We start from the raw sequence: 112,587 nt of genomic DNA, 5'->3' as shown, positions 1-112,587 counted from the left end.
TGAGGGGAGAAGCCCGATGAACAAGATCGACCGCATGGTGTCCGCCATCGATCCGGCCGCCGAGTACGCCGAGCCTGCCATCGGTCAGGGAGTCCAGGACCTCCTCGCGGAGATTGTGGCGACCCCGCCCGCACAGCGTCGGCCCTCCTGGCCACCGTTGCGTCGTCGCGTGCTGGCGGGGGTGGCCGTCACGGGCATCGCCGCGGCCGCGCTGGTGGCCGTGCCGTTGGTCTCAGGGGCGCCGAGCGCGGCGTACGCGGTGGTGAAGAACTCCGACGGCACCGTTCAGGTGACGGTCAAGGAGTTCCGGGACCCCGACGGGCTGGCGGCCAAGCTGAAGAGCGCGGGGATCGTGGCCGACGTGACGTTCACCGAAGCGGACAAGCAGTGCGCCCGCGGCCGTTTCGTCGGCGCGGACCTGGCCTACGACCCGCCGAGCACCAAGGGCATGACCGAGCAGCAGCGCAAGGAGTTCGACAAGCCGGACAACTGGCGCTCCCGAGACGTCGCCGCGCCGATCAACAAGGACACCTTCGTGATCTCCCCACGCTTCATGCGCCCGGAGGAGACGCTCGTCCTGGAGTTCCGACCGGGTAACTACGCCGGAATGGACTGGGCGCTCGGCACCTATCTCGCCAAGGCGGGCAGCCCGGTCGCGCCCTGCCGGCTTGTGAAGGCCAACTCCGATGAGGAGCTCGCCAAGAAGATGGCCGGGAACTGATCACGGCGGCATAGCGTGGCCGCATGGCTGACGCTATCTTCGAGTACCCGCGGCTGGCCTCGGTCTATGACGCGCTCGACCCCGACCGTGGCGACTTGGACGTATACGTGGCCATCGCCGATGAGCTCGGTGCCCGTACCCTGCTGGACGTGGGGTGCGGGACGGGGACGTTCGCGCTGCTCCTGGCTGGTCGCGGAGTCGACGTCATAGGCGTCGACCCGGCCCGCGCGTCGCTCGATGTCGCGCGGGCCAAGCCGGACGGCGAACGGGTGCGCTGGCTCCAGGGTGACGCGACGGCCCTTCCCCCGATGCGGGTCGATCTGGCCACCATGACGGGAAATGTCGCCCAAGCGATCGTGGACCAGCGAGATTGGGAGGGCACGTTACGCGGGGTCCACGACGCGTTGCGGCCTGGTGGACATCTCGTGTTCGAGACCCGGGATCCGGCGAAACGCGCCTGGGAGGAGTGGAATCGCGCGGCGACGTACAAGGTCACCGAGATTCAGGGCGTCGGCGCGGTCGAGCAGTGGTCCGACGTGCTCGACGTCAGCGGGCCGCTGGTGACCTTCCGCGTGACGTGGGTCTTCGGCTCGGACGGGCAGGTGCTGACCTCGGACTCGACGCTGCGCTTCCGCGAGCGTGACGAGGTCGAGGCCGCGCTGGTCGCCCATGGGTACACCGTGGCGGAAGTCCGTGGTGCGCCCGACCGGCCCGGCCTGGAGTTCGTGTTCTTCGCCCGGCGGCCCCCCGTGGGGGTCAGTGTTCTTTGAAGAGGGTTCTGCACAGCCGCGCCCTGAGGCCCTGCAGCCGGACGCACACCGAGTGGTGTGCCTCGTGATGCTTGGCTCTCACGTGACGGGCGAGGTGATGGCGGGTCTTCGCGATCTTGACGTGGTGCTTCCGCTCGACAGCCGGGTGGGCAGCCCGCCGGGCAGCCCTCCGAACAGCCCGATGAGCAGCCGGACGGGCGACTGGGCGGGCAGCCGGCGGGGCAGCGGGCTTCGGCGCCGCGTGGACCTGTTCGGCGGCTGACGGCGCGGCCTCACCGGTCGTGACCGACATGGCCGCCACCCGCGGGTGGAGCGACGACTGACGCTCCTGGACGGTCCGGCCCACCGAGTAGCCGAGCCCGCTGCCGAAGCCCATGGCTCCGGCGAGCGCGAGCGCCATGCACGCCGTTCCCCACCGCCGTCGGGGCGGGGTCGGTGTCCTACGAATGAACGCTGACGGCGGAAGCATGTCCATCATCATCACCCCCGGAGATCATGAGCTGACAATTAGCGGGCGATCACGAAGCGTTATGCTCTCAAGATTTCCACGCAGATCCCGGGTCAACCCTCCAACCGGGTACGAAAGCCGGTTACGAAAGGCGAAAGGGCCGGCTCCGCGACGCGAAGCCGGCCCAGACGCGGCCCTCAGGAGGTGAGGATGGTCACCCCAGGCCGCTCTTCATGGCGGTGATCAGCTCACCCCCGGTGGTGTCGCCGCTGAGCTCCCAGAAGAACGCGCCGCCGAGGCCCTGGTTCTTCGAGTAGCTCATCTTGCCGCCGATCGTGCTCGGCGTGTCGTAGCTCCACCATTGGCCCCCGCAGTAGGCGTACGCGGTGCCGGCGACGGTGCCGGTGGCCGGGCAGCGGGTCTTGAGCACCTTGTAGTCCTCGATGCCCTGTTCGTACGTGCCGGGCGCCGGCCCTGTCGCCGTGCCGCCGGGAGCGGACTGCGTGACCCCGCTCCAGCCGCGGCCGTAGAACCCGATGCCGAGCAGCAGCTTGCTCGACGGCACGCCCTTGCTCTTGAGCTTCTGGATGGCGTTGTCGGAGTAGAAGCCCGGTGTCGGGATGCCCGCGTACGAGGTGAGCGGCGAGTGCGGGGCGGTGGGGCCCTGCGCCGCGAAGGCGCCGAAGAAGTCGTACGTCATGACGTTGTACCAGTCGACGTACTGAGCGGCGCCGCCGTAGTCGGCCGCGTCGATCTTGCCGCCGCTGGTGCCGTCGGCGGTGATGGCCGCGGTGACGAGGTTGCCGGACCCGAAGCGGGAGCGCAGGGCCGACATGACGTTCTTGAACGCCGCCGCGCCACTGCTGTCGCAGCTGAGACCGCAGGCGTTCGGGTACTCCCAGTCGATGTCGATGCCGTCGAACACGTCCGCCCAGCGCGGGTCCTCGACCAGGTTGTAGCAGGAGTTGGCGAAGGCGGTCGGGTTCTGGGCGGCCTGGCCGAAGCCGCCGGACCAGGTCCAGCCGCCGAAGGAGAACAGCACCTTCAGGTTCGGGTACTTCTTCTTGAGCTTGCGCAGCTGGTTGAAGCTGCCGCGCAGCGCGCCCGCGTCCCAGGTGTCGGCGACGCCGTCCACGCTCTCGCCCGCCTGGTAGAAGCGGTCATAGTCGGCGTAGCTGTCGCCGATGGCGCACTGCCCGTTCGTCACGTTGCCGAAGGCGTAGTTGATGTGGGTCAGCTTGGCGGCCGAGCCGCTGGTGTCGATGTTCTTGACGTGGTAGCCGCGCTGGTAGACGCCCCACTGGACGAAGTAGCCGAGCACCTTGTTGCCGCCGCCGGTGCACCCGGTGGTCGCGCCGGTGACCTGGGCGCTGGCCGCGGACTCGCCCACCGAGTTGTACGCCTTGACCGTGTACGTGTGCGACGTACAGGCGCCCAGCGACCCGATGGTGGCCGACGTACCGGTCACGGTCGCCTTGACCGTGCTCCCCTCGTAGACGCGGTAACCGGTGACCGTGCCGGAAGAGGCGCCCCACGACAGGGCGATCGAGCTGGAGGTCGAGCCGGTGACGCTGGGCGTGCCGGGCTGGCCGGGAGCGCCGGTGCCGCCCGAGGTGGTGGCGGTGACGGAGTTGCCGACGGCCGAGACGTTACCGGCGGCGTCACGGGCGCGGACCGTGTAGGTGTAGCTGGTGGCGGCCGCCAGCCCGCTGTCGGTGTAGGAGGTGCCGGTGACCGTGGTCACCTGCGTCGAGCCGCGATAGACGTCGTAGCCGGTGACGCCGACGTTGTCGGTGGCGGCGTCCCAGGCCAGCGAGACGCTGCTGGAGGTGGTGCCCGTCGAGCGCAGGTTGCCGGGCACGGACGGCGCGGTGGTGTCGGTGCCGCCGCCGGTGACCGGTTTCCACAGGGCGGGTACGTTGGGCGGCTCCCAGCCGGGCTGGGAGGTGTGGCTCTGGACGCACTCGTAGTCGACCCCGTTGTAGGTGACGCGGGTCCCAGCCGTGTACGCGGTCCACGGGGCCCAGGCGGCGGCGAAGGCGACCGAGCTGGCGCCGTACGCGCCGGTAGGTGCGGCGACCGTGGCGGTCAGCGGCAGCAGCAGCGCCGCCAGGACCGCGAGGCCCTTCCTCAGGATGGTGTGTCTCATAGTGCTCCGACCTCCGGCGGGTTTGTGCGGGGTGGGTGGGAGGCCAGACAGGTAACTTATAGGAAAGTTTCCTGTCAATTATGAGACGACGCTAGCCGCCGCCTGCGAGATCGTCAATACGGGCGGTCAATTTTTGTCATACACGGAATTAACACCCGGCCCGGCAGTCTTCATCGTGACCGGCCGGTCGTCACAGCTCGAAACCCTTCAGAGACCCCTCAGAGAAGAGAGTCACATGAGACGCGCACTCGGTGCCGCCATCATCGCCGTGGCGGCCTTCGGCACCACCGCTGCCGTGTCCGCTCCGGCGTTCGCCTCGGACGACCCGTCGCAGCCCCAGCTGATCACCAGCGACCAGCTCACGCCCATCCTGGAGTGCTCCGAGCCCGACGTCGTGTTCGAGGGCGAGCAGGGCAAGCGGATCAGCCTCAAGGACGGCCGGTTCGCGGACGAGGACGGCAAGCTCATCAAGGGTGAGAAGGTGCGCGTCTTCTCGGAGCGGCTGGGCCCCGAGGACGATGCCTGCGGGCCGGACGAGAAGATGAAGTGCGTGGTCAGGCACCACGAAGGCGGCCGGGTTCATGTCCGGTTCCGCGATGAGAAGGGCGTTCTGCACAAGCGCGCCTTCAAGAGCAAGAAGAACGCGGAGTTCTTCACGAAGAAGGACAAGCACGTCATCAAGTGGGTCGGCTGCACCGTCGTGCGCTGACGCCTGACGAGGACTCGCCCTGGCGGGCGAGTCCTCGTGGCCCTACTTGCCGTCCGGGACGGCGGGCGCCTCGTTCGTCCAGCCGACCTTGTACGTCTCCACCTTGGTGTTGGCCAGGAACGGCTTCCCATTGAGCGTGGTGTCGGTGTACTCGGCCAGCAGCGTCATGGTCTTGGTGTCCACGAGGAGCTGCTGCTTGAGCACCGTGCCCTTGGTGGCGAGAGTCGGCAGAGCGAACTTCTGCCCGGAGCGGTTGAGCGAATCCTGGGCCCGCCCGAGGTCGGTGACCCCCTTGGTGGTCTTGAACGCCTGGAAGGCGGCGCTCCTCACCTTCTGCGGGACCGGGTTCTCCCAGAGCATCCGGCTCAGCTCGATGGCCACGTACGAGTCGAGTCGGGATTCCCAGTCCTCGATCTTGGAGTTCGGGGAGGTGGTCTTCGCCTCGTCCGCGGCCTCCTTGATCCAGGTCTTCAGGTTCGCCACGACATATCTCTTGAGGGCGGCCGGATCCGACGGCAGCTCCTGGAGCTGCTGGTAGGTCACCCATTTCTCGCCCAAGCGGAAGCCCTTGGGGACGCCTTTCGTCGGCCCCACGTGCCCCGCGCCGGGCTCCGTGGACAGGGAGATCTTCATGCCCTCCGTGCGGTAGGTCCACGACTTCGGGGAGCCGTCGGCGCGCCAGGCCGCCTCGTCCTTCTCGGTCTTGGGCCGGGCGCCGAGCGTCCGGAAACCGGTCCAGCTCTTGCCCTCGGGCGACCGCCAGTCGGTGGACACCTGCCGCTCGGCCAGCCAGTAGCCGCTGCCGACCGGACGCGGATGGGTCCTGCTCAGGATCATGTCGACCCGCCAGTACTTGCCCTCGGGCGGGGTCGCCTGCGCGGGTACGGCGAGCGCTCCGGTGAAGACCAAACCGGCTACGGCGGCGATCAGCGATCTCACTTCTGCTCCTTCAATGGGTTGTCATCTGTCCAGACGCTCTCCTGGATCGCGGTGAACTCCAGGAGATGGCCATCGTCCGTGGCGCGCGTCTCGATCGAGAGGGGCTTCCCGGTGGCCGGATCGATCACCAGCCGGGTACGAGTGCCCCCCGCGTACTCGGTCACGGGACGCTGCGCGGACTGGTATTCGAGGGCCTGCCCGGTACGCCCAAGCGTGTCCGTCACCTGCCCGACGGCCGAGACCCCGGGCAGCGACGCGAGCAGCCGGTAGGCGGCGGCCCGGGTCTCGCTCGTCACCGGCGCGTACACGAGCAGGCTCACGGCGTTGTCGACGAGCGCCCGGCCGTCCACGTCGGAGAAGAGCGCGCGCAGCCCCTCGGGAGTCGTCGGCACCTCGTTCATCCTGGTCAGCGGCTTACCGGCCAGGACGATGCGGAAGTCCCAGTCCTCGCTGGAAAAGGTCCACGGCTTGCCCGGCGCCGCCCGGACGATGCCCTCGGCCCGGTCGTCGGTGATCAGGCCGGGGGTCTTGCCCTGTTCGTAGGTCCAGGTCGACGGCGCGCCGGCGGCCCGCCAGGCGGCCTCGCCCTCGGAGCTCACGGGGACGGCGCCGAGGTAGGTCTCGCGGTACCAGGTAAGAGCCTCCGGATCCGCTGGGATCCAGGATTCCATCGACTTGCTCTGCCGCAGCAGGTAGTGGTGGCCCGGGTCGTAGAATTCGCGGCCGTCGATCTGCTTGCTACCCCACCAGGCGCCCGCGTCTGGCGTCGCGGCCACCGAGGTCGCGGCGGCCAGCAGGATCTGGTTGGCGCTCATCGGGGCGACCACGTTGTGCTTGGCGGGCGACCCGCCCGGCGACACGGAGCTGGTGGCCAGCAGGGCCACGGCCGCCGCCCCGGCCAGGCCGAGCCCCAGCGCACTCCATCTGGCGGCCCTGCGGCGTCGCCGTACCCCCTCGTGAGCGAACGCGCCGGCCAGCCGTTCACGCCCGGCCCGCCGAACCTCCGGCGACAGCGGCGGCGCGGGGAGCAGTTCGCGCACCGCCCGGTAATCATCCATCAGAGCCTCCAAGCAAGGGATTGACGCCGCCCAGAGCGGCCCGGAGCTTCCTGCGCACCCGTGACAGACGGGACCCGACGGTGCCGTACGGGATGCCCAGCGCCTCGGCCACCTCCCCATGGCTCAGCTCGCCCAGGGCGCTCAGCAGCAGCACGTCCCGATCGCCGTCGGACAGCGCCTGCAGCTCAGCCGCGAGCCGCGCCTGCTCGTTCGCGGCGTCGACGCGGCTGACCACGCGTTCCTCGTGGCCGTGGTCCGTGCCCGCGGGAGCGGCCGCGCTGCGGCGCAGCGCCGCCAGCTTCCTGGTCTCGGTACGGCGGTGCACCGCGATCAGGTTGGCCGCGATGCCGTACAACCAGGGGCGCACCTCCCCGCGTTCGCGGTCGAACGTGGTGCGCTTCCTGAACGCGGTGAGAAACACCTCGGCGGCGAGGTCGTCGGCGGCCTCCTGGCCGAGCCGCCGGCCCAGGTACGCGTGGATCTCCCCGATATAGCGGTCGTAGAGCTCCCCGAACCGCTCGGGTCTTCGGTACGACGCCTCCACCAGGTCCGCGTCACTGATCGCCCCCGAGGGATCAACGAGCCGGAGCCGAGCCGTCATATTGGCAGTCACACCTGTACTCAACCGATGGGGCGATCTGCTTTCACGGCTCTCAGCCGTCGATGACCACCAGGTGGGGTTCGCCCGCCACCAGTTCGACCTCCTCCCGGTGCCCGGAGGCGCGGTGGATCAGGATGATCCGCTGGTCCACCGGCGAGCGCAGCACCGCCCGCACGCTCCCCTCGCCCCAGGTCAGCTCCTCGACGACGACCCGCCCCCGGCAGGCGACGCCGCGGATCGTCCCCTTCGGCAGCAGCTCGCGTACGGCGGGCAGCAGCTCCACCACCCCCGGCCGGGAGTCCACCAGCAGCTCGATGACCAGCCCGTGCAGGGTGTGCGCGGCGTCGGCGTTGTAGATCTCCCGGCCCGGGTTGTGGGACGTCATGAGTGATCGGAACAGCATGTCCGTGCCCAGGATCTTCATCAGGTTGGCCTGGGCCAGCCCCGCGTCCTTCAGCCGGGCCGCCGCCAGCGCCCGGTGCAGGCTGCCGTGGGCCGACAGGTTCTCGTCGCCGCGCAGTTCCAGGGCGCGGTGCGCGGCCTTGGCCAGCTCCGGCTCGTCGTCGGGGTTGATCTCGTGCAGCGGCCACACCGGATAGAGGTGGCTGACGTGCCGGTGATCCTCGTGCGGCGCCGCGTCCCACGCCCACTCCGTGAGCGCGCCCCGCTCGTCGATCCGGTACGGCGGCAGCCGCTCCGCCAGCGGGGATCCGGCCAGGCCCAGGGCGTGACGGGCCGCCGCGATGTCCATGGTCGCGTTGACGCTCGCGTACGAGGAGCCCTCGGGACCCACCTCGGGCGAGAACGACGGCACGATCACGAAGCCGGACCCGGCCAGGAACTCCTCCCAGAACGCCGCCGCCTCCGCCAGCCAGCCCGGCAGCTCTTCGACCAGCTCGCCGGTGACCTGGTGGTGCTCGTGGAGCGGGTACAGCAGCCAGTCGGCCCCGGCCAGCCACATCGTCCACGGCCAGTCCTCGTCGAAGTGGAACAGGTAACCGCTCTCCCCATCGGTGCGGCTGGGCGCGAGGATGCCGTCGACGCCGTAGATCTCGCGGGCGTTGACCCGCCAGTGGTCGATCTGATCGCGGATCAGGGCGGCGTACCCGGCCATGAGCTCGGGCATCGCGCCGATGTTCACCCCGGCCAACTGAAGGTTGAGGTTGGCGTCGGTGGTGAAGTCGCCCGACCAGGCCGCTCCCCACGCGCCGAGCCAGAGACCGGTGAGCCGGGGCGGCAGCACGCCCGACGAGCTGAGCAGCAGGTAGCGGCCCGAATGGAACAACCGCTCGATCAGGGCGGGGCCGGGCGGCTCGGCGATCAGCTCGCCGACCGGCGGATCTCCGGCCACACCCAGGTCAAGGGTGACCCGCTCGTAGATGGGCCGATGGATGGCGACATGTCGGGCCAGCAGCTCGTCGTACGAGTGGCCGGCCAGGGCGTTGAGCGCGGCTTCCAGCCGGTCGGTGCCCCAGCCGGGCTCCTCGTAGCGGTCCAGCTTCGTCAGCAGCAGCGTCTCGCCCCGCGTCACCACCTCGTCGCCCGACACGGAGACGTCGGCCGCCAGGACGAGCGTCAGCCCCTCGAACCCGGCGGCGCCCAGCCCGGCCGGGTAGGCGCCGCGAGCACTCAGGAAGACGTGCCCATCCTTCTCGTAAGCGGCGGTCTGGTAGACGACGTCGGCGGGCTTGCCCGGCAGGTCACCGGTCAGACGCAGCCTCAGCTCGCCGGTCAGCCGCTGGACCACGACGGAGTCGGCCCGCGAGACGAACGCGTGGTGTGCGCGCCCACCCGCCGTGCCTACAACCTCCCCGGTCGCGAAGCCCGTGGTGACCACGATCTCCCCGGTCGTGAAGTCGGTGACGCGCCGATAGGGCCCGGCGCACGCGCCCTCGACGACCAGCTCGTACCCCGGATGGAACGCCTGCGTCCAGACCAGGCCGCGCCCGTCCGCCGCCACCCGCTGCGCCTCGGCGGCCCGCCCGGACAGGATCAGCTCGCGGATCTCCCCCAGCCGGTCGGCGATCGCGGGCGGGCGCAGGTCGCGGGTGCCGTTGGGCAGGACGAAGCGGTGATGGTCGAACACCACGCGCTGGGCGTGCGGCTCGCCGTAGACCATGATCCCGTACTCGCCGTTGCCGGAAAGGAACGCGTCCTCCCAGGTCAGACCGGGCTCGGTGTCGTGAATGCGGTGCTCGGGCATCTGGCCTCCGGCCGGGAGTAAGCGCTTTCCCGAGCAGCCTATTAAATGCTACAGATGCTTGACGTAGCGAAATAATGATGTCGAAATTAAGGACGTGTCAGCACCCGAGATCTCCTTCGACACCCACCCCGACCGCTACCGCCACCTCCGCGTCGAGTACGACGGCGAGATCGCCCGCATCGTCCTCCAGGTCGATGAGCACGGCGGCCTGGTCCCCGGCTACGAGCTCAAGCTCAACTCCTACGACCTGGGCGTGGACATCGAGCTGTACGACGCCGTCCAGCGCCTGCGCTTCGAGCACCCCGAGGGCCGCGCCGTGATCATCACCGGCGGCCTGGAGAAGGTGTTCTGCGCGGGTGCCAACATCAGGATGCTGGCCGGGTCCTCGCACTCCTGGAAGGTGAACTTCTGCAAGTTCACCAACGAGACCCGCAACGGCATCGAGGACGCGACCGCGAACTCCGGCCAGACCTACCTCGCGGCGATCAACGGCACGGCGGCCGGCGGCGGCTTCGAGCTGGCGCTGGCCTGCGACCGGATCATCCTGCTGGACGACGGCTCCACGGCCGTGTCGCTGCCGGAGGTGCCGCTGCTCGCCGTACTGCCCGGCACCGGGGGGCTGACCCGGCTGGTCGACAAGCGCGGCGTACGCAAGGACTTGGCGGACGTGTTCGCCACCCGCAGCGAGGGCGTGCGCGGCTCGCGCGCGGTGGAGTGGGGCCTGGTCGACGAGGCGGTGCCGCGCAGCAGGTTCGAGGAGACGGTGCGGCGGCGCGCCGCCGAGGCCGCCGCCCGCTCCACCCGCCCGCGCGCGGCCGAGGGGATCGCGCTGACCCCGCTGGAGCGCGAGGTGAGCGCGGACGAGATCCGCTACCCGAACGTCACCGCGGCCCTCGACCGGGCGAACGGGCTGGTCACCATCACGGTGTACGGCCCGCGGCAGGAGAGCGAGTCCTGGCCGCTGGCGCTCACCCGGGAGCTGGACGACCTGATCCTGCGGCTGCGCACCAACGAGCTGGAGCTGGGCACCTGGGTGATCAAGACCCAGGGCGACGCCCGGCGCGTACTCGAAGCTTGGCAGGGCGACGGCTGGCCGGCCGACGAGATCCGGCACTACTACAAGCGCACGCTCAAACGCCTGGACGTGACGAGCCGCAGCCTGATCGCGCTGATCGAGCCGGGCAGCTGCTTCGCCGGGCCGCTGCTGGAGCTGGCACTGGCCTGCGACCGCCAGTACATGTACGACGAGGAGGGCACGGCGATCACCCTCACCGAGGCGAACTTCGGCGCGTTCCCCATGGGCAACGGCCTGTCCCGGCTGGCCGCCCGCTTCCTCGGCGACCCCGGCCACCTCGCCAAGCTGCGCCAGGAGACCGGCCGCGAGATCGACGCCGCCGAGGCGGACGAGCAGGGCCTGGTCACCTTCGCGCTCGACGACATCGACTGGGCGGACGAGGTACGCATCGCGCTGGAGGAGCGGGCGGCCCTGAGCCCGGACGCGTTGACCGCGATGGAGGCCAACCATCGCTTCGCCGGCCCCGAGACGCTGGAGACGAAGATCTTCGCCCGGCTCACCGCCTGGCAGAACTGGGTGTTCAACCGGCCCAACGCCGCCGGTCCCGAGGGCGCGCTGCGCCGCTACGGCACCGGGCAGCGGCCCGCCTTCGACCGGAAGCGAGTGTGAGATGTCCATCGACTACGGCGAGCGCATCCCGAACAACGTCAACCTGGCCGAGGACCGGCGGCTGCAACGGGCGCTGGAGTCGTGGCAGCCCGGCTTCCTGCGCTGGTGGGGCGAGATGGGACCGGCGCTGCCGACCCAGGACGTCTACCTGCGCACGGCGGTGGCGGTGGGCCGGGAGGGCTGGGCGCACTTCGGCCACGTGGCGCTGCCCGAATACCGGTGGGGCATCTTCCTGGCCGAGCGCGACCCCGACCGGCGCATCGCCTTCGGCCAGCACCGGGGGCAGCCGGTCTGGCAGCAGGTGCCCGGCGAGTTCCGCGCCGAGCTGCAGCGGCTCATCGTGGTGCAGGGCGACACCGAACCGGCCAGCGTGGAGCAGCAGCGCCGCCTCGGGCTGACCGCGCCCAGCCTGTACGACCTGCGCAACCTGTTCCAGGTCAACGTCGAGGAGGGCCGGCACCTGTGGGCCATGGTCTACCTGCTGCACGCCTACTTCGGCCGCGCCGGTCGCGACGAGGCCGACGCGCTGCTGCTGCGCAACTCCGGCAGCGAGGACTCCCCGCGCATCCTGGGCGCCTTCAACGAGGAGACGCCGGACTGGCTGTCGTTCTTCATGTTCACCTACTTCACCGACCGCGACGGCAAGTACCAGCTGGGCACGCTGAAGGAGAGCGCGTTCGATCCGCTCAGCCGTACGTGTGAGTTCATGCTGAAGGAGGAGGCCCACCACATGTTCGTCGGCACCACCGGCGTGGACCGGGTGGTGGAGCGCACGGCGACGCTGATGCGCGAGCACGACACCGACGACATCCAGAAATATGGCGGCATCCCGCTTGATGTCATTCAGAAGTACATCAACTTCCACTACAGCGTCAGCCTGGACCTGTTCGGCGGCGAGACCTCCACGAACGTGGCCAACTACTACACGGCCGGGCTCAAGGGCCGCTGGCAGGAGGAACGCCGCAAGGACGACCACCTGCTCACCGAGGCGGCCACCACCGTCCAGCAGGTCGTGGACGGCCGCCTGGCCGACGTGCGCCTGCCCGCGCTGACCGCGCTCAACGCCGACCTGCGCGGGGAGTACATCGCCGACTGCGCCACCGGACTGACCCGGTGGAACCGCATCCTGGACGGCGTCGCCACCCTGTACCTGCCGCATGTCGGCTTCAACCGCCAAGTCGGCGTGTTCGCCGGTCACCACCTCACGCCGGACGGCCGCCTCGTCGACCGGGCGACCTGGGAGCACGACCGGGACCGCTGGCTGCCCACCCCGGCCGACAAGGCGTACGTCCACAGTCTGATGCGGCCGGTCTACGAACCCGGCAAGATCGCCGCCTGGCTGGCCCCGCCGCGCAACGGCATCAACGGCCGGCCGCTCGACTACGAGTACGTCCACCTCTGAGGGGTCATGGATGTCTCGGGCTCGGCCCGTGGATGGCGAGCGCGGGAGGATGGCCGCCGTACAGCTCGCTCACCGTCACGAAGTGGAAGCCGCGCTTGGCCAGCCGCTTCAGCACATGGGGGATCGCCGCCACGGTGGTCGGCCTGATGTCATGAAAAAGAATGATTGATCCGGGTCGCGCCGGGCCGACCGCGGCACGGGTCACGTGGCCGCTGTTGCGGTACAACCAGTCCAGCGTGTCCACGCTCCACAGCACCAGCGGGTGCGGCGACTGCCTGCGCACGACGCGGTCGAAGGCACCGTACGGCGGGCGGACCAGCGTGGGCGTCACCCCGGTCGCCTTCCGGATCGCCTGGTCGGTCCTGGCCAGGTCCGCTCGCACCCCACGGGCGGACAGCCCGGTCAGGTCGCGGTGCGACCAGCTGTGGTTCCCGACCTCGTGCCCGGCCCGCACGGCGCCGCGCACCACACCAGGGCGCGCGATCACGTTCTGGCCGACGACGAAGAACGTGGCCCGCGCCCGGTACCTGGCCAGGTACTGGAGCAACCTGGGGGTGTACGGACTCGGGCCGTCGTCGAAGGTGAGCGCCACGCACTTGACCTGGCGGCAGTCGACCGAGCCGTCCGCCGTATATCCGGGCAGCGCCATCCGGTCAGCCGGACGCATGACCTGGGCCCGCGCCCGCCGGCCGAAGTCCGACAGCAGCGGCTCCACCTCGGCGCGCGGCAACACGGCCTGCGCCTGGCCGACGGCCCCCGCCGCCACCTCTCCTTCGTCGAAGGTCACGACCAGGTCGCCGTCCTTGGTGAAGGCCAGGTCGTCGAGCGTCCGGGCGCTCCGGTCCGCGAGCCACGCCTGCCGGTCGATGCCCTCCAGCGCCTTGCCGGTCAGCTCCTCGAACGCGTTCATGGACGCCGCGTCGATGAGTGACAGGGCGGGCACCACCTGGCCCTTGACCCCGTCGTACCAGAGCGACGTCGTCGACTTGCCGTCGCCCGCGCCCCCGAGCTGATAGACGGTGAACCGGACCCCGATCACGTCACCCGAGGCCGCCACGAAGCCGAACCCCATGTTCAGCTCGGGCGCCTTCCCGGCCTGCTCGCCGCACCCGCTCTCCCGCGCCCACTGCAGGAACGCGGCCCGTCGCTCCTCGACCAGCCGGCGCAGCGCGTCCGTCAGCGGCTGCGCGCTCGGAATCTGCGGGTACGTGGTCGACCAGGCGCAGGATTCCTCCTTGCCGTTGTCGCGAACCACCCGCAGCCCGCGGATCCACGTCGGCGCGACCGTAGCGACCGGATCCTCCGACCGGACGGAGGCCTGTCGCACCGTGGATGCCTGCCCGATCCCCCCGCACGATGTCGATGTCAACGTGACCACCGCCAGCGCGGCCATCAGCCGCCTCATGATCACGATCCCCCCGTCGTTTCCGCCCCTGACCCGTTCGACTCCCGCTTCCAGCTATTGGTTCGCCAAACAGGCCTTCCTGGATGGTCTACTTCGACGGTAACTCGGGCAGTCAGCTACGTTTACCCAGCATGAGTGACAATCGCATCCCGCCCCCTTTCATCGCCGACGAGCGCGCCATGCTCACCAACTGGCTCGACTGGCATCGCGAGACCCTGGCCCTCAAGTGCGAGGGCCTGTCGGAGGAGCAGCTGCGGCAGCGTTCCGCCGCGCCATCGACCTTGTCGCTGCTCGGCTTGGTCCGTCACATGGCCCATGTGGAGCGGGCCTGGTACCGGGGGGTGCTGAACGGCGAGGACGCCCCGAAGCTGTGGGGCAAGGACACCAACCAAGACGCGGACTTCGACGACGTCGACACCGCCTCGGCCGACGAGGCGTTCAAGACCTGGCAGACCGAGATCGAGCACGCCCGCGAGGTGTCCGCCGGGGTGCCGCTCGACGCCCTGGGCAAAGCACAGCGCCACGGAGAGGACTGCTCCCACCGGTGGATCCTCGTCCACATGATCGAGGAGTACGCCCGTCACAACGGTCACGCCGACCTCCTGCGCGAGCTGATCGACGGCGTGACGGGCGACTAGCGTCCCCCGCTGACGTCCCCCGCCCGGCACGCGGCGCTCAGCCAGGCCGCCGAGAGGGCAGAGGTGGATGATATACCTACTATCTAGGTAGGATATGGTGGTTTTAGTTCCAGCGACCACCGTGAAGGATGTCCCATGCGTTCCGCCGCGCTCACCATGCTCACCGCCTCGGGGCTGGCCGTCTCGGGGCTCCTCGCCGCCTGCGGCAGCGGCGGTCCCGCCGTCCAGGCGCAGACCGCCGGAGGGGCACCCGTCTACGGGGGCACGCTGACCTACCTGGAGCATCAGCCGCCGACCTGCCTCTACCTGCCCGCCGCCGGGTTCTATCCGAACGGCGGCGTGCTGAACCAGCTCACCGACAAGCTGACCTGGCAGGACCCGAAGACGCTGCGGATCGAGCCGTGGATCGCCACCAAGTGGGAGGTGAACAAGGACGCCACCGAGTACACCTTCCACCTTCGCGACGGCGTGACGTTCAGCGACGGCAGCCCGCTCGACGCCGCGGCCGTGGCCGCCAACTTCGACGTGTACGGCCTGGGCGACACCGACCTCAAGCTGCCCCCGGCCGAGTTCGTCAACAACTACGAACGTAGTGAGGTCATCGACAACAGAACCGTGCGCTTCCATTTCAAGAAGTCGTCACCCGGTTTTCTCCAAGGAACCTCGGTCATCGGCGCGGGCCTGGTGTCGAAGAAGACGATCTCACTGCCGTACGAACAGCAGTGCCAGCTCAAGAACGTCATCGGGTCCGGCCCGTTCACCGTGGCGAAACAGGTCGTGGACAAGGAGATCGACCTGGCCGCCCGCAAGGACTACAACTGGGCGCCGGCGTCGTCGAAGCACCAGGGCCGCGCGTACCTCGACACGATCAAGATCATCGTGACGCCCGAGGACAACGTGCGGGTGGGCGCGCTCACCTCCGGCCAGGCCGACTACGTCCGCTACGTCCAGGCTTATGACGAAAAAACCGTCAAAGACGCGAATTTCAAGATTTATGCGGAGCCGACCAGAGGCGTGAACAACGGCCTCTACCTCCGGCCCGGCAACAGCATCCTCAGCGACCGCGACGTACGCAAGGCGCTCCAGGCAGGAACCAACGCCAAGGAGGTGGTCGACACCCTCTTCACCCCGAGCTACCCGGTCGCCACCTCGGTCCTCAGCCACCTCGCCCACGGGTACGTCGACCTGTCCAAGGAGCTCGCCTACGACCCCGCCAAGGCCAACGCCCTGCTCGACAAGGCCGGCTGGGCGCGCGGCGCCGACGGCATCCGCGCCAAGGACGGCAAGCCGCTCCAGCTCGGCGTCTTCGTCTCAGGCCCCCAACCGCTGTCCAAGCAGACCCTCGAACTCGTCGCCCAGCAGTGGACCAAGATCGGCGTGAAGCTGGAGATCCGCCCCGCCGACGCCGGCACCCAGGCCGTCGACATCAAGGACGCGGAGAAGACCGCCATCGCCCACTCGATGGTCGGCCGCGCCGACGAGGACGTGATCAAGAGCCACTTCCACAGCCAGAACCGCGACGTCATCCTGTCCAAGGACACCAAGCTCGACAAGCTGCTGGAGGAGGAGTCGGCCCTGGCGGACAAGTCCGCCCGCGACGCCAAGGTCGGCGAGATCCAGCGCTACGTGGTGGACCGGGGCTACGCGATCCCGCTGTTCGAGGAGCCTCAGGTCTACGGCGCCGCCCCCTACGTCCAGGGTGTCGCCTTCGAGGCGGTGGCCAGGCCCACGTTCTACTCGGTCTGGCTGTCGAAGCGGTGACCCGATACGTCCTGATGCGTGTCGGACAGGCGGCGCTGGTGCTGTGGGCCGCCTTCACGGCCGGCTACGTGCTCCTCCAGCTCCTGCCCGGCGACTCGATCCTGATCAAGTTCCAGAACCCGGAGCTCGGGCTGTCACCCCAGCAGATCGCCGAGATCCGCGCCTACTACGGCGGCGGCGACCCGCCGATCATCGGCTACCTCCACACGCTGCTCGGCTTCCTGCGCGGCGGCTTCGGCTACTCGATCGACACCGGCACACCGGTGGTCGAGCGGCTGGCCGAGGCGCTGCCGGAGACGGCCGAGCTGGCCACGGCGGGATTCGCGCTGGCCGTGCTGATCGCTGTGGCGCTCGCCTTCGCCGCCGGTTACAGCCGAACGTCCTGGCTGCGCGGGGCGCTGCTGGCGGTGCCGTCGCTGTTCGTCTCGGTGCCGGCCTTCTGGCTGGGGATCCTGCTGATCCAGGTGTTCTCGTTCCGGCTCGGGCTGGTGCCGGTGATCGGTGGCAGCCAGACGCAGCAACTCCTGCTGCCGGTGCTGACGCTGGCCGTGCCGATCTCGGCGCCGATCGCGCAGGTGCTGGCGCGCGGCATCGACCAGGTCTACACGCAGCCGTTCGTACCCGTCGTGGCCGCCAAGGGCGCGTCGCGGTGGTGGATCCTGTGGCGGCACGTGGCCCGCAACGCGGTGCTGCCCGCGCTGACCGTCGCCGGGATGACGTTCGGCGAGCTCATCGCGGGGTCGGTCGTCACCGAGACGGTCTTCGGCCGCAACGGCATCGGGCGGCTGACCGAGCAGGCGGTCAACGCGCAGGACACGCCGGTGATGCTGGCCGTCGTGGTGCTCGCGAGCACCGTGTTCGTCCTGGTCAACCTGGGCGTGGACCTGCTGTTCCCGGTGCTCGACCCCCGGCTGAAGGCGTCGGCGTGAAGATCCTGTCCCTTGTGGTGCTCTGGGAGGCGGCGGCGTGAAGGTTCTGTCCTGGTTGACGATCGCTCTCGTCGTGCTCTGGGCCGTCGTGCCCGCCCTGTTCACCGGGTACGACCCGCTGGCCGGGGTGCCGGCCGAGAAGCTGCGCCCGCCGAGCCTCGAGCACCTGTTCGGCACCGACGCCGTGGGCCGCGACCTGTTCGCCCGCGTGGTGCACGGCTCCGTGCACTCCCTGTCGGGCGCGTTCGTCGCCGTCGCCGTGGGCCTGCTCGCGGGCACGCTGCTCGGCCTGCTGGCCGGCTCGACCGGCGGGCTGCTCGACGACGCCGTCATGCGGGTGGCCGACGTCCTGCTGTCCGTGCCCGGCCTGCTCCTGGCGCTGACGGTGATCATCCTGCTCGGTCCCGGCACGGTCAACGTGGCGATCGCCGTGGGCATCGGGTCCGTCGCGGCCTTCGCCCGCCTGGCGCGCTCGGAGGTCGTACGGGTGCGCCGGTCCGACTACGTGGAGGCCGCGTTCGGCAGCGGCGGCCGGTTCCCGGCGGTGCTCTGGCGGCACGTCCTGCCCAACTCGCTCGGCCCGATCATCGCGCTGGCCGCCCTGCAGTTCGGGGTGGCGATCCTGGCCATCTCGACGCTCGGCTTCCTCGGCTACGGCGCCGAGCCGCCGACGCCCGAGTGGGGACTGCTCATCTCGGAGGGCCGCAACTACCTGGCCACCTCGTGGTGGCTGACGACGCTGCCCGGCGTCGTGGTCGTGGCCGTGGTACTGGCCGCGAGCCGGATCAGCCGGTCGATCGGAAGGGACAGGACATGAGCCGGTCGATCGGAAGGGACAGGACATGAGCCGGTCGATCGGAAGGAACACGACATGAGCCGCTCGATCGGAGGGCCCAAGCGATGAGTCTCCTGGACGTACGCGACCTCGCGGTCTCCTACGACGCCCGGCCGGCGGTCCAGGGGATCTCCTTCACGGTCGAGCCCGGCGAGGTGGTCGCGGTGGTCGGCGAGTCCGGCTCCGGCAAGACGACCACCGCCCACTCGATCATCGGCCTCCTGCCCCCGAACGCCACCCTCGACGGCGGCCGGATCCTGCTCGGCGACTCCGACCTGGCCACCTGGTCCACCCGCCGGATGGAGTCGATCAGGGGCGCCCAGATCGGCCTCATCCCGCAGGACCCGTCCAACTCACTGAACCCGGTCAAGACCGTCGGCGCCCAGATCGGCGAGGTCCTGCGCATCCACAAACGCGGCGACCGTCGTACGATCTCCCGCCGCGTCGTGAACCTGCTCACTCGCGTCGGCCTGCCGGACCCGGAGACACGCGCCCGCCAGTACCCGCACGAGCTGTCCGGCGGGATGCGCCAGCGGGTCCTCATCGCCATCGCGATCGCCCTGGAACCGCGGCTCGTCATCGCCGACGAGCCGACCAGCGCGCTGGACGTCACCGTGCAGCGGCGCATCCTGGACCTCATCGACGACCTGCGCGCCGAGTTCGGCACGGCGGTGCTGCTGGTCACCCACGACCTGGGCATCGCCGCGAACCGCTCGGACCGCCTGATCGTCATGAAGGACGGCCGGATCGAGGAGCAGGGCCCGTCGGGCCAGGTCCTCTCGGATCCGCGGGCCGCCTATACCGGGCAACTGCTGCGCGACGCGCCCGCGCTGTCGGTGCGCGAGTTCCGTGCGGTGGAACAGACCCCGGAGGAGCCCACGGCGGAGCCCGCGATCGTGGTCCACAACCTGGTCAAGGAGTTCCGCGTCGGGAGACGGCCGTTCCGCGCCGTCGACGGGGTGTCCTTCGAGGTACGCCCAGGCACCACGCACGCCCTCGTGGGCGAGTCCGGATCGGGCAAGACGACCACGGCCCGCATGGTCGTACGCTTCGCCGAACCCACCTCCGGCACCGTGACGATCGCCGGAGCGGGGACGGTCGCCGCACCGGGGACAGCCGCCGGAGTGGGGACGGTCGCCGGAGCGGGGGCGGTTGCCGGTGGGAGGGCGGCGCGCGACTTCCGGCGCCACGTGCAGCTCGTCTACCAGAACCCCTACAGCTCGCTCGACCCCCGGCAGTCCATCGCCGCGATCGTGGAGGAGCCGCTGCGCAACTTCCGGCTCGGGGACCGTGCCGCCCGCCGCCGCAGGGTGCGTGATCTGATGGAACGTGTGGCGCTCCCCGAGAGCCTGCTCGACCGCAGACCACGCGAGCTGTCCGGCGGCCAGCGGCAGCGCGTGGCCATCGCCCGCGCGCTGGCCGTCGATCCGGGGGTCGTGGTACTCGACGAGGCGGTCTCCGCGCTCGACGTGACCGTACAGGCGCAGATCCTGGACCTGCTCGAAGAGCTCCAGCGTGATTTGGGGCTGACTTATCTGTTCATCTCGCACGACCTCGCGGTGGTGCGCCAGATCTCACACACCGTTTCCGTCATGAACAAGGGACGCATAGTGGAATTCGGAACCACTCAACGGGTCTTCACCGACCCACGGCATGACTACACCCGCGAGCTCCTGGCCGCGATCCCGGAGCCGGTGCGATGAGGCTGGGATTCTTCAGCCGGCTGCTCAACGAGGTGCCCGCGGATGAGCGCTACCGGCTGGCCGCCGAGCAGATCGGGCACGCGGAGTCTTTCGGGTTCGACACGGCGTGGGTGGCGCAGCACCACTTCGACGGCGCGGAGGGCGGGCTGCCCGCACCGCTGATCTTCCTCGCCCACGTCGCGGCGCGCACCAGCCGGATCAGGCTCGGCACCGGCATCATCACGCTGCCGCTCGAACATCCGGTACGCGTGGCCGAGGACACCGCCGTACTCGACCTGCTGACCGGCGGCCGGCTCGAAGTGGGCGTCGGCAGCGGCGGCACGCCGTCGTCGTTCACCGCGTTCGGGACGGAGAGCGCGCGGCGCGCGGCCGTCTACGCCGAGCATCTCGCGGTGCTCGTCGACGCCTGGTCGGGCCGCGACCTCGGCGGCGGCAACCGGCTCTATCCCGCGGCGCCGCGGCTGCTCGACGCCGTCTGGGAGGCGACGTTCTCGGTGAGCGGCGGCGCCAGGGCGGGCCGGGCGGGCAACGGGCTGATGCTGTCGCGTACCCAGCCACGTCCCGAGGAGCATCCCGAGGCGACGCTGGCGGAGATCCAGCGGCCCATCGTGGACGCCTACTACGAGAACCTGCCCACGGGCACCGCGCCCCGGATCGTGGCGTCGCGGACCGCGTTCGTGGCCGACAGCCGGGCCGAGGCGCTGCGGTACGCCGAACGCGGGCTGAGCCGCGCCCGGCTGCCCTTCGAGACCTCCCGCGACCGCATCACCGCCTTCGACGTTCACGTGGGCACCCCGCAGGACGTCATCGACAGCCTCAAGGCCGATCCCACGCTCGACCGGGTCACCGACCTGGTCCTGCAGGTGCACTCGGTCGACCCGCCGCACCCGCTGATCCTGCGCTCCATCGAACTGCTGGCGACCGAGGTCGCACCCGCGTTCGGCTGGGCCCCGGCTCCCGCGACGGAAATGACCTCCACGCGGACAGGGACCGCATGACCTCCACACCAACCAAGCGCCGCATGACCTCCTCCGAAACGAGCACCACATGATCGATGTGATCGACCACCTGGTAGGGATCGAGCCGGACTCCCCGCTCGATCGCCTGCGCGAGCAGCGGCCCGACGCCCGCGAGCACGCCCAGCGCGGCTTCGACGCGCTGCTCACCCCTGACGTACCGGGCGCGGTCTCGCTGGTCGAGCGGGACGCCGTGGCGGCCTTCGTCACCGGCCTGCACAGCGATCCCCGCACCGCCCGCTTCTACGCCGACCGGCTCGCCGAACTGGCTCCCGAGTTGCTCGGCGCGGTCCGGCTGGAGATCGAGGCCGGGAGCACGACCGGCCCCTATGGCACCTACCCCGCCGACGGACCACTCGCCGCCGAGAGCGACGAGGGGCTGCGCTACCGAACCCGGCAGCCCGAGGCGCTCGGGACCCGGCTCGCCGCCGCCTTCGAGCACGCGCACCTGCTGGTGTTCCGCCCGCGCGAGGCCGGCCCCAAGGACCTGCGGGCGCTCGCGGACGCGGGCTGGAGTGACACGGCCATCGTGACGCTCTCGCAGCTCGTGGCCTTCCTCAGCTTCCAGATCCGGGTGGTCGCGGGCCTGCGGCTGCTCGGCGCCGCCCAGAAGGAGACCACCTCATGACCGGCTCCACCACCGACCAACTGGGCTTCACTACGGACCAGCTGGGCTGGGCACCGTGGCTGACGCCGCCGGCCGAGCACGAGCTGACCGAGGCCCACCGGGAGGCCCTGGTCGACGCGTCCCGCGCCGCCTCGCCGTACTTCAGGCTGCTCGCCCGCGACCCCGACATCCTGCACGCGCGGACCAAGACCGACAACGACATCTTCTACAACACCAAGGGCGGCCTGCCGCGCCCGGAGCGCGAGCTGGCCGCCACCGCCACCTCGCGCCGCAACGGGTGCGTCTTCTGCGCCTCCGTGCACGCGCGGTTCGCGGCGCACTACTCCAAACGGCCCGACGACGTACGACGGCTGCTCGACGAGGGTGTGGCGGCGCCGCAGGAGGGGCGGTGGCGGGCCGTCATCGACGCCTCGGTGGCGCTCGCGGCCACGCCGTCCGAGTTCGGCGCCGAGCACATCGAGGCGCTGCGCGCCGCCGGGCTGGACGATCTGGCGATCAGCGACACGATTCACGCGGCGGCCTTCTTCAACTGGGCGAACCGGCTCATGCTCTCGCTAGGAGAGCCCACCAGCGACCGGAAGGCACACTAGTGATCGATCCGAGAGCCCCCCGCCGACCGGAGGCAGCCCAGTGACCGATCCCCGCCTCGACCATCTCGTCTACGCCGTGCCCGACCTTCTGGGCGGCGTCGCCGACTTCGCAGAGCGCACTGGGGTCGCCCCGGCAGTCGGAGGCCGCCACCCCGGCGGCACCGCCAACTACCTGGTCGGCTTCGGCGCGACCTCCTACCTGGAGATCATCGGCCCCGATCCGGAAGCCGCGCCCGGCCTCCAGCGCCCCATCTTCGACCTGGAGACCCTCTCCGAACCGCGGCTCATCACCTGGGCCGTGCGCTCCGCCGACCTCGACAAGTCCGTACGGCAGGCCCGCGAGCAGGGCTACGACCCCGGCGACATCGAGCCGCTGTCCCGGCGCACCCCCGACGGCACCCTGCTGGAGTGGCGGCTCACCAGGCGAGACGATCCCGAGCCGGTTCAGCCGGTGCCGTTCCTCATCGACTGGGGCGGCACCGCCCGTCCCGCAGGGCTGCCTCAGCTGGGGCTGTCCGCCTTCAGCGCGGTCCACCCGGAACCCGGCGCGCTCCGCCGCGACCTGGCCGCGCTGGGCGTCGAGCTGGACGTCGCCGAGGGCCCGGAGATCGCGTTGCGGGCGGTGTTCGACACCCCGCTCGGGTCGGTGACCCTGGCCTGACCCGTGCATTCCGTTGGCCTGATCGCGGGCCAGCCGCAAGAATGGCGCGATGGCTGACACTACGGAGACCGACTGGGTCTCCAGGTTCGCGGATGAGGTGATCTCCGAGGCGGAGCGTCGTGCCCCGGGGAAACCGATCGTCTGCGCCTCGGGATTGAGCCCGTCCGGGCCGATCCACCTGGGCAACCTGCGGGAGGTCATGACTCCGCACCTGGTCGCCGACGAGATCCGCCGCCGCGGCCGCGACTGCGTGCACCTGCTGTCGTGGGACGACTACGACCGCTTCCGCAGGGTGCCCGCGGGCATCGACCCGTCCTGGGCCGACCACATCGGCAAGCCCCTGACCTCGGTGCCCGCCCCGCCCGGCAGCCCGTACGCGAGCTGGGCCGAGCACTTCAAGGCGCCGATGGTCGAGGCGCTGGCCGAGCTCGGCGTCACCTTCACCGGCATCAGCCAGACCGAGCACTACTCCGCCGGCACCTACCGCGAGCAGATCCTGCTCGCCATGCGCGAGCGGGAACGGATCAACGCGGTCCTGGCCCGCTACCGCACCAAGGAGATGGCCCGCACCGAGGCGGTCGACTACTACCCCTACAAGCCCTATTGCGAGCTGTGCGAGCGGGATCTCACGACGGTCACCGCCTATGACGACGACAGCACGGAGCTGGCCTATACGTGCGAGTGCGGGTTCGGGGAGACCGTGCGCCTGGCCGAGCACGACCGCGGGAAGCTGGTGTGGAAGGTCGACTGGCCGATGCGCTGGGCGTACGAGGGCGTGGTGTTCGAGCCCTCGGGCGTCGACCATCACTCCCCCGGCTCGGCCTGGGTCGTCGGCGGGCAGATCGTCGGCGAGGTGTTCGGCGGCGAGCGGCCGATCGGCCCGATGTACGCCTTCGTCGGCATCACCGGCATGGCCAAGATGAGCAGCTCCAAGGGTGACGTGCCGACTCCGGCCGACGCGCTGGAGATCATGGAGGCACCGGTGCTGCGCTGGCTGTACGCGCGGCGCAAGCCCTCCCAGTCCTTCAAGATCGCCTTCGACCAGGAGATCCAGCGGCTCTACGACGAGTGGGACAGCCTGGGCCGCAAGGTCGCCACGGAGACCGCCCAGCCTGCGGAACTGGCCGCCTACGAGCGGGCCGTACGCACGGCCGAGGGCCCGCTGGCCGCCACGCCGCGGCCGGTGCCGTACCGGACGCTGGCCTCCATCGTCGACATCACCACAGGCGACGACGACCAGACGCTACGGATCCTGCGCGACCTCGACGGCGAGCTCACCTCGCTCGACGAGGCCCGGCCGAGGCTCGACCGCGCGCAGCGCTGGATCGATACCCAGGTGCCCGCCGACCAGCGCACCCGCGTGCGCGAGTCCGCCGACGCCGAGCTGCTCGCCGCGCTCGACGAGGACGAGCGCGACTCGCTCCGACTGCTGGTCGACGGGCTCGACGAGCACTGGTCGCTCGACGGGCTGACCACGCTGGTGTACGGCGTGCCCAAGGTACGAGCAGGGCTGGCGCCCGACGCCAAGGCCACGCCCGAGCTGAAGGCGGCGCAGCGAGCCTTCTTCGCCCTGCTGTACCGGCTACTGATCAGCCGCGACACCGGCCCCCGGCTGCCCACGCTCCTCCTGGCTGTCGGCGCCGACCAGGTCCGGAAGCTGGTCGGCGCGTGAGCAGCGTCCTGGCCGGGCGTCGGTATGACACCGGATCTCGATGAGGAGGCGCTCCGGCAGCTCCGTCTGCGCTACCGCCTCGCCGCCGCCGCGACCTCTACTTCCAGGAGGGCTTCACGCCGGTCGTCCAGGATGTGGTGCTGGGCGCGGACCTGGAGCTGTTCGCCGGGCTGATCCGGAGCCGTCCGCTGCACGTGGTCGTGCTGGCCCCTGACGCCGCCCTGGTCGAGCGGCGGGAGGCGGAGCGCGCCAAGACGGGCTACGGCGTCTGGACGGTGACCCAGCTGGACGAGGCACTCCGGCGCGACACGCCACGGCTCGGACTCTGGCTCGACACCTCGTCCCAGACACCTGCCGAGACGGTCGACGAGATCCTCGCCAGGGCCGCTGAGGCCGTCGTCCGCCTGGAGCCCGCCGTCTGACGGCCCCCATCTGACGGGTCGCCGCCTGACGGTCGCCCGGCCTACGGTCACTTGCGGCCGGTGCGAGGTGGGCTGGGGCGTTCGGGTGGGAGGACCTCGACCGAGGTCTTGCGGATGTGGTCGTAGACGAGCGACGTACGCACGTCGGCGATGTTGCGGTGCCGTGAGACGTGGTCGAGCACGAAGTCGCGCAGGTGGCCCGTGTCGCGCACCGCCACCTGGATGATGAAGTCGTCGCCGCCCGACACCACGAAGATCGCCAGCGTCTCCGGCAGCGTGGCCACGTAGTCGCGGAACCCCTCGACCGACTCGCGGATCTTGGGGTGCAGCCGTACGTGGATGAGTGCCTGCACGGGGCGGCCGATGGCGGCCAGGTTGACCTCGGCGTGGAAGCCTTCGATCACGCCGTTGCCGCGCAGCGACCGCACCCGTTCGAGGCAGGTCGAGGGCGCGATGCCGATCCGTTCGGCGAGCTCGCGGTTGGTCTGGCGGCCGTCGCGCTGCAACTCGACGACGATGGCCGTATCAAGTTCGTCCACACCCGCATCTTGCCACGAATCTCCGAATTTTCTTCGGAAAGTGCCCCGTCGAGTTGTTGATCCGGCAGGGAAAAGTGCAATCTCTGCTCACAAGTTCGGAGAAGGAGAGAAGGATGACCGCGCTCGCAGACTGGATCGACAGCCTCGACCACCGTAGCGACCTGCCCACCCGGGAGCTTCCGGTGAAATGGGTGATGGTGATGGACCGCGACCTGCCCCGCGGCCTCCAGGCGAACGCCGCCGCCTGCCTCGCCGCCTCCGTAGGCCGTACGGTGCCCGCGATCCTCGGATCGGGCGGCACCGACGCCGGCGGTCACGCGCATGCCGGGCTGCCGTGGATCGGCTGCACGGTGCTGGCCGCGCCCGCCCCGGTCGTCAGCCGGGTGCGGGCCGAGGCCGCCGCCGAGCCCGAGCTGGTCGTCACCGACATGGCGGCCATCGCCCAGCGGACGAACGTCTACGACGAGTACCTGGCCGAGCTCGCTCGCACCGAGGACCCGCCCTACTACGCGGTCAGCCTGCTCGGGCCGCGCGTGGTGGTGGAGCGCCACACCGGACGGCTTCCGTTGCTGCGCTGAATATCCGGGCCCCCCTGCTGAGCGCGCAGCCGGCCAAATATCCGGGACTATATATGCGGACATATACGTGTATCCGCGATCGATGCAAGAAGCTGTTAAGCGGCTTGCATGCGGGCCAGCGCACCTTCGGGGCATGAACAAGCCCTTCGCCGTGAGCGTCACTGTAGTCGTTCCTGCGATGAACGAGGCCGGCAATCTCCCCCACGTCTTCGCGACGCTGCCTACCTGGATCGACGAGGTGGTCCTTGTCGACGGCAACTCGACCGACAACACGGTAGCCGTGGCCCGGCGGCTCCGGCCCGACCTGCGCGTGGTGGCGCAGTCGGGACGCGGCAAGGGCAACGCCCTCATTGAGGGATTCGCGGCGGCACGCGGCGACATCATCGTCATGATCGACGCCGATGGATCGACCGACGGCGGAGAGATCTTCTCCTTCGTCAGCGCACTGGTTGACGGCGCCGATTTCGCCAAGGGCTCCAGGTACGCCCCCGGCGGCGGCTCCGACGACATCAGCCTGCTGCGCTCGCTCGGCAACAAGGTCCTCACGGGCCTGACGAACCTCCTGTACGGCACGCGCTACACCGACCTGTGCTACGGCTACAACGCGTTCTGGGCCCGCCACCTGGACGCGATGGCGCTGGACTGCGACGGTTTCGAGATCGAGACGCTGATGAACGTCCGAGCCGCCCAGGCCGGACTCCGCATCAGCGAGGTGCCCAGCCACGAGCACTCCCGCATTCACGGCGAGAGCAACCTGCACGCCGTACGCGACGGCTGGCGCGTACTGAAGACGATTTTCCGGGAGCGCACCCGGGGGGCGATGTCTCCGCAGGCCCAGGTGGCGCTCGCCGAGTGAACGGTGACATTCTCGGATCATGCGCTACATAGTCATCGGAGCAGGAGCAGTTGGCGGCACTATCGGGGCACGGTTGTTCCAGGGCGGGCACGAGGTCGTGCTGGTCGCGCGCGGCGCCCACTATGAGGCGCTGAAGAGCGGCGGGCTGCGCCTGATCACGCCCGAGTCCACCGAGACCCTGGACGTGCCCGTGGCCGACGGTCCCGTGCCGACGCGCGACGACGACGTGCTGATCGTGGCGACCAAGTCGCAGGACACGATCAGCGCGCTCGACCCGTGGCCCAGGCACCTGCCGGTGGTGTGCGCCCAGAACGGCGTCGACAACGAGCGGGCCGTCCTGCGGAGGTTCGAGAAGGTTTACGGCATGTGCGTGTGGCTGCCCGCCTCACACTTGGAGCCCGGAACGGTCGCGGCCTTCGGCCACCCGTACTCGGGCATGCTGCATGTCGGACGTTATCCACAGGGTGTGGATGAAATCTCCCGGCAGCTCGTCACTGACCTCAACAAGAGCGGGATGTACGGGCTCGACGCGCCCGACGTCATGCGCTGGAAGTACGCCAAGCTGCTCGGCAACCTCAACAACGCCGTCGACGCGGTCTGCCGGAGCGGTTCCGGCGGCGAGGCGCTGACCGAGCAGGCCAGGGCCGAGGGCATGGCCGTGCTGGAGGAGGCGGGCATCCCCTACGCCACGCCGAGCGAGCAGGCGGAGGTGCGCGGCAACAAGGTGGACGTCCGGCCGATCGACGGCATCGAACGCGGCGGCGGCTCCTCCTGGCAGAGCCTGGCCAGGTCGAGCGGCTCGATCGAGGCCGACTACCTCAACGGCGAGATCGTGCTGCTCGGCCGCGAGTATGGGATCCCGACCCCGGCCAACGAGGTGCTCCAGCGCGAGGCCAACCGCCACGCGCGCGAGAAGCTGCCGCCCGGCTCGATGTCGGCCGCCGAGCTGGCCGCGCTCATCGACGAGCGTTCCGCAGCCGTATCCCGCTGAAGCCCAGTGTGCTGGCCGTCACCTCGTTCCAGAACGGCCAGAGGTTGTCCAGCACGCGCAGCTGGATCCCGGCCTCCTCGTGCAGCTCCAAGAGGTCCGGCACCGGCTCCGCCGGGCCGAGCGGCTTCACCGGCACCTCGGCCACGAGCGCGTGTTCGTCGTCGCCGATGGCGCGGAAGGGGCCGGCGGGCAGCCGGTAGGCGTAGAGACCGACGTCCATGAGCGCCTTGAGCCAGCCGTACTCGATGGCGTGCACCCGGTCGCCGCAGCCAGCGCCGATGATCCGGTCGGCGTCGGCCGCGGTGGTGCCGGCTGTTTTCCAGGCCATCGCCCGCGGGCAGGCCCGCGGGAACCAGTAGTCGGGACAGCGCTCGAAGCCGACCGCCCAGACGTACGGCTCGCACAGGGCGGAGGTCGGCGCCACGTGCGGCACGAACAGATCGATCGTCGGGTCCTCGGAGAAGTGCAGCACTTGGCCGGGCTCAGGTCTCATGATCTCCATCATGACCGGGAACCCCAGCCGGATCGGCGATGACGCGGCATACTCCGCCCGAGCCGGGGCAGTAGGGACTCGCTCTGACGACAGGGAGTGAGCTGAAATGATCTTGCTGGGTCTACTCCTGGTCCTGCTCGCCGGTGGCGCCATCGCCTTGGTCGCCGCCGAGGAGACCTCCAGGTACATTCTGTTCGGCTACACGTTCGAATTCAACTCGTTCGGCATGTTCATCGCCGGTGCCGTGACCGCGGCCGTGCTGCTGCTGGGCATCGCGATGATCAGCTCCGGTTCCCGCCGGTCGGCCAAGCGTCGCCGCCAGAAGCGCGTCGCGCGCGCCGAGGCCTCCAGCCGGGTGGCCCGGCTCGAAGAGGAGAAGCGCGAGCTGGAGCGCAAGCTGCAACACGAGCAGGCCGCCACGCACGAGCCTGAGCACGTGCACGAGCCTGAGCACGTGCGCGAGGCGGAGAACATGGGCGAGACGCAGAACCTGCGCGTGCCCGAGCAACTGCGCGCGCCCGAGCACGCCCGCCGGCCCGAGCACGCACGGCAGCCCGAGCACGGGTACGAGCCCGAGTCGACCGACCGGCTCGTGGCCGGTGGCGTCGAGAACACCAGGCGGCGGTAGCCCTGAACGCGGCAGGCGCGGGGGCGTCAGGGCCCTCGCGCCGAGCCGTCGCCAGAAATCCCGCTAAAAGGGGGTGTACTCTGCGAGGCGATCTCATCATGCCTCCGGAGGTCGCATGCCCCCCACGCGTGGCCGTCCCATCGCCATCAAGCTCCTCATCCTGCTGATCGTCCCGCTCACGTCATTGGTCGGCCTGTGGGCCTTCGCGGCGACGCTGACCGGCGGCGACGGCCTGCGCCTGCTGGAGATCAACGATCTGGTGACGAACCTGGCCGACCCGTCCGAGCAGATCAACGTCGAGCTCCAGAACGAGCGGCTGGCCTCCATCGAGTTCCTGACGACCAAGCGCGGCGCCGCCCAGCTGGCCAGGCAGCGCGCCCGGACGGACAAGACCGTCGCGGACTTCCGCAAGCTGGCCGGCGACCAGCAGGCCATCTCGTCCGGGATGGCCATGCAGCTCAGGGCCCTGTACGACCGGCTCGACCAGCTGCCCGCGATCCGGCGCCAGGTCGACAACGGGAACCCCGCCCCGCTCGACGTGATCGACGGCTACAGCCAGATCGCCGACGCCTCCTTCCGCATGTACGACGCGATGATCCTCATGCCGGACATGACGCTCTACCGGCAGGCACGCGCCGTCACCATGCTGGGCGAGGCCAAGGACCTGCTGTCGAGAGAGCGGGCGATCATCGCCGTGGTCCTGGACAGGGGCAAGGCGACCACCCTTGAGCGCCGGGAGTTCACCGGCATGGTCGCCACCAGGCGCCTGCTCTACACCCAAGCGCTGTCGCACCTCGACTCCGGGCTGCGCGGGCCGTACGAGCAGCTGGTCTCCTCGCCCGCCTACCGCGAGTTCATGCGCGCCGAGGACGCCATCATGGGCCAGGCCACCACGAACGGCCTGCCCGCGGCGGCGGCCACCTGGCCCGTCGACGCGAACAACCTGTGGACGGTCGTCGAGCGCAACCAGCGCCAGGCCGTACGGGGGATCACGCAGCGCGTCACGCCCTCGGCCGTCAACGTGCTGATCAAGATCGGTGTGGCGGGCGGCGTCGGCCTGCTCGCGGTCATCGCCTCCATCCTGCTGTCACTCCGCTTCCGCGGCCGCCTGGTACGCGAGCTCGCCGGGCTCCGCGACGCCGCCACCGAACTGGCCGAGGTACGCCTGGTAGCGCTGGTCAAGCGGCTGCGTACGAACGTCGGCGCGCCGACGCCCGACGAGCTGCCCCCGCTGGAGGTGAAGACGGACACCAGCGAGGTGCTCGACATCGTGCAGGCGTTCAACAACGTGCAGGCCACGGCCGTGACGGCGGCGCTGAGCCAGGCCAGGCTCCGTCACGGCGTCAGCCAGGTCTTCGTCAACCTGGCCAGGCGCAACCAGACGCTGCTCCACCGACAGCTGCTGCAGCTTGACAGCATGGAACGCGGTGCCGAGGAGCCCGAGACGCTCGGCGACCTGTTCAAGCTCGACCACCTCACCACCCGCATGCGCAGGCATGCGGAGAGCCTCATCATCCTGTCCGACCAGGCGCCCGGCCGTGGCTGGCGCAACCCGGTGCCGATCCATGACGTGCTGCGCGCTGCCGTGGCCGAGGTCGAGGAGTATCCGCGGGTCGAGGTGCTGCAGCCGCCGCCCGTCTCCCTGGTCGGCGCGGCGGTCACCGACGTCGCCCACCTGATGGCCGAGCTGATCGAGAACGCCACCCTCTTCTCGCCGCCGCAGACCCGGGTGGACCTGCGGACCACGATCACCCCGCACGGGGTGATCGTCGAGATCGAGGACCGCGGTCTCGGCCTGACCAGGGCCGAGCTCGACGAGCTCAACACGCGGCTGGCCGAGATGCCGGAGTTCGACCTGGCGCAGAGTGACCAGCTGGGGCTGTTCGTGGTGGCCAGGCTGGCGGCCAGGAACGGGATCAAGGTCACGCTCGACGTCTCGCCGTACGGGGGGCTCACCGCCCTCGTCAGCCTCCCCGCCGACCTGCTGGCCGACCAGCCCGTACCCGCTTAAGGACCGGCTCGTGCTCGCCTGAGGACCGGCCCGTGCCCGCCCGAGGACTCGCCTAGCGGGACTCCAGCTCGCCGAGGTTCAGGAACGGGTCGCTGAAGTGGGCGGTGGCCAGGATCGCGCGCTCGGCCCGCAGCGCGCCGAGCACCTCGGCGCGGGTGGCGGCCGCCGCCGCCTGGTCGTCGTCGTAAACGTAACGCACGGTGGGGTCGGCCAGCTGCGCCGGGTGCAACACCAGATCGCCGGTCATGGCCAGCTCGCCCAGCCGGACGATCTGGTGGCCGGGGGTGTGTCCCGGGGCGAGCTGGACGCGTACGCCCGGCGCGACCTGGGCGTCGCCGTCGACCACCTGCAACTGGCCCTTGATCGGGGTGACGATCTGGTCGAGCATCGCGCCGTGGGCCGCGTCGACCTCGGCCTGCTGGAGAACGTACCTGGCGTTCTCGAACAGCGGCCGGCCGTCCGCGACCGCGCCACTGGCGTGGTCGCTGTGCAGGTGGGTGAGGATCACGGTGTCGACGTCGGCCGGCTCGACCCCGGCGGCGGCCAGCTCACCGGGCAGCGTCCCCGGCACCGGCGCCCAGCTCGACGCCGGTGAGTCCGCGGCACCGATGCCGGTGTCCACGAGGGTGACCCGGCCCGCCCGGTCACGTAGCAGGTAACAGTGGAAGTGCAGGATCCACGGCTCGTCCGCGAGCCCTCCCCCCGGGAACATCTCGGTGAGCGGGCGGCGGATCGCCGGGCCCATGGGACCCACGGCGTCGCAGAGAGGCGTCACTTCGACGCCGGAGATCGTGCGCGGTTGATGCGGCATTCGCCCAGATTAGGCGGCCACGCGCTGGCGCGGAACGTACTCGTTCTCGAGGTCGGCGGCGTAGACGGCGCGGCTGCAGTGGGCGCACCGGTACATGATCGGGCCCTCGTCGAGCTCGTTGTGACACCGCGGGCAAAGGGTGCTGGTCTTCATGGTGATCCCCCAAGGAGTTCGTGGTTCTATGAAAGCCTCATCGGATTGCAGCGGCCCTGCATCTCACTTGACAGGTTGCCGGTGCATTGATGGGCGATCTGTGTCGTCGTGCACACCTGCTGCGGGTAATTCGCAGCATTCCGGCACTGAGAAGAACATTGTTTCGCCGTATCCCCGGCGGCGAGGCGGAAGCGGCGAGAACCCCCCGGGAATAGCCCAAGCGGGCTAGGTGTTGTATGGGCCGGAACGTGTGATACGTTGCCAGCGGCGTTGAGCTTCTCGCTCCGCCACTTCCCCCACAGCCCGCCCCGGTGTTGCCGGGCCCGGCTCATTCTTCACACTCGCCGGCTTTCTTCGGCGATGCCCTCGAGGAGGGTTCATCATGTCTGTTCAAACCATTCCCAAACCGCGCGCCGGTGCGCCCGTTCGGCAGGTCAGCGGCCTGCTCGACATACGGGAGAAGGGCGCCTTCATCCGCGCCGGACACCTGCCCGGCCCCGATGACGTCCGCGTGCCGCCCGAGCGGGTCAAGCAGCTCGGCCTGCGCCCCGGCGACCACGTCGTCGCCACCGTCGCGGGCGGCAAACCGATCGAGGTCGAGTCCGTCAACGGCACCGCCGACTGGCGGCACCGCCCGCACTTCGCGGACCTGACCCCCATCCATCCCACCGAACGCCTGCGCATCGAGACCGAGTCGCTCAGCACCCGCGTCATCGACCTGTTCGCGCCCATCGGCAAGGGCCAGCGCGGGCTCATCGTGGCCCCGCCCAAGGCCGGCAAGACCATGGTCCTGCAGGCGCTCGCGGCGGCCATCGCGCGCAACCATCCGGAGACGCACCTCATGGTCCTGCTCGTCGGCGAGCGGCCGGAAGAGGTCACGGAGATGCGCGCCTCCATCCACGGCGAGGTCTTCTACTCGACCTTCGACCACCCCGACCGCGACCACACCGCCGTCGCCGAGCTGGCCATCGAACGCGCCAAGCGCCTCGTGGAGAACGGCGAGGACGTCGTGGTGCTGCTCGACTCCCTGACGCGGCTCGGGCGCGCGTACAACAATCTGGCCCCCGGCGGCGGCCGGGTGCTCACCGGCGGCATCGACGCCACCGCGCTCTACCCGCCGAAGCGCTTCTTCGGCTCCGCGCGCAACGTGGAGGGCGGCGGCTCCCTGACGATCCTGGCCACCGTGCTGGTGGACACCGGGTCGCGCATGGACAACAGCCTGTACGAGGAGTTCAAGGGCACCGGGAACATGGAGGTGCACCTGGCCCGCGACCTGGCCGAACGACGCCTCTTCCCCGCGGTCGACCTGGGCATCTCCGGCACCCGCCGCGAGGAGATCCTGCTGCCGGCCGGCGAGCGGCAGGTGGTCTGGAAGCTCCGCCGGATGCTCGGCGCGCTGGACCGGCAGCAGGGGCTGGAGCTGCTGGTCGGCAAGCTCCGCGAGACACCCTCCAACGCGGCCTTCCTGCTCGAGGCCGGCGCCTGACCCCCTGGCGCGTGAGGTGCCGGCGGGCCATGACAATGGGCGCATGCTTGCTGACATCATCAAATACCTGGCCTGCCCCGTCTGTGCCCGTGAGATGTGGTCGGCGGGTGACACGCTCCGCTGCGCCGAGGGCCATGCGTACGACGTGGCCAAGCAGGGCTACGTGAGCCTGCTGGTCGGCTCGCGGACGCCGGGAACGGCGGACAGCGCGGCGATGGTGGCGGCGCGGGCCGAGTTCCTGGGAGCCGGACACTACGCTCCGCTCGCCGACGCGCTCGCCGAGAGTGTGCGGTTGAGGATGGTCGGCGCCAATGGCCGGGAAGACGATGCTTTCCGTAGGGATAGGTTCTCGGCACTGCCGGACGCGGCGGCCGAGAAGGCGTACCGTAGTGCCGCAGTGGCTCGTGGAGCAGGGACGGCGCGGCAGGACGCCGAGCACGCACCGGAGCCAGTGATCGTCGATGCCGGAGCCGGGACCGGTTACTACCTGGCGACGGTGCTGGGAGCGGTGGACCGTGGCATCGGGATGGCATTCGACGTTTCCAAGCACGCCGTGCGGCGTGCCGCTCGGGCGCATCCGAGGGCGGGGGCCTTCGTGGCCGACGTGTGGCGGCCGTTGCCCATCAAGGACGGGGTGGCCGACGTGGTGATCGACGTGTTCGCGCCGCGGAACGGTCCCGAGTTCCGGCGCATTCTGCGGCCCGGCGGCGTGGTGGTCGTCGTGACACCCGCTCAGGCGCATCTGAGCCCGCTCGTCGAGGAGCTGGGGCTGCTCTCCGTCGACGAGGAGAAGGAGCGCCGGCTGGCCAGGAGCCTGGAAGGCTTCGAGGAGACCGAGCGGCGGACGGTCGAGTTCGGTCTGGAGCTGAGCCCTGACGAGGTCGCCGGCGTGGTGGGGATGGGACCGAGCGCGTGGCACACGGAGCCGACCGAGCTGGCCGAGCGGATTTCCAGCTATCTGTCACGGGATGCCGTGAAAAAGCGGGAAAAAGTGGCGGCCAAGGCCGCGTTCCACCTGTCTATCTTCGAGGCCCCACCGCGATCAAGGGCTGTTCCTTGACGGGCCTCTGGGACTCATGTTAATGATGGGGCATTTAGTCCGAAATTCCCCCACATTCCCGGAGTATTTCCGCGAGACAAGCGCAATACTGGACGGCAACCCACGCCCGGAGGCGGGGCGAGAGGGAAGGGGGGCGCGCCGGATGAAGGCCGAGGAACGCTGGCAGGCCAGGTTCCGAGCGTCGCGCATGACGTTGCCCTCCTGGGCACGGCTGGCCCCGAACCGCTCGATCTATCGCTCCAACGCCACCGGCACCTGGGAGGTCTACGCCTGGGACCGCGCCAGCGGCGCCAACCGCCAGGTGACCGACCGCCCCAAGGGCACGGCCCACGCCGCGATCGACCCCACCGGCCGGTGGATCTACTGGTTCGCCGACACCGAGGGCGACGAGTTCGGCCTGTGGTGGCGCCAGCCGTTCAACGGCGGCCCCGACGAGCAGGTCGCTCCCGACCTCGAGCCCGGCCAGCCGGGCGGCATCGCCCTGTCCATGGCCGGCCACGCGGCGATCAGCCTGGCCAGCGAGGGTTCCTTCAGGATCCATTTGGTGAAGCCCGGCGAACCGTCCCGTCTGCTGTACGAGCACGCCGAGGCGGCCTGGGTCGCCGACATGTCCCTCGACGGCTCACTTATCGCGATAAATCATGCCGAGTATGGCGACTTCCGTCATCCGGCGCTCCGCGTCGTACGCCAGAACGGCGACGTCGTCGGCGAGCTCTACGACGGCCCCGACAAGGGCGTGATCGGCCTCAAGTTCGCCCCGGTGCCGGGTGACCGCCGCATGCTCGCCCTGCACGAGCGCCGCCAGCGTCAGGCGCCCCTGGTCTGGGACCCGGTGACCGACGAGCAGCGCGAGATCTGGATGAAGGACTCCGGCGAGCTGACCGCCAGCTGGTACGACGACGGCCGCGGCCTGCTGATCCTCCGCGACAACCGCGCCCGCAGCTACCTGCACCGCTACGACCTCGCGGGCGGCGGGCTGACCCTGCTCGAGACGCCCCACGGCGTGATCGACGCCGCGGCCCCGCGCCCCGGCGGCAACGTCGAATACTCCTGGTCCAGCGCCTCCCGGCCACCGATGATCCGCTCCAGCAACGGCCAGGTCGTGCTCAACTCCAGCGGCCCCTCGGCGCCGCCGAGCGTCCCCGTCGAGGACCTCGACGTGCCCGGCCCCGGCGGCAGGATCCACGCGCTGGTCTCCCGTCCCGAGTCCGGCGCCGCGCCGTTCCCGACCGTCTTCCTGCTGCACGGCGGCCCGACGACGCACGACCGCGACGCCTTCTCCCCCGAGGTGGCGGCCTGGGTGGACGCCGGCTTCGCGGTGGTGCGGGTCAACTACCGCGGTTCGACCGGCTACGGCTCGGCCTGGCGCGACGCGCTCCACAGCGACATCGGCCACATCGAACTGGCCGACGTCGCCGCCGTACGCGAGCATGTCGTGGAACGCGGCATCGCCGACCCCGCCAGGATGCTGCTGACGGGCACCGCCTGGGGCGGCTACCTCACGCTGCTCGGCCTCGGCACCCAGCCCGAGCTGTGGACGGCCGGCATCGCCGCGGTGCCGATCGCCTGCCACGAGACCTCCTACGAGGACGAGGCCGAGAGCCTGCGCGCCTACCACCGCGCGCTGCTGGGCGGATCGCCCGACGAGCAGCCCGAGCGCTATGCGGCCAGCTCCCCGATCACGTACGTGGACCGGGTGGAGAGCCCGGTGCTGATCCTGGCCGGCGAGAACGACAGCCGCTGCCCGCTGCGGCAGATCGAGAAGTACGTGGCGAAGCTGGCCGAGCACGGCCGGGAGCACGAGGTGTACGCCTACGACGCCATCCGCGGCTCTCTGGTCATGTCCGAACGGATCGCGCAAATCGCACTACAGCTTGAATTCGCCCGCAAGCATGTAAATCCACACTGATAATCGACAATTCGCGAAGCCCGGCGGCCAACGTGAAATGGCCCGTCCGGGGTCTGCGGCACGCCCAGCAGGCCGGCGAGCGCGTCCACCTCAGCGGGCGCGCAGGACCACGATCGCGAGGTCGTCCGCGCTCGGCTCCGTCGCGAAGTCGGCCGCCCCACGGCGGATCCGCTCGGCCACCGCGCGGGCCGACAGCCCGGCGCACTCGGCGAGCAGCTTGGCCAGCCCGCTGTCGTCGTCGAGCAGCCGCCCGCCCGAGCGCCGCTCCGTCACCCCGTCGGTCACCGCCAGCAGCACGTCACCATGGTCGAGATGGAGCGTGTCGGCCTCGAAGACCACCTCGTGGAAGACCCCGAGCAGCGACTGGGGGGTGGTCACCGTCTCGACCACGCCGCTCGGCTTGAGGCGCAGCGCCTCGGGATGGCCGGCCGACACCATACGTACCTCCAGACCGGTCGGCACCGGCGTGATGTCGCCGTGCAGCAGCGTGAGGAACCTGGCCCGCTCGCCCTCCTCCAAGATCGCCTGGTTGAGCCGGCCGAGCACCGCCGCCACCCCGTAGCCCTCGCGGGCCAGCAGGCGCAGGGTGTGGCGGGCCAGGCCCGTCACGGCGGCGGCCTCCGGGCCGGTGCCGCACACGTCGCCGATCGCGAACCGCCAGGAGTCGTCGCCGGCCTTGAACAGGTCGTAGAAGTCGCCCCCGACCTCGTTGGCCTCGCCGGCGGGCTCGTAGACCACGCCGTAGTCGAGGCCGGGCACCTCGGGCTCGTTCGGCGGGAGCAGGCTGCGCTGGAGCGCCCGGTTGGCCGCGGCCTGCTGGGCGTACACGCGGGCGTTGTCGGTGGCCAGCGCGGCCCGCCTGCCGATGTCCTCGGCGAACTGGATGACCTCGTCGGGGAAGCGGTCGGGCCGCCCCAGGCACATCATGCCCAGGCCCCGGCCGCGCGCGGTCAGCGGGACCGCGAGCACCTGCGAGTCGGCCAGGTGGACGGTGGAGGTGACGTGCGCGTCGGCGATCATCGCGTCCATGTCGCCCAGCTGCTCGCGCAGCCCGTCGATCCTGGCCTCGTCGGCGTGCCAGAGGTAGACCAGCCGCAGCGGCCCGACAGCGGTGTCAGAGGTGTAGACGGCACACCAGCTCGCCAGCCGCGGCACCACGATCTGGGCGATGATGGCGGGCACCATGTCGGGGTCGAGCGTGCCCGCGAGCAGGTCACTGGCGTCGGCCAGGAATCCCAGCCAATGCGGCCCTCTGGCGCTCTCCTCCAGCCATTCGGATGCCACTGTGTCCGTCGAGCCGGGTAGCGTGAGTCTTGCCCAATGGACACGGGAATCACCGGTGAAGGTGATTCCCCACTCCTCCACCCCCACAGACGGAGCCTTCGGATCGCCCTGCGAGGAGCTCCGCTGTCTCAACTCGACCTGCACGGCGTCACCAAAATGCTTCCAGATGACTTCGAACGGCTCGTCCACCACCTGTTGTGCCAGGTCACCCGCGACCTGCTCGGCCAGATGCAGCACGCTGCCGACGGCCCACGCGGTCATCACCTCACGGGTGAACCTCATCGCAGCCGTCACAGCGGTGTCGCCGGGCGCGAACGTAGCGGCCAACACCGCATGGGGAGTACCAGTCATCGCATCGTGCCTACCACACTTCCTGCTGACTTGGGGTAAATCCAAGGGCGGGACTATGAGCTACTCATCGTGACAGACTTGAATCACTCGCGGTGGCACCCCGGGAGTGAAGGAGGCCCCATGACAACGGCCAAGGCCGCATTGAGCTCTGAGGAGAGGACTTACACCGAGTCGGATCTCGTCCCGATCCTGGAGACCCTCTTCTCCTGGCGGGACGGCGACTTCCGCCGCCGGGTCCCGCACGCCCCGGCCGGCATCCTCAGTGAGGTGCGGTTGCTCCTCAACGAAGTGGCCGATCGTCGCGAACACCTCGCCAACGAACTGGTGCGCGTACGCAAGGAAGTTGTCAAGGAGGGCCGTTTCGGCGAGCGGCTGACACCGGGGCCGGGAGTCGGCGCCTGGGCGGAGAGCGTCGAGTCGGTCAACATGTTGATCGACGCCCTGGTGAGCCCGGTGAGCGGCGCCGCCGACGTGATCGACGCGGTGGCCAAGGGCGACCTGTCGCGGCGGATCGACCTCGACCGCTCGGCCCGCGGCGAGGTGCGCCGCCTGGGCAAGGCGATCAACGGCATGGTCGACCAGCTCGCGCTGTTCACCTCCGAGGTGACACGGGTGGCCAGGGAGGCCGGCACCGAGGGCCGGCTGGGCGGCGGCGCCAACCTGCGCGGCATGTCGGGCAGCTGGCGCGACCTCACCGAGGCCGTCAACACGATGTCCTCCCGGGTGGCCGCGCAGGTGCGAGACATCGCGGTCGTGACCACCGCCGTGGCCAAGGGCGACCTGAGCCGCAAGGTGACAGTCGACGCCGTGGGCGAGATGTTCGAGCTCAAGAACACCGTCAACACGATGGTCGACCAGCTCTCCGGCTTCGCCGAGGAGGTCACCCGAGTCGCCCGCGAGGTGGGCACCGAGGGCCAGCTCGGCGGCCAGGCGCAGGTGACGGGCGTGTCGGGCGTCTGGAAGGACCTCACCGACAACGTCAACTTCATGGCCAACAACCTCACCAGCCAGGTACGCAGCATCGCGACCGTGGCCACGGCGGTGGCCCAGGGCAACCTGTCGAAGAAGATCACGGTCGACGCCGAGGGCGAGATCCTCCAGCTCAAGGACACCCTCAACACGATGGTCGACCAGCTGTCGTCCTTCGCCGACGAGGTGACGCGCGTGGCGCGCGAGGTCGGCACCGAGGGCAAGCTGGGCGGACGCGCCGAGGTGAAGGGCGTGTCGGGCGTCTGGAAGGACCTCACCGACAACGTCAACTCGATGGCCTACAACCTGACCTACCAGGTACGCAACATCGCCCAGGTGACCACGGCGGTGGCCAACGGCGACCTCACCCGCAAGATCGACGTGGACGCCCAGGGCGAGATCCTGGAGCTCAAGTCGACCATGAACACGATGGTCGAGCAGCTGTCGTCGTTCGCCTCCGAGGTGACCCGAGTCGCCCGCGAGGTGGGCACCGAGGGGCAGCTGGGCGGCCAGGCGCAGGTACGCGGCGTCTCCGGGGTCTGGAAGGACCTCACCGAGAACGTCAACTCGATGGCCAACAACCTGACCTCCCAGGTGCGCCAGATCGCGGCGGTCTCGTCCGCGGTGGCGCAGGGCAACCTGTCGAAGAAGATCACCGTCGACGCGCAGGGCGAGATCCTCCAGCTCAAGGACACCCTCAACACGATGGTCGACCAGCTGTCGTCCTTCGCCGACGAGGTGACCCGCGTCGCCCGCGAGGTCGGCACGCAGGGCCAGCTCGGCGGCCAGGCCCGGGTGCAGGGCGTGTCGGGCGTGTGGAAGGACCTCACCGACAACGTCAACTTCATGGCCAACAACCTGACCTACCAGGTGCGCAACATCGCCGAGGTGACCACCGCGGTGGCCAACGGCGACCTCACCCGCAAGATCGACGTGGACGCCCAGGGCGAGATCCTGGCGCTCAAGACCACCATCAACCGCATGGTCGACCAGTTGTCCTCGTTCGCCTCCGAGGTGACCCGCGTCGCCCGCGAGGTGGGGTCCGAAGGCCAGCTCGGCGGTCAGGCGCGCGTCGAGGGTGTGGAGGGCACCTGGAAGCGGCTCACCGAGAGCGTCAACGAGCTGGCCGGCAACCTCACCACGCAGGTACGCGCGATCGCCACCGTGACCAGCGCCGTGGCCAGAGGCGACCTGACCCGCTCGATCGCCGTCGAGGCGCAGGGCGAGCTGGCGGAGCTCAAGGACAACATCAACTCGATGGTGGCCAACCTCCGCGAGACCACCCAGGCCAACCAGGAGCAGGACTGGCTCAAGTCCAACCTGGCCCGCATCTCCCGGCTCATGCAGGGCCACCGCGACCTGTTCGAGGTGGCCAAGCTGACGATGAGCGAGCTGACGCCGCTGGTGTCGGCCCGTTATGGCGCCTTCTACGGCGTCGATCCCGAGGGCGAGCACGAGCTGCTGCTGATCGGCGGCTACGGCGTACGCCCCGACCGTGGCCCGCGCCAGCGCTTCGCGGTCGGCGAGGGCATCGTCGGCCAGGCCGCGGCACAGGGCCGGCACATCGTCCTCGACGACGTGCCGCCGCGGTTCATCACCATCGACAGCGGCCTCAGCCAGTCGACGCCCGCACAGATCGTCGTACTCCCGATCCTGTTCGAGAACCGCGTCCTGGGCGTGCTGGAGCTGGCCTCCTTCACCCCGTTCGGCGAGGTGCACCTCGACTTCCTGACCCAGCTCGTCGAGACCATCGGCGTCACGATGAACACCATCATCGCCAACTCGCGCACCGAGGACCTGCTGACGGAGTCGCAGCGACTCACCCGCGAGCTGCAGGAACGCTCTGACGAGCTGCAGCGCCAACAGGAGGAGCTGCGCCGGTCCAACGCCGAGCTGGAGGACAAGGCGGCGCTGCTGGCCAAGCAGAACCGCGCCATCGAGATCCAGAACTTCCAGATCGAGCAGGCCCGCCGCACGCTGGAGGAGCGTGCCGAGCAGCTGGCCGTGTCCTCGCGCTACAAGTCCGAGTTCCTCGCGAACATGTCCCACGAGCTGCGCACGCCGCTCAACAGCCTGCTCGTGCTGGCCAAGCTGCTGACCGAGAACGCCGAGGGCAACCTGACCTCGCAGCAGGTCGAGTTCGCCAGGACGATCCACGGCGCGGGCTCCGCGCTGCTCCAGCTGATCAACGACATGCTCGACCTGTCCAAGGTCGAGGCCGGCCGGATGGACATCCATCCGATCCAGGTGTCGCTGCCGAAGATGGTCGACCTCCTGGAGGCGGCGTTCGCGCCGCTGGCCCAGGACAAGGGGCTGGCGTTCGCCGTCGAGGTGGACAGCGACGTGCCGCAGGAGCTGCGCGCCGACGAGCAGCGCCTGCAGCAGGTGCTGCGCAACCTGCTGTCCAACGCGGTGAAGTTCACCCCGAAGGGCGAGGTGAAGCTGCGGGTCACGCCGGTGCCCGCGGGGGTCCAGTTCGACGACGACACCCTGCACGGCGCCCACGACCTGCTGGCCTTCCAGGTGATCGACACCGGCATCGGCATCGCGCCCGACAAGCGTGAGGTCATCTTCGAGGCGTTCAGGCAGGCCGACGGCACCACCAGCCGCAAGTACGGCGGCACCGGGCTGGGCCTGTCGATCTGCCGCAAGATCGCCAGGCTGCTCGGCGGTGAGATCCACGTCGACAGCGAGCTGGGCAAGGGGAGCACGTTCACTCTTTACCTGCCGGCGTCCTATACGGGCCCGCTGGCCGAGACCGACAGCGACGCGGTGGTCGAGCGCAGGCAGCTGCTCGCCGTGCCGGTCGAGGAGACGGCGGCCGCGCTGCACGAGCCGCCCATGCCGCTCGACCTGCCGCTGCCCGAGCTGATCGAGCCGCCCGCCGAGGCCAGCCAGTGGCACGGCGACGACCCGCTCAACGGCGCGAAGATCCTCATCGTCGACGACGACATCCGCAACGTGTTCGCCCTCACCAGCGTCCTCGAACGGCATGGCTCCACGGTCGTCTACGCTGAAAACGGCCGGGAAGGAATCGAACAGCTCGAACGGAACGAGGACGTCGCTCTCGTGCTGATGGACATCATGATGCCGGAGATGGACGGCTGGGCCACGACCTCGGCCATCAGGCGCATGCCGCAGTTCGCCGATCTCCCGATCATCGCGTTGACCGCCAAGGTCATGCGGGGCGATCGCGAGAAGAGCATCGCCTCGGGCGCGTCCGACTACGTACCCAAGCCCGTCGACGTCGACCGGCTGCTCGAACGGCTGCGCGGTTGGCTCGGCCGAGGGCGGTCCACCGGCGAGTCCACCGCCGAAGGGGCGTGATCCATGCCGGATCGTGCCAAGATCCTCCTGGTCGACGACCGCGAGGAGAATCTGATCGCCCTTGAGGCGATCCTCAGCTCGCTCGACCTGGTGCCCGTACGCGCCAGGTCCGGCGAGGAGGCGCTCAAGGCGTTGCTCAACACCGAGTTCGCGCTCATCCTGCTCGATGTGCGGATGCCGGGCATGGACGGGTTCGAGACGGCCGCCCACATCAAGCGGCGGGAGCGGACCCGCAACATCCCGATCATCTTTCTCACGGTGGTCGACAGCGCACCCGACTACGCCTTCCGGGGCTACGCGGCGGGCGCCGTCGACTACCTGACCAAGCCGTTCGACCCGTGGGTGCTGCGGGCCAAGGTGTCGGTCTTCACCGAGCTGTACAACATGAACAAGCGGCTCGCGGAGCAGGCGTCGATGCTGCGCGAGCGGCTGAGCGGCGAGCTGCCGCCGGGCGCGGGCGACCAGGCTTCGGTCCTGCCCGAGCTGTCGCGGCGGCTGACGGCGGTGGAGGACGAGCTGAGCCGGGTGCGGGAGCTGGCCAACAAGTCGCATGACCCGGCACTGGCGGTCCCGCTCGCCGACCTCGCCGAACGCCTCGCCCACCTGCGCTCCGGCTTCGACGCCCTGTCGTAAGCCGCCGCGCCGTCCCTTTGCCGGTACGAGTGACACCGCCCGTTGTCGGCACGAGAGGCGCCCTCTCGTACGAGAGGCGCTGTGCCCTTGTCCGTGTGCCCTTGTCCGTACGAGAGGCGCTGTCTCCGGTCCATTCCCGTGAGGCGCTGAGACCGTTCTGAGAGGCGCGCTGACGTCGGGACGTCAGTGGTGGAAGGGTCCGGCCTCAGGGCGCGTCAGGCTAGTGTCTGGCGCGCTCCAAGGCGTCCCAGAAGCCGCGGCGCAGCGCGTGGCGTACCTCGTCGTGCAGCAGGAAGTCGATCGGCAGGGACGATCCCTGCAGCAGGCGGGCCTCCAGATCGGAGGGCATCCGCGGCTTGCGCGCGAGCACGGCCTCCAGCCACAGGGCCGGCGCGTCGCGGGCCACGGACTCGCCGAAGTCGTGCCCCTCCCGATGGGCGGCCTTGACGGCGTCGGACAGCGTGGTCGCCCCGGCGGTGGCGGCCGAGGGCTGCTGGGAGACCGGCGCGGGCTGCGGACCGGTGTAGGCGCCGAGCTGTGAGGGCTGGTACGTGCCGTTGGACTGCGGCGGCGGAGGCTGATAGGTGCCGTTGGACTGCGCCGCGAACTGCCCGGTCGTCGGCGCCTGCGGCTGCTGCGGGATGGGTCCGGTCACCGGGGCGGCCGACGGCGTCGGATCGGGCTGGTAGTTGGCGTAGCTGGGCGGCGACTGCTGGCCACGCCCCGCCGACGGCATCACGCCGTTGGTACCGGCCTGGCTCGCCCGGTCGGCGGCGTGGCTGCCTCCGCTCGACTGGGCGGGCGGCAGCTCCCGCTGCGCGTGACCGCCGTGGCCGTTGCTGACCGGCTGGTGGTGGCCGTTGGAGGCCTCGATGGCGCCGGTCACCATGTTGACGTAGGGGCGCAGGTGGACGCCGCCCAGCTCGATGAGGTCGTCGCTCTCCTGCATGAGCGTGCGGGCGACCGCCCAGCTGCCGTCTACGGCGATGTGCACCACGGTCACCCGGATGCCGAGGTCCTGAGCGTCGCTGACGACCTGGGCGAGGTCCTCGTCACCGCTGACCACGACGGCGTCGCAGATGGCGCTGTTGCGGGCGAGGGTCATCAGGTCGCGGTGTACCTGGGCGTCCACGCCTTCGCGCCGGCCGGGGCGGATGCGCGAGAGACGGAGCTTGAGGCCGGGGATGTCGGCGAGCACCTCGTGCTCCGGTGTGCGGCGGCCTTCGACGGTCGCCTCGTACCAGTAGCACCGGAGCATCGGCAGGCCGGTGCGCTCGCGCGAGAGGTTCGACAGGAGCTGCAGGAGCCCTGGATAGTCCCAGGCCACGGCTTCACGATGGCGGGTGCCATGCACGGCCATCGCGCCGTCGGCCAGCAGATAGCCAGCGTCCACGAACAGCGCGCAGCGATCCACTGACACGGCCCCTTTCCTGGTGGTCCGACCTAGCAGACTGTGCACCGTCAGAGCCGGACTCGCGGGCGGCCCTCTCTCAGGGTAATGAAAGCGGGTGATCGCGCGAGGTTAATCCCGACGATTCGCCCCTGCCCTGACCATACGCCGGTGCATTCGGGCTGACCGTACCAATATGTCGGACTTTGGCCACTCTCGTGCACGTACGTCACGACCGTGCACGCACGCTGACGGCGGCGATCGCGAACAACACCACATCCTTCCGCGTATCGATGGCCAGCGCCGGGTCATGGCCGAGTTGGGTGCCGAACGTGTCGACGTCGACACCGAACGTCATCCCTTTGGCGCCGTTGGACGAGCCATCGAAGACGTTGTCCGCGTCACGGTCGCCGCCCATGGGGGTGAGCGGCCCCGAGCCCAGAGAGAGCCGGTCACCGTCGAGATCGGCATCGCCTCCCCACGCCACCATCTCGATCCGAGCAGGCACCTTCCCACGGGGCGGGACCCGCCTGGACGCCCCTCCGGAAACCTGACCCCTGCCCGGGACCCGCGCACGCACGGCCGCAGGAGCCACGTCCCTCCGCAGGCTCCGTGCGGGCACGGCCGCAGAAGCCCCGCCGTTCCGCTGGCTTCGTGCGGGTGCGGGTGCGGGTGGTGGGACCAGGCCGTCCAGCGGGATCCGGGTCTGGCCTGCCTCGCCGCCGATGACGGTCGGCGTGTCGAGCACTACGGCGTGGCTGTACGGCTGGGTCGGATCGGTCGCGATCACCACCAGGCTCCATCCGGCGTGCTGCGCGACCCCCTCCCCCATCGGCGGGTCGGCCGCCCACCACGTGCCTTCCTGCCTGACGCTCCCGACCAGCCCCGTCACATCGGCGAACGCCTGGTAGGCGGGCCCCGAGGGCAGGTCGCGGACAGCCACCTGCTCAGGCCTGATGAACAGGTAACGCCGCCGACCCGGTGGCCGCAGCCTGATCGGCCCCGCGTTCTCCCCGCTGGCCGACCAGTAGAGGCCCGCCCACACGACCCGCCCACCCGGAGGCAACCGCAGCGCGGCACCGCTGGAGGCGTACGTTTCGGGCGCCCCGTCCTGGTCGACGACCGCCATGGGCCACAGCTCGTCGTCGCGCCTGTCGCCCTCCCGCCGCCGGGCCTCGGCGCAGCCGTCGCGCTCCAGCGGGCAACTCAGGAGCGAGTTGCCGACCGCCCTGACCGTCACCCTGCCGTCGGTGGCGAACCTGGCGGGCATGCCCTCCCGCCGTACCCCGGTCGTGGACCGCGCCCCGACCCGCAACGATCCGGCGGCGATCCGTACGGCGGGCCCGTCGCCCTGGGGCGCCTGGGCGGCCACCTGGACACGCAGGAACACGGCGGTGCGGCGACGCGCCTCAAGCGGCCCCCTGGCACACACGGCGCCCTGCCCGGCCGGGCGACATGCCCAGCCATCCACGGTCCCAACGGGCGTAGCCACCGCGACACCGTGCCCGTAGCCACCGGGCTGGCTCGACACCCTGCCCGCCTCGACACTGTGCCCGTAGCCACCCGACCGGATCGACATCCCATCCGTCACAGCACCGTGGCTGTAGCTACCTCGCTGGATCGGTGCGGCGCCGTGGTCGGAACCGTGTGGCCGGGTCAGGGTCACGCCTGCGGCGCCGCCATGACGGTGATTGCCCGATGGGATCAGCGTGACGCCTGCGGGCAGGGCCACGGTGGCCGTGAGTTCGGCGGTCGGGGCGTTGCCCGAGTTGCGGAGTCGTAGCCCGATGATGCCGGGCTGGTCGCGGACCAGCGCGCCGAGTACGCCGATCGTGGCGTGCAGGCGCGCCCGGTGCCCCCTCGTCGCCGACTGGGTGGTTGGGCGACCTGGAGGAACCCGCGTGGGCTCGTCGGCCGGCCGTACGGGCGACGGTCCGGCTGACGCGACGGGCTTGGCGACCGGCCTCGGCATCGGCTCCTCGGCCGAGACCAGCGTGAACGCGGCGGCGGCCGCGACAGCGGCGGCGGTACCGCCCGCCACCGCCGCCTGTGCGTACGTGGGCACGCGCCCAACCCAGCCGAACACGTGCCTAGGCACGCGCCGAGCCCAGCCGAGCACGTGCTTGGGCAGGCGCCGGACACGGCCGAGCACGTACGCGGGCACCCGCCACACCCGCCCAGATGCCTCCCCGGAGAGCCGCCCAGAAGCCTGCCCCGACGCCTGCCGCACCCTCTCGAGCAACCGCCCCGGCACCTGCCCCAACCGGCCCAGTGCGCGGGGGAGGCCCTCCGGGGCGGCGCTCGGGGATCGCTCCTCGGCCAGTGCCGCCGCGTATCCGGCGAAGACCGATCCGGTGATCAAGGGTCCGATGATGACGCGCAGCCCTCGGCTCACGTCCGTCAGTTCCAGCAGGACCGCGCGGCATTCGGGGCAGCCGCTCGCGTGCTCGTCCACCGCCTTGACGTCCCGTCTGGCCAGCACGCCCCGGACATAACGGCTCATCCTGCCCAGCGCCAGCCGGCACGTGTGGGGTGGCGGCGCGGCCAGGTGCGTCTGCAGGTACGCCTGGCGCAGGCCCGCGAGGGCCCGGCGGGCGAGGTCGGTGACGCCGTTGGCTGACAGACCGAGCAGCGGAGCCACGTCGGCTGGTGGCAGGTGCTCGACCTCGGTGTGCCAGAGCACCGCCCGCCACCGCTCGGGCAGCGACAGGAACGCCTTGGCGATCAGCGACCGTTCGAGGCCGATGAGTGCCGGGTCGATGAAGGGCACACCGGGATCGAGCGACTCTGACCCGCCCGGGATCACCAGGCCCTCTGACCCGCCCAGGGTCGCCTGGGGTTCCGGCTCGTCCGGGGTCGCCTGGGGCTCGGTCCTGCCCATGGTCAGCCGGCCGTCGGCCACCCGCGTACGGTCGTAGACCGTGCGCCGCACCACCGTCAGCAGGTACGTCCTGAAGCCCGCCGAAGGGCCGCCGCCACGGCCGACGAGGTCGAGGATCTTGGTGAACGACTCGGCGACCACGTCGTCGGCCTCGGCCTCCCCCCTGACGAGCTGGCGGGCCAGCGAGCGCGCGGCGGCCACGTGACGGTCGTGGAGCTCGCGGTAGGCGGTGGCGTCGCCAGCTCTCACCGCGTGGAGAAGATCCGCATCGCTCTGCGGCGATTCTGCACTCATAGTGACCTCATGATTACCCAGAGTTTACCTCCGAGCATTCCGCAGTCACCGTCCCGGCTAAACCGAAGGGCCGCGTTTACCTTCCGGCACAGCGCTGGCCCGCCCCTCCGACAGCGGTCCCGACCCCTCCGGCAGTGGGCCCGGCCGGCCGTACGCGGGCCGCCTCGACGTACGCGCGGACCCTAAGCTGGGACGCATGACAGACCGCGACAACCTGCTCGCCGAGATCAAGAAGAAGGCCGTCGTGCACGGCAAGGTCGTGCTCTCCTCGGGTCAGGAGGCCGACTTCTACCTGGACCTGCGCCGGATCACGCTCGACGGCGTCGCCGCGCCCCTGGTCGGCAGGGTGATGCTCGACCTGACCAAGGATCTGGAGTTCGACGCCGTGGGCGGGCTGACGTTGGGCGCCGACCCCGTCGCGACCGCGATGATGCACGCCGCGGCGGCTCAGGGGCGCCCGCTCGACGCCTTCGTCGTACGCAAGGCGCAGAAGGCGCACGGCATGCAGCGCAGGATCGAGGGCCCGGAGGTCAAGGGCCGTCGTGTGCTCGCCGTCGAGGACACCTCCACGACCGGCGCCTCCCCGCTGACGGCCGTCGAGGCGCTGCGTGAGGCGGGCGCGGAGGTGGTCGCCGTGGCGACGATCGTCGAGCGCGGCGCGGCGCCCCGGATGGCCGAGGAGGGGCTCGACTACCGCTCCGCCTTCACACTCCAGGACCTCGGGCTGTGAACGCCTCCCGCGCCCCGTTCACGCTCCACGACCTCGGACGGTGAACGCCTCCCGCGCGCCGGCCTTGCCCTGCGCGCGGGGCTTGCCGTTCTCGGTCACGATGACCGTGGCGGCGTCGCTGAGCACCACGTCGAGCTCGGGTTCGTAGTAGCTGACCTCCTCGCCCCTGCTCATGTCGCGATATTGCAGCACATCGCCGCCCGGTACGCGGACCGTGACGAGGGGGCAGGTGTCCGCCACGCACTCGATGCGGACGGTCGGCACCTGGGCGCTGGCCTGCGGCTGGGCCGCGACCTTACCGCGTTCGGGCTGCTGCTGGCGCGTGTCGAGCGAGGTGAGCAGCGCACGACCGCCGACGACCAGGAGCGTCACCACGGCCAGCGCCGCCAGAACGGCGAGCGCGAGGCGGGCGAGGCCCATCGGATCCGACCTGTGGCGTCCCACAAGGGGGAGCGTACTCGTAGGCGGGGTCGATCTCGATCACTAACGGATTGCCGGTTGGATCAGCGCACGCGGTGGTGCTTGCCGTTGGGCTCCGGCAGTTGCTTACCCGCCCTGCGGGTCTTCACGACCTCGACGATGATCGGGATCAGCGAGATGAGCACGATCAGGAAGACGCCGGGCAGGATGTACTTGTCGATCTTGGTCGGATCGACCTGGTTGCCGAGGAAGTGGCCGATCAGCAGCATGCTCTCGACCCACAGCACGCCGCCGACCACGTTCCACATGAAGAACGTGCGCGCCGGCATCTCCAGGACGCCGGCCACCGGATTGAGGAACGTGCGGACGATCGGCACGAAGCGGGCGATGATCACCGCTCTGGCCGGGCCGAACTTCACGAAGAAGTGCTCGGCCTTCTCCACATATTCCCTCTTGAACAGCCGTGAGTCCGGCCGGTCGAAGAGTCTCCTGCCGATCTTGACCCCAATGAGGTGGCCGAGCTGGGCACCCGCCACCGCGCACAGCGGCGTGGCGATCAGCAGCACGGGAAAGGACAGCGGCTCGATGCCGATCCCCTTCGCCGCGGCTGCGGAGCTGAAAATGCCCGCGGCGACGAGCAACGAGTCACCGGGCAGGAAGAACCCGATGAGCAAGCCCGTCTCGGCGAAGATGATCGCCAGAACGCCGACGGTCGCGAAGGCGCCGAGCATCGTCAGCCACCACGTCGGGTCCAGGAGATTGGAAAGCCAGTCCACGGGGTGAGCCTACCCCGGCGCGAACGGCCTCGGCCGCCGTGCGTTGTCTCTACCACGCGGGGTAGCGGACCGGGATACTGGGCTGCGCGAAGCCGTACTTCTCAGGGAGATGAAGCATGCCTATAGCAACCCCAGAGGTCTATGCCGAGATGCTCGACCGCGCGAAGGCGGGCGGATTCGCCTACCCGGCGATCAACGTGACCTCTTCCCAGACGCTCAACGCCGCGCTCCGCGGTTTCGCCGAGGCCGGGAGCGACGGCATCGTCCAGGTGTCGACGGGCGGCGCGGAGTTCCTGTCCGGCGCCACGGTCAAGGACATGGTGACGGGCGCGACGGCGCTGGCCGAGTACGCCAGGGTGATCGCCGCCAAATACCCGGTGACGGTCGCGCTGCACACCGACCACTGCCCCAAGGACAAGCTCGACGGCTTCATGCGGCCGTTGATCGACATCTCGCTGGAGCGGGTCTCCAGGGGTCTCGACCCGCTCTTCCAGTCGCACATGTGGGACGGCTCGGCCGTACCCCTGGAGGAGAACCTGGAGATCGCCAAGGAGCTCATCGACAAGTGCCACCGCGCCAACATCATCATGGAGATGGAGATCGGCGTCGTCGGCGGCGAGGAGGACGGCGTCGTCGGCGAGATGAACGAGAAGCTCTACACCACCTCCGAGGACGCGCTGGCCACGGCCGAGGCCGTGGGCCTCGGTGAGAAGGGCCGCTACCTGCTGGCCGCCACGTTCGGCAACGTGCACGGCGTCTACAAGCCGGGGCACGTCAAGCTGCGGCCCAGCGTGCTGAAGGAGATCCAGGACGCCGTCGGCGCCAAGTACGGCAAGGACAAACCGTTCGATCTGGTCTTCCACGGCGGTTCTGGGTCGGCGATGGAGGAGATCCACGAGGCGATCTCCTACGGCGTGGTCAAGATGAACGTCGACACCGACACCCAGTACGCCTTCACCAGGCCGATCGCGGACCACATGTTCCGCAACTACGACGGCGTACTCAAGGTCGACGGCGACGTCGGCAGCAAGAAGGCCTACGACCCGCGCGCCTACGGCAAGGCGGCCGAGGCCGGGATGGCGGCTCGCGTCGTCGAGGCGTGTGAGCACCTCAAATCCGCTGGGACGAAGATCTCCTAGCCACTTCGGCGGCTCGGCGGGTATGACTTGTCCTATGGATAACCTTCTCGCCGGGCCGCCCCCGACTCAACTGCCGGACCTGCCCGAGGCCAGGGAGGCGCTGGAAGCCGGCGCCAAGGCCGCCGACGTGGCGGCCCGTTTCCCCGCCTACCCGGCGGCTTGGGCCACGCTCGCGGAGGAGTACTTCGCGCAGGGCCACGCCGTCACCTCCTACGCTTTCGCGCGCACCGGCTACCACCGCGGGCTCGACCAGCTCCGCCGGAGCGGCTGGAAGGGGCACGGTCCCATCCCTTGGGAGCATGAGCCGAACCGCGGCTTCCTGCGCTGCCTCTACTCGCTCTCCAGGGCCGCCCAGGCGATCGGCGAGAAGGACGAGGCCGAACGATGCCTGCAGTTCCTCAAGGACAGCAGTGAGGACGCCTACGACGCGCTGGCCAAGAACTAGCACTTGGGACGAATAGGCCGACTCGGGTAGTCTCTCTACGCAAGAGCCCCTGTCGCACTTGCGCCAGGGGTTTCGTTTTGTGCTCGGGAGACTGAACCATGCCGGCTGCCGTTCTCGTTGGTGCCCAATGGGGCGATGAGGGCAAGGGCAAGGCCACCGACCTCCTCGGTGGCGACGTCGACTACGTCGTCCGCTACCAGGGTGGCAACAACGCGGGTCACACCGTGGTCATCGGTGACCAGAAATACGCACTGCACCTTCTGCCCACCGGAATCCTGTCGCCGCACGTCGTGCCGGTGATCGGCAACGGGGTCGTCATCGACCCCGGGGTCCTGCTCAGCGAGATCGACGGGCTGGCCGCGCGCGGCATCTCCGCCGAGCGCCTGCTGATCTCGGCCGACGCGCACCTGATCATGCCCCACCACAAGGCGCTCGACAAGGTGACCGAGCGCTACCTGGGCAAGGCCAAGATCGGCACGACGGGGCGGGGCATCGGCCCCGCCTACGGCGACAAGATCTACCGGATGGGCGTACGCGTCCAGGACCTGCTCGACCCCGGCATCCTGGCCAAGAAGATCGAGGTCGCGCTGACCGAGAAGAACCAGGTGCTCACCAAGGTCTACAACCGGCGCGGCATCGAGGCCGAGGCCGTCGTGGAGGAGTACCTCGGCTACGCCGAACGCCTCAAGCCGCACATCGCCGACACCTCGCTGGTGCTGAGCCGGGCGCTGGACGACGACAAGTTCGTGCTGCTGGAGGGTGGTCAGGGCACGCTGCTCGACATCGACCACGGCACCTACCCGTTCGTCACCTCCTCGTCGCCGACGGCCGGCGGCGCCTGCGCCGGGTCCGGCATCCCGCCGATGCGGCTCACGAAGGTGATCGGCATCCTCAAGGCGTACACCACCCGCGTCGGTTCCGGCCCGTTCCCCACGGAGCTCGAGGACGAGATGGGCGAGTGGCTGCGCCAGACCGGCGGCGAGTACGGCGTGACCACCGGCCGAAACCGGCGCTGCGGCTGGTTCGACGCGGTCATCGCCCGCTACGCGACCAGGATCAACGGGGTCACCGACTTCTTCCTCACCAAGCTCGACGTACTGTCCGGGCTGGAGCGGATCCCGGTGTGCGTCGCCTATGACGTCGACGGCACGCGGCACGACGAGATCCCGATGACGCAGACGGACTTCCACCACGCCAAGCCGGTGTACGAGGAGTTCCCCGGCTGGCAGGAGGACATCACCGGCGCCAAGACCTTCGACGACCTGCCGCCCAACGCGCAGTCGTACGTGCGGGCGCTGGAGGAGATGAGCGGCGCGCCGATCTCCGCGGTCGGCGTCGGCCCCGGCCGCGACCAGACGCTGGTGATCCGCCCGCTCGTCTGACCCGCCCGGTTCACGGGTACGGCCGGCACCGCGTCGCCGGCCGTACCCAGGCGACCCTCAAAGGCCCCCAGGACGTCAGGAGGCCGCCAGGACGGCGGCGGTCATCGGGGTGCGGGTCGTCCAGCCGATGGTCCGGTAGAGGGCCTGACCGGCGGGAGTGGCCACCAGGATGCCCGTCCTTGCGCCCCGGGAGGCGGCGGTGTCGGCCAGGGCCGTCATGACCACGCGGCCCAGGCCGCGGCGGCGGTGGTTCGGGGCGGTCTCGACCTGGTCCACGACCGCGGTACGCCCGGTGACCGCGATCTGCCCCCGCGCCGCGATCTCGCCCGCCGCCGTGAGCAGGCGGGCCACGGTCACGTCCGACCGGGTGGTGACGGCCATCGTGTAGCCGTCGGGAGCCGTGGCCCGGCCCCGCGGCAGCGGCCCCGTCATCATGAACTCCGGCTCGTCGATCGACCACGCCGGCGTGAGCCAGGGGACGACCGCCTCCGCGGGGGCGCAGACCTTGAGCCAGGTGCCCGGCGTGCTGATCGTCTCGGCCAGCAGCCGCAGATCGGCGGGGGTGGGCGCGGGCAGCACGTGGCGGGTGACGTGGCCGGGCCGGCCGACGTCCACTCGCAGACCCCATGGCTCCCGTACGGGCCGCGGGGCGCTGCGCGAGACCACCCAGCCGTCGACCCAGGCCTGGACGATTTCCGGCCGGACCGTTTCGAGAGCCTCCGTCATGACCGCCAGCTTATTGCCACAGAGTCGCATTTATCGACCTAATAAATGCCGTGCGTGGTGTGGCGACCTGCGCTTACTCTCCGGGCATGGACATCCGTCGTGTCACCCGGCCCGAAGCCGTCGAGGCGGCCGGTCACCTCTTCGACTCCGCTCCCCTGCCGGAGGCCACCGCCAAGTTCCTGGCGGACGAGCGCCACCACCTGCTCATCGCCTATGTGGACGAGACCCCGGCCGGGATGATCACCGGGGTCGAGACCACCCACCCCGACAAGGGGACGGAGATGTTCCTCTACGAGCTCGGCGTGGACGAGTCCTTCCGTGGCCGGGGCCTCGCCAGGTCGCTGGTCGCGGCCCTGGAACGGCTCGCTCGCGAGCGCGGCTGCTACGGCATGTGGGCGGCGACGGATGAGGGCAACGAGGCGGCCCAGGCCACGTACAGCGGCGCGGGCGGGGTGCCCGAGAAGGACCAGGTGGTCTATGTGTGGACGTTCAGCCAGAAATAGCCATACCCACCACAAAAAGGGCGCGGCGTGGCACGTCGTGCTCGTGGCGCGCGGCAGGTAGTGTCCCCGGTGTGCGCGTTGAGATTCACGGTCATCGGGGAGCGAGGGGCCTTTGGCCCGAGAACACTCTTCCGGGGCTGAGCCGCACGATGGAGCTCGGGGTGCACGCGCTCGAGTTCGACGTCGCGCTCACCGCCGATCGGCGCCTCGTGTTGACCCACGACCTCACGGTCTCGGCCGTGACCAGTGCCGACACGCGGCCGGTCGCGAAGGACGACCCCCACTTCCCCTATGTCGGCAAGCCGATCAACTCGCTCGGGCTGGCGCAGCTGCGCATGCTCGACGTGGGTGTGCGGCTGCCCCGGCACGCCGACGATCCCTTCGCGCTGACGCAGCGGCCGATGCCGGAGACCCGGATGCCCACGCTGGGCGCGGTGCTCGGGCTGGTCAACGCCTACGAGGCCGAGGACGTACGCCTGCACGTCGAGCTCAAATCCGACCCGACCAGGCCGGAGCTGACGGCCGATCCCGAGCTGTTCACCGAGATGGTGCTCGAGGAGTTCGACCGGCACGGCCGGCTGGACAACGCGGCGATACTCAGCTTCGACTGGCGGATCATCGGCCACGCCGCCCGGCTGGCGCCGGGCACGCGGCGCTTCGCGCTGATCGAGCTCGACACCCTGCACTGGAACGGCCCGCTGGGCGACGACATCCCGGCCGCCGCCCGCGAGGCGGGGGCCACGACGCTGTCGCCCGAGCACGTGATGGTCGACGAGGACCTGATGGCCCAGGTGACCGCCGCGGGGCTGGACGTGGCGGTCTGGACCGTCAACGACAAGGCGCTGGCGGCCCGGATGCTGGACCTGGGGGTGGCGGGGATCGTCACCGACTATCCCGACCGGATGCGCGAGCTGTGGCGCGAGCGTGGGCTGGGACTGCCCGACCCCGTCGGACCACTCAAGCGGCCCGTCGGGGTCTGACGCCCGCGCGGCGTCAAAACCTAGAGCCAGCCGTTGCGGCGGAAGCCGCGGTGCAGCAGGACGCAGGCCGTGATCATCACGCCGAGGACCGCCGGATAGCCCCACACCTGGTTGGTCTCCGGCATGAAGTCGAAGTTCATGCCGTAGATCCCGGCGATCATCGTGGGCACGGCCAGGATGGCCACCCAGGACGAGATCTTGCGCATGTCCTCGTTGGCCAGGGCGTTCGAGCGGGCCAGCGCCGCCTGAAGGATCGAGCTGCACAGCTCGTTCGACGACTCGACCTGCTCGCAGACGCGGGAGAGGTGGTCGCCGACGTCGCGGAAGTATTCGCGCATCTCCGACGGGATCACCCGGCGCTGCGGCAGCGCGGCCAGCGGGACCTGGAGCGGCGTGACGGCCCGCTTCAGCTCCAGCATCTCCCGCTTGAGCTGGTAGATGCGGTTGATGTCGCGGGAGCTGACGTCGGCGAAGACGGTCGCCTCGACCTCTTCGAGCTCGAGCTGCATGAGGTCGGCGACCTGCAGGTAGCGGTCGACGACGTGGTCGGCGATGGCGTGCAGCACGCCCGCCGGTCCGCGGTTCATCAGCTCGGGCTTGTCCTCGAGCCGCTCGCGCACCTCGGTGAGGGGACAGTGCCGTCCGTGTCGTACGGTCACCACGAAGTCGACGCCGAGGAACACCATGATCTCGCCCGTGGCGATGATCTCGCTGGTGGCGGTCAGCTCGTCGTGGTCCAGGTAGGCGATGGACTTGAGCACCATGAACAGGGAGTCGCCGTAGCGCTCGACCTTGGGGCGCTGGTGGGCCTTGACCGCGTCCTCGACGGACAGCGGGTGCAGACCGAACACGCCGGCCAGCCACTCGACCTCGGGGGCGGCGGGCTCGTGCAGGCCGACCCAGACGAACGCCTTGGCGCCGTCGGAGCGGCTGTTGTGCTCGCGGACCAGGTCGAGCGACTCCTCGATGCCCGCGGCCGCGACCTTCTGGCCCTTGATGTAGGCGCCGAACTCGACGAGGGAGTCAACGGGAGGCACGCAGATCTCACGTACCGGCTTGGTGAGCTGGCGCGAGACGTGCTGCTGTACAGGGTGACGGGTGGTGCGACGGAAAAGCGTAGACGTGCGCATGGCAGTCCCTTTCCGCCCGACCTGGCACGCTCCACGCGCGACGAAAAGTCACCTCAATCAACGAAAGTACGTGGAGGCACGATCAGGCTGCCGGATTGGAGTGGTCGGGGGCATACACGGTGTACGTGGGTGAGCACGTACTGCTGGGATCACCAGGTTTCATCCCGGACCACCTCCAATCACAAGAGATGCCATAAAGCCGCCCTAAGTTACCACAGGCGGATGGACCCGACTGACGATACTCTCCGGCGGATCCTCAGAGCAGGTAGAACTCCACAAAGATTCCCGTCTATTCCCACATATCGAGTGCCCAGGCCGCCCTGCCGCGGGTGCGCCGGGTAGCCGTCCGGCCGTCCCTGCCACAATGGGGCGGTGCGCGTTCTAGTCATCGGCTCCGGTGGGCGTGAACACGCCCTGTGCCGCTCACTCATGCTCGATCCCCAGGTCACCGAGCTCCACAGCGCCCCCGGCAACGCGGGCATGGAGGAGATCTCGGCCCCGCATCCGGTCACGGCCACCGATCCCGCCCAGGTGACCGAGCTGGCCCTACGGCTCGGCGCCGACCTGGTGGTGGTGGGCCCCGAGGCGCCCTTGGTGGCGGGCGTGGCCGACGCGGTGCGCGCCGCGGGCATCGCCTGCTTCGGGCCGTCGAGCCGGGCGGCGATGATCGAGGGCTCCAAGGCGTTCGCCAAGGAGATCATGACGGCCGCCGACGTCCCCACGGCCAGGGCGCGGGCCTGCGTCACGCCCGAGGAGGCCGCTCAGGCCCTCGACGAGTTCGGCGCCCCGTACGTGGTCAAGGACGACGGGCTGGCCGCGGGCAAGGGCGTGGTCGTCACCGGCGACCGGGAGCAGGCGCTCGCGCACGCGGCGGCGTGCGAGCGGGTGGTGATCGAGGAGTTCCTCGACGGGCCCGAGGTCTCGCTGTTCGCGCTCTGCGACGGCAAGACGGCCGTGCCGCTGCAGCCCGCCCAGGACTTCAAGCGCGCCTACGACGGCGACGAAGGCCCCAACACCGGTGGCATGGGCTCCTACACGCCGCTCACCTGGGCTCCCGAAGGGCTCACCGAGCAGGTCATGCGCGAGGTCGTCCAGCCGACGATCGACGAGCTGGCCCGGCGCGGCAGCCCGTTCCAGGGCGTGCTGTACGTGGGCCTGGCCCTGACCGCGAAGGGGCCGAAGGTGATCGAGTTCAACGCGCGCTTCGGCGACCCCGAGACCCAGGTGGTGCTCGACCGGCTGGAGACGCCGCTGGCCGGACTGCTGGCGGCCTGCGCCACCGGGCGACTGGGCGAGCATCCGGCACCGGTGTTCCGCGCGGGCTCGGCGGTCGCCGTGGTCGTCGCGGCCGAGAACTACCCCGACGCCCCGGTCAAGGGCGACGTCATCGAGGGGCTCGACCCCATCGGCGGCGCCTACGTCCTCCACGCCGGCACGAAACGGGTGGACGGCCAGGTGCTGTCCGACGGGGGGCGGGTGCTCAACGTGGTCGGCACCGGCCCCGACCAGGAGACGGCCCGCCGCAACGCCTATGAGCTGGTCTCTCGCATCCGGTTGCGCGGCTCGCACCACAGGACGGACATCGCCCGATGAAGCACCTGCACTCCGGCAAGATTCGCGACCTCTACCAGACCGACGACGGACAGCTGCTGATGGTCGCCTCCGACCGGATCTCGGCCTTCGACTACGTGCTCGAGTCCGAGATCCCCGACAAGGGGGCCATCCTCACGCAGATGTCGCTGTGGTGGTTCGAGCAGCTCGCCGACCTGGTGCCCCATCACCTCATCGGACCGGGGCCCGACTCCCGCAGCGTGCTGTGCCGGCCGCTGTCGATGGTGCCCGTCGAGTGCGTGGCGCGCGGCTACCTGACCGGCTCCGGCCTGGTCGACTACCGACGCGACGGGGCGGTCTCGGGGATAGAGCTGCCGCCGGGCCTCGAAGACGGGTCCCGGCTGCCCGAGCCGATCTTCACGCCCTCGACGAAGGCCCCCGTCGGGCAGCACGACGAGCCGATCTCCTTCGATCGGGTCGTCGGCGACGTGGGCGCGGAGACGGCCGAGGAGCTGCGCCGGATCACGCTCGCCGTCTACACGCGCGGCGCCGAGATCGCCCGCGAGCGGGGCATCATCCTGGCCGACACCAAGATCGAGCTGGGTCGCGACGCCGACGGCGTGCTCACGCTGGGGGACGAGGTCTTGACGCCCGACTCGTCACGATTCTGGCCGCTTGACCAGTGGCAGCCGGGACGCTCACAACCGTCATTTGATAAGCAATATGTAAGGGATTGGTTGTTGTCGCCCGAATCGGGATGGGACAAAAGCTCCGGAACTCCCCCACCTCGCCTTCCTGACAAGGTTGTGGAACAGACCAGACAGCGTTATCTGGAAGCTTACGAGCGCATCACCGGAGCTCCCTTTAGGGGATGATTCGGCTGGGGCAGCAGTGGTTAGCGGCTACTCTTGGCCCGGTCCAGCTCAGACCGAGACCTCCGAGGAGCCGCACGAATGGTCCGTTACCGCGTGCGCGGTGGCAACCCACTGCGTGGAACCGCCTTCATCCAGGGCGCGAAGAACGCCGTGCTGCCCATGATCGGTGCGGCTCTGCTTGCCCCCAAAGGCCGCACCGTCCTGCGCAACGTACCGATCATCGAGGACGTGCGGCGGGCGGTGGAGCTGGCCGAGGCCATCGGAGCGTACGTCGAGCTGCACGAGGCCGAGCGCACGCTGGTGATCGACGCCTCCCGGCTGACCAGTGCGGTGCTGCCCGCCGACATCGCCAGGCGCTTCCGCGGTTCGGTCCTGTTCACGCCCGCCCTGCTGCACCGGCTGGGCGAGGCGATCGTGGAGGGGGTCGGCGGCTGCAATCTCGGCAGTCGCAACCTCGACTTCCACTACCTGGGCTACAAGCGTCTGGGCGCGATCGTCGACGAGGGAGAGACGGTCATCCACGTCAAGGCGTCCGGCCTGACGGGCGCGACCCTCTACCTCGACACCCCCTCGCACACCGGCACCGAGAACCTCATCATGGCCGCCGCCCTGGCCAAGGGCATCACCGTGATCGAGAACGCGGCGCTGGAGCCCGAGGTGCTCGACGTCATCGACATGCTCACCAAGATGGGCGCGCGGATCAGCGGCGGCGGCACCGGCTTCATCACCGTCGAGGGCGTCGACGAGCTGCAGGCCGTGGAGCACACCGTGATGCCGGACCGGCTCGACGCCGGCGTGTTCGCGATGGGCGCGGCGATCACCGGCGGCGACCTCAGCCTCGTGGGCACCGGTCTCGACCTGGGCGTCGTCCGCTACAAGCTGGAGCAGATGGGCGTCGACTTCGCCCGGCCGGGGGCGGTCCTGCACGTACGGTGCGAGCGGCCGCTGCGGCCGATCAACATCATCACCGACACCTACCCGGGCTTCGCCACCGACCTCCAGTCGCCGATGATGACGGTCGCCGCCCTGGCCGACGGCACCAGCTACATCCACGAGCGCATCTTCGACGGCCGCTTCGCGCTGGCCGGCGAGCTGAACAAGATGGGCGCCGACGTGGAGGTCGAGGGCAGCAGGGCCATCGTCAGGGGCGCCACCCCGCTGAAGGGCACCCGGGTGACGGCGCACGACCTGCGTTCCGGAATCGCGCTGGTGCTGGCCGGACTGGCCGCCGAAGGCGAGACCGTCATCGAGTCCGGATACCTCATCGACCGCGGGCACGCGCATCTCGCCGAGCGAATGCGGGCACTGGGGGCGGACATTACACAAGAGATTTCCGATCGCTAAAAAGCGTTAGGAATACCTCCTTGAGCTGCTGATATACCTTCACAGCGAGTCAACCAGAACGGCTTTCCGGAAAAGTCGGGCGTGACATTATGGTCCCCGCGAGCGATCGTTCCAAAAGAGAGCACTGCAACAGACAGCAGGATGGGACGAACATTGGTCGAGAGGGCCGAAGAAACTCCCCGAGTGTCACGCCCGGGTGCCATGACACCGGACCTCACCATTGGTGTGGTCGGACCCCACGATCTGGTCGAGCGGGTCATGCTGATGGGGCACGCTGCTGCGCCACTTCCGTGCCGCCTGGTGGCGGCCGCCTACCGCGATGAGCAAGAGGCGCCCGACAAAGTGACGCGGCTCGGGCCCGGCGTGGACGCATGCCTGTTCGCCAGCCCGGTTCCCTACGACCTGGCCAGGCGCTCAGGTGTGCTGACGATGCCCGCGACCTACGTGCAGCTCGGCGGGGCGGCGCTGGTCGCCGCGCTGGCCAAGGCGGCGTTGGACTCGCGCATCGACCCGCAGCGGGTGAGCATCGACGTGGTGGCCAGGGCTGACGTCGAGGAGGCGTACACAGACCTCGGGATTGCCGCAACGGATGTCCACAGCCGCGACGAGCCGGGCGCCACCGGCACGATCGCGGCTTACCACGAGCGCCTGGCCCGCCAGGGATCCACCACGGGCGCGCTCACGTGCCTGCCGGCGGTCGCCGAACGCCTCCAGGCGTCCGGTGTCCCGGTCATCAGGATCAGGCCGACCTCCGCGGCCGTGCGCACCGCGCTGCACACCGCAGCGCTGCTCGGTGCGCACCACCGGCTGGAGGAGTCGCAGCTCACCGTGGTGCTGGTCGAGGTGCCGACGTTACGCGAGCCGGTACGCCGCGCCGCGCCGCGTTACTGGCGCGACGAGCTCCGGCTTTCGCTGCACCGGCTGCTCGTCCAGGAGGCGAACCGCATCAACGCCACCGTCTGGCCGATCGACGATCACAGCTATCTGGTCACCGCGACCAGGGGCTCGATCGCCGCCGCGACCGACGGGTTCAGGGTGCTGCCGTTCGCCGCCAGGATCCGCGACGAGCTGGGACTGGCGGTCGAGGTCGGCGTGGGCATGGGACGCACCACCCACGACGCGGAGTCGCACGCACGGGCGGCTCTGGCACGCACCCAGGCCGGTAAACAGGCCCAGGGCTTCGCCGTGGACCGCGAGGGCCGAGCGCTCATCCCGGCGCCGCGGATGCCCCCTCAGGGCTCCACAGCGCTCAAGCCCAAGGGCGTGGAGGTGCTGGCCCGGCTCGCCGCCAAGCTGGAGGGCGGCGACACCGTGGTGGACGCGGAGGGCGCGGGGAAGATGCTCGGAGTGACGCCGCGTACGGCTCGGCGGTTGCTGCGCACGTTGGTCGACGAGGGACTCGCGTGGCCGCTGCCGCCCAACCGTACGCCTCAGCCTGGCCGGCCGCGCCAGCTCTACCGCCTCATCGTGGAGAAGCTCGGGCCTCGCTGATCGCCCCCAGGTACGGGTCCGCCGTCCCCCCTTCCCTTTCCTGGGGCGGCGGGCCCCCTGCCTCTTCTGCCGGGTGTGTTTTTGGTCATGTGAACTAGTGATTGGCCGCGTCCGAAGAGGGTATGTATTGCGTCGCCCCCGATCGACGGGATTCGGACGGGGGCACCAAAGCCTCTCTCCCCCGCGAACTTGGTAGTCCGAGACCCGCCAGCGTTCTGTCTGGGACGCCCGCTATTGTCATGGTCTATGGCATCGGACACCCCTGACCGCCCTCCCCTGCTCGTCTGGAGCGCGCTGGTCATCGTTTATGTGGTCTGGGGTTCGACGTACCTCGGCATCAAGATCGCCGTCGAGACCATCCCGCCGATGCTCAGCGGGGCGCTGCGGTTCGTGACGGCGGCGGTGATCCTCGGCGGATTCCTGGTCGCGCGCAAGGGCTGGGCGCCGTTCCGGATGAACCGGGCCCAGTTCGGCGGGGCCGCGCTGGTCGGGCTGCTCCTGCTGACCACCGGCAACGGCCTGCTGGCCGTGGCGGAGCGGAGCGTGTCCAGCGGGCTGGCCGCGCTGCTCGTCGCCTCCGTGCCGCTGTGGCTGGTGGTGTTCAGGATCGTGGCCAGGGATCGGCCGAAGGTGCTGACGCTGGCCGGCGTGCTGGTCGGGTTCGGCGGTGTGGCGGCACTGTCGCTGAGCGGCGGTGGCGGGTCGGCGAGCACCAGCGGGATCGTGATCGTCCTGGTGGCGTCGCTGTCGTGGTCGGTCGGGTCGTTCCTGTCGGCGCGGATCCCGATGCCGGCCAACCCGTTCGCGGCCAGCACGATCGAGATGCTGGTGGGCGGGGCCGGGCTGGCCGTCACGGGCCTGTCGGTGGGCGAACGGCTGGACGTCACGGCCGTCTCCGGACGGTCGTGGGCCGGGCTGGTCTACCTGATCCTGGTCGGGTCGCTGGTCGGTTTCACCGCCTACAGCTGGCTGCTCAGCAACGCGCCGATCTCGCTGGTGTCGACCTACGCGTACGTCAACCCGGCGGTGGCGGTGCTCCTCGGCGCGCTCGTGGTGAGCGAGCAGGTGACCTGGCAGATCATGCTGGGCGGGGTGGTGATCCTGCTGGGCGTCGCCCTCGTGGTGTCCACGGAGCGACGGCCCAAGGCGGAACGGCTCACCCCCGAAGAGGTCAGGACTTAGGGGGTCATGGCGTTCAGGATCGGGACGAGCTCCCGCTCCTCGTAGTCGAGGTGCGCTTCGAGCTCGGTCATGAGCCGGTCCACCTCCGCGAGCACCTGCGCGGCGGGCGCGGCCGGCTCGCCGTCCGCGAGCAGCCGCTGAAGCTCGTCGAGGAGCCGGGAGACCGTCCCGTGCTCTTCACGCAACCGGTCCACCACCAGGGCGAGCTCGGGATGCCGCCCTTCGACCCAAGGGAACATCCCGGCGTCCTCGAACGTGTGATGCTGGTGCAGCCCCCGGCACAGGGTCAGGCAGTTGACCCGCAACTGCACGCCCAGGCCGCCGGTCCCGGACGCGGCGACCTCCTTGCGGATCAGCCGCAGCTCCCGGCGGAACGCGTCGTGCACCCGCACCAGGAAGTCACCCCCTCGCGTGCCGTCCGGAGGGCCGCCGAGCGGGGTCAGCGCGACCACGGGGATGACCCGGCTCGTCTTCGCCTGGTAGGCCGCCCAGCCGGGGTCCATCTCGACCGCCCGCGCGAAGGCGCCGTCGCGTTCCTCGCCTTCGAGGACGACCGCGTCAGCCGGGTAGGTGAAGATGCCGTCCTCCACCGTCACGCGCGGCGTGGCCAGGAGGTTGTGATACCAGGCCGGGTGCTTGGGCACCCCGCCGGCGGAGGCGATGATCAGCATGCGCTCGCCGTCCGGCAGGTAGCCGACGGGAGTGGTGTGCTTGGCGCCGGTCCTGGCGCCGGTGGTCGTCAGAAGGAGCAACCGGGCGCCGTCGAACATGGCGACCTGTCCCTGGTTGGCGCGGAACTCGTCGATGATCTGCTGATTGAAGTCTTGGGGCATGCTCTGCTTGCTCTCCAGAGATGAGAAGGGGTTACGACGGGCGGATGCGCACGGCACGCCGTACCGGCCTCGGGCGGAGAGCCTCGATGAGCACGCGAGGGGAAAGGACGGTCAGGCGATCGCCGGACCGTCGGGCAGCACAAAGGATCGCGTGCGACGGTGGTGGGGGACACCACCGGGCATGGGGACGACGCGCGGGCGCGCGATCAGATCAGGCGCTGCCTGTGAAGTGAGAAGTCACGACATCATCCCCTACAACCGGTGCCTCCATGCCGCCGACGTCCTCCGGCCGGCGACACGCGACAAGAGGCCTATTACAGGCCCAAAACTCGTATGCTGTCAACTCGCCTTGAAGGCCGCCGCCGCCGCGAGGAACGTGTCGTTCGCCTCCGGGTCGCCGATCGAGACGCGGGCGCCCTCCCCCGCGAACGGCCGCACCGCCACGCCCTCGGCCGCGCACGCCGCCGCGAAGTCGAGCGTGCGCTCGCCGAGGCGCAGCCAGACGAAATTGGCCTCGGTCAGGGGGACCGTCCAGCCCTGCGCGATGAGCGACTCGCGTACCCGGGTCCGCTCCTTGACCACCGTGTCGACCCGCTCCATCAGCTCGTCCTCCGCGCGCAGGGAGGCGATCGCGGCGATCTGCGCGAGGTGGTTGACGGCGAACGGGATGATCGTCTTGCGGATGGCCGACGCCACCGCCTCGTGTCCCACCAGGTAACCGACGCGCAGCCCCGCCAGACCGTAGGCCTTCGAGAACGTACGCAGGACGCAGACGTTCGGCCGGTCGCGGTAGAGGGTGAGACCGTCGGGCACGTCCTCGTCGCGCACGTACTCGCGGTAGGCCTCGTCCAGGACCACCAGCACGTCGTCCGGCACCCGGTCGAGGAAGGCCACCAGCTCGGCCCGGCGGATCGCGGTGCCGGTGGGGTTGTTGGGGTTGCAGACGAAGATCATGCGCGTCCGGTCGGTGATCGCCTCGGCCATGGCGTCCAGATCGTGGTCCTCGCCCGCCAGCGGCACCCTGACCGACACCGCCCCGGCCAGGTCGGCCAGCAGCGGATAGGCCTCGAACGACCGCCACGCGTAGATCACCTCGGCGCCGGGCTCGCTCACGGCCTCGAACAGCTGCTGCGCCACGGTGACGGACCCCGCCCCGAGCGCGATGTGCTCCACCGGCACCCCGAGCCGCTCCGCGATGGCCTCCGTCAGCTTGATCGCTCCCGGGTCGGGGTAGCGGTGGATCTGCCGCGCCCCCTCGGCGATCGCCTCGACCACGGACGGCAGCGGGTCGTAGGGCGACTCGTTGGAGGAGAGCTTGTACGAGCGGCCGTCAGGAGACGTCACGGCCTTGCCGGGCTTGTACGCCGGCATGGTGTCCAGAATCGTGCGGAAACGAGGCATGGCCTCACCCTAAAAGAAGCCGACCGGCAGGGCAGCACCGGGAGGCGAACGCGTGCTGGGCGCTTGCTGAACAAATGTGGCGCATCCGCAGGGCCATCGGCTCCGTTGTCTCCGGCGTGAGGCGGTTCGCTGCGACCGTGCAGGCCGATCGTTCGAAAGAATGGGCGGAGGCATGGCTGAGCATCAGGATTCGGGGGAAACGGGATATGGCATCGGTGCCGTGTCCCGGCGGCTCGGCGTGCCCGCGGCCACGCTGCGCACCTGGAACCTGCGGTACGGCATCGGCCCGAGCGGCCGCAGCCGGGGCGGGCACCGCCGCTACGACGCCACGGATCTGCTCCGCCTGGAGGAGATGAACAGGTTGATCCGGGAGGGTGTCGCACCGGCGGAGGCGGCGCGGGCATCGCTGCGTCTGCGACCGGGGGCGGACCAGCGCGAACCGGCCGAGCCCGCCGCTCCTGGAGCCGGGGTGGCCGGGCCGGTGCCCACGACGGCGATGCTGGCCAGGGCCGCGACGAGGCTGGACGGCGGGGCCGTCGGCGCGGGGGTCACGGCCGCGATCGCGCGGCACGGCCCGGCCTGGACGTGGGAGCGGCTCGTCCTGCCCGTCTTCGCCACCATCAGCCGCCTGCAGCGCAGGACGGGGGCGGGCATCGAGGTCGAGCACCTGTTCTCCGACGGCCTCCTGGCGGCGCTGCATCCGCTGCTCGAACCGCCCGCGTCTCCGGTCAACCTCCGGCCCGTTTTGCTGGCGTGCGCGGAGGAGGAGCAGCACAGCCTGCCCCTGTACGTGGTCGGGGCCGTGCTGGCCGGGACCAGGGGGGTGGCGGTGCGGCTGCTCGGCGCGCGGACGCCGTACGGGGCGCTGGCCGATGCGATCCGCACGCTGGGGCCGTGCGCGGTCTTCCTCTGGTCGCAGCAGGCGCTGACGGGGGATCCGGCTCCGCTGGCGGCGCTGCCGCCGGTGCGGCCGCCGTACCGGGTGGTGGTAGGCGGTCCTGGCTGGTGGGATGGGCTGCCACGCGGAGTGACCAGGGTGGGTTCGCTCGAAGAGGCGGTGACCCGGCTGGTGGCGGCGGCGAGCTGATCAGGAGGCCGCGGTGACCAGGTTCTTCGGCAGCCGGCCGAAGATCAGCCGGTGGAAGGGGACCAGGGTCCACCAGTAGAGGTGGCCGAGGAGCCCGCGCGGGTAGAAGATGGCGCGCTGCTCGTAGACGGTTCTGCCGTCCTCCTGCCGTACGGCGAGCTCCAGCCAGGCCAGGCCAGGAAGCCGCATCTCCGCGCGCAGCCGCAGCAGGCGGCCGGACTCGATCTCCTCCACCCGCCAGAAGTCGATGGAGTCGCCCACCCTGAGCCTGCGCGGATCCCGTCGCCCGCGGCGCAGCCCGACGCCGCCGGCGATCCGGTCGAGCACGCCGCGGGCCCGCCAGGCCACGGGAAGGGAGTACCACCCGTTGCCGCCGCCGATGCCCTCGATGACCTCCCACAACGCACCGGGCGGGACGTCGCTGGTCAGGGTGCGGCGGTCGATGTAGAGGCTGCCGCCGGCCCAGTCGGGGTCGGTGGGCAGGGGGTCGCTCGGGGCGCCTGGGGTCGAGGCGGAGGACCAGCGGGTCGCGACGTCGGCCTCCTTGATCTTCCGCAGGGCGAGGGCGACCGCGAGGCGGAATCCGATCAAACCTTCCGGCGGATCGGGAACGTAGGCGGCGATGTCGTGCTCGCGGCAGACCGCCTCGTTTCGCAGCGACTCCACCAGGGGTCGCGCGATGGTGGCCGGGACCGGCGTGACCAGGCCGACCCAGTGGCTGGACAGCCACGGGCTCAGCAAGGGCACCGGGATGATGCATCGCGGCGGCAACCCGGCGGCGGCCGCGTAGCCGCGCATCATGTCGGCGTAGGTCAACACGTCCGGGCCGCCGATGTCGAAGGCGCGATCGACCTCCTCGGGGATGGACGCGCACGCCCGCAGGTAACGCAGCACGTCATGTACGGCGATGGGTTGCGTACGGCTGCGCACCCAGCGGGGCGTGGTCATCACCGGGAGCCGCTCGGTGAGGTAGCGCAGCATCTCGAACGAGGCGGAACCCGAGCCGATGATCACGGCGGCGCGCAGCACGACGGCGGGCACCCGGCAGCCCAGGAAGATGTCGGCGACCTCGGCGCGCGAGCGCAGGTGCGGTGACAGGTCCTCATCGCCGGTGAGCCCGCCGAGGTAGACGATCCTGCGTACGCCCGCCGCCTCGGCGGCGGCGGCGAAGGCCCGCGCGGACCGGCGGTCGGCGTCGGCGAAACCCTTCCCGCCACCCATGGTGTGGATCAGGTAGTAGGCCACGTCGACGTCCTCCAGCGCGGCGCGCGTGGCAGCGGCGTCCAGGGCGTCGGCCGCCACGATCTCGGTGCTGCCCGCCCAGGGCAGGTCGCGCAGGCGGGCAGGGGAGCGGACCATGCAGCGCACGCGATGCCCGGCGTCGAGGAGCTCGGGCACGAGTCGCCCGCCGATGTACCCGGTCGCGCCCGTCACCAGCACTTGTCCCGATTCAGACACCCGATCGCTCCTTTCGTGCTGAATCACCTCTTGATCAGCGACGGCGAGCCGTGCATGCGCATCCGCTGATCAGGCGGGGACGTGGTCGCGCGGGCGCAGCGCGTCGGGGTAGGGCGAGAAGTAGCTCTGCTCGCGCACGTACCCCGCGTTACGGCCGGTCGCGTGGTGGCGCAGCAGGGTCGCGGGGACGCTGAGCGGCACAGGAACTCGCGCAGCCGGGCGTGGGCGAAGACGCGCTCTACGAAGGCCTCGCGCAGCAGCGCGTCGTGGAGCCGCTCCTCATCCTCCACCGGCAGCAGCGGGTGGGCCTCTTGGCTCCCGCGGCGCGGGCTCCTGGCCTTGAACACGTACCCGTCCACGTCCAGCGTGGCGGCCCGCCGCCGCCCGCCGGGCACCCACTCGACGTGCGCGTCCAAGGTCTCGGCCAGGAAACGGTCGTGACTGTGGCCACCGTTGAACCTGACGGGCTCGCCGAGCAGGCAGCTCGACACGGCGATCCTCGGCCGGGTCATGCCGCCGGCAGTTCGGCGACGGACTCCTGCGTGGGGATCAGGCGTCGCAGGTAGGCGCGTTCCTCGATCATCACTCCCCCAAATGATAAACGATTCAAAATCTATTCAACCTCGCCATACGGAAGGCCGACAACCAAGAACACGGAGATCGTGCACCGCTCCGGCGCCTGCCCGCGGAAACCTGGGAGTGGAGACCGTCGACCGGGACCTGCGGGTCCACGACCATCCGCCGCTGAACCTCGGCGGGCGCGACTCGACCCTCTCCTAAGGGCGGCCGCGCTCCGCGTTGATCGCCGCGCCTGGCTGTTCTTTCAAGGAGCTATTCCTTCAAGGAGCGCAGCATCGGGGGGTGGAGCAGCTCGGCGGGGCCGCGGCGGTGGAGTTTGGCCGGGCGGCCGCCGTCGCGGGTGGTGGTGGCGCCCGTCTCGACCAGGAAGCCTTCCGCTTTGGTGACCTTGCGGTGGAAGTTGCGCGGGTCCAGGGGGCGGCCCCAGACGATCTCGTACACGCGCCGCAGGTCCGCCACCGTGAACTCCGGCGGGCAGAAGGCGGCGCCCAGCGAGGTGTATTCGAGCTTCGCCCGCGCCCGCTCGATGCCGTCCTGCATGATGCGCCGGTGGTCGAAGGCCATCACCGACAGGGTGTCGACGGGCTGCCAGCTCATGTGGGCCTTCTCCGAGGCCGGCAGGTCCGGGGCCAGGCCGAGATAGGCGACGCTGACCACGCGCTGGCGGGGGTCGCGGTCCGGGTAGCCGTAGGTCTGGAGCTGCTCCAGGTGCACCGGGGCGCCGGGGAGGCCGGCGCGTTCGGCCAGGATGCGCTGGGCCGCCGCAGGGAGGTCCTCGTCGAGCTGGATGAAGCCGCCGGGCAGCGACCAGCGCCGCAGGAACGGCGGGTTGTCCCGGCGCCACACGAGGGCGCACAGGGCCTGGCAGCGCACGGTGAGCACGACCAGGTCGACGCTCACCGGGATGCTCGGGACCATGGCAGGCACGTTACACGCCGACCGGCCCAAGGCGCCCTCAGCGGCGGGCGCGCTCACGCCGCGATGCGGACGTGGAGCGGCTCCGTGGTGGCCTTCCCCGTAGGGAGTTTCACGCCGACCTTGACCCATTCGTCCGGCGGCACCTGGGCCCAGTCGAACGGCACCCACGCCGTCTGCATGCCCTCCGGCAGATCCTCCAGCGGGTCCTGGTCGAGCCAGCCCACGGCGGAGACCACCAGCTCCTTCAGCTCGTCCCCGTACTGGAGGGTGACCGTGCCGTCCTTGAGGTTGTACCCGCGCACCTCCAGGCCGTCCTGGATGTCGCGGGAGCGCCGGATGGCGTCCACCGCGATCGGCCGCTGCCAGTCCTGGCTGATCTGCGTCTCCAGCGAGGGGGAGCCGCAGGTCAGGAAGTCGCTCCACATGTAGGAGACTATTTTCTGTACGTACCTGCCGGCCATGGTGACGGCCTGGTCGAGGCGTTTCTTGTCGGTCTGGCCGCGGGTGCCCTGCGGGGCGCACGGGCGATCACCGGAGGGCTCGAACGCCTCGACGTTCGCCCAGAGCTCCACGTTGAAGCCCGCCTGGAGCATCTGGTCGCGGGCCGCGGACATCTCGCGGTAGTAGTCGCGCGTCGAGCCGTGATAGGCGGTGCCGTACGTGGTCTCGCCCACGACGGAGCGCAGCCGCTCGTCAACCTCGGTGTCGCGCTGGTCGGGCCAGAACAGGCCGACCTTGCCGGTGCCGCGGCTGTCCTGCGGCGCGATGATGCCCACCCCGGTCTTGGCCAGCGCCACGAACGCCGCGGCCACCTGCTTGGGCGTCTGCCCGAACGGGACCCGCTTGCGGGCGTCGAGGTAGGGGCTGATGAGGATGGGCTTGCCCGGCAGCTCCTGCTCCACGATCTGGTGCTGCTCGGCGTACACCGTGAGGGTGGGATTGTCGGCCAGCGTGTCGGCCATCTGCACCTCGAACGGCTGGTAGACGCCGCCGAGCGAGGCACGGTCGGCGAAGCGCACGCCGTAGTCCTGCAGGATGCGGCGGGTCAGCGTCCGAAGGGTGTTGATGTGCTTCTTGTTGGCCCTGGTCGGGGTCTCGCGGTCGCGCGGCGCGAGCGGCAGCGCCGGGAAGACCCGCACACCGAACTGATCGCCGAGGTCGAGGAGCTGCTCCAGGCTGTCGGTGTCCGAGCCCGCGACGAGGATCAGGTCGTACGGCTTGGCCTTGGTGAAGTCGCAGGTGGCGTCGTCGGAGCCGTCCATCGGGGTGAGCACCCGGAAGTACACCCGCTTGCCCACGGTGACCTTGCGTTCCATCTGGGGGCAGCGGAACAGGCCGGGCCCGAACGACTCGTCGGTGCGATAGGCGTACGCGCGGGCGATCCGGTTCTTCGGATTCACCGCCTGCAGGTCGCGCTCGGCCGCGGCGCGGCAGCTGAGGCCGTCTTCCTCGCAGTCCTTGTAGAGCGGGTCGAGCTGTCCGTCCTTGGTCAGCACGCGGCCCTCGTCGTCGGTGGTACGGAACTGCAGGCCGTAGCCGATCCTGATGACCGTGTCGCCGCCCAGGTTGTGGATGTCCTCCAGCTGCTGGCGCCAGGTGCAGCGGTTGGACTTGGGGGTGATCCAGTAGCCGGTGACGGCGTAGGGGGCCTTCTCCTTGGTCTCGAACGTTCCACACCGGTCGGTGAACTCGCTCACCTTCGGCGTGGGCTCGACGCGGGTCGGCGTCGCCTTGACCTGCTGGGCCGCCTTCTTGGGAGGATCGCTCTTGGGCAGCACGACGATCACGGCCGCGACCGCGGCCAGGATCGCGGCGCCGAGGAGCACGAGGAGCCAGCGCACGTTGAGGAACCTACCGCCCTAGTGGTCTGCCAAAAATAAGCCGCAAGTTCTTGACGCCTTAGTTCTTGACGCCGGCCCACGATTCGAGCTGGGCCACGAACCTCTTGGCCGAGTTGGGCCAGTGGTGGTTCGCGCGGGCCGCCGCGTAGCCGCGCGCGCCCTGCGCCCGCCGCTCCCGCACGTCGTCCCTCAGCGTCAGTACGGCCTGGGCCACGGCCTTCGGGTCCTCCCACGGCACGACCACGCCGCTGTCGTACCGCTCGACCAGCTCGACCGCGCGGGGGGACGGCGTCGTGATGACCGGGATGCCGTGGGCCATGTACTCGACGATCTTCGTGGGCATCGAGTGACGGTAGTTCGGCTCGTCGTGCAGCAGCGAGAGCCCGGCCAGCGCGCCGTCGAGCCGCTTCAGCGCCTCGTCGTTCGGCATGAAGTCGCGCCACTCCAGCAGGCCCTCCGTGACGGCCTGGTTGAGCATCGGACGGCTGTACGGGTCGGCGTAGCCGATCAGCTCCACCGCCACCCGGTACGGCTGGAGCAGCCGGGCCACCTCGATGGCCTCCATCACGCCCCGGGCCCTGGACAGCCAGCCCAGGTACACCACCCGGTCGTCGCCGGGCGGCGTGACCGAGTCGGGGACCCAGGTCTCGTTCGGCACGATCAGGTGAGCGTTCTTGAACCGGCCCGCGTAGGCCGTCTCGGCCAGCAGCAGGTGCAGGTGGCGCTCGGCCGTGCCCTCCAGCATGCGGGCGAGGAAGCGTACCGGGGGCCGCAGCAGCGACGGCAGCCACGGCTTGAGGGAGAGCGTCGCCGGGGTGTCCTCGTGGACGTCCCAGACCACGGGCGGGCGGTTACGCACGCCCCAGATCGCGAACAGCAGCTCCGGATCGTGGATCAGCACGATGTCGACCTTGCGCCGCATGCGCTTGAACAGCCTGCGGGCGGCCCAGACCCCGGCCATGCGCTTACGCTGCGCGGCCCTGGGCAGATCGACGCCAGTGACCCAAGGACGAGGCACGACCCCGTGGGCGGTGAACGAGGCGGCATACGTGACCTCATGACCTGCATCCACGAGGGCACGGATCTGCCTATGCAGGATCCTCGCGTCCTCGGGGTTATGCACCACCGTCATGACGAGCACGTGCACTGCGCGCAGCCCTCCGTCGCTACAGCCGCTCGACGCGTTCACCCTCGGTGAGAACACCGCGGGTGTCGAGCACGAGCCTGGCCTTAGCCTCGACCATGTCGAGGTCGAACGCGGCGTGCTGCTGCAGCAGCAGCGTCACATCGGCGCCGACCACGGCCTCGGCCAGGTCCTCTTCACGGGGCACCGGGGTGCCGTCGACCGACCACTCCTTGACATGCGGGTCCGCGAACGTGAGCTCGGCCCCCAGCTCCAGCAGCGCACGCGCCACCGGCAGGGCCGGGGTCTCTCGTTCATCGGCGATGTCCGGCTTGTAGGTCACGCCGAGCATAACCACCTTGGCGCCATTTACGGCCTTTTTATGCCTGTTGAGCAGACGCTGTACCCGTGCCACCACATAGGACGGCATCCGCTCGTTGATCTCCTGGGCCAGCTCGACGAACCTGAAGGGGTAGCCGAGCTTACGCACCGTGTACGAGAGGTACGACGGGTCGACGGGGATGCAGTGCCCCCCGACGCCGGGGCCGGGCAGGAACTTCTGGAAGCCGAACGGCTTGGTGGCCGCGGCCTCGATCGACTCCCACAGGTCGATCCCCAGCTCGTCGCAGAAGATCGCCATCTCGTTGACGAGGGCGATGTTGACGTGCCGGTAGGTGTTCTCGAGCAGCTTGGCCATCTCGGCCTCGCGCGTGCCGCTGACCGGCACGACCTGCTCGATGAACTGGCCGTAGAACGCCGTCGCGCGGTCGCGGCAGGTGCTCGTGTAGCCCCCGACCACCTTGGGCGTGTTGCGCAGCCCGAACTTGGGGTTGCCCGGGTCGATCCGCTCCGGCGAGAAGGCCAGGTAGAAGTCTTCCCCCGCGACCAGCCCCGAGGTCTCGAGAATCGGGCGGGCCACCTCGTCGGTGGTGCCCGGCCACGTCGTGGACTCGAGGACGACCAGCGTGCCCTTGCTCAGATTGCGCGCGACCGACCCCGTGGCGCCCTCGACGGCGGAGAGGTCCGGTCGGTGGTCCTCGTCCAGCGGGGTGGGCACGCAGATGACGATCGTGTTGCTCTTGGCCAGCACGGACTCGTCGAGCGTGGCGCTGAACCCGTTGGCCAGCATGTGCTCGAGATCGGCATCGGTCAGGTCATCGATGTAGGACTGTCCGGCGTTGAGCGCGTCGACCTTGCGGGGGTCGACGTCCACGCCGACGACCCGCATACCGGCCGCGACCGCCTCCTTGGCGAGCGGCATGCCGACGTAGCCCAGACCGATGACAGCCAAGTCGATTTCTGTCACAGCAGTGCCTTAGAGAGCCGGAAACAACACTTCATGGTCGCAAAGGCTATCTCAAGTCCACCTAGCTCACGCCTAATGCGACCGAACCCGTCACAACAGACAGCCAATCTGAAGGTCATCGTTCGGTAATGGAGCGGTAGAGGGACCGGTAAGTTTCGGCAACTCGGCCCCAAGTACGCTTGGCCGCCACCTCTGCCCGACCCGCCTCACCCATCGCCGCGCGCCTGGCAGGATCGTCCCTGAGAGCGGCGAGCGCCTTGGCCAGCGCCTCCGGGTCGCCCGGCGGCACCAGCAGCCCGGCGCCGTCGGATCCGACCAGCTCCGACAGCGCGGGCAGGTCGCTGAGCACGACCGGCTTGCCGAGCGCCATCGCCTCGACGGGCTTCAGCGGCGTGACGAGCCGGGTCACCCGCAGGTCCTCGCGGGGGCAGGAGAAGATGTCGATGGCCGCCTGGGCCTGTAGCGCCTCGTCCGGGCCCACGCGGCCCGGCAGGAGCGCGCTGGTCAGCCCCAGCTCGCCGACCAGCTCCAGCAGGTTCTCGCGCTCGGTGCCGTCGCCCACGATGAGCACCCGAATCGGCGTGCCCTCGTCGCGCAGCAGCGCGGCGGCCCGCAGCAGCGTCGCGAAGCCCTCGTAGCCCACGATGCTGGACACCGACCCGACGACGATCTCGTTCTTCGCGATGCCCATGCCCGCTCTGAACGCCTCGCCGTCGTAGGAGGCCGTGAGCAGCGAGTCGTCGACCGCGTTGGGCGCCAGGAAGATCCGCTCCCTGGGCACGCCCCGCTCGACGATCTCCGTGGCCATCGTCTCGGCCAGCGTGACGACCGCGTCGGCCTCGCGCATCAGGAACGCCTCGCGCTCGCGCTGGAGCACGTGCCGCTGGCTGCCGATCCGGGCCGGGTCGCGGGAGGCCCAGGTCTCCTCCAGGAAGCCGCGGACCTCGTAGACGAACGGCGTCCCGGTCCTTTCGCGTACGGCGTGCGCGATGGAGCCGTTGCGGTGGTCGGTGGCGGCGTGCAGCACCTGGGGCCGGAGCTCGGCGACGAGCTTGGTGACGCCCTCGGCGCCCTTGATGATCCGCCCGCGGGTCTCGAACGGCATCTCGCCGTGCCCGTCGGGCAGCAGCCGGTAGTAGGGGATCCCGTCGAGCTCCTCGAACGGCGGCGCGTCGGCGTGCCCCTGCAGCATCGGCCAGCCCCAGCTGGTCACCACGTGCGGATCGAGGCCCTTGGCCTGCTGCGCCACGACGATGCGGTGCGTACGGACCGTGTAGCCGGCCTGCGTGTACGGCAGGGCGTTGGTGACGCAGTGGAGGACCCGCCCGGCCACCCGGTCCACGACGGACACCTTGGGCTGCGGCGGGATCGGGTCGGGGCTGATCGCGGCCAGCTCACCCCGGTAGTAGGCGGCCCTGCGCTTGACGAAGGGGTATTTGGTGTGTTCTTCGAGCACGGCCGCGGCCTCGCTGACCCGGCCCTGGTCCCAGTGCTCCTTGGCCTCGTTCCACGGCCCCTTGAGCACCCGCATGCTGAACTTGCGGACCGCGCGCCTGGCCCGGCGGGCGGCCGGCCAGGCGACCTTGCCCACGACGGGGCGGAGCGCCGGCGGGAGCGACTCGGCCGCCGCCTGAGCCACGCGCACCGGGTCGGCCTTCACCTTCGTCATGACGACGCGGGAGACGATGATCGGGTGTTGCACGAAGCCCCTGATAAGGCCGCCGACACCGGCTCTGGCGGACTTGGCGGAAACCTTGCCGTTTGGTCTTGGGGAGTCTTCACGACTGGCTTCGGATGCCACGCGGTGACCGTACCATAGGCAGCGTTTTTTCCCTTCCGCTATGAAAGGCGAGGTCAATGAGGGAGAACCCCCTGGTCCTGCACGTTCTGGGCGCCCGTCCCAACTTCGTGAAAGCGGCCCCGGTGGTGCGGGCACTCGGTGAACTCGGCGTGCGGCAGGGCATCATCCACACCGGTCAGCACTATGACGCGCTGATGTCCGACGTGTTCTTCGCCGACCTCGGGCTGCCGGAGCCGGTGGCCAATCTGGGTGTCGGCTCGGGCAGTCACGCCAAGCAGACCGCGGCGCTGCTCGTCGGCCTGGAGGAGGTCGTCCTCCAGCACGACCCCGACCTGGTGGTGGTCTACGGCGACGTGAACTCCACGCTGGCCGCGATCCTGGTCTGCGCCAAGCTGGGCGTCCGCACCGCGCACGTCGAGGCGGGCCTGCGCTCGTTCGACCGGGGCATGCCGGAGGAGGTCAACAGGATCGTCACCGACTCCCTGTCGGACCTGCTCTTCGCCACCTCGCCCGACGCGCTCTCGCACCTGGCGGCCGAGGGCGTGCCCGCCGCCAAGGTGCACCTGGTGGGCAACCCCATGATCGACAGCCTCTTCTCCGCGCTGCCCTCGCTGGACCCGGCGCCCGTGCAGGCCCGGCTGGACATACCGGCTCGTTATGCCGTGGCGACCCTGCACCGCCCGGCGAACGTCGACACCCCCGAGGCGGCCAAGGAGCTGGTCTCGGCCGTGCTGGACGTCGCTCGCCAGATCCCGATCGTGGTGCCGATCCACCCCAGGGGCCGGACCCGGCTGGCCGAGGCGGGCCTGGTCGACGGCCCCTCGGTCAAGGTGATCGAGCCGCTGGGCTATGTGGACTTCCTCTCACTCGTCCGGGGCGCCGCGCTGGTGGTCACCGACTCGGGCGGCGTGCAGGAGGAGACGACGATGCTGGGCGTGCCGTGCCTGACGGTCCGGCCCAACACCGAGCGGCCGATCACGATCACGCATGGGACCAACCGTTTGGTCACTCCGGCCCTGCTGCCGGCCGCGGCCGGAAAGGCGCTGGCCGACGGGGCCTCGACGCCGTCGGGTGAGCTGCCGCCGCTGTGGGACGGTGCCGCCGGGCCGCGGATCGCCCGGGTCATCTCGGCCTGGCTCAAGGGGGACAATCTCTCGCCCGCCGCACAGGGTGCGCGTTCCGAATAACCCCCTCATTCCGTACGGTCCCCGCCGTACCATGACATACCTCCGCTAAGCGATAAGGCGTGCATCCCCATGGCCGAAACCCCTGAAGAGCCCACGTACCAGCGACTCGGCCCCGTGAACTGGCTGCCCGAGGAGCGCAAGCTCGTCGAGCGCTATGAGGCGGACATCAGGGAGCTGCGCCGGCGGCTGGAGATAGCCGAGGCCAAGGCCGCCTACGCGAACTGGAAGCTGGAGGCCACCCAGGCCAAGCGGACGTTCAAGCTGGGTGAGGCGCTGGGCTCGAAGAGCCCGGGCAAGGTGCTGGAGGCGGTCAGGTCCAAGGACCGGGCACCCAAGGCCCCGATCCCGGTCACCTTGGCCGTCGCGGCGGCCAACCACCGGCCGCCCATGGTCGAGGTGCCGACCGTGAAGTGGCCGGCCGGGCCGGTGAACCGGCCGGACCTCAAGGTCGCCGTCATCCTGGACGACTTCTCGCGGATGGCGTTCAGGTACGAGTGGGACCAGATCGAGTTCGGGCTCAAGGACTGGCCGGAGATCTTCGCCGAGAAGCGGCCCGACCTGCTGTTCTGCGAGTCGGCCTGGCACGGGAACCAGGGCCGCTGGCGCTACCAGATGACCGGGACGAACGCCCCCAAGGACCCGCTGCGCGACCTCGTGGCGTGGTGCCGCGCCGAGGGAATCCCGACGGTCTTCTGGAACAAGGAGGACCCGCCGAACTTCGAGTTCTTCATCGACACGGCCAAGCTGTTCGACTACGTGTTCACCTGCGACGGTGACATGCTGCCGAAATATCGTGAAACTTTGGGACACGATCGGGTGGACGTGCTCCAGTTCGCCGCCCAGCCCCGCGTGCACAACCCGATCCAGCAGAAGCAGGGCCGCCTGCACGACGTCGTCTTCGCCGGTATGTACTTCCGCGACAAGCATCCCGAGCGCCGCGAGCAGATGGAGACGGTCATCGACCCGATCCGCGAGCTGGGCCTGCACATCTTCGCCCGCAACGGCGAGGTCGACGAGAAGTACGCCTGGCCGGAGAAGTATCGCCCGCACATCGTGGGCGAGCTCCCCTACGACCAGATGCTCGCGGCCTACCGGATGTACAAGGTCTTCCTCAACGTCAACTCGGTGCTCGACTCGCCCACGATGTGCGCGCGCCGCGTGTTCGAGCTGTCGGCCTGCTCCACGCCGGTCGTCTCCGGATGGTCCAGGGCGATCGAGGAGACGTTCGGCGAGCTGCTGCCGATCGCCCGCGAGCCGGTCGAGTCGTACAACCAGGTGCTGCACCTGATCAACAGCCCGGAGCTGCGGGCCCGCATGGGACACCTGGCGATGCGCGAGGTGTTCGACAAGCACCTGTTCACGCACCGGGTGGACCAGATACTCCGGTTCCTGGGGCGGCCCGTCTCCACCCAGGCCCGGTCGATCTCCGTGGTGCTGCCGACCAACCGGGCCGCGCAGATCGAGCACGCGATCTCCTCGGTGGCCAAGCAGATCCACCGTCCGCTGCAGCTCGTCATGGTCCTGCACGGCCTGGACATCGACCCGGTGGTGGTGGCCGACAAGGCCCGCATGGCGGGCATCTCCGACGTCGTCGTCCTGCCCGCCTCGGCCGAGCTGTCGCTGGGCGCCTGCATGAACCTGGGCATCGCCGCCGCCGAAGGCGACCTGATCGCCAAGATGGACGACGACAACCTGTACGGCGAGCACTACCTGTCAGACCTGGTCAGGGCCTTCGACTACACCGACGCGGAACTGGTCGGCAAGGGCGCCCACTACTCCTACTTCGAGGGCCTCAACACCACCATGCTGCGGCTGCCGGGGCTGGAGCACCGCTACTCCTTCCTCGTGCAGGGCGGGACGTTCCTCGGCAAGGCGGACATGTTCCGGTCGTACGGCTTCGCGGACATCACCCGGGGCGAGGACACGCACCTGGTCCGCAGGCTGAAGGAGGACAGCGTCAAGATCTACTCCGCGGACCGGTTCAACTTCGTCTACTGGCGCAGCGCCGACGCCTCCATGCACACCTGGCAGGCCGACCACATCAAGCTGACCAGGAACGCCCAGTTCTCCTTTGTGGGCCGGCCGGACGATCACGTGCTCGTCTGACGCTCATCTGGTGATGCGGGCCAGGTTCTGGTCGGCCAGGCCGGCGAGCTCGAACAGGTCGGCGGGCGCCACCTTCCGGCCGACGACGAGCATGCTCATGATGACCTTGCCGCGCCGGATGACGACCGAGCCGACCTGCGCGTCGCTGTGGCCGCCCGACGCGGTGGTCAGGTAGGCCCTGGACTCCTCGCCCCGCGTGGGCATGTCCAGGTCGCGCGTGCGGTACGTCACCCGCGTGCCGTTCACGTCGGCCCCGTAGGCGGCGCACTGCGCGGGCAGCGGCGCGGGGAAGGCGGAGGCGGGCATCGACACCAGCGCCTGGGTGATCGAGGCGTTGCCGGAGGAGAACGCGACCACGGCGGCGGGCGCCTCCGCGACCTCGGGCTTGGTCAGGTCCAGCCGGCCGGCCCCGCCGCACTCGGGCCGGTCGAGCTTGGCCTGGCGCACGGCGGAAAGACCCTGCCTGGTGGACTTGAGCGAGCCGAACGCCCCGGTCTCCGGCCCGTAGGCCAGGCTCATGCCCTTGGGCGTGGGCAGCAGGCCGGCCCGGAGCCTGGCCGCTCCGGGCGCGGACCGGGACGGGGACGGGGTGACGGACGGGTCGGCGGGCGTGGTGCCGGACGGGTCGGCGGCCGGGGGCACGTCCGGCAGGGGCGCTCCCACGACCTCGTCAGCGGCACATCCCGATATGGCCATCATGCTCAGACAAATGATGGAAAGAGCCTTAAGCATGAATTCTCCGCTCCACTCAAGCGACTTACGATAAAACGCTAGAGGAAGCACGGAGTAACGAGCCGAGCAACGGCGCTATTCGCGTAATTCAGGTGATTCGCGAACGACCTCGGAGCTTGCTCCATTGGGAGTGGGTGCGGGGGCTACGGGCGTCTCCGACGCGGGCCGGTTGAGCAGCGTCCTGGCCAGGCCCAGACCGGCGCCGCCGAGCGTGAGCGCCTTGGCCAGCATCTCCTCCACGCCCTGGGCGCCGTTGAGCACCACCATGTGCTCGACGTTGCCGAACGCCTTGGCGCCCGCCTCGACCACCTCGGGCCAGCGCTCGGCCAGCTGCTGGGCGACGACCGCCTCCTGGTTGGACGCCAGCGCGTCGGCGCGGGCCTTGATGGCGTCGGCCTGCGCCAGGCCCTTGGCCCGCGCCGCGTCCGCCTCGGCCATGCCGCGCAGCCTGGTCGCCTCGGCCTCGGCCTCCCCGCGCAGCCGGATGCCCTCCGCCTCGGCCTGGGCCCGCGCCACGGAGGCCCGCCGCTCCGCCTCGGCGATGGTGACCTGCTCGTAGGCCCGCGCGTCGGCCGGTCTGCGTACCTCTCCTTCCAGCCGCTTCTCGGCCAGCACCGCCTCCAGTTCGGCGGCCGTCGTCTGCTGGACCACGACCTCCTGGCGCGCGGTGGCCTCGGCGAGCGGCCCGGCCTGCTTCGCCTTTGCCGCGGCCCGGTCCATCTCCGCCTGGTAGCCGGCCTGCTGGATGCGGGCCTCGCGGATCGCGGCGGACTTCTTGATCTGGGCCTCCTGCTCAGCGCTGTTGGCCTCCTGATCGCGCTGCGCCTCGGCGGTCCTGGCCAGCGCCGACACGGCGGCGGCGTGCGGGCGGCCGAGGTTGACGATGTAGCCCGTGGCGTCCTCGATCTCCTGGATCTGCAGCGAGTCGACGATCAGGCCGAGCTTGCTCATCTCGTCGGAGGAGGAGGTGCGGATCTCGTTGGTGAGCGCGTCGCGGTTGATGATCAGGTCCTCGACCGTGAGGTTGCCGATGATCGAGCGCAGGTGCCCGGAGAAGAGCTGGTGCGTCTTGTCGTCCACGGTCTTCTGCTGGTCGAGGAAGCGCCGCGCCGCGTTGGCGACGGAGGCGAAGTCGTCGCCCACCTTGTAGATGACCACTCCCCGTACGTGGACGGGGATGCCCTGCTTGGTCACGCAGTTGACTTCGAGCGGGGAGACGCGGCTGTCGAGGGAGATGCGGCGCGCGGTCTGGAACCCCGGCACGACCAACGCGCCCTTCCCCGTGACGATCTTGAAGCCGAGCGTCTCCCTGCCCCGCGCGCCCAGGCCGGAGATGATGATCGCCTCATTGGGCTCGGCGACGCGCCAGATCAGCTTGAAGGCGACGATCGCGACAAGTGCCAGAGCCACGATGACGCCGGTGAGAACTAAGTCCATGGCTACCCCCTGAATGATGTAGGGACTTCCCGGCTCAGCTGTTCGCGACGGCGGGCCGGTTCACTGCGCTTTGCCGGAGGACTCCCGTTCGGAGCCGTTCGGGGTCGCGCCGTTGAGCAGCGCCCTGGCCAGGCCGAGGCCGGTGCCGCCGAGGGTGAGCGCCTTGGCCAGCATCTCCTCCACGCCCTGGGCGCCGTTGAGCACCACCATGTGCTCGACGTTGCCGAACGCCTTGGCGCCCGCCTCGACCACCTCGGGCCAGCGCTCGGCCAGCTGCTGGGCGATGACCGCCTCCTGGTTCTCCTTCAACGCCTGCGCCCGCGCGCTGATCGCCTGCGCCTCGGCCAGGCCCTTGGCCTGCGCGGCCGCCGCCTCGGCGAGGCCGAGCGCCTTCGCCGCCTCGGCGTGGGCCAGCCCGCGCGCCTTGGCAGACTGGGCCTCGGCCTCGCCCGCCACCTTGGTGGCCGCGCCCGCCGCCTCGCCGCGCAGCCGCACGGACTCGGCTTCGGCCGCGGCGGCCTGCTTGACCTGGGAGGCCTGCGCGACCGCGCGCAGCTCGGTCTCCCGCGCCTCCGCCTCGGCCTGGGCGATGCGGGCGTCCCGCTCGGCCTGGGAGAGCGTGACGGTCTCGTACGCCTTGGCGTCGGCGGGCTTACGGACCTGCGACTGCAGCCGCTGCTCCGACAGCTGCGCCTCCAGCTCGGCGGCCCTCGTCTCCTGGACGACGACCTCCTGCCTGGCCGTCGCCTCCGACAGCGGTCCCGCCTGCCTCGCCCTGGCCGCCGCCTGGTCCATCTCCGCCTGGTAGCCGGCCTGCTTGATCTTGGATTCGCGTACGGCGGCCGCCTTGCGCGCGGCGGCGGCCTGCTCGGCCTCGGTGGCCTCCTGGTCGCGCTGGGCCTCGGCGATGCGGGCCACGGAGGCGACCTTGGCGGCGTGCGGCTTGCCGAGGTTGACGATGTAGCCGGTCTCGTCGTCGATCTCCTGGATCTGCAGCGAGTCGACGATCAGGCCCAGCTTGCTCATCTCGTCGGCGGCCGACGCCCTGGTCTCGCTGGTCAGCCGCTCCCGGTTGAGGATCAGGTCCTCGACCGTGAGGTTGCCGATGATCGAGCGCAGGTGGCCGGTGAACAGCTCGTGGATCGCCCCGGTCATGAAGTCCTGCTGGTCGAGGAAGCGCCGGGCGGCGTTGGCGATCGAGGACAGGTCGTCGCCCACCTTGTAGATCACCACGCCGCGGATGTGCACGGGGATGCCCTGCTGGGTGACGCAGGAGACCTGGAGGTTGGCGGCCCTGGTGTCCAGGCGCAGCCTCCTGGACGTCTGGAAGCCGGGCAGCACCGCCGTACCCTTGCCGGTGATTATCTTGAAGCCGAGGCTGTCGGGGCCCTCGTTGCGCCGGCGCGCGCCGAGACCCGAGATGATCAGGGCCTCGTTGGGCTCGGCGACCCGCCACACGGCCTTGAAGACCAGGATCAGCACGATGACGGCGACGAGGATGCCGCCGCCGAGAAGGTAGAGCTCGGGCGACATCGGGGGCCTCCCTAGACGAGTGCTCGGGCCACATAGACCGTCCGCGGTGGGAAGTAGTCCACCACGATCACGATCGTTCCGACGGAGAACTCCTCGTCAGGCACGGTCGGATGAGCGTAGAAGGCCTCCACGCCACCCCTGACCGGGACCATGACCTCGCCGACGAGGCCAGGGCCGATCTTGCCAGTGACCCTGCCCTGCTTGCCGACCACCCGGACTCCCCCCGTCGTGATATTTCGGACGCTACTCCAAACAGGCATTCGCGGTAATAGGTCACGCAAAATGTTTCTCGAAGCACTGCGCGGCAGGACGCGGCTTTTACCCGGAGTCCTGAGGATCGGCGCATGAGCGACATGAACGCGCGCTCGGCGCGCGACCTCGGGATGGACCGGCCCATTTCGCGCCGCGACTTCTTGGACGGCGTCGCCATGGCGGTGGGCATGCTGGCTTTGGGAACGTCGGGGGGCTGCGGCTCGCGGCCGGACCGGCCGGACGCCGTCGAGACCTTTCCGCCGGGCGTGCCCCGGGCCGAGGTCTCTCCGCCGAGCCTGACCGGGCTGCGGGGCGGCACCCCGGAGTCGCTCAGCGTCGCCCACGCGCTCCGCGACGGCCGCTTCTGGCAGTACGCGGGCACCCCCGTACCCACCGGCGAGCACTACGACCTGGTGGTGGTCGGCGGTGGCATCAGCGGGGTGAGCGCGGCCTTCGAGTGGCACCGGCAGAACCCCAAGGCCCGCATCCTCATCCTGGACAACCACGACGAGATCGGCGGGCACGCGCGGCGCAACGAGTTCTATCCCGCGGGCCGCGGCGGGCCGCTCGTCGGCTGCGGCGGCTCGCGGTCGATCCGGATGCCCTCGGTGTGGACGCCCGAGGGCAAGGAGCTGCTCGACCGGCTCGGCGTCGAGCTGAAGAGGTTCGACCGGTATTTCGACCAACGCCTCTACGGCGAGCTCGGGATGCATCGCGGCGTGATGTGCGATCGGGAGACGTTCCGGACGGACGCTCTCGTCCGCATCGCACCGAAGATGCGGACCGAGGAGTGGGTCAGGCGGATGCCGATCGCCGAGCAGGCCAAGAAGGACCTGGTCATGCTGTACGACAAGCCGCGCGACTGGTTCCCCGGCCTGTCGCAGGAGCAAAAGGAGGAGCGGCTGGCGGCGCTGACCTACTCGGACTTCCTGCTGAAGGTCTGCCGCGTGCACCCCGACGTCGAGCTGTTCTGCCGGACCATGCCGAGCGTCATGTGGGGGTACGGCACACAGACGTTCGGCGCGATCGACGCCTGGGGCAGCGACTACCCCGGTTTCGGGGGTCTGGGGCTGGACGGCGGCAAGCCCTCACGGTTCAGCTCACCCAGCATGAAGAAGGAGTGGAAGGCGGCCGACCCGAACATCTACCACTTCCCCGAGGGCAACCAGGCGCTGGTCCGGATGATGGTCGGCCGGATGATCCCCGGCTTCGCCGATTCCACCTCCATGGACGGCATCACCACCGCCTCCTTCGACTACGGCCGGCTCGACCTGCCCGCGAATCGGGTCCGCTTCCGGCTGTCGAGCACGGCCGTCAGCGCCCGCAACGACGGGCCGCCCGACACGGCGGGCACCGCGACCGTCGGCTACTTCGACGGCCACCGGGTGCGTACGGTGCGCGCCGGAGCGGTCGTCCTGGCCTGCTGGAACATGGTCATCCCCTACCTCGTCCCCGACCTGCCCGAGGACCAGAAGCAGGCGTTGCGCGACGCGGTCAAGATGCCGGTGGTGGACGCCATGGTGCAACTGCGCGACTGGGAGGCGTGGCGGCGCCTCGGCATCGACCGCACCCGCTGGACGGGCGCCTACTGGTGCCTGTCGGAGCTCGACCACCCGGTCACCATGCCCGGCTACGACTGCCCGAAGAAGCCGGGCAGCCCGATCAACGTGCGCATGCTGGCCGCCACGTGCCGGTCGGAGCTCGGTCCGGCCGCGGGCGCCGCCACGGGCCGGAACGAGCTGCTCAACACGCCCTACAGCCGCCTGGAGTACACCATCCGCGACCAGCTCGCCCGGCTGCTCGGCCCCGGCGGCTTCGACCCGGCCGCGGACATAGAGGCGATCACGGTCAACCGCTGGGGCCACGGGTACGCCCCGGAGTACTGCCGCCCGTGGAACTCCTTCTACCCGGACGGCCCGTTCCCCGCCGACCTCGCGCGCCGCCGGTTCGGCCGGATCGCCATCGCCAACTGCGACTCGGTGCCGGCCTCCCGGGCCGACGCGGCCATCACCGCCGCCCATCGGGCCATCAGCGAGCTGCCGACGTGAGGCCATGGCTGCGCGTCTTCCTGATCGGCCTCGTGCTCTGGGTGGCGAGTGTGATCGTCACCGCGTGGACCGCCAACTCCAACCTCGTGCCGATGGTGGTGCTCTTCGGCAGCTTCCTGGTCCCGGTCACGTTCGTGACCTGGGCCTACGGGCGCGCGCGGTCGCCCGAGGTGACGGTCGAGACGATGTTCGGCGCGTTCGTGATCGGCGGCGCGCTGGGGGTGCTCGGCGCGTCCCTGCTGGAGAGCTGGCTGATCCGGCCGTCGCTCCTGATGTACATGGCGGTGGGCCTGATCGAGGAGGGCGTCAAGCTGGCGGCCCTGATGTTCGTCTCGCGGCGGCTGATCCGACGGACGACCAAGGACGGCCTGGTGCTCGGCGCGACCGTGGGCTTCGGCTTCGCCGCGCTGGAGAGCGCCGGGTACGCCTTCAACTCGCTCTTCACCTCGGCCGGGCTGTCGCTGTCGCAGCTCGTCGAGACCGAGGTGCTACGCGGGGTCCTGTCGCCCGTCGGCCACGGCCTGTGGACGGCCATCGTGGGCGGGGTGCTCTTCTCCGCCGGGGGCCGGCTCAAGGGGCGGGTGGTGCCGGCCTATCTCGGGGTCTCGCTGCTCCACGCGTTGTGGGACTCGATGAACGCCATCGCCATCGCGATCACGCTGGTGCTGACCGGGCAGGTGTGGCAGTTCCAGTTGCTGCGCATCGGCAGGGTGCCCGGCGTCACCGAGGCGCAGGTGCACGTCTACACGATCCTGGAGTGGGCGGGGCTCCTGGTGATCTCGCTGGTCGCGCTGCTGTGGCTGCGCTCCGTCAGCCGCTCAGGGAGGTGACGCCGGCCTGCCCGCGTCAGCTCTTCAGGGCGGTGAGGCTGGCCTGCCAGAGGCGTTCGGCCAGGGCGGGGTCGGACATCGCCGGCGGGACCCGCTCCGGGGCGCGCTTGGCGAAGTAGGCTCCGGCGCGCCGCTCGCCGTCGGCGTGCGTGGCCAGGTGCACCAGCGTGCGCGCGCCGTACTCGGGCGGCTTGGCGTAGCCGGGCACGGCCAGGAACATCCGCATGATCCACGTCTGCGCCGCGAACCCGGTGCGGATCACGCCGGGATGGAAACAGGTGGCCGCCACCCCGCGGGCCGCCAGCGCGACCGTGAACAGGGCGTTGGCCTGTTTCGTGTCGCCGTACTGGAGCCAGCCGTTCCATCGTCGCCGCTCACGCGACAGATCGTCCGGGTCGAGCCGGCCGCTTCTGCCCGCCCGTGAAGAAGTGGTGACTACCCTGTCGACCCGATCTGTTAGAGAATCGGTCAGCAGAAAGGGGGCGAGATGGTTGACCTGAACCATCAGCTCGTGACCGTCCACCGTAATCTGGCGCCCCGGACTCATGACGCCGGCATTGTTGGCCAGCACGGCAATTCGGTCATAACGCTCACGCAACACCGCCGCGAGCCTACGAACGTCGTCAAGCGATGTGTAGTCGCAGGTCAAAACATCGGCTCCCGGCCCGCTCAACCCGTCGGCCACGGCTTTGAGCCGAGCCTCGTCCCGACCGACGAGCACCACCCGGTGCCCCCGCCGTGACAGCTCAGCCGCCGCCGCGGCGCCGATGCCGGCACTCGCCCCAGTAATCACGCTAATCAACGCGTTCCTCCCACTGCGCCGGAAGCATAATCGGTGCTAGTCTCCTGTGCGATCTTCCGGAGGTGTGTTTACACAGAGTGTGCAAATACCCCTCGACTCCGAGGTTGGGACATGGGCTCGCATAACCGGTCAATTCGGTTCAAGATCTTCTTATTGCTGCTGCTACCCCTCCTGTCTCTGAGTGCGCTCTGGGGCTTTGCCCTCAATCTCACCGTGGGTGACGGTCAGGCCCTGCTAAGAGCCAACACGCTTTATCAGACGATCGGCATCACCTCCACCGACCTGGGCTTACAGCTCCAGGCCGAGCGGGCCCAATCGGCCGTGGCGGTCACCACCCGTCAACTCACCCAGGAGCTCGGGTCGCAGCGCGCCCGCACCGACAAGTCCGTCGCCGACTTCCAGAAGTCCGCCGTGACAGCGGGTGACGCGATCAAGGACAACCTGCGCGCCTCCCTCGACACCCTCACCGGGGAGCTGAGCCGGCTCGGCTCCATCCGCGCCGACATCGACGGCGGCATCAGCTCCCGGCTGACGAGCCTCAACGAGTACAACCGGGTCCTCGACGCCATCTTCCGGCTCTACGACCACCTCGTCTCGGTGCCCGACCTGCCGCTGTTCCAGCAGGCGTCGTCGCTGCAGGCCATGGGCAACGCCCGGGAGATCATCGCCCGCGAGCACGCGCTCCTCAGCGGCGCGCTCATCGACCACCGGCTCACCGAGCCGGAGCTCACGGCGTTCACCGAGTACGTCGCGACCCGCAGGTTCCTCAGCGCCCGTGGCCAGGCCGGCCTCGACACGGCGCTGCGCCGGCCGTACGAGCAGATCTTCGCCGGCGAGCCGTTCAGGGACTTCACCGCCATGGAGACGCGCATCATCGCGACCGGCGCCCCACCCGCCGACGGCGCGACGTGGAACGCGCCCGTGGACCGGCTCACGGCGCAGCTCGACAAGCTCGGCGCGGCGTCCTCCGAGGTGCTGAGCGAGCGCGCGCTCGACGCCGCCACCAGCACCATGGTGAAGATCGGCACCGCGGGCGGTCTCGGGCTGATCGCCGTGCTCGCCTCGATCATCATCTCCGTACGCTTCGGCCGCCGCCTCGCCGGTGAGCTGGCCGCGCTCAGGTCCGCGGCCGTGGAGCTGTCCGACAACCGGCTGCCCGACCTCGTCGACCGGCTGAGCCGGGGCGAAGAGGTCAACGTCAAGAAGGTTGACGTGGAGAAGGTTGACGTTGAGAAGGAGGCCAAGCCGCTCAAGGTCAGCGGCGCCGCCGAGATCGTCGACGTGGCCAAGGCGTTCGGCTCCGTGCAGCGCACCGCCGTACAGGCCGCCGTGAGCCAGGCCGCGATGCGGCGCGGCATCGGCCAGGTGTTCCTCAACCTCGCCCGGCGCAAGCAGGGCCTGCTGCACCGCCAGCTCGCGCTGCTCGACGGCATGCAGCGCCGTACGCACGACCCGGACCGGCTGGAGGAGCTCTTCCGCCTCGACCACCTGACGACCCGCATGCGGCGCCACGCGGAGAGCCTGATCATCCTGTCCGGCGCCGCCCCCGGTCGGGCCTGGCGCAAGCCGGTGCCCGCGGTCGACATCGTCCGGGCGGCGATCGCCGAGGTCGAGGACTACACCAGGGTCACCGTCGAGGCCATGCCCGGCAGCGCGCTCGACGGCGCCGCCGCCGCCGACCTCACCCACCTGGTCGCCGAGCTGGTCGAGAACGCCACCATCTACTCGCCACCGAGCACCACCGTGGTCGTCCGCGGCGACCTGGTCAGCAACGGCTACGCGATCGAGGTCGAGGACAGAGGGCTGGGGCTGGCGCCCGGCGAGTACGCGACGTTCAACGCCCTGCTGGCCAACCCGCCGGAGTTCGACCTGGCCGACAGCGACCGGCTCGGCCTGTTCGTGGTGGCCAGGCTGGCCGAACGGCACGGCATCCAGGTGCTGCTGCGCCGTTCGCCCTTCGGCGGCACCACCGCGATCGTGCTGGTGCCGCGCGGGCTGGTCCACGACCAGGCCGCACTCGAGGCGGGCGGCGACGGCGAGGCGCCCGCGCTGCCCAGCCGTACCAAGAAGAAGACGCTCGCGGTGGTGAACGGCACGCATGCCGGACTGCCGAGGCGAGTGAAACAGGCAAATCTGGCACCCCAGCTCAAGACGGACGAGCCGCCTGAGCCGGAACCGGAAGAGAAGACAGAGCGCTCTCCCGATGAGGTACGGGACCTGTTCTCCGCCTACCAGCGGGGAACACAACGCGCCCGAGAAGAAGCGAATGAGGAGGGGGAGGCATGAGTGTGCCGACGACCAACACCGGTGAGCTGAACTGGCTCCTCGACGACCTGACGACCAGGGTCGGAGCAGTACGGCAGGCCGTCATCCTGTCGACCGACGGCCTGGCGGTCGGCTACTCCAAGGGACTGAGCCGCGAGGACGCCGAGCACCTGTCGGCCGTGGCCGCCGGGTTCCAGAGCCTGGCCCGCGGTACGGGACGGCACTTCAGCGGCGGCGACGTGCGCCAGACCATCGTCGAGATGGAGTCGGCGTTCCTCTTCGTGACGGCGGCGGGAAAAGGCACCTGCCTGGCCGTGCTGGCCGACGCCAATGTTGACGTCGGGCACATCGCGTACGAGATGGCGATGCTGGTCAAGCGGGTGGGGCAGCACATATCCACCAACCCCAGGGCGACATCGTCATGAACGAACCCCCGCGGTGGCTTGACGAGGACGCGGGGCCGGTCGTCCGGCCCTACGCCCTCATTCGCGGGCGCACCAGAACCTCCGGGGAGGCGTTCGACCTCATGGCGATCGTCTCCATTGTCGGTGACCCGGAGTCGTATGATCTCGAACCCGAGCAATTGCTCATCCTGCGGGCAGCGCGTAACCCGATCACGGTGGCCGACGTGGCCGTCGAGCTCGATCTGCCCGTCGGCGTCGTCCGGGTGCTGCTCGGCGACTTGCGTGACCACGGCCTCATCTCGGTGACGTCCCCCTCGGAAAAGGGGCCGCGTCCGAATGAGCGCATTCTCAAGGAAGTGATCAATGGACTCCGTGCTCTCTGAGGACCCCGTCGCGCTGAAGATTCTGATCGCCGGGGGGTTCGGCGTGGGCAAGACCACGCTGGTCGGCGCGATCAGCGAGATCAGGCCGCTACGCACGGAGGAGGTGCTCTCCGATCGCGGCGTCGGCGTCGACGATCTCGACGGTGTGGAGGCCAAGACCACCACCACCGTCGCGATGGACTTCGGCCGTATCACCATCCGTGAAGGCCTGGTCGTCTACTTGTTCGGCACCCCGGGTCAGGAACGATTCTGGTTCATGTGGGACGAGCTGTCCTACGGCGCGCTCGGAGCCGTCGTGATCGCCGACACCCGGCGGCTGACCGACTGCTTCCCGTCCGTCGACTACTTCGAGCAGCGCGGCACGCCGTTCGTGGTGGCCGTCAACTGCTTCGACGGCGCCGACCGGCACAGCGTGGACGACGTACGGATCGCGCTCGACCTGGACGACGACGTGCCCGTGCTGCTCTGTGACGTGCGGCGGCGCACGTCGGCCAAGGAGGTCATGGTCACGCTGGTCGAGCATTCGCTGAGGACGATGACCTCAGCCAACTAGAGGGCCCGCAGACCGTTGATGACCTCTCTGAGCAGGCTCTCCGTAGGGGTCGTCGCCTTGGCGAGCGGCGGGCGGACCGAGACCAGGCCGTAGTCGAGCAAGTCTCCGAGCAGTACCCTGGCCACCCCCACGGGCAGGTTCAGCTCGGCGGCGATCTCGGCGACCGGCCTGGTCTGAGCGGTGACGCAGTCCATCATGCGGCGGTGCTGGCCGCTCAGCTCCGCCTTGGCGGGCACCGGCAGGCCGGTCGGCGACACGGTCGCCAGGAGGTCGAGCTCGGGCGCCGAGGACTTGGTGCGCCCCCGGGCCACCGCGTACGGCCGCACAACCGGGCCGGCCTCCTCGTCAACCCACTCGTCTGGCCCATGGGTCACGATTGGGATCCCCCATCCTGATCGCTGTCCTGCCGCCCGCGCTGCCAGCCCGACTGGAGCGAGGAGAGCAGGGCCCTGGCCTCCTCCGGTGAGCGGCTCTCGGACGAGCGTGCCTCAGTCTGCTCGGGGGGTGGCGACTGCTTGAGCTGCTCCGGCAGGTTGGCCTGCCGCACCCGGCGGGGCAACGCCGACTCCTGGGACGTCTCAGGGCGGTGCTTGGCCGTGCGCTGGCGGCGCGGCAGCTGGCCGGGGGCCGTCACGTCCTGCGGCATCCTGTCGTCCGGCGGCGTCCTGACCACCGAGACCGATACCGACTCCAGCTCGGGCGTCCGCACCGGCGTCGGGAGGGCCTGGATCAGCGCCGTGGGCACCAGGACGATCGCGGTGGTGCCGCCGTAGGGGGAGGGCTTGAGCGTGACCGTGATGCCGTGTCTGGCGGCCAGCATGCCGACCACGGAGAAGCCGAGCCGCTCGGTCTGCGACGCCTCGAACTCGGGCGGGCTTTCCAGCCGCTCGTTGACGGCCTGCCGGGCCTCGGGGGTCATGCCCAGCCCGCGGTCCTCGACCTCGACGGCGAAGCCCCTGCCGACCAGCTCGCCGCGGACCGACACCTCGTTGCCCGGCGAGGAGAAGGCGGCGGCGTTCTCGATCAGCTCCGCGAACAGGTGCATGAGGTCGGCCACGGCCGCGCCGGAGACCCCGCACTCCGGCATCGGGTAGACGCGGACCCGGGTGTACTCCTCGACCTGCGCGGCGGCGCCGCTCAGCACGTCCTCGACCGGGATGACGCCGCGCCACCTGCGTCCGGCGGAGCCGCCGGAGAGCAGCACCAGGCCCTCGGCGTGGCGGCGCATGCGGGTCGTCAGGTGGTCGATCTTGAACAGCCGGGACAGCGCCTCCGGGTCCTCGGTCTCGCGCTGCATCTCGTCCAGCAGCTTGAGCTGGCGCTGCAGCAGCGACTGGCTGCGCCGGGCCAGGTTGCGCAGCGCCTCGGAGACGCCCTGGCGCAGCTTGGCCTGCTCGACGGCCGCGTCCACGGCGGTGTACTGGACGCTGTCGAACGCCTTCGCCAGGTCGTCGATCTCGCTGGTCGCGCCGTCGCACATCTTGATGGGCGGCACCTCGGCCGCGATGTCGACGTTCTTGCCCTGCCGCAGCTTCGTCACGACGCCGGGCAGCCGGATCTCGGCCAGGTCGAGCGCGTTGCGGCGGAGCGCCGCCAGCTCACGGCTGACACGCCGGCCGACCCGGATGGAGATGAAGATGGACAAGGCGACCGCGATGAGACCGAGGACGCCGGCCACGCCGGCCCGTACGAGGATGGCGATGCCGGCCGGCGTCATCCGGGCCAGCAGCCGGTCCCCGTTGTCCCAGACGACCTGGGTGTAGGCCTTCAGCTCGGGGTCGGCCATGCCGCGCCAGACCGCCGGGTCGAGCATCCGGCCCGCCACGTAGCCGTCCAGCGCGCGCTCCATCGCGGCCCAGCGCGCGGACTCGGTGACCTGCTCGAACGGGGTCCGCAGCTCGGCGTCGAGGTTGGCCATGGCCTTGGGGAACATGTACGTCCGCGTGCCGTCGAGCTTCGCGAGCATGTGCATGTCGCCCATGGACGGCTTGCCGTTGGCCGCGATGATCAGCGAGTGCTCGCGGCTCAGCAGCTCGCGGACCTCACTGGCGGCGATCAGACCCTGCGCCTGCTGGGCCAGCTCGACGTCCGTGCCGAGAGTCAGCGACGGGTACAGGTGATGGACCGCGTCGCTGACCGCCGAGTATTCGGTGATCAGCGTGCCGGGGGTCAGCTGGCGGCTGTCGACTTTCTTCCTGATCTCGGGCAGGCGGTCGACGGCCGTGAAGACGTCCTTCAGCCGCCCGCGCATCTCAGGGGTGAGGGCGGCCTGCGTCGTCTCCGACAGGCCCCCGTCGGAGAGCCGCTTCTTGACCTCGTCGACCTTGCCGCGTGTGGCGGCCAGCTGGGCGGGGTCGGCGACGCCGCCGGAGATCACCTCGGCGGCGGCGAGACGCTCCTGCTCGATTGTGTAGACCAGGAAGTCGGCGTGGTTGATGACACCGGACCAGATCGTGTCGACCTTCAGCAGGCCCATGGCCTCACCGGTGGTGGTGCTGGCGGCGAAGCCCCAGAGTCCGACCAGAGAAACCAGTGGGAGAACCAGCAGCGTCGAGATCTTGAATCTGATGGATCTGCCAGATGCCATGACGCCCGCTCCCGGATAGAAGATCGCGGGAGAGAATAGCACCAAATGAGGCGGTTCTTAAGATCGACTCGCGACAAATCTATGATATGTCCGGAAATCAGCAGGTCGCTCGATGGCCCGCCCCCAGGCCAGCCGTACCAACCACGCGGCGAGCACCGCCAGCAACGCCACCTCCGCGCCCAGCAGCAACCGCTCCACCAAACCGATCATCACCCGCTCGCCGGGCAGCGCCACGTACGTGATCGCCAGCACCCCGAGCCCGCCCGCCAGGGCCAGCCACTCGACGGTCCGCGCGACCGGCTTCCACGCCTCGTCGGCGGTCAGCCGGGGCACCAGCAGGGCCGCCGCCGCGGGCAGGCTGACGAACGCGGCCACCGACACGTAACGGTGAATCTCCGCCGTCAGGGTCAGGTCGGCGCCGATCGGCGAGGTCGGGATCACCGCGGCGACGATCAGCGCCCCCGACCACACCCACAGCAGCCGCTCCGGTAGCCCCCGCACCGGTGCGTCCGCCGCCTTCAGCGCCTTCAACAGGATGAGCGAACCGAGGCCCAGAACCATCATCGCCGCTTCCGTGACGCCTCCGCGGTCGGACACGGCGTATTCGCTGACGGTCATGTTGAGGGGGTTCAGGCCGGGGTCGAGCACCAGCTGCCCGACCACGGTCCCGGCCACCGCGAACACGATCGACCCGCAGGCGATGATGGGATAGAGCCTCTTTGCGGTCATAGCCCTACTTTCCCGCCCCCGCCCCACCCCCACATCAGGCCCCACCCCTGACCCGACCCTGATGTCATCTCGGGGTTTTTTTGGGGGGTCTTTTCTTTTACGGCCGGCACGGGAGGGCCCATCCGCCGACCGGGGTCGGCGCCTTCCAGGGGCACGGTCCTCCGCCTCACCGGCTGGGCGCCGTTACGTGCGTCTTCTTGACCGGCACGGTCCATCGCTGCTCGCCGCTCGGGAGTGGAGGGCCCTACACGATTCGCCGGGGGCCGTCGGCTCGGGGTCCCTCAGGATCCGTGGTGGTCCCTCGTGGTCCGTCGGGTTACAAGCCCGAAGGGTCTCTGCCGACGGTGATCTCCTCGGCGATTCGGCGGAGTTCGGCCATGTCCAGGCCGGGGGCCTTGGGCAGTTGGCGTAGCAAGGCGTCCATCACCACGGGCACCGGCTGCCCGGCCAAGCGGCCGGCGATCCCGTGGACTGCCCTGAACAGCGCCTCATCCGTGTCGTGCATCCGCTCTCCTCGTTCGACTTCCGGGAGAACCGTACGGCGTCGCGAGGACAGTTTCGCGCTACGGCTCCAGCGTGTTCCGCACCGCCGCGCAGATCTCGGCGAGCTGTCCCAGCTGCTCGGGGGTGAGGACGTCGAACAGGCTCCGCCGTACCTCCTCCACGTGGCCGGGCGCGGCGGCGGCCAGCGCGGCGAACCCCTCGTCGGTGAGCGCGGCGAAGCTGCCCCGGCGGTCGGAGTCGCAGGGCCGGCGCCGTACCCAGCCGCGCTCCTCCAGCCGCGCGACCGCGTGGGAGAGCCGGCTCTGCGAGCTCTGCGCCCTGGCGGCCAGCTCACTCATCCGCATCGAACGTTCCGGCGCCTCCGAGAGGGCCACCAAGATCATGTAATAGGTGTGCGGCATGCCCGCCTCGCGCTGGAGCTGGCGGTCGAGCGCCTCGTTCACCAACTGGGTCGCGGCCAGGAAGTCGCGCCAGGTGCGCTGCTCGTCATCGTCCAGCCATCGAGTCATGCGCCCATTTTAGTTGAACTCTCATATACTTAGCGGTAGCTTCCGCCGAAAGGGGTTCACCATGCCGGTCCAGCGGCTCAACCACGCGGTCCTGTACGTACGCGACGTCGAGCGCAGCGTCGCCTTCTACCGGGAGGCCCTCGGCTTCGAGGTGGTCATGGGCATGCCCGGCGCCGCCTTCCTCCAGGCCGCCGGCTCGACCAACGACCATGACCTCGGCCTGTTCCAGATCGGCGAGCGGGCGGGCCAGTCCACCGCCGGCCGGTCCACCGTGGGCCTCTACCACCTGGCCTGGGAGGTGGACACGCTCGACGAGCTGGAGCGCATCGCGGCCAAGCTGAGCGAGCTGGGCGCGCTGGCCGGGGCCTCCGACCACTCCACCACGAAGGCCCTGTACGCGCACGACCCCGACGGCCTGGAGTTCGAAGTCTCGTGGCTGGTGCCCGCCTCGCTCCTCACCGAGGAGGTGCTGACCGCGCGCAGCGGCATCCGGCCGCTCGACCTCGCGGCCGACAAGGAGAGGTACGGCGGCCAGACGCGTGGCGGCGTGGGCGTCTCCATCCCCGCCTGACGTCCTAGCGTCACATTTCGCACTGGATGTACCGTGGCCTTATCCCACTCCCGCGCTTATGGAGGAGGGCCATGCCGAGCGATCCCGACCATGTTCTCGACGCCATCGACGGTGTCGTCGACGAATGGGAGACGTTGAGCGCCGACGCGATGCGCTGGGCGCCTCCCGAGAGCAAGTCCGAAGATTTGATCCACGAGGTGACGGAGATCTTCGGACCGCTCGCGAACGCGCTCACCCAGGCGTTCCGCCCACTGGGTGACGCCGTGACCCGCGTGCTCGACAACCTGATCGACAACGACGACGAGTCCTGAAAATAACCCGCCAACACCAGCCATGACCTCGCCTGCCGCGCCGGCCCGGCAGGCCATACCGGATGCTTGGCTCGCTCGCCGTCGCTCGCGACGGGCGGGTCAGGCCGTGGGGCCAATGGGGGAGTCCGGCCGTGTAGCCAACGAGGCGGGCGCTGTGGGCCGATGGGCCGAGCAAGGCGAGTCGGGCGGCGGGTCAGGCGGCTGAGAGGCGCATGGGGCGCAGGGCGCTCGTGAGCTTGGCGAGTTCGGCCAGCAGGGCGTCGGCGGAGGCGGTCATCATGTCGTTCGGCTTGAACGTGCCGTTCTCGAGCAGCTGCGGAACGAACGGCACGTTGACGGCCTCGACCACCGGGATCATCTTCAAGGTGCTGACCACCTGGCGCAGGCTGTTGACCGCGCGGGTGCCGCCGGAGAGGCCGCCGTAGCTCACGAAGCCGGCCGCCTTGTGCTGCCACTCCTGGTGCAGGAAGTCGAGGGCGTTCTTGAGCACGGCGTTGAAGCTGTGGTTGTACTCGGGCGTCACGAAGACGTAGGCGTCGCCGCGCTCGACGATGGCGCTCCACTCCTTGGTGTGCGCGTGCTCGTACTGCTTGAGCTTGGGGTGGTTCGGCTCGTCCAGGAAGGGCAGGCCCACCTCGGCCAGGTCGATCAGCTCGACGTCGAAGTCACCGCCGGCCACGGCCCGCTCGTAGAACCACTCCCCGATCACCCTGCCCACGCGGCCGGGGCGGGTGCTGGCGATGACTACCTGCAGTACGGGCTTGGACATGGGGCGCTCCTCAGTCTTGGATGTCTAGCTGCTCAACATTATTGAGTAACTACATATTTCTTAGCAAATGAGGCGGCGGTTGGGTAAGATCTACGGCGTGAGCATTGATTCGGTGTGCGTCCGGTTCCACACCGCCCTCGAACTGATCGGCGCCCGGTGGTCGGGCGCCGTGCTGCAAGTGATCTTCAAAGGCGCGCACCGCTACGCCGCGCTCAAAGCGGCCATCCCCGGCGTCAACGACACGATGCTCGCCCGGCGCCTGCGGGAGCTGGAGGCGGCCGGGCTGATCGAGCGGCGCGTGCTCGACACCTCACCGGTCAGGGTCGAATACCACCTGACCGAGATGGGCGAGGAGCTGCGCCCGGTCATAGACGAGCTGGTCATCTGGGCGCACAAGTGGATCCCGCTCCCGGAGGAGAAGGCCTCCTGACCTTCGGGGCCGTCAGGCGGCTCCCACATGTTCGGCGATGGCCTCGGTGACCGGTATGACCGTGGGCAGCGGGCGGGCGGTGAAATGTGCTGGCTTGTGGCTGCGCAGCAGCAGCTCGCCACTGCGTTCCCAGTCGAAGCCGCGTTTGTTGAGCAGTTTCGCGAAGACCGCGCCGGCCTTCTCGGGATCGCGTTCGGCCAGCCGCCGGATCGGCACCGGCGAGACGGCCTCGCCCCGGAGATAGGCGCTGACCAGCTGGCGATAGGGCCGCCTGGCGACCAGGCCGGGGTCCAGGAAGACCTCCTCCAGCTTGGCGAAGTCGGCGTAGTAGCCGAGCCCCGCCACCTCGTCGAAGATCAGGGCGACCGTCTCGGCCCCTTCCATCTGTACGGGCAGCTCCCGCGTGGTCGGCGGCGCGCCGCCCAGGCGGCCCGACTGGTACGCCAGGTAGCCGCGCATACGGTCGGGCAGCTCGGAAGGCCGGAGCACGACCAGGTCGGCCCCGAAATGGCCGATGAAGCACTGGCGCTGCTCGCTCTGCAGCTCCCTGGCCCGCGTCAGCAGCACCGGGTTGCGGAACACCCAGGCGGGATGCTCCAGCGCGATGTGCGCGGCCACCGGCAGGAGCGTGTCGCGCGCGGCAGCGGCGTGCACCGCGGGCGTGCCGCTGATCAGCCAGTCGAGCCCGAGCGGCACCAACCTGCCCACCACGTACATCCCTGGCCGCAGCTCCCCGAACGCAGCCTCACCCAAGTTGGAGAACGCCCGGTAGACCAGCTCGTCCACGAGGTTGAACAGCCGCACGGCCGCCCCGTCGACCACCCGCACCTCGTACACCCCCTCGACCACGTCCTTCCAGCTCGACAGCAGCTCGACCTCGGCCCTGGCCAGGCCGGGCCGCTCGCGCAGGAACCGGTCGATGACCGTGTCACCGCTGGCCAGCAGGTGCTGGTGGGCGAAGTAGTCGATGGGGAGGAAGGCCGCGGCCTCGTCGGCGGGCGGGTCATCGGCGTAGAACCGGGCGAGCACCCCGCCCAGCTCGCGCTCGAACCTGCCGGAGGTGGCAAAGTGGATCAGCTCGGCCTTGAGCTCAACGGCCCGCGCCAGCATGGTCATCATCACTCCTCGTGTCCGGAGTGACACTAACCGTCCCCGGGGTGGCCGGGACGGCTCTTCCACCAGTTGGGGTCACCACCTCCCGCCCGTCCGGGCCCGTGGCGGCCACCACCTGCCGTTCGTCCCCGGCCTCGCCCGATAGCCTCGTACCGATGAGGTGCCGGGCGAACCGCTGCCGTGGCGGCCCGGTCGCGCGCTCAAGGGGTGGTAGGCGAATGGCGCTCTTGGATTACCTACGCGACTGGCATCCCAATCCCGTGACCAGCGAAGACGTCATCTCGCCCCAGCCCGCGGCGGCCCTGGCGGCGGTCCTCGACGCGCCGCCGGCCGCCGGTGAGGCGCTGCCGTTGCCGTGGCAGTGGCTGTACTTCCTGGAGTGGCCGCCACAGGCCGCCCTCGGCCTCGACGGCCATCCGACCAGGGGTCACTTCCTGCCGCCCATCCCCCATCGGCGGCGGATGATCGCGGGTGGGCGGATGCGGGCGCGGCGGGGGCTGGAGATGGGGCGGCCTGCCGTACGGACCGCCGAGCTGACGGCCGTCACGCCGAAGGAGGGGCGGACGGGAGAGTTGTTGTTCGTGACGGTGCGGTACGAGTACCGGCAGGGTGGGGAGCTGCGGCTGGTCGACGAGCAGGACCTGGTCTACCGCTCGGACCCGCCGGCCGAGGAGGCGACTCCCGGCGAGACGCTTCCGCAGCCCGGAGAACCAGCCTCCGCCCCGGTCCCTGCCTTGGCTGATGCCGGCGCTGGCGCGGCTGAGGCCGCGTGGCGGCTTGCGGTTACCGTCGCTCCGCCGCTGCTGTTCCGTTTCAGCGCGCTCACCGCCAACGCCCACCGCATCCACTACGACCAGCGCTACTGTACGGACGTCGAGCGCTACCCCGGCCTCGTCGTGCACGGCCCGCTGCTCGCCGTCCTCATGGCCGAGCTGCCCCGACGGCACACCCTGGGGCGGCGGATCACCGGGCTGACCTACCGCCTGCGCCGTCCCGTCTTCGAGGGCGAGCCGTTCGTCGTCACCGGCTCACCGGAGTCGGGGCAGCTGAGCGTCCAGGACACGTCCGGCCGGCTGCGAGCCGAGGCGCACTTCACCTGACCCCCGGCTCACACCGTCTTGAGCATCCCGCCGTCGACGAAGTACGTGGAGCCCACCGAATAGCCGGCCCGCTCCGAGCACAGGAAGACCATGAAGTCCGCGACCTCCTCCGGGGTGGCGAACCGCTTGATCGGCGCGTGCTCCCGCGCGACCTCGTCGAGGTGCGCCTGCCAGTCCCCGCCGCTGTCCGCGGTCAGCTGCTTGGCGGTCTTCACCCAGTCGGGGGTGAGGACCAGGCCGGGGTTGACGCAGTTCACCCGGATGTTGTGGTCGATGACCTCCGTCGACAGCGTCTTGGAGAACATCATCAGCGCGGCCTTGGTCACGTTGTAGATGGGTTCGTACCAGAGTGGCTGCACGGCGCAGATCGACGCGTTGTGCAGGATCACCCCGCCGCCGCGCCGCCGCATGCCGGGCACGAGGCCGCGGGCCAGCCGTACCGCCGCCATGACGTGCAGGTCCCAGTACGCCTGCCACTTCTCGTCCGGGGCCTCGAGTATGGTCTCGTTGGACCCGGCTCCGGCGTTGTTGACCAGGATGTCCGCGCCCTCGAAGCCGTCTTCGGCCGCCTCGATCAGCGTCGCGGTGCCCTCCGCGGTCGCCACGTCACACGGGACGGGCACCACCCGTACACCGTGGGCTTCGCGGATGCCGCGCGCCGCCTCCTCCAGACGGTCGCCGGCGCGGGCGGCGAGCACGAGCTGCGCGCCCTCGGCGGCGAGCCCCTGCGCCACGGCCAGGCCGATCCCGGAGCTGCCCCCGGTGATGACGGCGACCTTGTCCCTCAACCCGAGTTCCACGAAACCTCCCGCGCTGTCCACACCTGCCCCTCCATCATCGGGCACCATGGATCTTTCTCCCGGCGCGACTTCCGGGCGCCTCGTCAGGAGGATCCACTCGCCGAGGATCATCCACGCGGTGCGCAGGGTGAGCTGCGCCCCAAGGTCGGCGAGCCGCATCGCCCAGAGATGAGCCTCCTATTCAGCCTTTCCTATGTCTCGGCCATGTCGGTGCTCCCACGTGCGCGTTTCCGGATTCCATCGAAGCGCACCGCGCGGGCCGCTGAGATCGACGTCGCGAAGCGCGGCCAGCGCCTCGTCCGTCGCGTCGGTACGCATGTGCAGGCGCAGACGGGAGTCGGGATCGCTGACCACGATCAATGTGCTCTCTGCGGGTTCGTCACCCTTGGCGAGCTTGCGCGCGAGCTTGCGTAGCTTGCTACGTACTCCGTCGTAGGTGTCCTCGGCCACGCGGCCGATCAGCGCCTCCACGAACGGCACCAGCGCGGACGCCGTCACGACCGTGGCGACGACCGTCACCCACTCCTCGAATTCGGCGACCTCAGGTCTGTCCCGCCGGATCCTGTCCCGCATCGCGGCGGCCTCGCCGGAATCACCATGGCGATCAAGGAACGCCGCGTACTCCTCGCTGTCGCCCCTCTGCTCCAGCAGCGACCGGGCCTCGGCCACGCGGCCCCGCCGCTCGAAGAACTCGCCCAGCGACCGGGCGGATCCGGCCTCACGGTAGAGCCGCTCCGCGCCTGCCAGGTCACCGTCGCGTTCCTGCCGCTCGGCGTAATACACCGCCGCCGATCCAGAGCCGAGATCGTACGCGTCCCGCATCCACCGGTCGGCCGCCTCCTGCAGCCCCTCCTCCGAGAGCGACACGGCGAGCTGGTGGACCTCGCCGCCCGGGTCGTCGGACCGCAGGCAGACCTCCCACGCTTCATCGTCGGCACCGCGTATCGCCAGGAGGAGGGCGAGCCTCGAACTCAGTGACCAGTCAAACCCGCGTTCGGTGGCGCGACGCAGCCAGATCTCCTCCTCAGACCGCCGCCCCTGCTTGTCGTAGAAGTGCGCGAGCAGCGAGAACGCCCTACGGTCCCCCGCCTCGGCGGCACGGAGGTACAGCCGCTCCTGCTCGGCGGGATCGTGCCGACCACACCACGCGCCGAGCCTGCGCATGGCCTCGGTGGAACCCGCCTCCACCGCCCGTCTCACCCAGGCGTCGCCCTCGCCGGCCCGCGGCCCATGCCGTAACGCCAGCCACAGGGCGATCATCGCCTCCAGGTCGCCGGCTTCGGCTTGTGCACGCAATGTCTCTTCGTCGGCTGAACCCATAGATCCATCATGGTCGGAACCGCCCGCGGTGGGTGCTCACCCGGTGAAGGTGGCGTCCAGACACCGGTAATGCTCTTCGGGATCGGCCGCCCCGCCGCGCCAGGCGAGCCCTACGCCGACCTTCCCCCGGCTCCCATTGGTGGGACCTGCCTTCCTGACCGGCCCGCTACCAGGTGAGGAAGAGCGTCTCGGGAGAGCGGTGGATGAGGGTGGGGGCCATCGTGATGTCGGGGTGGGCCAGGCGCAGGCCGGGGAGTTCGCGAATCAGGATTTCCAGGGATATCCGGACCTGCTCCTTGGCGAGTTGCGAGCCTGGGCACCCGTGTGGACCGTGTCCGAAGGACAGGTGACGGAAGGCTTCCCGGCCGATGTCGAACTCGTCCACCCGCACCTCGGCATCCGCCCGTACGTCGCCGTCCGCCCGCACCTCGCCGTCCGCCCGCACCTCGCCGTCCGCCCGCACGCCGCTGTCCACCCGCGCGCCGGCGTCAGCGTCGCGGCCGGCTGAGGCGAAGGACACGAAGACCACGTCGCCCTCGTGCAGCTCGGTGCCGCTCAGCGTCACCGTGGTGGTGACCGTACGCCGGAAGCCCTGGACCGGTGCCTCGAACCGGAGCGCCTCCTCGATGGCCGCGGTGACGAGCCGCGGCTGCTCGCAGAGCAGTTCCCACTGGCGGCGATCGCGCAGCAGGTTCAGCACCACGGTGCCGAGCAGCGCGGTCGTCGTCAGGTGGCCGGCCAGCAGCAGGTTCTGGACATTGGACACGATCTCCTTGCGCTGGTCGAGCGTGAGGTCCTCGGATCCGGGGGCCAGGTCGCGGACCACCTCCGTGAACAGGTCGTCACGTGGATCCCTCCGCCGCGCGCGGGCGTAGCCGTCGAGCAGCCGCTGCGTGTCCACGATCTCCTCCGCGACCGCGACCTGCTCGGTCTCCGTCAGCTCGGTGAACACCAGCGTCTCCGCTCCCTGCACCCCGCGGATCGCGCCGGGTATGTCGGCGGGGTCCAGGCCGACCAGATGGCCGATCACGGCGGCGGGCAGCGGCCTGGCGTACGCGTCCATCCACTCGACCTGACCGTCGCCGGCGAAGGAGCCGATGAGCGCCTCGGCCCGCTCGGTGACGAACGGCAGCGCGGCGGCCACCTTGGCGTGCGACAGCCCTCTGACGAGGGGCCGGCGCAGGCGCCGGTGCGCGTCGCCATCGGCGCCGAGCACCGTCCGCGCTCCGCCGAACCCCTGGCTCAGCACCGAGAGCGCGGCCTTGCTCGGCAGGTGGTCGGGCCGTAACGCGCCCGCCGACGAGAACTGCTCAGGCTTGCCCAGCACCTCGCGTACGTCTTCGCGCCTGCTCACCAGCCAGGCGTCCAGCTCCGGTACGAAGGTAAGCCCTTGAGCCCGGCGAGCCTCGGTGTAGACGGGGTACGGGTCGCGGTAGAAGGCCTGTAGGTTCACGTGCCTATGGTCGCGGGTGGGATATGCGCCGGACAAGCTTTGCCCAAAGGCTCAATACGTTGCCGTTTAGTGGGAAATTTCCTCATTAATGTCGCTTCACATGTGCGTTGTCGCATTTGAGGTCTAGCGAGAGGATCGGCGGACGATGCCAACAGATATTGCTGTGATCCTCAATGATCAGCCGGGTGAGCTGGCCCGTCTCGGCAGGGTCGCCGGCGAGGCGGGCGTGAACATCCAGGGTCTCGCGGCTTTCACCGGAGAGGGCAAGGGCGTCGTACACGTGCTCGTAGATGACGAGGCCGCCGCCGGCTGCCGGCAGGCGTTCGAAGGCGCCGGGATGGGGATCGCCGACGAACGTCCCGTAGTCGTGGCGGACATGGACGACCGGCCGGGCGCGCTCGGCGACCTGACCCGGCAGCTCGCCGACGCCAACGTCAACATCGACCTCGCCTACACGACCTTCGGCGGTGTACGGATCGTCATCGCCACCGACGACATGGCGAACGCGGAGTCGGTCCTCGAAAGCAGGCGCTGATCCTCGTCACGAGTCGCGCTGATTGACGTCGCCGATACCCGCCGCTATTGTCATTTTGGAAAATGACGACCAGGCGTGAATTCACCGACCGTCTGAAGACGAAGGTCAGGAGCCGGACGATGGGCAGGAAAGTAGCGGCCATGATGGTCTGCTCCGCCTGCGATCCGGCCGCTTCGTCCTGTTGTCGCGCCTGACGCGCAACCTCCCTCACACACCGCCCCACCGGCGGTTTCTCGCCGCATAGCCGAATGACCGCGTGCGCATTTTTTATTTTCTCCCCTTCTCAAAAAGAGCGGATACTTTCATGGCTGAAACGCTTTCCCTTGTTCAGGGATTCCGTGTTCTCTCGTGCTCCCCTAATGGCGAACCGATTAAGGACGAACGCGCCGCCACCGATCTGGTGGGTGAGGCGTGGGGGCAGCGCGCCGAGGTGATCGTCATTCCGGCGGAACGACTCGACGACGCCTTCTTCCAGCTCCGCACCCGGATCGCGGGTGACATCATGCAGAAGTTCACGACGTACCGGCTGCTTCTGGTGATCCTGGGGGACATCTCCCGGCACACGGCGGCGAGCTCGGCCTTGCGCGACTTCGTTCATGAGACGAACCAGGGTGACCACGTCTGGTTCCTGCCCAGCCTGGAGCACCTCGACGAGCGCCTGGCCCTTCGTCAGCCTGCCCTTTGACCAGGGTTCATACAGAATCGGATATTGATCTCGTACGTATAGCGCTATTAGACATCGTCAGATCAGTTCTGATTTGCTCCTGACCTCTGCTGACCAAGAGAGGCTCGGATGGCGCGTCGGGGGACGAAGATCGTACGGCTCACTGCCGCAGGGGTGGCCGCGGGTGTGCTCGTGGCGGGGATCGCGGTGCCGGCCGTGGGGGGTGCGGCGCTCGGGTTCGCGTCGGCGGTGGGCGAGGCGGAGCTCAAGCCGGTCGCCCTGGTCGAGCCGCCGCCGGCCGAGGTCACGATCGTGCAGGACGCCAAGGGGAGCGAGATCGCGCGCTTCTACGAGGAGTATCGGGAGGTCGTCGGCCTCGACCAGATCGCCGAGGTCATGAAGACGGCGATCGTCGCGATCGAGGACTACCGCTTCTACGAGCACGGCGCGATCGACATCGAGGGCACCGTACGGGCGCTGGCCAAGAACCTGCGGGCGGGCAAGGTGAGTCAGGGCGGCTCCAGCATCACCCAGCAGTACGTCAAGCAGGTGCTGCTCAACTCCGCCGACACCGACGCGGAACGGAACGCGGCCCTCGAGGCCAGCTACGCGCGCAAGCTGAACGAGCTGCGGTACGCCATGGGGGTCGAGGAGAAGTACACCAAAGACCAGATCCTCGGGAAATATCTGAACATCGCGTACTTCGGGGCTGGCGCCTACGGTGTCGAGGCGGCGGCCAAGCGCTTCTTCGGCGTCAAGGCCGCCCGGCTCACCCTGCCACAGGCGGCGACGCTGGCGGGCGCCGTACAGGACCCGAACGCCACCGACCCGAACATCGACAAGAAGCACCGCGAGAGGCTGCTGAACCGCCGTAACGTCGTGCTGAACCGGATGGCCGAGCTGGGCAAGATCACTCCGGCCGACGCGGCCGCGGCGAAGGCCACCAAACTCGGCTACAAGGGCACCAAGCTCCCCGGCGGCTGCGAATCCAGCAAATACCCGTACTTCTGCCTGTATGTCCGGCAGGAGATCCTCAGCAACCCCGACTTCGGCAAGACCGCCGCAGCACGCCTGGCGATGCTCAACCGCGGCGGCCTGACGATCAGGACCACGATCGACCCCGTCATGCAGAGGGCCGCGGATCGGGCGATCAAGAAGTACGTGCACGCCTCCGACGATCCCGTGGCCGCCGAGGCACTGGTCCAGCCGGGCACCGGAGCGATCAGGGCCATGGCCGCGAGCAGGCCGTACGGCGGCGACCGCGCCAGGAACGAGATCTCCTACAACCTCGTCGCGGACGCGGTGCACGGCGGCGGCGCCGGATTCCAGGCCGGCTCCACGTTCAAGACCTTTACCCTGATCAGCGCGCTGAAGAATGGCATGAAGCTCGACGACGGCCTGAGCGCGGGCGCCGGATACCGGGCCCCGGCCTATTCGACGTTCAAGAACTGCAAGGGCGAGAACATCGGCGACCCGACGCACACCGTCACCAACGACGAAGGCTCCCCGGGGTGGAAGACGCTGCGGACCGGCACCTGGGCCTCGGTGAACACCTTCTTCATGGAACTCGAGCGGCGGGCCGGGCTCTGCGAGACGGTCACCACGGCCAAGTCACTGGGCATCCGCCGCGCGGACGGGCGGAAGCTGCAGGAGTACGAGACGTTCACGCTCGGCATCAACGAGATGGACCCGGTGACCGTGGCCAACGCGTACGCGGCGATCGCGGCACGCGGCAAGTACTGCGCGCCGACGGCGATCACCCGGGTCACCGACCGCGACGGCAAGGCCACCCGGTACCGGCCGAAGTGCCGTCAGGCGCTCGACCCCGCGATCGCCGACGCGACGGCCGAGGTGCTGTCCGGCGTGCTCACCAAGGGCACGATGCGCGAGGTCGGGGGCATCGGGCGGGACGCGGCGGGCAAGACCGGCACCACCGATGACTACGCTTCGGCGTGGTTCGCCGGGTTCACCCCGGACCTGGCGGCGGCGGTGAGCATCGGGGACCCGCGCGGCTCCCAGAAGCACAAGCTGACCGGGGTGACGATCGGCGGGCGGTACTACGGGATGGTGGCGGGTGCCACCCTTCCCGGGCCGATCTGGAAGGACACGATGATCGGCGCGTTGACGGGCGTGCCCCCGACGTCGTTCTCCCCCATCGACACCGCGCGATTCGAGGGGTGCTCCCAGGGTTGCCGGCCCGCATCGACGCCGGCCGAGGACGACAGCACGCCGGACCCCTGAAAGGCATCGCGCAGGCCCGCAGCGGGCGTTCGCGGCGGGCGTTCGCGGCGGGCGTTCGCGCGAAACCCCTGGTTGGATGTCCCGCGCGCGTGTGGTGCTGATCACCTTGGATGTGTGGATTTCTCCACAATTGATCGCTGGCCGTCTCCCTAATGTCTGTCCTACCGGACGAACCCGGCAGCACCGAACAAGGGGGAGGAACCCAATGCGTAAGACCTTTGCGATCGCGGCTCTGGCCGGCTCGATGGCCTTCACCGGTATCGCTCTCAGCCCGGCCGCCCAGGCGACCACCCAGGCCACGACCACCGCCGGGAGCGCGACCGCGAGCGCGACCAACTTCACGGTGACCTGGGGCAAGTTCTTCTCCAGTGACCGCAAGGCGTACACGTTCGGCAAGACGTGGAAGAGCGGTGGCAAGGTCTTCACGACGTGGCACGGGGTGGACAAGGTCGGCGGCAAGAAGGGCTGGGTGTGGTTCGAGTACTACCAGAACGGCAGCTGGCACAAGTTCAACCGCTCGTGGGACGGCGAGGTCGTCGGCCGCTGGAGCGGGCGGGGGATCAAGAAGGTGTACACGTTCACCTGCTGGGCGGGCAAGTTCGACAACTGCGGCCGCAAGTACCGCATCTACTAAACCGGGCGACGTAGCGAGCGGTGGCCCAACCGCACCGGCGCGCGTACCCGTAGCGTCACCGCCGTGAATATCGCGGTCAGCGGGAGCAGCTGGTAAGGGTAGAAGCATGATCTTCTTGAGGCGGACGGTGGGAGTCGCCGTACTCACCCTTCTGGCCATCCCGATCACCGCTGCCCCGGCCACGCCCCCGGCGGCTGCCGACGTGCGCAAACGGTCGCAGATCGAGGGCGGGACGACGGGTCGCCGCATGCTGGCCCAGCTGAAGGTCGCCAGGCCGTTATCCATCCGTGGTTACAGTCACCAGCGGTTCCTGCCCCGGTGGGCGCATCACAAGGGCAGGTGCGACGCGCGTGAGGTGGTTCTGGCCCGCGACGGGCGGCACGTACGCAGAAACGCCGCCTGCCACCCGGTCAAGGGCGTCTGGTACAGCCCGTACGACGGTAAGCGGCTGAAAAGCGAAAGACTGGTGGACGTCGACCATGTCGTGCCGTTGTCGTACGCCTGGCGCTCCGGTGCCAGCAAGTGGAGCCAAGCGCGGCGCCGCGCATTCGCCAACGACCTCACCCGCCCCGAACTGCTGGTGACCAGCCATTCCGCCAACATCGCCAAGGGCGGTCAAGGACCGCAGAGCTGGCGTCCGCCGCGCCGCGCCTATTGGTGCCGCTACGCGACCTCGTGGATCACCGTGAAGCATCACTACCGGCTCCTCGTGACCCGAAGGGAGAAGGTGGCCCTGCTCAACATGCTCCGCACCTGCTGAGATCAGGACGATCCCTTGGCGGGGATCCGCTTGCCGAGGTTGATGAAGAAAAGGACCAGGCCCACGGTCAGCACGATGTGCCCCAGTCCGGCGATACCGGAGATCATCGCGCTGGTCTGGGCGCCCAGGACCGTCTGGGTGCCGTGGATGAGCATGATCAGGACGGTTAACGCGAGACCGGCGTTGTAGACCCAGAAGGACCAGTTGAAGAGCCTGCTGGCCGACAAGGTGAACAACTTCTCCAACGCCAGCACGACGAGATAGAAGAGCATGCCGAGCGCGAGCAGGTGCGTGTGCACCACTCCGAGCTGGGTGTCGCCCGTGAAGCCGGTCAACTTGGTGAGCTCGCGATAGTACAGACCGCTGATCACGCCGATGATCATGTAGATGTGCGCCGCGTGATAGAGCTTTTTCACGATTACAACCTTTATCGGTGATTTGTCAGGGTTGATCAGCCGGAACCATCGACGGCGGCGCTTCAGGGCCTGGCGTCGTTCCAGGTCGCGCTGGTGAGGAAGTAGGTGTCGTAGAGCTCCTGCACGTCAAGGAGGCTCTCCGGCGGCACCTTGCCGTACGCGATGCGCTCCAGGTGGCGGAAATACTCGAACCGCTCGACGCCCGGAGTGATGACGATGAGGATGTCGGCGTCCTCTCCCGGCGCCGCGGCGAAGGCATGGGGAAGACCGGCCGGCACGATCACGAGGTCCCCACGCTCGGCGGTGACGACCTGCTCGCCGGACAACAGCTGGGCGGTGCCGTCGAGCATGTAGAACAGCTCGGCGGAGGCGTCGTGGCGGTGCGGTTTGGCGCCGTCCGCGCCGTTCGCGAGCGTGACCCGCTGGGTCGACAGCGCACCACCGGTCGAGCTGCTGTCGGCCAGCAGCCGGATGGTGGTGGGGGCCTGGCCGATCACTTCGGCGTCCCCGGAGCGCACGATGACGGACTTGTTCGCGTTCTTGTCGGAGTTGGGCGAGATAAGCGACATTTCAGTGACTCCTTCAGGCTCAGACGAGAGTTTCAGGCTCAGGCGAGGAACAGCAGGGCAGCGCAGATGAGGACGACCACGGCGGTGGCGAAGTGGATGCCGAAGGCCACCGCCTTGGTGCCACCGTTACGCAGGACGATGACAGTGTCGGACAGGGGAAGGAGGGCGACGACCAGCATGAGCCAGGCCTCGGCGCGGACCCCCACGAAGAAGAGCAGGGCCAGGCCGACGATGCCGTAGACGGAGTCGCGCATGCCCTTGATGGTCAGGTAGGCGGCGGCGTCCCCGTCTTTTTTGGCGGGCACGCCGTAGCCGGCGGCGGCGGCCTGCGGGACCAGGAGGAAGCGCAGACCGATGAAGAGGATGAACAGGTCGAGCACGACAGCGAGCCCGTAAGCGATGGGGGTGAGCACGATGTACTCCAATTTCTAGCGCCGCTAGTTGCAAGAGTGACGCTAACATAGCCGCGACAGTTGCGCTAGCGGCGCTAGCATCGCGGGCGGCTGACACCAGGCGCGGCCACCTGGAACCAGAGCACAACCTCGACCGGACCAGCCGCACGACCCTGTGGAGCTGTCGGCTGCAGCCGGAGAGCTATTGCAAATTAGGTCGCCGAGCTCTTCATCCACCCCGACCATCAAGGCCAAGGAATCGGCCGACAGCTCCTCACCCGGGCGACCGGCCCTTGGCCCGCCGCCTGGCTCATCACCAACGCCCAGACTCCTGCGGCCGCCCTCTACCGCAAACTCGGCTGGCAAGAAGCCGGAGACCTGCCGGCCGACTTCTACCCCCAGCTCAAGCTGTCGGTCTTCGCGCTGGCCAGGGGCTGATTGAGACGTACTTCGTCCGTCAGCGCCGTACGGTCGGCACCTCGTCCTTGTGCGACAGCCGTCCGCCGGTGAAACACAGCCGGTACGCCGGCGACGGCGAGCTCGCCCTGATCCGGTAGAAGCGGCACTCGTCAGCACCCCGCGGATCCGCAGGTGCGCCCCTCGGCCGCCCGCCGTCGTTCACCTGGTACGCCGGCAGCCGTGATCCGAGCGACGCCAGGCTCTGACCGACGCGCAGCCCCGTGTACACACCGGCGTCCAGCACCGAGCGGTGCGCGGTGTAGAGGTCGTAGCCGGAGGTCAGCAGCATCAGGGCGGTGGCCGCCGCGATGGGCATCCAGATCGCGTCGATCACTCTGCGCCGTACCTTGCGGCGGGCCAGGGCGAGCTCCCGCTGGGAGTCGGGCGGCGTGGCCGCGGCCCCCGCGGTGAGCGGCAGCCGGGCGGTGACGGCGAAGCCGCCGTCGGCGGGCCGCGCCCACAGCATGCCTCCGGCCAGCCGTACCCGCTCGTCCAGACTGATCAACCCATAGCCACCGCACGCTTCGCCGGGGAGGGCCGCCGGCAATGGCCCGGCCGGGGGCGCCGCGTTGACCACGATGACCTCCGCCTCGCCAGACGCGTGATCCGTGCCCAGCCGTACGGTGACCGCGGCGCCCGGCGCGTGCTTGGTGGCGTTGGTCAGGGCCTCCTGAACCACCCGGTAGGCCGCCCGATCAGCCATCGGCGGCAGCGGGCCCAGCTCGCCGTGGAGCGTCACCGCCATCCCCGACGCGGCGGCCCGCTCGACCAGGGCGGCCACGGTGTCGCCGGACGGCAGCACGGGCGCGCTCTCACCGTCCTCCCGCAGCACCCCGATGATCTCGCGCAGCCGCTCGGTGGACCTCGCGGCGGACCCGCGCAGCTCGGCGGCCGCCTGGCGGGCGGACTCGTCCAGCCCCGGATGTACCTGGAGCGCGGCGGCGCTCAGCGCGATCAGGCTCAGCTCATGCCCCAGCGAGTCGTGCATGTCGCCGGCGATCCGGGACCGCTCCACCAGCCGCATCCGCTCGCCGATCAGGCTCTGCTCCCGCTCCAGACGCTGGGCGAGCTCCCATCCGCTGCGGACGAGGCCGTCGTGCTGGCGGACGTAGCGGCCGGCCAGCCAGGGCAGCAGGATGTTCGTCACCGCGGTGGTGACCAGCGACAGCCAGTCCGCCAGCGTGCGGCCGGGGGTGAGATTCACTGTCACCAGCCCCGCCAGGCACACCCCGGCGAAGAACAGCAGCCCGGGACGCATGCCGGCGGTCCGCCGCCCCAGCAGGAACGCCAGCAGCAGTTGGGGGACCATGAAGGTGTCGGTGTACAGCTCCGGGGTCACCGCCAGAGCCAGCCCCACCGGCACCGCCGCGGCCACGACCGGCCGCCGCCGGCCCACGGCCACGGCCAGCGCCAGCAGCGGTACGGCGGCGATCCTCGCCCAGGGCAGCGGAAGACCGGGAGGCTGCCCCACCTCGGACGACTCGTTCGCCAGGAACACCGGCACGGTGATCGCCAGCCAGAGCAGCAGATCGGCGCCCTGTTCGCGGCCCGGGAACGCCTTCGTGACGATGTCCCGGAACGACCGATTCATGGCGATCACGCTACGCGACGCCGCGCACCGCGACACCTGACGAAAGTAAGGGGCATCCGCTGCCGATCGTGCATGATCCCGGCCATCCCCGGATTCCTATGGTCGAGACCCTGTCGGCAAAGGAGCCTGATGATGATCACCCTGCACGGACTGACCAAACGTTACGGCGACAAGACCGCCGTCGACGATCTCACCCTGGAGCTCACCCCCGGCACGGTCACCGGCTTCCTCGGCCCGAACGGCGCCGGAAAGTCGACCACCATGCGCATGATCATGGGCCTGGACTCCCCCACCTCAGGCACCGCCCTGATCGGCGGCCGCCCGTACGCGGACCTCGACCGTCCGCTGCGTACCATCGGCGCCCTGCTGGACGCCAAGGCCGTCCACCCCGCCCGCAGCGGCCGGGACCACCTGCGGGCCATGACCGTGAGCCAGGGCCTGCCCTCCTCCAGGGTCGAGGAGGTGCTCGCCCTCACCGGGATGGCGGAGGGAGCCCGACGCCGCGCCGGTACGTACTCCCTGGGCATGAGCCAGCGGCTCGGCATCGCGGGCGCGCTGCTCGGCGATCCCGAGGTGCTGATGCTGGACGAGCCGGTCAACGGCCTCGACCCCGACGGGGTCCGCTGGATCCGCACACTGCTCAGATCGCTCGCCGCCGAGGGCCGTACGGTCTTCGTCTCCTCCCATCTGATGAGCGAGATGGAGCGCACCGCCGACCGGCTGATCGTCCTCGGCAAGGGCCGGCTGATCGCCGACGAGCCGATGGAGCGCCTGGTCGCCGGCTCGGAGGTGCGGGTACGCGGACCGCGGCTGCGACCGCTGGCCGACGTCCTGCCCGCCGCGCGCTGGACCGGCCCGGACGAGCTGACCGTCAGCGGCCACACCACCGAGCAGATCGGCCGGCAGGCGTACGAGCTGGGATTGCCGCTCTACGAGCTGCGTGCCGTCGAGTCCTCGCTGGAGGAGTCGTACATGCGGCTGACCGCCGACAGCACGGAGTTCGGAGCCTCCGCATGAACGCCCTGGCCCGCGCGGCCGCCGCCGAGTGGCTGAAGCTCCGCTCCGTCCGCTCCACCTGGTGGTTCGCCGGCGGCGCGCTCCTGACGATGCTGCTGGTGGCGGCGCTGGAGGCGAAGGACACGGCCGTCTTTCTGCGCAAACATGGCCTACCGGTCGAGCCGGTGTCGTCGGTCGTCGAGGGCCTGGACTGGGTGCAGCTCATCTTCGGATCGCTCGGCATGCTGGCGGTGACCAGCGAGTACGCCACCCGCAGCATCATGGTCACGCTGGCCTGCACGCCCTCCCGCACCCGGCTGGTGCTGGCCAAGGTGGCCGTCGTGGGCGCCACGACGTTCCTGGCCGGCGGGCTCGTCTCCGTCCTCGGCGTGGCGGCCAGCGCGCCGGTGCTGCGGAGGTACTGGGAATTCGACGCCGGGCAGGTGACCGGCCGAATCCTGGCCATAGCGGCGTACCTGGCGCTCGTCGCCGTGCTGGCCCTCGGGCTCGGCACGCTGATCCGCCGATCGGCCGGGGCCCTCACGATGCTGTTCGCCCTGCTGTACGTGCTCCCGATCGGCCTGCAGGGACTCGCCACCTCGCTGAACGCCGAGTTCCTCAACACGCTCGCCGCCTACACGCCCATGCCCGTCGGGGAGCGCTTCATCGCGGGAGAGGCGGCATCCGGCCTCGTACTCACCGCGTGGGCCGCCGTGGTGGTCGCCGCCGGGCTGTGGGTGATGCGCGAACGCGACGCCTGACCGCTGGCTGATCCCCATCAGTCGCCCGGGACCAGCCCGGCCTCGTACGCCAGCACGGCCGCCTGGACGCGGTTCTTCACCTCCAGGCGGCCCAGCACGGCGCTCACGTACGCCTTGACCGTCCCCTCCACCAGGAACAGCCGCCCGCCGATCTCCGCGTTGGACAACCCGGCGCCGACCAGCGCCAGCACCTCCCGCTCGCGCGGCGTGAGCAGCGCGATCCGCTCCTTGGCCGCCGCCTGCCGGCTCATCCGGCCGCCGCTCACCTGCTGGATCACCCGGTGGGCGATCTGCGGCGAGAGGAACGCCGCACCGCCGTGCACGGCCCGTACGGCCGCCATCAGCTCGTACGGATCTCCCGACTTGAGCAGGAAGCCGCTCGCCCCGCCGTCCAGTGCCCTGGTGATGTACTCGTCTTCGGAGAACGTCGTCAGCATCACCACCGCGACATCCGGGGCCGCCCGGCGCAGTTCGGCCGCCGTGCTCAGGCCGTCCAGCAGCGGCATCCGGATATCGAGCAGGGCCACGTCCGGCCGGTGCGTGCGGGCGAGTTCGAGCGCCTCGCGCCCGTTGCCCGCCTCCGCGACCACCTCGATGTCCGGGGCGGCGGCGAGGATGGCTCGCACACCCGCCCGGACCAGGACCTCGTCGTCGGCGAGCAGCACCTTGATCACGCCTCAGACGCTACCGCCAGGTGGACCTGCCGGTCGCCGATCTTCCTCATACCAGGGTCGGGGTGGGCTTGGCGGTCGAGGGGACCGAACGGGAGTCGGTCGAGGGGGCTCGGTGGGAGATGGAGGCGAAGGAGACGAGCAGGAGGATGGCGCCGAGCGGGATGAGGTCCTTGTCGATGTTCGGCATGATGAGGTCGCACAGGACCAGAAGGGGCGTCCACCCCTTGATCCGGCGCATGACGGCGAGCCGGACGACCAGCGCGAACTGGCCGACATAGAACAGGTACGGGCCGACGTCGTAGGCGGCGAAGGTGATCCCCGGGGTGTCGCGGATCTCACGGCTGAGAAGGCTCATGCTCAAGTTGTCGGCGGACAGCAGTCCAGCCACGACGTCGATGGTGAACTGCGTGGTCAGAGCGAGAGCGCCGGCGGTGGCGACCACTGCGATCACGGTGGACAGCGCGTCCCCTCCCGCCATCCGGCGCATCTGCGAGAAGATGTACACGAACAGCCCCATTGCCGCGATGAAGGCCAGATGCCCGGTGGTCCAGGCAAGGC

The 112,587-nt window shown here is 69.8% G+C and carries 107 protein-coding genes (2 of these 107 running past the window's edge); 60 read left to right on the top strand and 47 right to left on the bottom strand.

Annotation, left to right across the window (positions count from 1 at the left end; genetic code table 11):
* The 4 genes from LDL49_RS41670 to LDL49_RS41655 form a co-directional block, all read left to right on the top strand.
* Positions 1–20, top strand: partial view of an RNA polymerase sigma factor gene (locus LDL49_RS41670; RefSeq protein ID WP_225300173.1) — the final stretch only. Its footprint begins 538 nt before the window's first position; the window shows 20 of its 558 coding nt (coding positions 539–558); its start codon lies off the left edge, out of view; the stop codon is at positions 18–20.
* Positions 17–721 (top strand): hypothetical protein, encoded by a 705-nt coding sequence (locus tag LDL49_RS41665; RefSeq protein ID WP_225300171.1) that lies wholly within the window; start codon positions 17–19, stop codon positions 719–721. Before LDL49_RS41670 ends, LDL49_RS41665 begins: the two co-directional genes overlap by 4 nt.
* Before the next feature lie 23 nt (positions 722–744).
* Complete coding sequence (locus LDL49_RS41660) at positions 745–1,491, top strand: class I SAM-dependent methyltransferase (protein ID WP_225300169.1); 747 nt, start codon at positions 745–747, stop codon at positions 1,489–1,491.
* Between the two features lie 64 nt (positions 1,492–1,555).
* Positions 1,556–1,753, top strand: a complete 198-nt coding sequence (locus tag LDL49_RS41655) for a hypothetical protein (protein WP_225300167.1) — start codon at positions 1,556–1,558, stop codon at positions 1,751–1,753.
* A gap of 400 nt (positions 1,754–2,153) precedes the next feature.
* Here LDL49_RS41655 and LDL49_RS41650 read toward each other — a convergent pair whose 3' ends face one another.
* The gene (locus LDL49_RS41650) at positions 2,154–4,088 is read right to left on the bottom strand and encodes a glycosyl hydrolase family 18 protein (protein ID WP_225300165.1); all 1,935 of its coding nucleotides are present in this window, start codon (positions 4,086–4,088) and stop codon (positions 2,154–2,156) included.
* 235 nt (positions 4,089–4,323) lie between these two features.
* On the opposite strand from LDL49_RS41650, the gene LDL49_RS41645 reads away from it, so the two are divergent.
* On the top strand, positions 4,324–4,797 hold the full coding sequence (locus LDL49_RS41645; protein WP_225300163.1) for a hypothetical protein: 474 nt from the start codon (positions 4,324–4,326) through the stop codon (positions 4,795–4,797).
* 42 nt (positions 4,798–4,839) lie between these two features.
* On the opposite strand, the gene LDL49_RS41640 is transcribed toward LDL49_RS41645, so the two are convergent.
* From LDL49_RS41640 to LDL49_RS41625, 4 genes are read right to left on the bottom strand one after another with little or no spacing between them, the layout of a single operon-like run.
* Positions 4,840–5,736 carry a hypothetical protein gene (locus LDL49_RS41640; RefSeq protein WP_225300160.1) on the bottom strand — a complete coding sequence of 299 codons (897 nt, stop codon included), beginning with the start codon at positions 5,734–5,736 and terminating at the stop codon, positions 4,840–4,842.
* Positions 5,733–6,794: a CU044_5270 family protein gene (locus tag LDL49_RS41635; protein WP_225300159.1), complete on the bottom strand. Its 1,062-nt coding sequence runs from the start codon at positions 6,792–6,794 to the stop codon at positions 5,733–5,735. Before LDL49_RS41635 ends, LDL49_RS41640 begins: the two co-directional genes overlap by 4 nt.
* Positions 6,787–7,395: an RNA polymerase sigma factor gene (locus tag LDL49_RS41630; protein WP_225300157.1), complete on the bottom strand. Its 609-nt coding sequence runs from the start codon at positions 7,393–7,395 to the stop codon at positions 6,787–6,789. The genes LDL49_RS41635 and LDL49_RS41630 overlap by 8 nt, the downstream gene beginning before the upstream one ends.
* Positions 7,396–7,447: 52 nt before the next feature.
* Positions 7,448–9,598: a glycosyl hydrolase family 95 catalytic domain-containing protein gene (locus LDL49_RS41625; RefSeq protein WP_225300155.1), complete on the bottom strand. Its 2,151-nt coding sequence runs from the start codon at positions 9,596–9,598 to the stop codon at positions 7,448–7,450.
* A 94-nt stretch (positions 9,599–9,692) separates the two neighbouring features.
* On the opposite strand from LDL49_RS41625, the gene boxC reads away from it, so the two are divergent.
* Together boxC and boxB are read left to right on the top strand one after the other, a co-directional pair.
* Positions 9,693–11,282, top strand: coding sequence for a 2,3-epoxybenzoyl-CoA dihydrolase (boxC, locus tag LDL49_RS41620; RefSeq protein WP_225300153.1), 1,590 nt, complete (start codon positions 9,693–9,695; stop codon positions 11,280–11,282).
* Between the two features lies 1 nt (position 11,283).
* Positions 11,284–12,684: a benzoyl-CoA 2,3-epoxidase subunit BoxB gene (boxB, locus tag LDL49_RS41615; RefSeq protein ID WP_225300151.1), complete on the top strand. Its 1,401-nt coding sequence runs from the start codon at positions 11,284–11,286 to the stop codon at positions 12,682–12,684.
* Between the two features lie 4 nt (positions 12,685–12,688).
* Here boxB and LDL49_RS41610 read toward each other — a convergent pair whose 3' ends face one another.
* Positions 12,689–14,089: a polysaccharide deacetylase family protein gene (locus LDL49_RS41610; protein ID WP_225300149.1), complete on the bottom strand. Its 1,401-nt coding sequence runs from the start codon at positions 14,087–14,089 to the stop codon at positions 12,689–12,691.
* A gap of 131 nt (positions 14,090–14,220) precedes the next feature.
* On the opposite strand from LDL49_RS41610, the gene LDL49_RS41605 reads away from it, so the two are divergent.
* The 11 genes from LDL49_RS41605 (at position 14,221) to LDL49_RS41555 (ending at position 24,944) form a co-directional block, all read left to right on the top strand.
* The gene (locus LDL49_RS41605) at positions 14,221–14,727 is read left to right on the top strand and encodes a DinB family protein (RefSeq protein WP_225300147.1); all 507 of its coding nucleotides are present in this window, start codon (positions 14,221–14,223) and stop codon (positions 14,725–14,727) included.
* A 135-nt stretch (positions 14,728–14,862) separates the two neighbouring features.
* Positions 14,863–16,488, top strand: coding sequence for a TIGR04028 family ABC transporter substrate-binding protein (locus LDL49_RS41600; RefSeq protein WP_225300145.1), 1,626 nt, complete (start codon positions 14,863–14,865; stop codon positions 16,486–16,488).
* 14 nt (positions 16,489–16,502) lie between these two features.
* A complete protein-coding gene (locus LDL49_RS41595; protein WP_225300143.1) occupies positions 16,503–17,417 on the top strand; it encodes an ABC transporter permease in 915 nt (304 codons plus the stop codon).
* A gap of 37 nt (positions 17,418–17,454) precedes the next feature.
* Entirely contained in the window at positions 17,455–18,234 is a 780-nt protein-coding gene (locus tag LDL49_RS41590; RefSeq protein WP_225300141.1) for an ABC transporter permease, read from the top strand.
* Between the two features lie 83 nt (positions 18,235–18,317).
* Positions 18,318–19,955, top strand: a complete 1,638-nt coding sequence (locus LDL49_RS41585; protein WP_225300138.1) for a dipeptide ABC transporter ATP-binding protein — start codon at positions 18,318–18,320, stop codon at positions 19,953–19,955.
* A complete protein-coding gene (locus LDL49_RS41580; protein ID WP_225300135.1) occupies positions 19,952–20,953 on the top strand; it encodes a putative FMN-dependent luciferase-like monooxygenase in 1,002 nt (333 codons plus the stop codon). The genes LDL49_RS41585 and LDL49_RS41580 overlap by 4 nt, the downstream gene beginning before the upstream one ends.
* Positions 20,954–21,002: 49 nt before the next feature.
* Positions 21,003–21,599: a CMD domain protein gene (locus LDL49_RS41575; protein ID WP_225300134.1), complete on the top strand. Its 597-nt coding sequence runs from the start codon at positions 21,003–21,005 to the stop codon at positions 21,597–21,599.
* Positions 21,596–22,189 (top strand): alkylhydroperoxidase domain protein, encoded by a 594-nt coding sequence (locus LDL49_RS41570; RefSeq protein WP_225300132.1) that lies wholly within the window; start codon positions 21,596–21,598, stop codon positions 22,187–22,189. The genes LDL49_RS41575 and LDL49_RS41570 overlap by 4 nt, the downstream gene beginning before the upstream one ends.
* Before the next feature lie 40 nt (positions 22,190–22,229).
* Positions 22,230–22,850: a VOC family protein gene (locus LDL49_RS41565; RefSeq protein WP_225300129.1), complete on the top strand. Its 621-nt coding sequence runs from the start codon at positions 22,230–22,232 to the stop codon at positions 22,848–22,850.
* 49 nt (positions 22,851–22,899) lie between these two features.
* Complete coding sequence (lysS, locus tag LDL49_RS41560; RefSeq protein ID WP_225300127.1) at positions 22,900–24,522, top strand: lysine--tRNA ligase; 1,623 nt, start codon at positions 22,900–22,902, stop codon at positions 24,520–24,522.
* Positions 24,523–24,656: 134 nt separating this feature from the next.
* Positions 24,657–24,944 carry a hypothetical protein gene (locus tag LDL49_RS41555; RefSeq protein ID WP_225300125.1) on the top strand — a complete coding sequence of 96 codons (288 nt, stop codon included), beginning with the start codon at positions 24,657–24,659 and terminating at the stop codon, positions 24,942–24,944.
* A gap of 47 nt (positions 24,945–24,991) precedes the next feature.
* Here the strand turns inward: LDL49_RS41555 and LDL49_RS58725 are convergent, their stop codons facing one another.
* Positions 24,992–25,483 carry an Lrp/AsnC family transcriptional regulator gene (locus tag LDL49_RS58725; RefSeq protein WP_225300123.1) on the bottom strand — a complete coding sequence of 164 codons (492 nt, stop codon included), beginning with the start codon at positions 25,481–25,483 and terminating at the stop codon, positions 24,992–24,994.
* 113 nt (positions 25,484–25,596) lie between these two features.
* Between LDL49_RS58725 and LDL49_RS41545 the strand changes: the two genes are divergently transcribed.
* From LDL49_RS41545 to LDL49_RS41535, 3 genes are all read left to right on the top strand, one after another.
* Complete coding sequence (locus tag LDL49_RS41545) at positions 25,597–26,061, top strand: DUF2000 domain-containing protein (RefSeq protein ID WP_225300121.1); 465 nt, start codon at positions 25,597–25,599, stop codon at positions 26,059–26,061.
* Between the two features lie 133 nt (positions 26,062–26,194).
* Positions 26,195–26,917, top strand: a complete 723-nt coding sequence (locus tag LDL49_RS41540; RefSeq protein ID WP_225300119.1) for a glycosyltransferase family 2 protein — start codon at positions 26,195–26,197, stop codon at positions 26,915–26,917.
* 19 nt (positions 26,918–26,936) lie between these two features.
* Positions 26,937–27,908, top strand: coding sequence for a ketopantoate reductase family protein (locus tag LDL49_RS41535; protein ID WP_225300117.1), 972 nt, complete (start codon positions 26,937–26,939; stop codon positions 27,906–27,908).
* Here the strand turns inward: LDL49_RS41535 and LDL49_RS41530 are convergent.
* The gene (locus LDL49_RS41530; RefSeq protein WP_225300115.1) at positions 27,874–28,401 is read right to left on the bottom strand and encodes a DUF6886 family protein; all 528 of its coding nucleotides are present in this window, start codon (positions 28,399–28,401) and stop codon (positions 27,874–27,876) included. The two genes, LDL49_RS41535 and LDL49_RS41530, sit on opposite strands and share 35 nt — an antisense overlap.
* A gap of 106 nt (positions 28,402–28,507) precedes the next feature.
* Here LDL49_RS41530 and LDL49_RS41525 point away from each other — a divergent pair, with 106 nt between their 5' ends.
* Entirely contained in the window at positions 28,508–29,029 is a 522-nt protein-coding gene (locus tag LDL49_RS41525; protein WP_225300113.1) for a hypothetical protein, read from the top strand.
* A 115-nt stretch (positions 29,030–29,144) separates the two neighbouring features.
* Complete coding sequence (locus LDL49_RS41520) at positions 29,145–31,040, top strand: sensor histidine kinase (protein ID WP_225300111.1); 1,896 nt, start codon at positions 29,145–29,147, stop codon at positions 31,038–31,040.
* A gap of 52 nt (positions 31,041–31,092) precedes the next feature.
* Here the strand turns inward: LDL49_RS41520 and LDL49_RS41515 are convergent, their stop codons facing one another.
* Together LDL49_RS41515 and LDL49_RS41510 are read right to left on the bottom strand one after the other, a co-directional pair.
* Positions 31,093–31,851 (bottom strand): MBL fold metallo-hydrolase, encoded by a 759-nt coding sequence (locus LDL49_RS41515; protein ID WP_225300109.1) that lies wholly within the window; start codon positions 31,849–31,851, stop codon positions 31,093–31,095.
* Positions 31,852–31,860: 9 nt separating this feature from the next.
* Positions 31,861–32,004: a hypothetical protein gene (locus LDL49_RS41510; RefSeq protein WP_225300108.1), complete on the bottom strand. Its 144-nt coding sequence runs from the start codon at positions 32,002–32,004 to the stop codon at positions 31,861–31,863.
* A 382-nt stretch (positions 32,005–32,386) separates the two neighbouring features.
* Between LDL49_RS41510 and rho the strand changes: the two genes are divergently transcribed.
* The 3 genes from rho (at position 32,387) to LDL49_RS41495 (ending at position 36,459) form a co-directional block, all read left to right on the top strand.
* Positions 32,387–33,490 carry a transcription termination factor Rho gene (gene rho, locus LDL49_RS41505; RefSeq protein WP_308016258.1) on the top strand — a complete coding sequence of 368 codons (1,104 nt, stop codon included), beginning with the start codon at positions 32,387–32,389 and terminating at the stop codon, positions 33,488–33,490.
* Positions 33,491–33,533: 43 nt separating this feature from the next.
* Positions 33,534–34,550 (top strand): putative RNA methyltransferase, encoded by a 1,017-nt coding sequence (locus tag LDL49_RS41500; protein WP_225300107.1) that lies wholly within the window; start codon positions 33,534–33,536, stop codon positions 34,548–34,550.
* A 142-nt stretch (positions 34,551–34,692) separates the two neighbouring features.
* A complete protein-coding gene (locus LDL49_RS41495) occupies positions 34,693–36,459 on the top strand; it encodes a S9 family peptidase (RefSeq protein ID WP_225300105.1) in 1,767 nt (588 codons plus the stop codon).
* A gap of 90 nt (positions 36,460–36,549) precedes the next feature.
* On the opposite strand, the gene LDL49_RS41490 is transcribed toward LDL49_RS41495, so the two are convergent.
* Positions 36,550–38,025: a PP2C family protein-serine/threonine phosphatase gene (locus LDL49_RS41490; RefSeq protein WP_225300103.1), complete on the bottom strand. Its 1,476-nt coding sequence runs from the start codon at positions 38,023–38,025 to the stop codon at positions 36,550–36,552.
* 189 nt (positions 38,026–38,214) lie between these two features.
* Here LDL49_RS41490 and LDL49_RS41485 point away from each other — a divergent pair, with 189 nt between their 5' ends.
* A complete protein-coding gene (locus tag LDL49_RS41485; protein ID WP_225300102.1) occupies positions 38,215–42,390 on the top strand; it encodes a HAMP domain-containing protein in 4,176 nt (1,391 codons plus the stop codon).
* Between the two features lie 3 nt (positions 42,391–42,393).
* Positions 42,394–43,023 (top strand): response regulator, encoded by a 630-nt coding sequence (locus LDL49_RS41480; protein ID WP_225300100.1) that lies wholly within the window; start codon positions 42,394–42,396, stop codon positions 43,021–43,023.
* 220 nt (positions 43,024–43,243) lie between these two features.
* Here LDL49_RS41480 and LDL49_RS41475 read toward each other — a convergent pair whose 3' ends face one another.
* Positions 43,244–44,437, bottom strand: a complete 1,194-nt coding sequence (locus LDL49_RS41475; RefSeq protein ID WP_225300219.1) for an NYN domain-containing protein — start codon at positions 44,435–44,437, stop codon at positions 43,244–43,246.
* Between the two features lie 205 nt (positions 44,438–44,642).
* Positions 44,643–47,543, bottom strand: a complete 2,901-nt coding sequence (locus tag LDL49_RS41470; protein WP_225300097.1) for a sigma-70 family RNA polymerase sigma factor — start codon at positions 47,541–47,543, stop codon at positions 44,643–44,645.
* 241 nt (positions 47,544–47,784) lie between these two features.
* Between LDL49_RS41470 and pyrE the strand changes: the two genes are divergently transcribed.
* Positions 47,785–48,318, top strand: a complete 534-nt coding sequence (gene pyrE, locus LDL49_RS41465) for an orotate phosphoribosyltransferase (protein WP_219534462.1) — start codon at positions 47,785–47,787, stop codon at positions 48,316–48,318.
* Positions 48,319–48,336: 18 nt separating this feature from the next.
* On the opposite strand, the gene LDL49_RS41460 is transcribed toward pyrE, so the two are convergent.
* Entirely contained in the window at positions 48,337–48,762 is a 426-nt protein-coding gene (locus LDL49_RS41460; RefSeq protein WP_225300095.1) for a hypothetical protein, read from the bottom strand.
* 59 nt (positions 48,763–48,821) lie between these two features.
* Positions 48,822–49,514, bottom strand: a complete 693-nt coding sequence (locus LDL49_RS41455; protein WP_225300093.1) for a DedA family protein — start codon at positions 49,512–49,514, stop codon at positions 48,822–48,824.
* A gap of 116 nt (positions 49,515–49,630) precedes the next feature.
* Here LDL49_RS41455 and fbaA point away from each other — a divergent pair, with 116 nt between their 5' ends.
* The 3 genes from fbaA (at position 49,631) to LDL49_RS41440 (ending at position 52,480) form a co-directional block, all read left to right on the top strand.
* Positions 49,631–50,653, top strand: a complete 1,023-nt coding sequence (gene fbaA / locus LDL49_RS41450) for a class II fructose-bisphosphate aldolase (protein ID WP_225300092.1) — start codon at positions 49,631–49,633, stop codon at positions 50,651–50,653.
* Positions 50,654–50,687: 34 nt separating this feature from the next.
* Entirely contained in the window at positions 50,688–51,098 is a 411-nt protein-coding gene (locus LDL49_RS41445; RefSeq protein WP_225300090.1) for a DUF3151 domain-containing protein, read from the top strand.
* Positions 51,099–51,196: 98 nt separating this feature from the next.
* Positions 51,197–52,480: an adenylosuccinate synthase gene (locus LDL49_RS41440; RefSeq protein WP_225300088.1), complete on the top strand. Its 1,284-nt coding sequence runs from the start codon at positions 51,197–51,199 to the stop codon at positions 52,478–52,480.
* A gap of 75 nt (positions 52,481–52,555) precedes the next feature.
* Here LDL49_RS41440 and LDL49_RS41435 read toward each other — a convergent pair whose 3' ends face one another.
* Positions 52,556–53,206 (bottom strand): GNAT family N-acetyltransferase, encoded by a 651-nt coding sequence (locus LDL49_RS41435; RefSeq protein ID WP_225300086.1) that lies wholly within the window; start codon positions 53,204–53,206, stop codon positions 52,556–52,558.
* An 86-nt stretch (positions 53,207–53,292) separates the two neighbouring features.
* Between LDL49_RS41435 and LDL49_RS41430 the strand changes: the two genes are divergently transcribed.
* Together LDL49_RS41430 and LDL49_RS41425 are read left to right on the top strand one after the other, a co-directional pair.
* Positions 53,293–53,709 carry a GNAT family N-acetyltransferase gene (locus tag LDL49_RS41430; protein ID WP_225300085.1) on the top strand — a complete coding sequence of 139 codons (417 nt, stop codon included), beginning with the start codon at positions 53,293–53,295 and terminating at the stop codon, positions 53,707–53,709.
* A gap of 71 nt (positions 53,710–53,780) precedes the next feature.
* Entirely contained in the window at positions 53,781–54,689 is a 909-nt protein-coding gene (locus LDL49_RS41425) for a glycerophosphodiester phosphodiesterase family protein (RefSeq protein WP_225300083.1), read from the top strand.
* A gap of 20 nt (positions 54,690–54,709) precedes the next feature.
* Here the strand turns inward: LDL49_RS41425 and corA are convergent, their stop codons facing one another.
* Entirely contained in the window at positions 54,710–55,726 is a 1,017-nt protein-coding gene (corA, locus tag LDL49_RS41420; protein WP_225300081.1) for a magnesium/cobalt transporter CorA, read from the bottom strand.
* 465 nt (positions 55,727–56,191) lie between these two features.
* On the opposite strand from corA, the gene purD reads away from it, so the two are divergent.
* The 5 genes from purD (at position 56,192) to LDL49_RS41395 (ending at position 62,262) form a co-directional block, all read left to right on the top strand.
* Positions 56,192–57,412 (top strand): phosphoribosylamine--glycine ligase, encoded by a 1,221-nt coding sequence (gene purD / locus LDL49_RS41415; protein WP_225300079.1) that lies wholly within the window; start codon positions 56,192–56,194, stop codon positions 57,410–57,412.
* Positions 57,409–58,245 (top strand): phosphoribosylaminoimidazolesuccinocarboxamide synthase, encoded by an 837-nt coding sequence (locus tag LDL49_RS41410; protein WP_225300077.1) that lies wholly within the window; start codon positions 57,409–57,411, stop codon positions 58,243–58,245. Before purD ends, LDL49_RS41410 begins: the two co-directional genes overlap by 4 nt.
* A gap of 78 nt (positions 58,246–58,323) precedes the next feature.
* Positions 58,324–59,589, top strand: coding sequence for a UDP-N-acetylglucosamine 1-carboxyvinyltransferase (murA, locus tag LDL49_RS41405; RefSeq protein WP_225300075.1), 1,266 nt, complete (start codon positions 58,324–58,326; stop codon positions 59,587–59,589).
* 201 nt (positions 59,590–59,790) lie between these two features.
* Positions 59,791–61,080 carry a GTP cyclohydrolase IIa gene (locus LDL49_RS41400; protein WP_225300073.1) on the top strand — a complete coding sequence of 430 codons (1,290 nt, stop codon included), beginning with the start codon at positions 59,791–59,793 and terminating at the stop codon, positions 61,078–61,080.
* 246 nt (positions 61,081–61,326) lie between these two features.
* Complete coding sequence (locus LDL49_RS41395) at positions 61,327–62,262, top strand: EamA family transporter (RefSeq protein ID WP_225300071.1); 936 nt, start codon at positions 61,327–61,329, stop codon at positions 62,260–62,262.
* On the opposite strand, the gene LDL49_RS41390 is transcribed toward LDL49_RS41395, so the two are convergent.
* Together LDL49_RS41390 and hisC are read right to left on the bottom strand one after the other, a co-directional pair.
* Positions 62,259–63,095: a nitroreductase/quinone reductase family protein gene (locus LDL49_RS41390; protein WP_225300069.1), complete on the bottom strand. Its 837-nt coding sequence runs from the start codon at positions 63,093–63,095 to the stop codon at positions 62,259–62,261. The genes LDL49_RS41395 and LDL49_RS41390 overlap by 4 nt on opposite strands.
* Positions 63,096–63,434: 339 nt before the next feature.
* On the bottom strand, positions 63,435–64,496 hold the full coding sequence (hisC, locus tag LDL49_RS41385) for a histidinol-phosphate transaminase (protein WP_225300067.1): 1,062 nt from the start codon (positions 64,494–64,496) through the stop codon (positions 63,435–63,437).
* A 172-nt stretch (positions 64,497–64,668) separates the two neighbouring features.
* Here hisC and LDL49_RS41380 point away from each other — a divergent pair, with 172 nt between their 5' ends.
* Positions 64,669–65,583, top strand: a complete 915-nt coding sequence (locus tag LDL49_RS41380) for a MerR family transcriptional regulator (protein WP_225300065.1) — start codon at positions 64,669–64,671, stop codon at positions 65,581–65,583.
* On the opposite strand, the gene LDL49_RS41375 is transcribed toward LDL49_RS41380, so the two are convergent.
* The 7 genes from LDL49_RS41375 to LDL49_RS41345 all read right to left on the bottom strand — a co-directional run bounded on the left by LDL49_RS41375 (position 65,584) and on the right by LDL49_RS41345 (position 74,510).
* Positions 65,584–67,041, bottom strand: coding sequence for an SDR family oxidoreductase (locus LDL49_RS41375; protein ID WP_225300063.1), 1,458 nt, complete (start codon positions 67,039–67,041; stop codon positions 65,584–65,586).
* A 23-nt stretch (positions 67,042–67,064) separates the two neighbouring features.
* A complete protein-coding gene (locus LDL49_RS59810; RefSeq protein ID WP_443689898.1) occupies positions 67,065–67,553 on the bottom strand; it encodes a 2-thiouracil desulfurase family protein in 489 nt (162 codons plus the stop codon).
* A 319-nt stretch (positions 67,554–67,872) separates the two neighbouring features.
* Complete coding sequence (locus LDL49_RS41365; RefSeq protein WP_225300058.1) at positions 67,873–68,538, bottom strand: NUDIX hydrolase; 666 nt, start codon at positions 68,536–68,538, stop codon at positions 67,873–67,875.
* Positions 68,539–68,591: 53 nt separating this feature from the next.
* Positions 68,592–70,379: a DUF4434 domain-containing protein gene (locus LDL49_RS41360; RefSeq protein ID WP_225300056.1), complete on the bottom strand. Its 1,788-nt coding sequence runs from the start codon at positions 70,377–70,379 to the stop codon at positions 68,592–68,594.
* A 58-nt stretch (positions 70,380–70,437) separates the two neighbouring features.
* Positions 70,438–71,526 carry a glycosyltransferase gene (locus tag LDL49_RS41355; protein ID WP_225300055.1) on the bottom strand — a complete coding sequence of 363 codons (1,089 nt, stop codon included), beginning with the start codon at positions 71,524–71,526 and terminating at the stop codon, positions 70,438–70,440.
* Between the two features lie 19 nt (positions 71,527–71,545).
* A complete protein-coding gene (locus LDL49_RS41350; RefSeq protein ID WP_225300053.1) occupies positions 71,546–72,808 on the bottom strand; it encodes a nucleotide sugar dehydrogenase in 1,263 nt (420 codons plus the stop codon).
* Between the two features lie 115 nt (positions 72,809–72,923).
* Positions 72,924–74,510, bottom strand: coding sequence for a glycosyltransferase (locus tag LDL49_RS41345; protein WP_225300051.1), 1,587 nt, complete (start codon positions 74,508–74,510; stop codon positions 72,924–72,926).
* 155 nt (positions 74,511–74,665) lie between these two features.
* On the opposite strand from LDL49_RS41345, the gene wecB reads away from it, so the two are divergent.
* Both wecB and LDL49_RS41335 read left to right on the top strand, forming a co-directional pair.
* Positions 74,666–75,796 (top strand): non-hydrolyzing UDP-N-acetylglucosamine 2-epimerase, encoded by a 1,131-nt coding sequence (gene wecB, locus LDL49_RS41340; protein ID WP_225300049.1) that lies wholly within the window; start codon positions 74,666–74,668, stop codon positions 75,794–75,796.
* 69 nt (positions 75,797–75,865) lie between these two features.
* A complete protein-coding gene (locus LDL49_RS41335) occupies positions 75,866–77,902 on the top strand; it encodes a glycosyltransferase family protein (RefSeq protein WP_225300046.1) in 2,037 nt (678 codons plus the stop codon).
* Positions 77,903–77,905: 3 nt separating this feature from the next.
* On the opposite strand, the gene LDL49_RS41330 is transcribed toward LDL49_RS41335, so the two are convergent.
* From LDL49_RS41330 to LDL49_RS41315, 4 genes are all read right to left on the bottom strand, one after another.
* Positions 77,906–78,601, bottom strand: a complete 696-nt coding sequence (locus tag LDL49_RS41330; protein ID WP_225300044.1) for a hypothetical protein — start codon at positions 78,599–78,601, stop codon at positions 77,906–77,908.
* A 108-nt stretch (positions 78,602–78,709) separates the two neighbouring features.
* Positions 78,710–80,071: a flotillin family protein gene (locus LDL49_RS41325; RefSeq protein ID WP_225300042.1), complete on the bottom strand. Its 1,362-nt coding sequence runs from the start codon at positions 80,069–80,071 to the stop codon at positions 78,710–78,712.
* A 60-nt stretch (positions 80,072–80,131) separates the two neighbouring features.
* Positions 80,132–81,604 carry an SPFH domain-containing protein gene (locus LDL49_RS41320; protein ID WP_225300040.1) on the bottom strand — a complete coding sequence of 491 codons (1,473 nt, stop codon included), beginning with the start codon at positions 81,602–81,604 and terminating at the stop codon, positions 80,132–80,134.
* Positions 81,605–81,615: 11 nt separating this feature from the next.
* Positions 81,616–81,816 carry an NfeD C-terminal domain-containing protein gene (locus LDL49_RS41315; RefSeq protein WP_225300038.1) on the bottom strand — a complete coding sequence of 67 codons (201 nt, stop codon included), beginning with the start codon at positions 81,814–81,816 and terminating at the stop codon, positions 81,616–81,618.
* A gap of 132 nt (positions 81,817–81,948) precedes the next feature.
* On the opposite strand from LDL49_RS41315, the gene LDL49_RS41310 reads away from it, so the two are divergent.
* Together LDL49_RS41310 and LDL49_RS41305 are read left to right on the top strand one after the other, a co-directional pair.
* Positions 81,949–83,904 carry an NAD(P)-binding protein gene (locus LDL49_RS41310; protein ID WP_225300037.1) on the top strand — a complete coding sequence of 652 codons (1,956 nt, stop codon included), beginning with the start codon at positions 81,949–81,951 and terminating at the stop codon, positions 83,902–83,904.
* A complete protein-coding gene (locus tag LDL49_RS41305) occupies positions 83,901–84,734 on the top strand; it encodes a PrsW family intramembrane metalloprotease (protein ID WP_225300035.1) in 834 nt (277 codons plus the stop codon). Before LDL49_RS41310 ends, LDL49_RS41305 begins: the two co-directional genes overlap by 4 nt.
* Before the next feature lie 16 nt (positions 84,735–84,750).
* On the opposite strand, the gene LDL49_RS41300 is transcribed toward LDL49_RS41305, so the two are convergent.
* The gene (locus tag LDL49_RS41300) at positions 84,751–85,527 is read right to left on the bottom strand and encodes an SDR family NAD(P)-dependent oxidoreductase (RefSeq protein WP_225300217.1); all 777 of its coding nucleotides are present in this window, start codon (positions 85,525–85,527) and stop codon (positions 84,751–84,753) included.
* A 222-nt stretch (positions 85,528–85,749) separates the two neighbouring features.
* On the opposite strand from LDL49_RS41300, the gene LDL49_RS41295 reads away from it, so the two are divergent.
* The 4 genes from LDL49_RS41295 to LDL49_RS41280 are packed head-to-tail and all read left to right on the top strand — an operon-like array spanning position 85,750 to position 89,141.
* A complete protein-coding gene (locus LDL49_RS41295) occupies positions 85,750–87,822 on the top strand; it encodes a sensor histidine kinase (protein ID WP_225300034.1) in 2,073 nt (690 codons plus the stop codon).
* Positions 87,819–88,226, top strand: coding sequence for a roadblock/LC7 domain-containing protein (locus LDL49_RS41290; RefSeq protein ID WP_225300032.1), 408 nt, complete (start codon positions 87,819–87,821; stop codon positions 88,224–88,226). Before LDL49_RS41295 ends, LDL49_RS41290 begins: the two co-directional genes overlap by 4 nt.
* A complete protein-coding gene (locus LDL49_RS41285; RefSeq protein ID WP_225300029.1) occupies positions 88,223–88,588 on the top strand; it encodes a DUF742 domain-containing protein in 366 nt (121 codons plus the stop codon). Before LDL49_RS41290 ends, LDL49_RS41285 begins: the two co-directional genes overlap by 4 nt.
* Entirely contained in the window at positions 88,569–89,141 is a 573-nt protein-coding gene (locus tag LDL49_RS41280; RefSeq protein ID WP_225300026.1) for a GTP-binding protein, read from the top strand. The genes LDL49_RS41285 and LDL49_RS41280 overlap by 20 nt, the downstream gene beginning before the upstream one ends.
* Here the strand turns inward: LDL49_RS41280 and LDL49_RS41275 are convergent.
* The 5 genes from LDL49_RS41275 to LDL49_RS41255 form a co-directional block, all read right to left on the bottom strand.
* Positions 89,138–89,515, bottom strand: coding sequence for a DUF742 domain-containing protein (locus tag LDL49_RS41275; protein WP_225300024.1), 378 nt, complete (start codon positions 89,513–89,515; stop codon positions 89,138–89,140). The two genes, LDL49_RS41280 and LDL49_RS41275, sit on opposite strands and share 4 nt — an antisense overlap.
* The gene (locus tag LDL49_RS41270) at positions 89,512–91,728 is read right to left on the bottom strand and encodes a nitrate- and nitrite sensing domain-containing protein (protein ID WP_225300022.1); all 2,217 of its coding nucleotides are present in this window, start codon (positions 91,726–91,728) and stop codon (positions 89,512–89,514) included. Before LDL49_RS41270 ends, LDL49_RS41275 begins: the two co-directional genes overlap by 4 nt.
* 57 nt (positions 91,729–91,785) lie before the next feature.
* Positions 91,786–92,457 (bottom strand): DUF998 domain-containing protein, encoded by a 672-nt coding sequence (locus LDL49_RS41265; protein ID WP_225300020.1) that lies wholly within the window; start codon positions 92,455–92,457, stop codon positions 91,786–91,788.
* A gap of 316 nt (positions 92,458–92,773) precedes the next feature.
* Entirely contained in the window at positions 92,774–92,962 is a 189-nt protein-coding gene (locus LDL49_RS41260; protein WP_225300018.1) for a hypothetical protein, read from the bottom strand.
* Positions 92,963–93,020: 58 nt separating this feature from the next.
* On the bottom strand, positions 93,021–93,470 hold the full coding sequence (locus LDL49_RS41255) for a MarR family winged helix-turn-helix transcriptional regulator (protein ID WP_225300016.1): 450 nt from the start codon (positions 93,468–93,470) through the stop codon (positions 93,021–93,023).
* 61 nt (positions 93,471–93,531) lie between these two features.
* On the opposite strand from LDL49_RS41255, the gene LDL49_RS41250 reads away from it, so the two are divergent.
* The gene (locus LDL49_RS41250; protein ID WP_225300014.1) at positions 93,532–94,041 is read left to right on the top strand and encodes a VOC family protein; all 510 of its coding nucleotides are present in this window, start codon (positions 93,532–93,534) and stop codon (positions 94,039–94,041) included.
* A 71-nt stretch (positions 94,042–94,112) separates the two neighbouring features.
* Positions 94,113–94,352 (top strand): hypothetical protein, encoded by a 240-nt coding sequence (locus LDL49_RS41245; RefSeq protein ID WP_225300012.1) that lies wholly within the window; start codon positions 94,113–94,115, stop codon positions 94,350–94,352.
* Positions 94,353–94,545: 193 nt separating this feature from the next.
* Here LDL49_RS41245 and LDL49_RS41240 read toward each other — a convergent pair whose 3' ends face one another.
* Positions 94,546–95,121: an NADPH-dependent FMN reductase gene (locus LDL49_RS41240; protein WP_225300010.1), complete on the bottom strand. Its 576-nt coding sequence runs from the start codon at positions 95,119–95,121 to the stop codon at positions 94,546–94,548.
* A 97-nt stretch (positions 95,122–95,218) separates the two neighbouring features.
* On the opposite strand from LDL49_RS41240, the gene LDL49_RS41235 reads away from it, so the two are divergent.
* Positions 95,219–95,551, top strand: a complete 333-nt coding sequence (locus LDL49_RS41235) for a winged helix-turn-helix transcriptional regulator (RefSeq protein ID WP_225300008.1) — start codon at positions 95,219–95,221, stop codon at positions 95,549–95,551.
* A 12-nt stretch (positions 95,552–95,563) separates the two neighbouring features.
* On the opposite strand, the gene LDL49_RS41230 is transcribed toward LDL49_RS41235, so the two are convergent.
* Positions 95,564–96,670, bottom strand: coding sequence for a hypothetical protein (locus tag LDL49_RS41230; protein WP_225300006.1), 1,107 nt, complete (start codon positions 96,668–96,670; stop codon positions 95,564–95,566).
* Between the two features lie 254 nt (positions 96,671–96,924).
* Between LDL49_RS41230 and LDL49_RS41225 the strand changes: the two genes are divergently transcribed.
* On the top strand, positions 96,925–97,764 hold the full coding sequence (locus LDL49_RS41225; protein WP_225300004.1) for an HTD2 family dehydratase: 840 nt from the start codon (positions 96,925–96,927) through the stop codon (positions 97,762–97,764).
* An 8-nt stretch (positions 97,765–97,772) separates the two neighbouring features.
* On the opposite strand, the gene LDL49_RS41220 is transcribed toward LDL49_RS41225, so the two are convergent.
* From LDL49_RS41220 to LDL49_RS41210, 3 genes are all read right to left on the bottom strand, one after another.
* Entirely contained in the window at positions 97,773–98,564 is a 792-nt protein-coding gene (locus tag LDL49_RS41220) for an SDR family NAD(P)-dependent oxidoreductase (RefSeq protein ID WP_225300002.1), read from the bottom strand.
* Between the two features lie 177 nt (positions 98,565–98,741).
* Positions 98,742–99,884 carry an SEL1-like repeat protein gene (locus tag LDL49_RS41215; protein WP_225300001.1) on the bottom strand — a complete coding sequence of 381 codons (1,143 nt, stop codon included), beginning with the start codon at positions 99,882–99,884 and terminating at the stop codon, positions 98,742–98,744.
* Positions 99,885–100,050: 166 nt separating this feature from the next.
* Positions 100,051–101,337, bottom strand: a complete 1,287-nt coding sequence (locus tag LDL49_RS41210; RefSeq protein ID WP_225299998.1) for a cytochrome P450 family protein — start codon at positions 101,335–101,337, stop codon at positions 100,051–100,053.
* A gap of 163 nt (positions 101,338–101,500) precedes the next feature.
* On the opposite strand from LDL49_RS41210, the gene LDL49_RS41205 reads away from it, so the two are divergent.
* The 5 genes from LDL49_RS41205 to LDL49_RS41185 all read left to right on the top strand — a co-directional run bounded on the left by LDL49_RS41205 (position 101,501) and on the right by LDL49_RS41185 (position 106,171).
* On the top strand, positions 101,501–101,872 hold the full coding sequence (locus LDL49_RS41205; protein ID WP_225299996.1) for a hypothetical protein: 372 nt from the start codon (positions 101,501–101,503) through the stop codon (positions 101,870–101,872).
* Positions 101,873–102,128: 256 nt separating this feature from the next.
* The gene (locus LDL49_RS41200; RefSeq protein WP_225299994.1) at positions 102,129–102,557 is read left to right on the top strand and encodes a DUF4180 domain-containing protein; all 429 of its coding nucleotides are present in this window, start codon (positions 102,129–102,131) and stop codon (positions 102,555–102,557) included.
* A 108-nt stretch (positions 102,558–102,665) separates the two neighbouring features.
* Positions 102,666–104,777 carry a transglycosylase domain-containing protein gene (locus LDL49_RS41195; protein ID WP_225299992.1) on the top strand — a complete coding sequence of 704 codons (2,112 nt, stop codon included), beginning with the start codon at positions 102,666–102,668 and terminating at the stop codon, positions 104,775–104,777.
* Between the two features lie 205 nt (positions 104,778–104,982).
* Positions 104,983–105,411 (top strand): hypothetical protein, encoded by a 429-nt coding sequence (locus tag LDL49_RS41190; RefSeq protein WP_225299991.1) that lies wholly within the window; start codon positions 104,983–104,985, stop codon positions 105,409–105,411.
* A gap of 106 nt (positions 105,412–105,517) precedes the next feature.
* Positions 105,518–106,171 carry an HNH endonuclease family protein gene (locus LDL49_RS41185; protein WP_225299989.1) on the top strand — a complete coding sequence of 218 codons (654 nt, stop codon included), beginning with the start codon at positions 105,518–105,520 and terminating at the stop codon, positions 106,169–106,171.
* 2 nt (positions 106,172–106,173) lie between these two features.
* On the opposite strand, the gene LDL49_RS41180 is transcribed toward LDL49_RS41185, so the two are convergent.
* The 3 genes from LDL49_RS41180 to LDL49_RS41170 all read right to left on the bottom strand — a co-directional run bounded on the left by LDL49_RS41180 (position 106,174) and on the right by LDL49_RS41170 (position 107,569).
* The gene (locus tag LDL49_RS41180; protein ID WP_225299988.1) at positions 106,174–106,587 is read right to left on the bottom strand and encodes a DUF2871 domain-containing protein; all 414 of its coding nucleotides are present in this window, start codon (positions 106,585–106,587) and stop codon (positions 106,174–106,176) included.
* Between the two features lie 62 nt (positions 106,588–106,649).
* On the bottom strand, positions 106,650–107,156 hold the full coding sequence (locus tag LDL49_RS41175) for a cupin domain-containing protein (protein ID WP_225299986.1): 507 nt from the start codon (positions 107,154–107,156) through the stop codon (positions 106,650–106,652).
* Between the two features lie 38 nt (positions 107,157–107,194).
* Positions 107,195–107,569 (bottom strand): DUF4267 domain-containing protein, encoded by a 375-nt coding sequence (locus LDL49_RS41170; RefSeq protein ID WP_225299984.1) that lies wholly within the window; start codon positions 107,567–107,569, stop codon positions 107,195–107,197.
* Positions 107,570–107,779: 210 nt separating this feature from the next.
* On the opposite strand from LDL49_RS41170, the gene LDL49_RS59425 reads away from it, so the two are divergent.
* The gene (locus LDL49_RS59425; protein WP_225300215.1) at positions 107,780–107,986 is read left to right on the top strand and encodes a GNAT family N-acetyltransferase; all 207 of its coding nucleotides are present in this window, start codon (positions 107,780–107,782) and stop codon (positions 107,984–107,986) included.
* Between the two features lie 19 nt (positions 107,987–108,005).
* Here LDL49_RS59425 and LDL49_RS41160 read toward each other — a convergent pair whose 3' ends face one another.
* On the bottom strand, positions 108,006–109,598 hold the full coding sequence (locus LDL49_RS41160; protein ID WP_225299981.1) for a sensor histidine kinase: 1,593 nt from the start codon (positions 109,596–109,598) through the stop codon (positions 108,006–108,008).
* Between the two features lie 132 nt (positions 109,599–109,730).
* Here LDL49_RS41160 and LDL49_RS41155 point away from each other — a divergent pair, with 132 nt between their 5' ends.
* Positions 109,731–110,615, top strand: a complete 885-nt coding sequence (locus tag LDL49_RS41155) for an ABC transporter ATP-binding protein (protein ID WP_225300213.1) — start codon at positions 109,731–109,733, stop codon at positions 110,613–110,615.
* Positions 110,612–111,355: a hypothetical protein gene (locus LDL49_RS41150; protein ID WP_225299979.1), complete on the top strand. Its 744-nt coding sequence runs from the start codon at positions 110,612–110,614 to the stop codon at positions 111,353–111,355. The genes LDL49_RS41155 and LDL49_RS41150 overlap by 4 nt, the downstream gene beginning before the upstream one ends.
* A 17-nt stretch (positions 111,356–111,372) precedes the next feature.
* Here the strand turns inward: LDL49_RS41150 and LDL49_RS41145 are convergent, their stop codons facing one another.
* Positions 111,373–112,029 carry a response regulator gene (locus LDL49_RS41145; RefSeq protein WP_225299976.1) on the bottom strand — a complete coding sequence of 219 codons (657 nt, stop codon included), beginning with the start codon at positions 112,027–112,029 and terminating at the stop codon, positions 111,373–111,375.
* Between the two features lie 46 nt (positions 112,030–112,075).
* Positions 112,076–112,587, bottom strand: partial view of a hypothetical protein gene (locus tag LDL49_RS41140; protein ID WP_225299974.1) — the 3' portion only. It continues 97 nt past the right edge of the window; only the last 512 of its 609 coding nucleotides appear in the window; its start codon lies beyond the right edge, outside the window — the gene reads right to left on this strand; its stop codon occupies positions 112,076–112,078.

It is taken from the genome of Nonomuraea aurantiaca, from assembly GCF_020215705.1.
Classification (GTDB): Bacteria; Actinomycetota; Actinomycetes; order Streptosporangiales; family Streptosporangiaceae; genus Nonomuraea; species Nonomuraea aurantiaca.
The sequence above is the reverse complement of the archived record's forward strand: the minus strand, read 5'-3'. Positions and strand labels throughout refer to the sequence as shown.

What these genes read in the sequence shown, in the direction of transcription:
- LDL49_RS41365 (WP_225300058.1), bottom strand. Translation starts at nt 68,538, where the DNA reads ATGGTCCCGAGCATCCCGGTGAGCGTCGACCTGGTCGTGCTCACCGTG.
- LDL49_RS41330 (WP_225300044.1), bottom strand. Translation starts at nt 78,601, where the DNA reads ATGATGGCCATATCGGGATGTGCCGCTGACGAGGTCGTGGGAGCGCCC.
- LDL49_RS41335 (WP_225300046.1), top strand. Translation starts at nt 75,866, where the DNA reads ATGGCCGAAACCCCTGAAGAGCCCACGTACCAGCGACTCGGCCCCGTG.
- LDL49_RS41520 (WP_225300111.1), top strand. Translation starts at nt 29,145, where the DNA reads ATGCCCCCCACGCGTGGCCGTCCCATCGCCATCAAGCTCCTCATCCTG.
- LDL49_RS41445 (WP_225300090.1), top strand. Translation starts at nt 50,688, where the DNA reads ATGGATAACCTTCTCGCCGGGCCGCCCCCGACTCAACTGCCGGACCTG.
- murA (WP_225300075.1), top strand. Translation starts at nt 58,324, where the DNA reads ATGGTCCGTTACCGCGTGCGCGGTGGCAACCCACTGCGTGGAACCGCC.
- LDL49_RS41595 (WP_225300143.1), top strand. Translation starts at nt 16,503, where the DNA reads ATGCGTGTCGGACAGGCGGCGCTGGTGCTGTGGGCCGCCTTCACGGCC.
- LDL49_RS41650 (WP_225300165.1), bottom strand. Translation starts at nt 4,088, where the DNA reads ATGAGACACACCATCCTGAGGAAGGGCCTCGCGGTCCTGGCGGCGCTG.
- LDL49_RS41545 (WP_225300121.1), top strand. Translation starts at nt 25,597, where the DNA reads ATGACCGCGCTCGCAGACTGGATCGACAGCCTCGACCACCGTAGCGAC.
- LDL49_RS41285 (WP_225300029.1), top strand. Translation starts at nt 88,223, where the DNA reads ATGAACGAACCCCCGCGGTGGCTTGACGAGGACGCGGGGCCGGTCGTC.
- LDL49_RS41395 (WP_225300071.1), top strand. Translation starts at nt 61,327, where the DNA reads ATGGCATCGGACACCCCTGACCGCCCTCCCCTGCTCGTCTGGAGCGCG.
- LDL49_RS41665 (WP_225300171.1), top strand. Translation starts at nt 17, where the DNA reads ATGAACAAGATCGACCGCATGGTGTCCGCCATCGATCCGGCCGCCGAG.
- LDL49_RS41240 (WP_225300010.1), bottom strand. Translation starts at nt 95,121, where the DNA reads ATGTCCAAGCCCGTACTGCAGGTAGTCATCGCCAGCACCCGCCCCGGC.
- LDL49_RS41260 (WP_225300018.1), bottom strand. Translation starts at nt 92,962, where the DNA reads ATGCACGACACGGATGAGGCGCTGTTCAGGGCAGTCCACGGGATCGCC.
- LDL49_RS41600 (WP_225300145.1), top strand. Translation starts at nt 14,863, where the DNA reads ATGCGTTCCGCCGCGCTCACCATGCTCACCGCCTCGGGGCTGGCCGTC.
- LDL49_RS41535 (WP_225300117.1), top strand. Translation starts at nt 26,937, where the DNA reads ATGCGCTACATAGTCATCGGAGCAGGAGCAGTTGGCGGCACTATCGGG.
- LDL49_RS41215 (WP_225300001.1), bottom strand. Translation starts at nt 99,884, where the DNA reads ATGGGTTCAGCCGACGAAGAGACATTGCGTGCACAAGCCGAAGCCGGC.
- LDL49_RS41320 (WP_225300040.1), bottom strand. Translation starts at nt 81,604, where the DNA reads ATGTCGCCCGAGCTCTACCTTCTCGGCGGCGGCATCCTCGTCGCCGTC.
- LDL49_RS41645 (WP_225300163.1), top strand. Translation starts at nt 4,324, where the DNA reads ATGAGACGCGCACTCGGTGCCGCCATCATCGCCGTGGCGGCCTTCGGC.
- rho (WP_308016258.1), top strand. Translation starts at nt 32,387, where the DNA reads ATGTCTGTTCAAACCATTCCCAAACCGCGCGCCGGTGCGCCCGTTCGG.
- LDL49_RS41245 (WP_225300012.1), top strand. Translation starts at nt 94,113, where the DNA reads ATGCCGAGCGATCCCGACCATGTTCTCGACGCCATCGACGGTGTCGTC.
- LDL49_RS41160 (WP_225299981.1), bottom strand. Translation starts at nt 109,598, where the DNA reads ATGAATCGGTCGTTCCGGGACATCGTCACGAAGGCGTTCCCGGGCCGC.
- LDL49_RS41540 (WP_225300119.1), top strand. Translation starts at nt 26,195, where the DNA reads ATGAACAAGCCCTTCGCCGTGAGCGTCACTGTAGTCGTTCCTGCGATG.
- LDL49_RS41290 (WP_225300032.1), top strand. Translation starts at nt 87,819, where the DNA reads ATGAGTGTGCCGACGACCAACACCGGTGAGCTGAACTGGCTCCTCGAC.
- LDL49_RS41435 (WP_225300086.1), bottom strand. Translation starts at nt 53,206, where the DNA reads ATGACGGAGGCTCTCGAAACGGTCCGGCCGGAAATCGTCCAGGCCTGG.
- fbaA (WP_225300092.1), top strand. Translation starts at nt 49,631, where the DNA reads ATGCCTATAGCAACCCCAGAGGTCTATGCCGAGATGCTCGACCGCGCG.
- LDL49_RS41605 (WP_225300147.1), top strand. Translation starts at nt 14,221, where the DNA reads ATGAGTGACAATCGCATCCCGCCCCCTTTCATCGCCGACGAGCGCGCC.
- LDL49_RS41625 (WP_225300155.1), bottom strand. Translation starts at nt 9,598, where the DNA reads ATGCCCGAGCACCGCATTCACGACACCGAGCCCGGTCTGACCTGGGAG.
- LDL49_RS41190 (WP_225299991.1), top strand. Translation starts at nt 104,983, where the DNA reads ATGCGTAAGACCTTTGCGATCGCGGCTCTGGCCGGCTCGATGGCCTTC.
- LDL49_RS41390 (WP_225300069.1), bottom strand. Translation starts at nt 63,095, where the DNA reads ATGCCCCAAGACTTCAATCAGCAGATCATCGACGAGTTCCGCGCCAAC.
- LDL49_RS41500 (WP_225300107.1), top strand. Translation starts at nt 33,534, where the DNA reads ATGCTTGCTGACATCATCAAATACCTGGCCTGCCCCGTCTGTGCCCGT.
- LDL49_RS41610 (WP_225300149.1), bottom strand. Translation starts at nt 14,089, where the DNA reads ATGAGGCGGCTGATGGCCGCGCTGGCGGTGGTCACGTTGACATCGACA.
- LDL49_RS41250 (WP_225300014.1), top strand. Translation starts at nt 93,532, where the DNA reads ATGCCGGTCCAGCGGCTCAACCACGCGGTCCTGTACGTACGCGACGTC.
- LDL49_RS41510 (WP_225300108.1), bottom strand. Translation starts at nt 32,004, where the DNA reads ATGAAGACCAGCACCCTTTGCCCGCGGTGTCACAACGAGCTCGACGAG.
- LDL49_RS41400 (WP_225300073.1), top strand. Translation starts at nt 59,791, where the DNA reads ATGACACCGGACCTCACCATTGGTGTGGTCGGACCCCACGATCTGGTC.
- LDL49_RS41265 (WP_225300020.1), bottom strand. Translation starts at nt 92,457, where the DNA reads ATGACCGCAAAGAGGCTCTATCCCATCATCGCCTGCGGGTCGATCGTG.
- LDL49_RS41185 (WP_225299989.1), top strand. Translation starts at nt 105,518, where the DNA reads ATGATCTTCTTGAGGCGGACGGTGGGAGTCGCCGTACTCACCCTTCTG.
- LDL49_RS41480 (WP_225300100.1), top strand. Translation starts at nt 42,394, where the DNA reads ATGCCGGATCGTGCCAAGATCCTCCTGGTCGACGACCGCGAGGAGAAT.
- LDL49_RS41380 (WP_225300065.1), top strand. Translation starts at nt 64,669, where the DNA reads ATGGCTGAGCATCAGGATTCGGGGGAAACGGGATATGGCATCGGTGCC.
- LDL49_RS41530 (WP_225300115.1), bottom strand. Translation starts at nt 28,401, where the DNA reads ATGAGACCTGAGCCCGGCCAAGTGCTGCACTTCTCCGAGGACCCGACG.
- LDL49_RS41485 (WP_225300102.1), top strand. Translation starts at nt 38,215, where the DNA reads ATGACAACGGCCAAGGCCGCATTGAGCTCTGAGGAGAGGACTTACACC.
- LDL49_RS41635 (WP_225300159.1), bottom strand. Translation starts at nt 6,794, where the DNA reads ATGGATGATTACCGGGCGGTGCGCGAACTGCTCCCCGCGCCGCCGCTG.
- LDL49_RS41155 (WP_225300213.1), top strand. Translation starts at nt 109,731, where the DNA reads ATGATCACCCTGCACGGACTGACCAAACGTTACGGCGACAAGACCGCC.
- LDL49_RS41495 (WP_225300105.1), top strand. Translation starts at nt 34,693, where the DNA reads ATGAAGGCCGAGGAACGCTGGCAGGCCAGGTTCCGAGCGTCGCGCATG.
- LDL49_RS41325 (WP_225300042.1), bottom strand. Translation starts at nt 80,071, where the DNA reads ATGGACTTAGTTCTCACCGGCGTCATCGTGGCTCTGGCACTTGTCGCG.
- LDL49_RS41570 (WP_225300132.1), top strand. Translation starts at nt 21,596, where the DNA reads ATGACCGGCTCCACCACCGACCAACTGGGCTTCACTACGGACCAGCTG.
- wecB (WP_225300049.1), top strand. Translation starts at nt 74,666, where the DNA reads ATGAGGGAGAACCCCCTGGTCCTGCACGTTCTGGGCGCCCGTCCCAAC.
- LDL49_RS41310 (WP_225300037.1), top strand. Translation starts at nt 81,949, where the DNA reads ATGAGCGACATGAACGCGCGCTCGGCGCGCGACCTCGGGATGGACCGG.
- LDL49_RS41150 (WP_225299979.1), top strand. Translation starts at nt 110,612, where the DNA reads ATGAACGCCCTGGCCCGCGCGGCCGCCGCCGAGTGGCTGAAGCTCCGC.
- LDL49_RS41515 (WP_225300109.1), bottom strand. Translation starts at nt 31,851, where the DNA reads ATGCCGCATCAACCGCGCACGATCTCCGGCGTCGAAGTGACGCCTCTC.
- LDL49_RS41175 (WP_225299986.1), bottom strand. Translation starts at nt 107,156, where the DNA reads ATGTCGCTTATCTCGCCCAACTCCGACAAGAACGCGAACAAGTCCGTC.
- hisC (WP_225300067.1), bottom strand. Translation starts at nt 64,496, where the DNA reads ATGCCTCGTTTCCGCACGATTCTGGACACCATGCCGGCGTACAAGCCC.
- LDL49_RS41630 (WP_225300157.1), bottom strand. Translation starts at nt 7,395, where the DNA reads ATGACGGCTCGGCTCCGGCTCGTTGATCCCTCGGGGGCGATCAGTGAC.
- boxB (WP_225300151.1), top strand. Translation starts at nt 11,284, where the DNA reads ATGTCCATCGACTACGGCGAGCGCATCCCGAACAACGTCAACCTGGCC.
- lysS (WP_225300127.1), top strand. Translation starts at nt 22,900, where the DNA reads ATGGCTGACACTACGGAGACCGACTGGGTCTCCAGGTTCGCGGATGAG.
- LDL49_RS41195 (WP_225299992.1), top strand. Translation starts at nt 102,666, where the DNA reads ATGGCGCGTCGGGGGACGAAGATCGTACGGCTCACTGCCGCAGGGGTG.
- LDL49_RS41585 (WP_225300138.1), top strand. Translation starts at nt 18,318, where the DNA reads ATGAGTCTCCTGGACGTACGCGACCTCGCGGTCTCCTACGACGCCCGG.
- LDL49_RS41230 (WP_225300006.1), bottom strand. Translation starts at nt 96,670, where the DNA reads ATGATGACCATGCTGGCGCGGGCCGTTGAGCTCAAGGCCGAGCTGATC.
- LDL49_RS41410 (WP_225300077.1), top strand. Translation starts at nt 57,409, where the DNA reads ATGAAGCACCTGCACTCCGGCAAGATTCGCGACCTCTACCAGACCGAC.
- LDL49_RS41525 (WP_225300113.1), top strand. Translation starts at nt 28,508, where the DNA reads ATGATCTTGCTGGGTCTACTCCTGGTCCTGCTCGCCGGTGGCGCCATC.
- LDL49_RS41440 (WP_225300088.1), top strand. Translation starts at nt 51,197, where the DNA reads ATGCCGGCTGCCGTTCTCGTTGGTGCCCAATGGGGCGATGAGGGCAAG.
- LDL49_RS41660 (WP_225300169.1), top strand. Translation starts at nt 745, where the DNA reads ATGGCTGACGCTATCTTCGAGTACCCGCGGCTGGCCTCGGTCTATGAC.
- LDL49_RS41280 (WP_225300026.1), top strand. Translation starts at nt 88,569, where the DNA reads ATGGACTCCGTGCTCTCTGAGGACCCCGTCGCGCTGAAGATTCTGATC.
- LDL49_RS59810 (WP_443689898.1), bottom strand. Translation starts at nt 67,553, where the DNA reads ATGACCCGGCCGAGGATCGCCGTGTCGAGCTGCCTGCTCGGCGAGCCC.
- pyrE (WP_219534462.1), top strand. Translation starts at nt 47,785, where the DNA reads ATGACAGACCGCGACAACCTGCTCGCCGAGATCAAGAAGAAGGCCGTC.
- LDL49_RS41575 (WP_225300134.1), top strand. Translation starts at nt 21,003, where the DNA reads ATGATCGATGTGATCGACCACCTGGTAGGGATCGAGCCGGACTCCCCG.
- LDL49_RS41490 (WP_225300103.1), bottom strand. Translation starts at nt 38,025, where the DNA reads ATGAGGTTCACCCGTGAGGTGATGACCGCGTGGGCCGTCGGCAGCGTG.
- LDL49_RS41580 (WP_225300135.1), top strand. Translation starts at nt 19,952, where the DNA reads ATGAGGCTGGGATTCTTCAGCCGGCTGCTCAACGAGGTGCCCGCGGAT.
- LDL49_RS41255 (WP_225300016.1), bottom strand. Translation starts at nt 93,470, where the DNA reads ATGACTCGATGGCTGGACGATGACGAGCAGCGCACCTGGCGCGACTTC.
- LDL49_RS41430 (WP_225300085.1), top strand. Translation starts at nt 53,293, where the DNA reads ATGGACATCCGTCGTGTCACCCGGCCCGAAGCCGTCGAGGCGGCCGGT.
- LDL49_RS41270 (WP_225300022.1), bottom strand. Translation starts at nt 91,728, where the DNA reads ATGGCATCTGGCAGATCCATCAGATTCAAGATCTCGACGCTGCTGGTT.